The sequence below is a fragment of the Streptomyces sp. genome, assembly GCF_035645055.1.
Taxonomy (GTDB): domain Bacteria; phylum Actinomycetota; class Actinomycetes; order Streptomycetales; family Streptomycetaceae; genus Streptomyces.
Genome location: NZ_DASQNH010000045.1, coordinates 1 through 115,343, shown reverse-complemented (window position 1 = coordinate 115,343; position 115,343 = coordinate 1). Strand labels below are relative to the sequence as shown.

Here is a 115,343-nt window from a genome sequence, read left to right as displayed (position 1 = left end):
CGCGGACCACCTGGAAGAGGCGTACGAGGAGAAGAAGGGCCGCGTCCCGGAGAACGGCCTGGCCGACATCAACTGCCCCAACTGCGGCACCAAGGGCCAGTTCACCGAGCCCAAGCAGTTCTCGGGTCTGCTCTCCACCCACCTCGGCCCGACCCAGGACTCCGGCTCCGTCGCCTACCTGCGTCCCGAGACCGCCCAGGGCATCTTCACCAACTTCGCCCAGGTGCAGACCACTTCGCGCCGCAAGCCGCCGTTCGGCATCGCCCAGATGGGCAAGTCCTTCCGCAACGAGATCACGCCGGGCAACTTCATCTTCCGCACGCGCGAGTTCGAGCAGATGGAGATGGAGTTCTTCGTCAAGCCGGGCGAGGACGAGCAGTGGCAGGAGTACTGGATGGAGCAGCGCTGGAACTGGTACACCGGCCTGGGTCTGCGTGAAGAGAACATGCGCTGGTACGAGCACCCCAAGGAGAAGCTCTCCCACTACTCCAAGCGCACCGCCGACATCGAGTACCGCTTCCAGTTCGGCGGCAGCGAGTGGGGCGAGCTGGAGGGTGTCGCCAACCGCACCGACTACGACCTGACCGCGCACTCCAAGGCCTCCGGCCAGGACCTGGCCTACTACGACCAGGAGGCCCAGGAGCGCTGGACGCCGTACGTCATCGAGCCCGCGGCGGGCGTCGGCCGCACCATGCTGGCCTTCCTGCTCGACGCGTACGTCGAGGACGAGGCGCCCAACGCCAAGGGCAAGATGGAGAAGCGCACGGTGCTGCGCCTGGACCACCGCCTGGCCCCGGTGAAGGTCGCGGTGCTTCCGCTGTCCCGCAACCCGGAGCTGTCCCCGAAGGCCAAGGGCCTCGCCCAGGCGCTGCGCCAGCACTGGAACATCGAGTTCGACGACGCCGGCGCCATCGGCCGCCGCTACCGCCGCCAGGACGAGATCGGTACGCCGTACTGCGTCACCGTCGACTTCGACACCCTCGAGGACAACGCGGTCACCGTCCGCGAGCGTGACTCGATGAAGCAGGAGCGCGTCTCCCTCGACCAGATCGAGGGCTACCTGGCCGGCCGCCTGATCGGCTGCTGACCTCCCGCGCCATCCGATCGGCCCCCGATACGGGACCCTGACCGGTCCTGTATCGGGGGCCTTCGCGCGTCCAGGGTGGTGCCCATGAGCATCGCCTTCCTCCTCACCACCCTGATCGTCGTCGCCACCCCGGGCACCGGGGTCGTACACACCCTCGCCGCCGGATTCTCCCGGGGGCCGCCGGGCGAGCGTCGTCGCCGCCTTCGGCTCCACTCCCGGCATCGTGCCGCACATCCTGGCCACCCTCACCGGCGCGGCGGCCCTGCCGCACACCAGCGCCACCGCCTTCCAGATCCTCGAATACGCCGGTGTCGCCCACCTCCTCCACATGGCCTGGGCCACCCTGCGGGACAAGGACGTGATCGGCGTCGACAGCGGGGCGCCGCCCGTCTCGGCGGGCCGGATGATCGCCCGCGGGTGTGCTGATCAACCTCCTCAATCCGAAGCTGACGCTCTTCTTCCTCGCCTTCCTGCCGCAAGTCGTGGACCCGGGCGAGCCGCACGCGCTGACGCGGATGCTGCTGCTGAGCGGTGTCTTCATGCTGGCGACCTTCGTCGTCTTCGCCCTGTACGGCGTTCTCGCCGCCTCGGTCCGCAGCCAGGTCATCTCCCGCCCGCGCGTCATGGCCTGGCTGCGGCGCGGCTTGGCGGGGTCCTTCGTGGCGCTGGGGGTGACCCTGACGACCGCCGACAGGTGAGGGACCGCGGGGTGCGGCTGACAAATGACGACTGACAGATATTGAAATCTGTCAGTCGTCATGCGAGGGTGGAGTGCATGACGACGATCCAGACCCGCTCCCTCGGCACCACCGGCCCCCAGGTCTCCGCCCTCGCCCTCGGCTGCATGGGCATGTCCGCGCTGTACGGCGACGCCGACCGCGCCGAGTCCGTCGCGACCGTCCACGCGGCCCTCGAAGCCGGCGTCACCCTGCTCGACACCGGCGACTTCTACGGCATGGGCGACAACGAACTGCTCATCGGCGAGGCCCTGCGCACCGCCCCCGCCGCCCGCCGCGAACAGGCGCTGGTCAGCGTGAAGTTCGGCGCCCTGCGCGGCCCCGACGGCAGCTGGCTCGGCATCGACGGACGCCCGGAGGCCGTGAAGAACTTCGCCGCGTACTCCCTCCGGCGCCTCGGCACCGACCACATCGACGTCTACCGGCTCGCCCGCCTCGACCCGGCCGTCCCCGTCGAGGAGACCGTCGGCGCCATCGCCGAACTCGTCGAGCGGGGATACGTCCGGCACATCGGCCTCAGCGAGGTCGGCGCCGACACCGTCCGCAGGGCCGCCGCGACCGCGCCGATCGCGGACCTGCAGATCGAGTACGCCCTGATCACCCGCGGCATCGAGAGGGAGATCCTGCCGGCCGTCCGGGAACTGGGCATCGGCGTCACCGCCTACGGCGTCCTGTCCCGCGGCCTGATCTCCGGCCACTTCACCGCGGACCGCCGGCTCGCCGCCAACGACTTCCGCGCCCTCTCGCCCCGCTTCCAGGGCGAGAACCTCCGCCACAACCTGCGGCTCGTCGAGGCGCTGCGGAAGATCGCCGAGCAGCGGGGCGCGTCCGTCGCGCAGATCGCCATCGCCTGGGTGCTGGCGCAGGGCGAGGACATCGTGCCGCTGGTCGGCGCCCGCCGCCGGGACCGGCTGGCGGAGGCGCTGGGCGCGCTGGACGTGACCCTGGACGCGGCCGACCTCGCGGCGATCGAGGAAGCCGTGCCCGCGGACGCGGCGGCCGGCGAGCGCTACCCGGAAGCGCAGATGGCACACCTCGACAGCGAACGCTGACCGGCCCGCCGGGTACCGTCACCTCCATGGCACCGACCAGCGAGACCCTGACCGCCGAGCGCATCCTCGAAGCCACCGAGGAGGTGCTGCGCCGCCACGGCCCGGCCAAGGCCACCGTGGTCGACGTGGCCCGCGCGCTCGGTGTCAGCCACGGCAGCGTCTACCGGCACTTCCGCACCAAGGCGGCCCTGCGCGAGGCCGTGACGAAGCGCTGGCTGGACCGTACGTCGCAGGAGCTGGCCGGCATCGTCGCCGAGCAGGACCGCGACCCGGAGCAACGGCTGCGCGCCTGGCTGCGGGCCCTGTTCGACGCCAAGCGCCGCAAGGCGGGCCACGACCCGGAGCTGTTCGCGACGTACATGGTCCTGACCCGCGAGAGCGGCGAGGCGGTCCCGGAGCACATCGCCGACCTCACGTCCCAGCTGACCGCGATCATCCGCGCCGGGGTCGAGTCCGGCACCCTCACCGCCCCCGACCCGGCCACCACGGCCCGCGCCGTCTTCCACGCCACCGGTCGCTTCCACGACCCCTGCTACGCCGAGGAGTGGAAGGCCCCCGGCGTCGAGGCGGAGTTCGACGCGGTGGTCGACCTGTTGACGCAGGGACTGAGGGCGCAAGGCTGAGGAGGCAAGCCCTCCCACTTCAGGGGCGCGGGGAGCTGCGCGAGGAAACCCCCACAACCCGCACTCAGCGACGGACCCCCGCCCCCACGGCGCTCTCCTCGCCCGCCTCCAGCCGCGCGGCGGCCCGCTCGGCGGTCCCCCGAGCCCACCCTCCACTCGTGAGCACACCCAGCACCAGCACCACCGCCCCGCACCCCGCGAGGATCCACCACCCGGGCACGGCGGCCGACACGAACGCCTCCCGGTAGCCGGCGGCCCCGATCCCGGCCGCCAGCACCGCCCCGACCACCGCGACCCCGAGCGTCTGCCCCAGCTGCCGGCTGGTGGAGGCGACGGCGGCGGCCACGCCCGCCTGCGCGCGCGGCATCCCCGCCACCGCCGTGTTGGTGATCGGCGCGTTCACGAAGCCGAACCCCACGCCGAACAGCGCGTATCCGGCGAGGAGTCCCGCAGCCGACGTCTCCGCGTCGAACACCGCGAACAGCACCGCGCTCGCCGTCATCGCGACGCCCGCGATCAGCAGCGGCAGCCTCGGCCCGCGGCTGCCCACGAGCCGCCCGGACAGGGGTGCGCACAGGAACGTCGGTACGGCCATGGGCAGCATCCACAGCCCGGCGTGCAGGGCGTCCAGGCCGCGCACGTTCTGGAGGTACAGCGTCGACAGGAACAGGAAGCCGCCCAGCGCGGCGAACGCCGCGATCGCGATCACCGTGGCCCCGCTGAACGGCGCCGAACGGAAGAACCGCAGGTCGATCAGCGGGTCGGCCCGCCGTGGCTCGTACACCAGCAGCCCGGTCAGCGCGGCCCCGGCCACCAGCGCGAACGGCAGCACCGCCGCGAACCCGGCCGCGGGCGCCTCGATGATCGCGTAGGTCAGTCCGCCGAACAGCAGGATGACCAGCATCTGCCCGACCGGGTCCGCCCGGCGGGCCTTCGCCGCGCGGGACTCGGACACGTACCGCAGGGTCAGCAGCAGCGCGGCGAGACCCACCGGCAGGTTGACCCAGAAGATCGCCCGCCAGCCGACCGACTCGACGAGCAGTCCGCCCACCAGCGGGCCCGCGGCCATGGAGATGCCCACCACCGCGCCCCAGGCGCCGATGGCGCGGGCCCGTTCCCGCGGATCCGTGAACGTGTTGGTGATGATCGACATGGCGACCGGGTTCAGCATCGAGCCGCCCACCGCCTGGATCATCCGGAACGCGATCAGGGCGTCCAGGTCCGGCGCCATGGAGCACAGCGCCGAGCCGGCGGTGAAGACCACCAGCCCGGCCACGAAGACCCGTTTGCGGCCGATCCGGTCGGCCGTCGACCCGGCGAGCATCAGCAGCGAGGCCAGCACCAGGGTGTACGCGTCGATCGTCCACTGGAGGCCTGACGTGGTGGCGTCCAGGTCGTCCTGCATGGAGGGGAGTGCCACGTTCAGCACGGTGTTGTCGAGGCTGACGATCAGCAGGCTCATGCAGCAGATCGCGAGCACGAGAAGGCGTCGGCGATGGCTCAGCTCGGGCATGTGCCCCATCGTACGCCGACTTCGATAGTGCGCCTAACTAAAGAATTTTACCCGCTCATCGCGCGGCACAATGGAGGAATGTCCACGCCCACTCAGCCGCCCGCACAGCCGCTCCGGATCGGCCCGCACACCGTCCAGCCCCCCGTCGTCCTCGCCCCCATGGCCGGGATCACCAACGCTCCCTTCCGCACCCTGTGCCGGGAGTTCAGCGGCGGCAAAGGCCTGTTCGTCAGCGAGATGATCACCACCCGGGCGCTGGTCGAGCGCAACGAGAAGACCATGCAGCTGGTCACCTTCGACCCCACCGAGCAGCCCCGCTCGATCCAGCTGTACGGCGTGGACCCGGTCACCGTCGGCAAGGCCGTCCGCATGATCGCGGAGGAGGACCTGGCCGACCACATCGACCTGAACTTCGGCTGCCCGGTCCCGAAGGTCACCCGCAAGGGCGGCGGCTCGGCCCTGCCCTACAAGCGCAACCTGCTGCGCGCGATCCTCCGCGAGGCCGTCGCCGGCGCCGGGGACCTCCCCGTCACCATGAAGATGCGCAAGGGCATCGACGACGACCACATCACCTACCTCGACGCCGGCCGCATCGCCGTCGAGGAGGGCGTCACCGCCATCGCCCTGCACGGCCGCACCGCCGCCCAGCACTACGGCGGCACCGCCGACTGGGACGCCATCGCCCGGCTGAAGGAGCACGTCCCGGAGATCCCGGTGCTCGGCAACGGCGACATCTGGTCCGCCCAGGACGCGGTGCGCATGGTCCGCGAGACCGGCTGCGACGGTGTCGTCGTCGGGCGCGGCTGCCTCGGCCGGCCGTGGCTGTTCTCCGACCTCGTGGCCGCCTTCGAGGGGCGCCCCGAGGACATCGCGCGCCCCACCCTGCGCGAGGTCGCCGACGTCATGGTCCGGCACGCCCGGCTGCTCGGCGAGTGGATCGGCGACGAGTCCAAGGGCGTCGTCGACTTCCGCAAGCACGTCGCCTGGTACCTCAAGGGCTTCGCCGTCGGCTCCGAGATGCGCAAGCGCCTCGCCATCACCTCCTCCCTGGCGGAGCTGCGCGCCGGGCTCGACGAGCTGGACCTCGACCAGCCCTGGCCCTCCGGTGCCGACGGCCCCCGCGGCCGTACCTCCGGCAACAACCGGGTCGTCCTGCCCGACGGCTGGCTGAAGGACCCGTACGACTGCGCGGGCGTCGGCGAGGACGCCGAGCTGGACACCTCCGGCGGCTGATCAGCCCCTCTTCCCCGAGGGCGTGGAGCCGTACGCCGTCAGGAACCGGTCCCGGAACGCGTCCATCCTCCACACCGGCGCGTCCCGGGCGGGCTCCAGCCCCTCCGACCAGCCCCAGCCGTCGATCTTCTCCAGCACCTCCGGGTCCTTGGCGACGATCGACACCGGCACGTCACGGCTGGCGCCCTCGCCGCTGACCCGGGCGATCGGCTGGTGGTCGCCGAGGAAGACCAGGACGGTGTCCTCACCGCCGTAACGCCGCAGCCACTCGGTGAGGCTGGAGACCGAGTACCGCACGGACCTGCCGTAGGCCTCCTTGGAACGGGCGGAACTGGCCACCACGTCCGCGGGGTCGTCCCCCCTCGCCTCGATGCCCTCGAAGATCCGCCCGTCGCCCAGCTCGTCCCAGCCGACCGGCTCGGGGAGCGGCGCCCACGGCTGATGGCTGGATGTGAGGATCACCTCCGCCATCAGCGGCTTGTCCCGCTTCTTCCCGTGCTCCAGCCGCTGGAACGCCTCCAGCGCGTACTGGTCCGGCATCGTCGACCAGCTGAACTTCGGCCCCCGGTAGCCGAGCCGGAACGCGTCGTAGACGTGGTCGAGGCCGTAGAACTCCGCCTCCGGCCAGGCCTTCCGCACCCCCGGCATGATCCCGACCGTCCGCCACGCCCCCGTCTTCTGGAACGCCTTGGTGAGGGTGAGGTGGTCGCTGGAGGTGACCGTGCGGTACCGCTGCTGGTTGGCGATCCACAGGCCCGACAGGAACGTGGAGTGGCCCAGCCAGCTGCTGCCCCCGTACGTCGCCGAGGTCAGCCAGCCGCTCCTCGCCCCGAACCCCGCCTTCGCCAGCGCCCCGGTGCTCGTCTCCAGGGTGCGGTGGACGCCCGGCCGGATCGCCGGATCCTCGATCGCGCTGCGGCCGTAGCTCTCGATGAACGCGAAGATCACGTCCTTGCCGCGCAGCTCGGGCACCAGCCGTCCGGGCGGGGTCGCCCCGAACGCGTCGGCCTTCGCCTCCTTCGCGAACGCCGCCTCGTCGCGCAGCGTGGCCCGCACCCGCTCCGTCTGGATCCGCACCAGCGCCGACGCGTGGTCGGAGGCCACGGGCAGCCCCGCGAGCTGCACCCCCAGCGCGGCGGTCGTCGTCCACACGACGGCGGCGGCGAGCGTCGACCGCACGGCCACCGCGCGATGGCGGGCCAGCAACTCGCCCAGCCGGACCGTGGCCAGCGTGAGCAGCGCGCACAGCAGCAGAGCGAGCACGACCGCCCCGGCCGCCAGCCCGAACGCGCCCGCCGAGCCCATCGTGTCCCCGGCGTACGCCTGGGCGTCGTCCAGCAGCTCCCAGTCCAGCACCAGGTTGAAGCCCCGGCCCAGATACGCGTGGAACCCCATGTCCAGCAGGTTCAGCACCGTCAGCGCCCCCAGCGCCACCCCCGCCAGCACCGCCGCCACCCGCCGGGACCGCCGCGGCAGCGCCAGCAGCAACGCGGCCCCGACGACCGCCTCCACCGGAATCCGCAGGAACTTGTCCGGAGTGAGCGTGTGCAGGGTGTTCGGCAACAGCAGCGCGACCAGGACGAGCAGGGCGGACAGAGCGGTGAGCACACGGTTCAGCGCAGACACCCAGGGGCCTTCCGTACGAAACAGGACTGAAGGCGGACCCGGCGTGGGGGAACGGGTCCGCCGCCCCTTCGTACGGCTTGATCACACCCACTGTTCAACCCAGGGCGCGAACAACTCCCGCAGGGCGCGGGGAACCGCGCGATCAGCCCCCGCCGACCCGTACCCGCGCGAGAACCTCCCCACCCCCTGCCTAGGCGCCCCCCACCGCGGTCAGCAGAGCAAGCGGCGCGGCAGCCGACCGCGCCTCCCGCACGCACGCATGCGGATAAGGCACCGGCTCGGAATGGATGTCGCGCCCATACCCCGCCAGCACCTCCGGCAGCCGGTGCCCGGAGGCGTTCGCCGCGTCCACCAGCGCGTGCGCGACCGTCCGGGCCTCGTCGTGCAGCCCGTACCGGGCCAGGCCGAGTGCGATCAGCGCGTTGTCGTGCGGCCACACCGAACCGCGGTGGTACGACAGCGGGTGGTACGCCGGCTGCCCGGCCGCCAGCGTGCGCACGCCCCAGCCGGAGAAGAAGTCCCCCTCGACCAGCCGCCGTCCGACGACCTTCCCGTACTCCTTGTCCAGCAGCCCCGACCACAGCAGATGCCCGGCGTCCGAGGCCAGCGCGTCCACCTGGCGGCCCGCGTCGTCCAGCGCGAGCGCCGGGAAGGACTGCTCCGCCATCCAGAAATCCCGCTGGAAACGGTCCCGCAGGTCGCCGGCCGCCTGCTCCAGGAGCGCGGCGTAGGTACCGTCCGCCCAGACGGCGCGGGCCAGTTGGGCGGTGCGGCGCAGGGCGTCGTACGCGTACCCCTGCGCGCCCGCCGCCATCACCGGGCCGCTCGGCCGGGTGCCGTCCGCCCAGCAGATCGCGCCGGGGGAGTCCTTCCAGTTCTGGTTGGCGAGGCCGCCCCGGTCGGCGCGGTAGACGAGATAGCCGCGGGAGGTGAGCCCGCCGTGGTCCAGCATCCATCCGACGGCCGCGCGGGCGTGCGGTTCGAGCCGGCGGGCCAGAGCGGTGTCCCCGGTCTGCTCGACATAGGCGCCGAGCAGCACCAGGAAGAGCGGCGTGGCGTCCACCGAACCGTAGTACCGGCCGAACGGCACCTGCCCGAAGTGCGCCAGCTCGCCGGACCGCACCTCGTGCACGATCTTGCCGGGCTGCGCCACCGAACCGGAGTGCGCCTCGGCGGCCTGGGTCGCGGCGAGCGCGGGCAGCACGGCCGCCGCCAGCTGCGGGCGGTAGGGCAGCGCGAACAGGGCGGTGAGCAGGGCGTCGCGGCCCAGCAGTGCCAGGAACCAGGGCGCGCCGCCCGCCGGGACGCGCAGCTCCTCGCCGTCCGGGCCGGTCGTGGGAATCTGGAGGGAGGCCAGGTCGGCGAGGCCGCGCGCGCAGGCCGCCGCCAGCTCCGGCCAGCCGGTGGGGAAGGCCACGCCCTCCATGAACCGGCCCTCCCGCGCCAGCAGGTCCTGGGCCACGGCGCCGGGGGAGCGGGGCACCCGCAGCGCCCGCTTCTCCCCGTGCGGGCGCGCCATCACCCGCAGGGTCAGCCCGGCCGTGCCGTGCGGCTCCAGGTCGAGCGTCCACACCAGGCGCCGGGCGCCGGTGCCGGTCTCCTCCACGGAGTCCGGGGCGGGCTCGGTGGTGACCGTCGTGCACGACCGCCACTCGCCGCGCTGATAGGTGAACTCCAGCCCGTGGTCGAGGACCTGGCGGCGGCGGACGGCGCCCGGCTTGTCGTAGGTGCGGTGGTCGGAGCGGAGTTCGAACTGGTCGGTGAAGTCGGCGTCGGCGGTGATGGCGAGCCGGACCGTGGTGGGCACCGGGCGGTTGCTGGTGACCAGCAGCCGTTCCACGAACGAGCTGTCGCCGACGGCCTGTTCCCGGAACACCGTGCACGCGGGCGGCTCCTGCCGGCCACCGCGCGGGACGAGCACACAGCGCGCGGTGTCCCCGTCGGCCACCGGGGACAGTGTCTCCGGCACCGCGCCGTCGACGGTGAGCTGCCACCGGCTCAGGTGCCGCGCGTCGCGTACGAAGAGCCCGTCGGGCAGGCCCGGACGTCCCGTCCCGCCGGCCCGCACTCCGCTGATGTCGCCGCTGTCGCCCACGGCGGCGAACGTTCCGCCGTGCACGAGCGGATGATGCCGGTCCGTCATCCCCGGTCCCCTCCCCTGAGTTCACTGCTGGCGGTGGTCTGGTCGTGCGACAGCTGGTGCGGTGACCGGTCGTGCGACAGCCGTTCCCGTGACTGGTCGGGCTGGTCGTACGACAGGTCGAGGGCGAGCGCGGCGGTCCAGCCGAAGCCGGTCGCGCCACAGGCCTCGCCGGTGTACGGATCCACGTATTCGGCGAACCCGGAGGCGTCCGCGAGGTCGAGGACCGCCGTGCGCAGGGCGTCGGCCCGGGCCCGCTCGCCGTGCGTGCGCAGCCCCCGCTCCACCAGCCAGGCGGTGTTGAACCAGGCCGGGCCCCGCCAGTACCGGTGCCGGTCGAAGGACTCGCCGAGCAGGTCGTAGCTCGGCACCAGGCGGGTGCTGTCGCCGAGGCCGAAGTGCGGGCCGGTGAGGGTCCCGACCAGGGCGCGGACGACATCGCGGGGGAGGCCGGGCAGCAGCAGCGGGATCAGGCCGGACACCCCGCGCTCGGGGATCGGCTCGCCGGAGCGCACGTCCCGGCAGAGGAACATCCCCTCCCGCCCGTCGAACAGACGGTCGATCAGCACCCCCGTCAGCCGCTCCGCGCGCGCGTGCCGTGCCGTGCCGGTCGCACCCAGCTCCCGGGCGATCCTGGCGAGGGCGTGCTCGGAGGCGATGAGCAGGGCGTTGAAGGCGGGGTCCTCGACGGCGAAGCCGCTCTCCCGGCCGCCGTGTTCGCCGCCCGGCCCGTCCCGGTACCCGCGATCCCGGTACCCGCTGTCGTGGTGTCCGTTGTCGCGGTATCCGTTGTCCCGGTAGTCCGCCGCGAGCCGTACGTACCGGCCGTAGTCCAGGTCCGTCGGGCGGTCCTCGGGGGCGCCGTGGTCGAGGTCGGCGCGGCGGAAGGAGCGGGTCGGGGCGGGGGTGACGCGGGCCAGCGGGGCGTCCCAGCAAGGGCTGTTGTCCATGCCCTGCTCCCAGGGGTGGACGACCGAGGCGAGCCCGGCGCCGCCCAGGTCCCGGCGGTGCAGCAGATAGCGGTGCCAGGCGGCCAGCCGCGGATACACCCCGGCGAGGAAGCCACGCGCCCGGGACAGTCCGGGGTCCGCCTCGTGCACCAGCCAGGCCGCCAGCGCGTGCACCGGTGGCTGCACGATCCCCGACGTCTGTACGGTGCGCGGGGCACCCGCGGCCCGGCCCGCGGTCGAGGAGCGCCAGAAGTCCGGGCTGGGGAAGTAGGCGTCGAGCGGGACGGAGGGGTTGAAGACGATGTGCGGGACGCGTCCGTCGCCCCACTGCGCGGCGAGCAGCGTCTCCAGCTCCGTCTGGGCCCGTAACGGCGACAGGTGGCGCAGGCCGATGGCGATGAACGCGGAGTCCCAGGACCACTGGTGGGGATACAGGCCGCGGGACGGAACGGTGGAGGTGCCCGTCCAGTTGTCCTCCAGGACTCGTATGGCCCTGGCCCGCGGCCCGTCGGGACCGTGCGGCGGATCGTATGCGAGGGCGCGTTCGGCGCCGGGGACGGTCAGTTGGGCGGTGCGATCCACTCGGGGCTCCCCGAAAGGCGTCCGGCCGACCGGTTCGGTCTTGGCCACCATAGAGTTACGTCTATTTAACACGCAAAACTCAATATGTAATGCAGGCTTGGGAAACACAAGGGGGTGCGCATGACCGGACGGCCGGGAAGGTCCGGAAGGATCGCGAGGACCGGAAAGAGCGGCAGCCAGGCGAGCGCCGGCGAACTGCTCGAACTGGTGCGCAGCGGCCGCGCCACCACACGGGGCGCGCTCCAGCAGGTCACCGGGTTGTCCCGGGCCACCGTCGGCCAGCGCCTGGACCGGCTCTTCCGGGCCGGCTGGCTGCGTGAGGGCGCCGGCGGTCCGGTGGACTCACCGCTGGGCGGACGGCCCTCCATCACCCTGGAGTTCGACGACGAACACGCGGTCGTCCTCGCCGCCGACCTGGAGACCCGGCACGCGCGAGCCGCCGTCCTCTCCCTCACCGGCGAGATCCACGCCGAGCGCACCGGCACCCTCGTCATCGAGGACGGCCCCGACGCCGTCCTCGGCGAACTGGGCCGCTGGCTCGCGGAACTGCTGGAGAAGGCCGGACACCGCGCCGAGGAGGTCTGCGGCATCGGCCTCGCCGTACCGGGTCCGGTCGACAGCGACACCGGCCGGGTCGTCCAGCCGCCGATCATGCCCGGCTGGGACGGCTATGACATAAGGGGCCGCCTCGCCCGCGCCTTCACCGAGCACACGGGTGCCGCCGGGGTGCCGGTGCTGGTCGACAACGACGCCAACCTCATGGCCTACGGCGAACAGCGCACCTCCCACCCCGACTGCTCGGCCTTCGTCCTGGTCAAGGTATCCACCGGCATCGGCGCCGGAGTCGTGGTCGACGGCTCGGTCTACCGGGGCGTCGACGGCGGCGCCGGGGACATCGGCCACATCCGGGTGCCGGAGGGCGCGGGCGCGCTGTGCCGGTGCGGCTCCTACGGCTGTCTCGCCGCCGTCGCCAGTGGTGGCGCGGTGGCGCGGCGGCTCGCCGAGAGCGGGGTGCCGGCGGCGTCCGGCTCGGACGTACGCACCCTGCTGGCCGCCGGGCACCCGGAGGCGATGGGGCTGGCCCGGGAGGCCGGGCGCCGGGTCGGCGACGTCCTCGCCACGGTCGTGACCCTGCTGAACCCCGGGGTGCTGATGATCGCGGGCGATCTGGCCGGAACCCCCTTCCTCACGGGCGTACGGGAGCTGCTGTACCAGCGGGCGCTGCCGCGCTCCACCGCTCGTCTGGAGGTGGTGACCTCGCGGCTGGGGGAGCGGGCGGGCCTGGTGGGGGCGGGTGCGCTGGTCGTGGAGCATCTGTACGCGCCGGAGCGGGCGGACGAGCGACTGAGGGCGATGGGGGTGTGAGGTCCCGCCCGTGTGACGGCCGGATTTCCATCTCGGGGCGCGTCCGGATGGTGAAATCCGGCGGCTCGTGGCAGCGTGATTCTCGCCACCCTTGATAAGGGTTGCGCTCAGATGAGCGGATCATGGGCGACTGCACTTCTCCAAGGGGTGGCACTCAGTGCCACCCCTTGATCGTTCATCGATCGAACTCAGGCGTGCCGGAGGCTGCTCATGTGAGCGACAAACCTCGTCTACGGGCATCACCGTGTTCAAGAAATGAAAACATCGCCCGCCAGGGGCTTACCAAGCTTTGACTTTCGATCCGCTGGCGGACGGGTGGTTACAGGCGCATGACGCGCAAGTGGACGTACCCAGCAGCCTTCGATCTGGGTATGTTCCTCGCCGTCAGGGCAGCCACCGCGGCCTCTAGGAGTCGAGACCCGTGTCGGAAAACAAAGATCCCCAGGTAGCCGAGCAGGCCGGCAGCGTTGAGGGCGTGAAGTTCGTTTACGACTTCACCGAGGGCAACAAGGACCTCAAGGACCTCCTCGGCGGCAAGGGCGCGAACCTCGCCGAGATGACCAACCTGGGCCTTCCCGTCCCGCCCGGCTTCACCATCACCACGGAGGCCTGCAAGGTCTACCTGGACAGCGGCGAGGAGCCGGCGGCACTGCGTGACGAGGTGAGTGCGCACCTCGAAGCGCTGGAGCAGCGGATGGGCAAGAAGCTGGGCCAGGCCGACAACCCCCTCCTCGTGTCGGTCCGCTCCGGTGCCAAGTTCTCCATGCCCGGCATGATGGACACGGTCCTCAACATCGGCCTGTCCGACCAGTCGGTGCAGGGCCTGGCCAAGCAGGCCGGCGACGAGCGGTTCGCCTGGGACTCCTACCGCCGCCTCATCCAGATGTTCGGCAAGACCGTCCTCGGCGTCGACGGCGACCTCTTCGAAGAGGCGCTGGAGAAGGCCAAGGAGGCCAAGAAGGTCACGGTCGACACCGAGCTGGAGGCCGCCGACCTCAAGAAGCTCGTCACCGCCTTCAAGAAGATCGTCAAGAAGGAGGCGGGCCGCGACTTCCCGCAGGACCCGCGCGAGCAGATGGACCTCGCCATCAAGGCGGTCTTCGACTCCTGGAACGGCGACCGCGCCAAGCTCTACCGCCGCCAGGAGCGCATCCCGCACGACCTCGGCACGGCCGTCAACGTCTGCTCGATGGTCTTCGGCAACCTGGGCCCCGACTCCGGCACCGGTGTCGCCTTCACCCGCGACCCCGCCTCCGGCCACCAGGGCGTCTACGGCGACTACCTCCAGAACGCCCAGGGCGAGGACGTCGTCGCGGGCATCCGCAACACGGTCCCGCTCGCCGAGCTGGAGTCGATCGACAAGAAGTCGTACGACCAGCTCATGCAGATCATGGAGACCCTGGAGAACCACTACAAGGATCTCTGCGACATCGAGTTCACCATCGAGCGCGGCCAGCTCTGGATGCTTCAGACCCGCGTCGGCAAGCGCACCGCGGGCGCGGCCTTCCGGATCGCCACCCAGCTGGTGGACCAGGGCCTCATCGACGAGGCGGAAGCCCTCCAGCGCGTCACCGGCGCCCAGCTCGCCCAGCTGATGTTCCCCCGCTTCGACGAGAAGGCGAAGGTCGAGCAGGTCGGCCGGGGCATCGCGGCGTCACCGGGCGCGGCGGTCGGCAAGGCGGTCTTCGACTCGTACACCGCGGTCAAGTGGTCCCGCTCCGGCGAGAAGGTCATCCTGATCCGCCGCGAGACCAACCCCGACGACCTGGACGGCATGATCGCCGCCGAGGGCATCCTGACGTCGCGCGGCGGCAAGACGTCGCACGCCGCCGTGGTGGCCCGCGGCATGGGCAAGACGTGCGTGTGCGGGGCCGAGGAGCTGGAGGTCGACACCAAGCGCCGCCGGATGACCGTGCCGGGCGGCCACGTCGTCGAGGAAGGCGACCTGATCTCCATCGACGGCTCGACGGGCAAGGTCTACCTGGGCGAGGTCCCGGTCGTCCCGTCCCCGGTCGTCGAGTACTTCGAGGGCCGGATGCACGCCGGTGCCGACGACGCCGACGAACTCGTCGAGGCCGTGCACCGCATCATGGCCTTCGCGGACCGCAAGCGCCGCCTGCGGGTCCGCGCGAACGCGGACAACGCGGAAGACGCGCTGCGCGCCCGCCGCTTCGGCGCCCAGGGCATCGGCCTCTGCCGCACCGAGCACATGTTCCTCGGCGACCGGCGTGAACTGGTCGAGCGCCTGATCCTGGCGGACACGGAGGCGGAGCGCGAGGAGTCCCTGAAGGAACTCCTCCCCCTCCAGAAGCAGGACTTCGTCGAGCTGTTCGAGGCGATGGACGGCCTCCCGGTCACCGTCCGCCTTCTCGACCCGCCGCTGCACGAGTTCCTGCCGGACATCACGGAACTCTCGGTCCGTGTCGCCCTCGCCGAGTCCCGCCAGGAACCGCACGAGAACGAGCTGCGCCTGCTCCAGGCGGTCCACCGCCTGCACGAGCAGAACCCGATGCTGGGCCTGCGCGGCGTACGCCTCGGCCTTGTCATCCCGGGCCTGTTCACCATGCAGGTCCGCGCCATCGCCGAGGCCGCGGCCGAGCGCAAGGCCGCCAAGGGCGACCCGCGCGCGGAGATCATGATCCCGCTCGTCGGAACCGTCCAGGAGCTGGAGATCGTCCGCGAAGAGGCCGACCAGGTCATCGCCGAGGTCCAGCAGGCGACCGGCACCGAACTGAAGCTGGCCATCGGCACGATGATCGAACTGCCGCGCGCCGCCCTGACGGCGGGCCAGATCGCGGAGGCGGCGGAGTTCTTCTCCTTCGGCACGAACGACCTCACCCAGACGGTGTGGGGCTTCAGCCGGGACGACGTCGAGGCCTCCTTCTTCACCGCGTACCTGGAGAAGGGCATCTTCGGCGTCAGCCCCTTCGAGACCATCGACAAGGACGGCGTCGGCTCGCTCGTGGCCGCGGCGGCCAAGGCCGGCCGCGCGACCCGCCCCGACCTCAAGCTCGGTGTCTGCGGCGAGCACGGCGGTGACCCCGAGTCCGTCCACTTCTTCCACGAGGTGGGCCTGGACTACGTCTCCTGCTCCCCGTTCCGCATCCCGGTCGCCCGCCTGGAGGCCGGCCGCGCGGCCTCGACGTCGGAGGGCAGCGACCACCGCTGAGCCCTGCCGGGCACGGCACGACGCGATGCTCCGAAGCCGCCGCTTGTCACCCGACCCTCACCGATCGGCGACGGCTTCGGTCTCTTGAGAGGGCGGCACCCTGTGCGGGGGTGCCGCCCTTTCGCGCATCATCTGTGGCGTACGGCGGGTGGCGAGCGATCACCGCTTCAGAGGTCGTCTCATTCGGCAAGCCTGCGCCGGCGGACGAGGGGACAGGCGATGCCGGTGAACGCATGGAAGTGGTCAGCCGGCAAGGCTTGAGCTGTTGCGCTTGTTGGCGAGGAAGCGTGCCTTCTTCTCGCGATTTCCACACGTATTCATGTCGCACCATTTCCGTGTGCCGCCTCGGCTGGTGTCCAGGAAAGCGGCTCGGCACGTGGGTGAGGCGCACAAGGAGATCTTTCCCTCTCGCTCTCCCGCAAGGAGACTGATCGCATCGGCGGCGACCACGCTGAGCGCATCTTCTACGGAAGAAGAGCGCAGCCGCCATTTCCGGCCCCCCTCGGACGTCAAGATCGCCGAGGCCAGACCCTGAGTACTGCAGTCATTGATGACTTGGACGGCTGAAGAGGGAAGCGGGTTCTGGTTCGCAACGGCGGTGGCAGCTGCATGAATTGACTCCCTCAGCTCTCGAGCCCGGTCGAGCTGGGACTGGGTGCAGGAGTCGACCGCGAGTCCGTTGACTGCCAGCCAGTCTGCGAGCCGAGAGGGTACAGGAATTCGCTCCAGCGTTTCACCGTAACGCTCTGACAGGGTTCCCGTGAAGCTGGTCGCCAGTACTTTACCCAGGCGGAACTCAGGGAAGTAAACAGTAGCCACGGAACCACCTTAGCCGGTTGCCACCTGGAGCGCCAGCATGTTAGAACCGCCCTAGGTGGTTCGGTGTCGACTCGGGGATCTCATGGAATCCTCCGAGGCCAGCAGCAGGTGCCCGGCCACCGACTGGGGCGACTCGGTGCGGATCGATCGCTGCCGGCGTCGAGGGGCTCCCGGTACGCCACGCCAAAGCCGGAGGTAGTTGACGATGGTGGATTTAGCGGTACTGCCGAGCTACATTGCGGTGATCCTGCTCTTTCTCGCTCCGCCCGGGCCTGATATGGCCTACATGCTCGCAGTGGGCCTTGAAGGTGGTCGCCTGTCCGCGCTGAGAGCCATCCTCGGTATAGGAACAGGTATGAGTTTCTATGCCGCCGCCGTCGTTGCCGGGATGGGGGAGATCGCTGGATCGCACCCATCGGTGCTTGATGCGGTGCGCATACTGGGTGCAGCGTATCTGCTGTGGTTGGCGTACGTGACGCTGCGAAACGCGCGTCGTGCGGTCGACGGACACGGCGATATCGCGACAGGTAGGTGGTATCTGCGAGGAGTGTTAGTCAGCCTGACGAATCCGAAAATAATCCTCTTTTACCTCGCGGTGCTGCCACAGTTCCTAGGGAGTGCAGAGAACCCCGAATTGCAGATGGCCGTTCTCGGTGCAATCAACGTCCTGATGGAGGTAATTCTTTACGGATGCATCGGGGTGTTGTCGGGATTTTTTCATGCGCGACTCACCGGCTCGACAAGAGCGACGGCTGTGCTGAACTATGCTGCGTGCGCCGTTTATGTTGTGCTGGCGGCGGCGATCACTGTCGAGATTCTCCTGGCCTAAGAGGGTCATCTCATCTGGCGAGCCTGCGACAGCAGATGATGATGGCGTGGGGATGGGGTGTGGGGGTGGCGCCGTCGGGCGGGTGCCACCCCCACCCGTCACTCCTCGCTCACGTGGCTACGCCCGGAACGGGCCCGTCACCTCGTACGTGATGCCGCCGGAGGAGCTGCCCGTGGTGCCGCGCTGGCTGGAGAAGTACAGGCGACGGCCGTCGGGGGAGAACGCCGGGCCGGTGATCTCCGAGCCGGACTGGCCGTCGATGCGCACGAACGGGGCGATCACGTCGTTCGGCGTGATGACGCAGATCTCCATGTTGCCGCCGTCCTCGGCGACGAAGAGGTCGCCCGATGACGTGCCCGTGACGTTGTCGACGCCGGTCAGGGGAGCGGTCCCGGTCGTGACGAGAGAGTCGTCGTAGGCCAGTTCGATGGTCTGGGTCGCCGCGTTGTACTGCCAGACGCGGTTGTCGCCCTTGGTGGTGAACCAGCAGGTGTCGTCGGCGTAGTAGCAGCCCTCGCCGCCGTTGAAGCGCTTGGCGCCGGAGACCTGGTTGCGGGTGGCGGTCGCGCCGGTGGGGTCGGGGACGCGGGCCCAGGTGACGGGGCCGGAGGTGCCGGTGCCGGCGACCAGCACCTCCAGGGTGCCCGAGGAGAGGTCGCCCCAGGTGGTGGGCTTGAAGCGGTAGAAGCAGCCGTCCGTGACGTCCTCGGTCATGTAGACGACCTGGCGGACCGGGTCCGCGGCGGCGGCCTCGTGCTTGAAGCGGCCCATGGCGTCGCGGCGGATGGCCGCCTTGGCGCCCCAGGGGTCGGTTTCGTAGACGTAGCCGCGGTCGACCTCCTCGCAGGACAGCCAGGTGTTCCACGGGGTCTTGCCGCCCGCGCAGTTGGTGCGGGTGTCGGAGAGGATGCGGTACGCGGCGGTGATGGCGCCCGTCGAGGAGAACTTCACCGCGCTCGCGCCGCCGCCCGGGTTGATCTCCGAGTTGGAGACGTAGATCCAGCCCGTGCCGTCGGCGTAGCAGGCGCCGCCGTCGGGGGCGTTGTGCCAGGTGTACGAGGTGCCGGCCACCCGCTGCCCGGAGCGGGCGATGACGCGGCTGGTGAAGCCGCTGGGGAGTCTGATGCCGTTGGCGTCCGGGCTGCCCAGGGGGCCGTAGGGGCCGGTGCCGGGCTGGGCGGGGGCCGCGTACGCGGCGCCGCGCCACAGGGTTCCGCCGAGCGCGGCGGAGGAGCCGCCGATGAGGGCCGCACGCAGGAGGCTACGACGTTCCACTCTCACTCCAAGAGTGCCGTGTCCGCCCCGCCGCCGGTCGGTGGCGGGGTCGCGCGTTCCGGGACCCTAGGGCAGGCGGGTGGACGGGTCGTGGATTTGCCGTGACGCGTCGGCGTACGCGGGACGGGCGCCGTGCGGGGGAATGACCCGGGGGACCGGCGGGTTGAGGGCGGCAGTGACCTTGTGATCGATCGATCCCCGGGAGTCTCCGATGTCCGACCGCCCCGCCGTCCGCGAGCTGCGTCTCGTCGTGACAGCCGAGGACTACGACGCCGCCCTGCGCTTCTACCGCGATGCCCTCGGCCTGCCCGAGCGGGCGGCGTTCAGCTCACCCGGTGGGCGGGTCACCATCCTGGAGGCCGGGCGGGCGACGCTGGAGATCACCGATCCGCACCACGCGGAGTTCATCGACGAGGTCGAGGTCGGGCGGCGCGGGGTGGCCGGGCACATCAGGGTGGCCTTCCAGGTGGACGACTCGGCGGCGGTCACCGCGCGGCTGGCCGCCGCCGGTGCGGAGGTGGTCGCCGAGCCGACCCGTACGCCCTGGAACTCGCTCAACTCCCGGCTGGAGGCCCCGGGCGCCCTTCAGCTGACCCTGTTCACCGAGCTGGGGGAGGAGCAGGGCGGGGAGTGAGCCCGGTGCGGGGTTCCGGGATTCACCGGACACGCGCCCGCCACCGTCCGCCGGGCCGGGCGGGCAGGCCAGGGCGGGCCCGGGGGACGGTGGCGGGCGGGGGTGCGTGAGGGCTCAGGCCGTCCGCACCTCGTACGCCGTCACGCGTACGGTCTCGTCGTCCAGGCACTGCCCGGACAGCAGGTCGAAGCGCTGCTTCAGCAGCGGGGAGGCGACGAACGGGCGGCCCTGGTGGGTGCCGGTGAGGCCGCGGGAGAGGACGGCCGCGCCGGTGAAGGGGTCGCGGTTGTCGATGGCGTACAGCCGGTCCTTGCGGTCGCGGAAGAGGGCCACCTGGCGGCCGTCCGGGAGCAGGGCCGCCACGCCCCGGCCGGGCAGCAGGACGTGCAGGTCGCAGACGGTGAACCAGTCGTCGCCGGCCAGCCGGAGCTGGACCTTCAGGCCGGTCGTCTCGGGTGCCAGGGTCATCGCTGGGCGCTTCCTTCCAGAACGTCTTCGCCGGCGGGGCGGCGCAGGCCGATCGAGAGCAGGGGCAGGTCCGGCTTCATCTGGTCGCGCTCGGGGACGAAGGCGACCACCGGGTCCGGGGTGTCGGGCGCGTTGACGAAGGAGACGAACCGGGCGAGCTTCTCGGGGTCGTTGATGGTCTCCGCCCACTCGTCGCGGTAGTGGGAGACGTGGGCCGCCATCAGGTTCTCCAGCTCGTCGCAGATGCCGAGGGAGTCGTGGACGACCACATCGCGTACGTGGTCCAGGCCGCCGGGGATGCGTTCCAGCCAGGTGCTGGTGCGCTCCAGGCGGTCGGCGGTGCGGATGTAGAACATCAGGAAACGGTCGATGAGGCGGATCAGTTCGGCGTCCGACAGGTCCTGGGCGAGGAGGTCCGCGTGGCGCGGGGTGGCGCCGCCGTTGCCGCCGACGTACAGGTTCCAGCCGTTGGACGTGGCGATGACGCCGAAGTCCTTGGACTGGGCCTCCGCGCACTCGCGGGCGCAGCCCGAGACGGCCGACTTCAGTTTGTGCGGGGAGCGCAGGCCCCGGTAGCGCAGTTCCAGGTCGATCGCCATCCGGACGGAGTCCTGGACGCCGTAACGGCACCAGGTCTGGCCGACGCAGGACTTCACGGTGCGCAGCGACTTGCCGTAGGCGTGGCCGGACTCGAAGCCGGCGTCGACCAGCCGGGCCCAGATCGAGGGGAGCTGCTCCACGCGCGCGCCGAACATGTCGATGCGCTGACCGCCGGTGATCTTGGTGTAGAGGCCGAAGTCCCGGGCGATCTCCCCGATCACGATGAGTTTCTCCGGAGCGATCTCACCGCCGGGGATACGAGGGACGACGGAGTACGACCCGTTCTTCTGGAGGTTCGCCAGAAAGTGGTCGTTGGTGTCCTGGAGCGCCGCCTGCTCGCCGTCCAGGACGTATCCGTCGGCGCCGATGGCGGGCGCGAGGGAGGCGATGATCGAGCCGACCGTGGGCTTGCAGACCTCGCAGCCGTCACCGCCCCGCGCGTCCTCCCGGCCGTAGCGGTCGAGCAGGTCCTGGTAGGAGGTGATGCGCAGGGCGAGGACGATCTCGTACAGCTCCTCGCGGGTCTGGGAGAAGCAGCCGCACAGACCCTTGTCGACCTCGATGCCACTGGCCTCCAGCTCGGCGGTGACGAGCTGGCCGAGAACCTTGACGCAGGAGCCGCAGCCGGTGCCGGCCTTGGTGCACTTCTTCACCTCGGGCACGGTGGTGCACCGGTGGTCGGTGACCGCGCCGCGGATGGTGCCCTTGGTGACGTTGTGGCAGGAGCAGACGACCGCCTCGTCGGGCAGCGCGGACGGGCCGAGCTGGGCCGGGGCGCCGGCACCGGCCGGGAGGACCAGCTGCTCGGGGGAGACGGGCGGGACCGAGCCGGTGAACGCGCGCAGGGTGCCGTAGGCCTCCGCGTCGCCGACCAGGATGCCGCCGAGCAGGGTGCCGTCGCGGCCGATGACCAGCTTCTTGTACAGGCCGGAGCGGGAGTCGGAGTAGACGACGTCGAGGCAGTCCCCGGCGGTGCCGTGCGCGTCGCCGAAGGAGGCCACGTCGACGCCGAGCAGCTTCAGCTTGGTGGACAGGTCGGCGCCGGTGAAGGACGCCTCGTCGGCGGCGATCGTCGCGGCTGCCGTCTCGGCCTGCTCGTAACCCGGCGCCACCAGGCCGTACACCCGGCCGTCCGCGGCCAGCGCGCACTCGCCGATCGCGAAGACGTGCGGGTCGGTGACCGTGCGGCACTGCTCGTCGACCGCGATGCCGCCGCGCTCGCCGACCGCGAGACCGCAGTCGCGGGCCAGCTGGTCGCGGGGGCGGACCCCGGCGGAGAAGATCACCATGCCGGTGGCGAGTTCCGAGCCGTCGGACAGCTTCATGCCGGTGACGGCGCCCGCGGCGTCGGTCATGATCTCCTGCGTGCCCACCCCCGTGTGCACGGACAGGCCCATGTCCTCGATGGTGCGCAGCAGCGCCGCGCCGCCGCCCTCGTCGACCTGCACCGGCATCAGCCGCGGCGCGAACTCGACGATGTGCGTCTCGACGCCGAGGCCCTGCAGCGCGCCCGCGGCCTCCAGACCGAGCAGGCCGCCGCCGACCACGGCACCCGACGTCACCGACTTCGCGTACTCCTCGATGGCGAGCAGGTCCTCGATGGTGCGGTAGACGAAGCAGCCCTCGGCGTCCTTGTTCGGGACCGGCGGCACGAACGGGTACGAGCCGGTGGCGAGGACGAGGACGTCGTAGTCGACGACGAGACCCGAGCGGGCGGTCACCTTGCGGGAGTCGCGGTCGATCGTCTCCGCCGGGTCGCCGACGTACAGCTCGATGCCGTGTTCCTCGATGAACGCCAGGTCCGTCAGGGACAGGTCCTCGGGAGTCCTGCCCGCGAAGTACGAGGTGAGCTGCACCCGGTCGTAGGCGGGACGCGGCTCCTCACAGAGCACGACCACGCGGTGCGTGCCGGTCAGGCCGCGCTCGGCGAGTGTTTCGAGGAAGCGCTGGCCGACCATGCCATGGCCGACGAGCACGATCGTGGGGCGCTCCCCGGCGGGTGCGGTCGTGGACATCAGGAGCCTCCGTCATTGGTGAGCAGGTGGAGCAGGGGGCTGCCGTCAGAGGGGAGCGGCTCTGCTCCCTCCCAGGCGCGGGCGAGCGCGCCGACGGTGCCGAGTTCGCCGACGAGGACCCCGCCGACCAGGCGGTCGTCGCGGACGACGACCTTGCGGTAGGTGCCGCGGGTGGCGTCGGCGAGCTGCACGACGTCGTCGCCGGGGCGGGGTTCCGTCTCGCCGAACGCGGCGAGGTCGAAGGGGGCCTGACCGGAGAGGGTGAGGCGGGTGAGGGAACGGGTGCCGGTGTAGCGGGCGGTGCCGTCGCCGGCGAGCAGCCGGGCCAGGACGTCCGCCTGTTCCAGCGCGGGGGCGGCGAGGCCGTACACGTTCCCGTCGTGCTGGGCGCAGTCCCCGATCGCGCGGATGTGCGGGTCGGAGGTGCGCAGTTCGTCGTCGACCAGGACGCCCTTGCGCACGGCGAGCCCGGCCGCCTTGGCGAGGCCGGCGCGCGGGTGGACCCCGCAGGCCAGGACGACGAGGTCGGCGTCGAGGGCGTAGCCGTCGGCCATCTCCACCGAGCGGACCGCGCCGCCGACCACCCGCACGTCGCGTACCCGCAGGTCCGTGTGGACCTCCACGCCGAGGTCGACGAGGTGGCGCCGGACCAGCCGGGAGGCGGCCGGGTCGAGCTGGCGCTCCATCAGCCGCTCGGACTGCTGGGCGAGCACGACCTGCGCGCCACGCATCGCTAGGGCGCGGGCGGCGGAGACCCCGAGCAGACCGCCGCCGATGACGACCGCGCGGACGCCCGGCCGGACCGCCTTGGACAGGCCCAGGCAGTCGTCCATGGTGCGGAAGGCGTGGACGCCCTCCGGAAGTTCGTGGCCGGGGGTGAACAGTCCGCGCAGCGGCGGCAGCACCGGATTGGAGCCGGTGGCCAGGACCAGCGTGCCGTAGGCGATCCGCGAGCCGTCCGCGCAGTGCAGGGTGCGGCCCTCGCGGTCTATCCCGGTCACCCGGGCACGCGTCAGCTCCGCGGGCGCCGGGAGGGCGATCACCTCGGGGCTGTACCGTCCGGCCAGCACTTCGGCGAGCAGCACGCGGTTGTACGGCCGGTGCTCCTCCTCGCCGACGAGCAGCGCGGGCGTGCCTAGCTCACCGAGCCGCCGGGCGAGCCGTACGCCCGCGAGGCCGGCGCCGATCACCACCACACGCTTATTCGAGGTCATGCTCCCGAGCGTGCGGTGCGGGTGTTACCCGGCCGCATCGCGTCTGTTTCGCGCGGGGAACTCTGCCCTCAGCGGGGGCGGGGGAGGGGTGTGAGGGTTGCTGAGCGGGCCGGCGGGGGCGTTGTGAGGACAGCGCTGCCGTGATCCACTCCGGCGCGCCATGCTCCGGCGCCGCCTCGTCGCGGGACGGTGGCACCGGGGGCGCCGAGAACGGAACAGGGGTGGGGCGACGTGGTCGAGGACAGCGGGCCGCGCGTGGGCCGGGTGCTGACGGCGGCCGGACCGGTCGTCCTGGCGGGGGCGGTCCTGGGGCTGGCGGCGGAGCACCACTGCCTGGGGTGGTCGTCGATCCCCGGCAACTCCTGCGGCGGCCGGTACAGCCCCTGCCCGGACGGCACCACGCCGACCCTCGTCCTGGCCTTCCTGCTCTCCTTCGCCGGACTCCTCGGGGCCTCGCTCACCGTCGCCCGGTTCACCGGCCGCCGCCCCGGCAGGGCGCTGCCGCCCACGTCCTCCTCGCGGCGGGCGCGCTGCTCGTGCTGTGGCCCGGCCGGCAGGGCTGTCTGTGGATGCGCGGGCCCGTGCTCGACCTCGCCTGGAAGGCCGTGCCCGACCGGCCCGCGACGGTGCGCGGACTCGGTGCCTGGGCGGTGGACGAGGGCGGGGGGACCGTCGTCCGGGGGCGCGGGGACGCGCTGATCGCATACGACACGCGGGACGGGACGGCGACCGCCGCTGGGTGCTGCGCGCACCGGTGCGGGAGTCGCTGTGCGCGATGAGCGACACCGTCGTCGACGGCATCGGACTGGTCGCCTTCCGCCGGCACGAGAAGCCCTGCGACACCGTGTGGGGGCGTCGATGTGCGCGACGGCCGCAAAGTCTGGGAACGCGACATCAGGGGCGTCCCGCTCCACACCTCCGCCGGGGCCGGCCTGCTCGCCGCCGACCGGGGCGTCGCCGTCGCCTTCGCCGACCAGGCCGTGCACGGGTACGGGCTCGCCGACGGCGCCCCCGCGCCGGACCACGAAGCTGACCGGGCCGAAGGGCGGCGAGCCCGCCGAGTCCGAGGTCGAGTGCGATCCCGAGGCGGCCTCCGCGGCGGGCGGCAGCACACGGGTCGTCGTCGAGTGCGTGGACTTCCTCGACTTCCGCTCCGCGTGGCTGGTCACCCTCGACAACGCCACCGGCAAGGAGCGCGAACGCCGGAGGCTGCCCGTGCCGAACTGGCGGTGTACGGCGACGGCGACCGGCTGTGGACGTTCGACGCGGCCGACGGTACGCGCCGGGGCGAGTCCGACGGCACGCCGGTCCGCGGGGTCACCGGGCGGATCGAGACCGCCGGGCAGCTGATCAGGGCGGGCGACACCTGGGTCTGGGTCGACTCCGACGGGGACGCCTACCCGCCGGTGCTCGCCTTCAGGCCGTAGCGGGACGCGAGGCGAGGAGGTCGATCACGCCCGTGGTGTCCTCGTCGCCGTGCCCGTCGTCGAGCCGCCGCTGCATCAGCCGGATGAACGGCAGCAGCAGCTCCTGGCTGACGCCCTGTTCGTCCGCCGTGCGCAGCAGGGTCTGCTGACCGGCCTGTACCTGCATGGTGAGGTTGGAGACCACGCCCGTCGTGTAGTCGCCGGTGGTCAGCCGGTCGGCGGTCTCGGCCACCGAGGCCGCCATGGCGTGCAGCCAGCCCTCCAGCAGCGGGGCGAACTCCTTCAGCGGGATGTCCTCTCCGCGCACCAGCGCGAAGGCGTGCGAGATCCCGGCGAACATGCCGTACATCCCGCTCAGCAGCGCCACGTCGTGCAGCGCGGCGAAGCCCGGGTCGGTGCCGACGAAACGGGTGTCCGCCGGGACGGCGAGGGTGTCCCGGTGCTCGTCGAACAGCTCGGCCGAGCCGCTGTAGAACACATAGGCCCCGGAGCCGGGCTGCCCGATCATCGGCGGTACGGCCATGATGCCCGCGTCGACGAAACGCGCGCCGCGCGCCTCGGCCCAGGCGGCGCGGGCACGGCCCTCGGCGGGCGTGCCCGTGGTCAGGTTCACCAGGTCGCGGCCGGACAGGTCGGCGTCCTCCAGCGCCTTCTCCACCGAGGCGTCGTCCAGCAGACAGGCGACGACCAGCCGGTTGGCGGCGACCGCCTCGGCCGCGCTCGCGGCGACGGTCGCGCCCTCGGCGGCCAGGGCCTCGGCGCGGGCGGCCGTACGGTTCCAGACGGTCACGGGATGTCCGGCGGCCAGCCAGGCGCGGGCCAGGGCGGTGCCCATGGCGCCGGTGCCGAGCAGGGTGAGGGGCGTGCGGGAGACGGTGGAAGAGTCGTTGTCGGTCATGGCGTTTAGCCTCGTAGAGGCTGAACCGCCGCTCAAGTACGCACTTGGGAGTGGGTGGTTACCGCGAGGGAAGAGTCCAGGCAGCGGACGGGCAGACGGGAAGGCGGGGGTCGGACATGGCGATCGGACGGCGGGCGGGGGCCTACACCTGCGGCGTCGACGCGGCGATGGACGTGATCGGCGGGAAGTGGAAGGTGCTCATCCTCTGGGAGCTGAGTCTGCGCCCGTACCGCTTCGGCGAGCTGCGCCGAGCGCTGGCCGGGATCACCGAGAAGGTGCTCGCGGCGCATCTGCGGGAGCTGGAGGCGGACGGGATCGTGCACCGGCGCGAGTACGACGAGGTGCCGCCGCGGGTGGAGTACTCGCTGACGCCGCGGGGCGTCGCGCTCAACGAGGCGCTGGAGCCGCTCGGCGCGTGGGGGAAGGTGAACGTGCTGGGGCAGGCGCCGGAGCCGGTGTCGTGACCGGGGTCAGCGGCTGCCCGTCAGGTGGGCGAAGACGACCACGTTGCCCTGGTAGCCGGTGGCGCGCGAGTAGCCGCCGCCGCAGGTGATCACCCGCAGCTCGGGGCGGCGGGCCGGGCCGTAGACCTTCTCGTCGGGGAAGCCCTCCGCCTGGTACACCTCGACGGCGTCCACCGTGAACACCGCGACGGAGCCGTCCCGCCGGTCCACCTCGATCGTGCTGCCGCGCTTGACGGCGCCGAGGCCGTAGAAGACGGCGGGGCCCTCGGCGTTGTCGACATGCCCGGCGACGATCGCGGTGCCGCTCTCCCCGGGCGTGGTCCCCGCCTCGTACCAGCCGGCGAGGTTCGGCTGCCCGGCCGGCGGCACCTCCAGGCTGCCGGTCCGGGTCAGGCCCAGGCCGGTCAGCGGGGCGTCCACCCGGATCGCCGGGATGCGGATGCGGTCCGGCGGGGACGGCGCCAGCGCGGGGGCGGCCGAGCGCTCCCCGGCCGGGTCGGCGTGCGCCTCGGCGGCGGACGGCTGCGGCGGGGCGTGCGAGGTGGCGCCGTCGTGCAGCAGCCAGGCTCCCGAGCACAGGGCGACGGCGGTGACGGCCGCTATGGCGGTGTTGCCGTACCCGCGCATGGGAGCCTCCCTGTGGCCGATGGGACGGGGCGGGACCCTTGCCCCCTCCGGGCCTCGGGTCCCCGTACCCCCTCCGGGCCGCGAGGGGCATTGGACCCGGAGGGGAGGGGCGTGCGGTACCGGCGGACGGACAGCGGAGGGTGTCCGTCAGATCCCGTCGCCTCTCGCCCGGCGATGCAGGAGCCAGGTACCGCCCGCGGCGGCGACGGCGAGAGCCGCCACGCCGGCCGCGGTCTGCACGGGGTCGGGGCCCAGTGCGCCGCCGACCCCCGTCTTCACACTCCCCCGGGGATGCGCCGGCCGGACCGAGGTCAGCGTGACCACCAGGTCGCCCCTGACCTCCCGGCCTTCCCCGGAGCACCGGGCGACGATCTCGTACGTCCCCGGCTGCGCGCTCGGCGGCACCCGGAACCGGCCGATCGCGTTGCCCTCGTGGGAGCTGGGCGCCAGTGTGAAGTGCCCGGCGCCGACCGCGCTGGCGTCGCCCGCGGCGGCGCCGTCGGCTCCGCACGCCGCCGTGTTCACGCTGACCGAACCGCCGGGCACCACGGAGGACGGGTACACGTCCAGGGCGCCGGTGCCGCCGCCGTGCGCGGGCGCGGCGGTCAGTGCCGCGGCGGCGACGGCGAGCGCGGTACCGGTCAGCAGCCGGGCGATACGTCGCATCGGTGTTCCCCATCGATCGAGTCGAGCGGTTCGGGCCCTGTTCTTCTCCGTTCCTCTCCGAGGTAAGTGGCAGCGGCGCGAGCGCGCTTCCTGAGATGTCGTCAGAAATACGGAGAACGGGTGCCGGGCGGGTCCGCCGCGCCACGCCTCAGCGGCGCGTTTGTGCAGGTCATCGACGTGTGATGGGGCATCATGCAAGAGGACCCGAAGGATGCACGGGGAAGGTGTGAACGGGTGACCGGGGCGACCGGGGCGCCGGGCTTGACCTCGACCAGACTTGAGGTACGAGCCTGTGCGGCATGAAGAACTCGACCGCTGAGAACTCGACCGCCGAGACCTCGACCGCCGAGACCTCGACCACTGAGACCTCGACCACTGAGACCTCCACCGCCCAGTCCCCTCTGAACGTGACCGTCGTCATCGGCAGCAACCGCCACGGCCGCTTCGGGCCCGTCGTCGCCGACTGGCTGCTGGAACGCGTCCGCGAACGGGACGACCTGGTCGTGGACGTCGTCGACGTCGCCGACGTCACGCTGCCCACCACCATGGAGCCCGCCCCGCACACCGCCGGCCCGGTCAGCGCGAAGCTGGCGGCGGCGGACGCGTTCGTCGTCCTCACCCCCGAGTACAACCACTCCTTCCCCGCCGCACTGAAGAACCTCATCGACTGGCACTTCACCGAGTGGCAGGCCAAGCCCGTCGCCCTCGTCTCCTACGGCGGCGTCTCCGGCGGCCTGCGTGCCACGGAACACCTCCGCCAGGTCTTCGCCGAACTCCACGCCGTCACCGTCCGCGACACCGTCTCCTTCCACAACGCCGCCGCGTCCTTCGGCCCCGGGGGCCGCCTGAAGGACCCGGCCGGCCCGGACGCGGCGGCGAAGACGATGCTGGATCAACTCGTCTGGTGGGCGCGGGCCCTCCAGGAGGCCAAGCGGCGCAGCCCGTACGGCGGTTAGCCCACGCTCCCGCCGGCTCCCCCGCCGACCCCCACCGCGCTCCACGCCGCCCCCACCGCGCGGTGTTCGGGGCTGTCGGCGCCGTACAGGTCGCGGGCCGCGTTCAGGGTGGCCGTGCGGGCGGCGGTGTAGGTGGTGGTCGAGGTCATGTAGACGGTGAGGGCGCGGTACCAGATGGCGCCGAGCTTGGCACGGCCGATGCCGGTGAGCGAGCTGCCGTCGCAGGTGGGGGAGTTGTGGGCGGTGCCGCCCGTGGTCCTGGCTCCGCTGCCCTCGGCCAGCAGGTAGGCGAAGTGGTTGCCGATGCCGGAGGAGTAGTGGACGTCGAGGGTGGCGACGGTGGGGCTCCAGCAGTCGGGGGAGGCGCCGTCCTTCGACGGGCGGTCCATGAAGCGCAGGGCGCTCCGCCCGAAGCCCGGACGGACGATCTTCTCGCCGATCATCCAGTCGCCGGGGTCGGCGGCGTTGGCCGCGTGGAACTCCACCAGCGTGCCGAAGATGTCGGAGGTGGCCTCGTTCAGGCCGCCGGACTCGCCGGTGTAGGCGAGGTTCGCGGTCTTCGAGGTGACGCCGTGGCTCATCTCGTGGCCGGCGACGTCCAGGGAGACCAGCGGGCCGAAGGTCGTCCCGTCACCGTCGCCATAGGTCATGCAGAAACAGCTGTCGTCCCAGAAGGCGTTGTTGTAGCGGTTGCCGTAGTGCACCCGGTTGTAGGAGCCCTTGCCGTCGCCCGCGATGCCCTCGCGGCCGTGGACACCCTTGAAGTAGTCCCAGGTGACGTCGGTGCCGTACTGCGCGTCCACCGCCGCCGACACGCGGTCCGCGGCGGTGCCGTCGCCCCAGTGGTTGTCGGTGTCGGTGAACACGGTCGCGGGGGCGCGGGTGAGGCAGAGGGTGCCCAGCAGGCACAGGTCGGCCTGGTTCGCCGCGTCGCCGGTGTGGGTGCCGCCGCGGGTGGGGTCCTTGAGCGCGTACCCCGACCCGGTCGGCGTCGTCCGGAGCGGAACCGTGCCGCCGTACAGCGAATGGCCGTCCCCGGACGCCGACTCCAGGGTGTCCCAGGCGTCGATCCGGGCCCCGGTCCGCGCGTCCGTGAGCACCGTCCGCGCCACCGGGTTGCCCTGCCCGTCGAGGGCCGCCGCCGCGGTCCGCCACGCCAGCCTCGGTGTCCCGCGCCGCGCGTCGACCACCAGCTCCGGCCTGGCCGTCAGCCGTTTGAGGGGCTCGCCCGGGTGCAGCGCCCGCAGGGCGTTCGCGGCCAGGTCGGCTGCCCTGGGGGCGGACAGCGCCGGGGTCACGTCCGGCAGCGAGAGGGGGGCTGTCGTCGCGCGGTCCACGCCCCGGTAGTCGCCGGCGGGCGTCAGGTGGAGCACGAAGTCCCCGCCGAGGACGGGGAGGTGGCGGTAGGTGCGGTCGTAGCGGACGTGCTGGGTGCCGTCCTCGTCGATGACGACGTCCCGCACCTCGGTGCGCTGCCCGGCGCCGAGTCCCAGGCTTCCGGCTCGTTCGGCGAGGACGGCGGAGGCGTGCTCCAGCGCGGTGGCCCGGGTGGGCCGGCCGGCCGCTCCGGCGGTGGGGGTGAGCGCCGTGGCCAGCAGGGCGGCGGCGGTCGCGGCGGCCAGGGCGTACGGCCGTATCCGGCTCATGGGTCTCCTTGAACTGATCACATTGAGGGTGATCCAGATTCAAGGGGGCGTGGACATGCCAGGGCCAGGGTGAGGACGTGCAGGTGTGTGAGGGGACAGAATCGCTTCTGTGAGTTCTGTGCGGTCCCGTTCCCCCCTCCCCTTCTTCGTCTACGGCACCCTGCGCCCCGGCGAACGCAACCACGACGCCTTCCTGCGCGGACGGACCGCGAGCGAGGCCCCGGCCCGGCTGACCGGCGCGGTCCTCTACGACGGCCCCGGCTACCCGTACGCCGTCGAGCACCCCGGCGGATCGGTGCGTGGCGAACTGGTCACCGCGCTGCCCGAGGCGTACGGCGAACTGCTCGCCGCGCTCGACCGGCTGGAGGAGTGCGAGACGCCCGGCGACCCGCGCAACCTCTACGAACGAGTCGCCCGCGATGTCGTCCGCACCACCGACGGGACGGTCCTGCGGGCCTGGGTCTACCTCGCGGCGCCCCCGGTCGCCGCCCGCCTGCGCGCGCGGGGCACCCGCGTCGAGGGCGGCGACTGGCCGGCGCGGCGCGCCTCGCTGCCGTAACGGCCGGTCAGGCGGTGCCCGGCGTCTTCCGCGTGGTCACGTTCATCCGGTTCCACGTGTTCGCCGTGAAGATCAGGGCGATCAGCCGGGCCAGCGCCGCCTCGTCGAAGTGGCGCGCCGCCTCCTCGTACACCTCGTCCGACACCCCGTCGGGCAGCAGCGTGACGGCCTCCGTCAGGGCCAGGGCCGCCCGCTCCTCGACCGTGTAGAGGCTCGACTCCCGCCACGCGGACAGCTGGTGGACACGGTCCTCCGACTCGCCGGCCCCGCGGGCGTCGGTGGTGTGGTAGTCGAGGCAGTAGGCGCAGTGGTTGAGCTGTGCCGCACGGATCTGGACCAGCTCCACCACCACCGGGTCGAGACCCTCGACGGCGGCGGCCTGCAGGCCCAGGACCGCCTTGAACACCTTGGGGGCGACGGCGGCGAAGTTCATGCGCTGGGGTACCTGGTAGGTCGTCATGGCGCGAACCCACGGGCCGGACAGACCCCCCGCGGGGTGCATTTCCGCACCGGAAACGCGGGTCAATCCTTCCCCGTCACGGCTTCCAGCCGCACCGCGCACGTCTTGAACTCCGGCATCCGCGAGGTCGGGTCGAGCGCCGGGTTGGTGAGGGTGTTGGCGCGGCCCTCGCCCGGCCAGTGGAACGGCATGAAGACCGTGTCGGGGCGGATGGCGTGGGTGATCCGGGCCGGTGCCACGGCCCGGCCGCGCCGGGAGACCACGGCCACCGGGTCGCCCTCGGCGGCGCCAAGCCGGGCCGCCAGCCTCGGATGCAGCTCGACGAAGGGGCCCGGCGCGGCGGCGTTCAGCTCGTCGACCCGCCGGGTCTGCGCGCCCGACTGGTACTGGGCGACCACCCGGCCGGTGGTGAGCAGCACCGGGTACTCGTCGTCGGGCTCCTCGGCGGCGGCCCGGTGCGCCACGGGCACGAAGCGGGCCCGGCCGTCGGGGGTGGCGAACCGGTCGAGGAACAGCCGGGGGGTGCCGGGGTGCGCGTCCTGGACCCCGGCGTCCCGCGCGGGATCGTCCGGCCTGACGGCCGGCGAGGCGTCCTCGGAGTCAGCGGGGCCGCCGGAGTCCGCGGACCGAGGCGCCGGGCACGGCCAGAACACCCCGTTCTCCTCCGCGAGCCTGCGGTAGGTGATGCCCGAGTAGTCGGCGGGCCCGCCCGCGCTCGCCCGGCGCAGCTCCTCGAAGACCTCCTCGGGGTCGGTCGGGAAGCCCTTCTCCACCCCGAGCCGCGCGGCCAGCTCGTGCATGACCTCCAGGTCGCTGCGGACGCCCTGGGGCGGGGTGATGGCCTGCCGCCGCAGCAGCACCCGCCCCTCCAGGCTGGTCGTCGTGCCGGTCTCCTCGGCCCACTGCGTCACCGGCAGCACCACGTCCGCCAGTTCCGCCGTCTCCGACAGCACCACATCACAGACCGCCAGGAAGTCCAGTGACTTGATCCGCTCCTCGATGTGCGCGGCGCGCGGCGCGGACACCACCGGGTTGGAGCCCATCAGCAGCAGTGCCCGGATGTCCGTGCCGAGCGCGTCCAGCAGCTCGTACGCGCTGCGGCCCGGCCCCGGCAGCGAGTCCGGGTCGACCCCCCACACCTCGGCCACGTGGCGGCGCGCCGCCGGGTCGTCCAGCTTGCGGTAGCCGGGCAGCTGGTCGGCCTTCTGGCCGTGCTCGCGCCCGCCCTGCCCGTTGCCCTGCCCGGTGAGGCAGCCGTATCCGCTGTACGGCCGTCCCGCCCGGCCGGTCGCCAGGCACAGGTTGATCCAGGCGCCGACCGTGTCGGTGCCCTTGGACTGCTGCTCGGGGCCGCGGGCGGTGAGCACCATCGCGGTCTCCGGCGCGCAGAACATCCGCACGGCCTCCCGCAGCTGCGGCACCGACACCCCGGTGATCCGCTCCACGTACTCCGGCCAGTGCGCCATGGCCGCGGCCCGCGCGTCCTCCCAGCCGGTGGTCCGCTCGGCGATGTACGCCTCGTCGGTGCGGCCCTCGGCGACGACCAGGTGCAGCAGGCCCAGCGCCAGCGCGAGGTCGGTGCCCGGCCGGGGCGCCAGATGCAGATCGGCCTGCTCGGCGGTCTTCGTGCGGCGCGGGTCGACGACGATCAGGGTGCCGCCGTTCTCCTTCAGCTCGGTGAGGAAGCGCAGCGACGGCGGCATGGTCTCGGCGAGGTTGGAGCCGACGAGGATCACACAGCCGCTTTTCGGGATGTCCTCCAGCGGGAAGGGCAGCCCGCGGTCGAGCCCGAAGGCCTTCGTCCCGGCCGCCGCCGCGGACGACATGCAGAACCGGCCGTTGTAGTCGATCTGCGAGGTGCCGAGCGCCACCCGGGCGAATTTGCCCAGCGTGTACGCCTTCTCGTTGGTCAGCCCGCCCCCGCCGAACACGCCGAGCGCGTCCGCGCCGTGCTCCGCGCGGATACCACCGAGCGCGCCGGCGATCCGGTCCAGGGCCTCGTCCCAGGTCGCGGGCGTCAGCGCGCCGCCCTCCCGCACCAGCGGGGAGGTCAGCCGCACCCGGGACGAGAGCACCGCGGGCGCCGTACGGCCCTTGCCGCACAGCGCTCCCCGGTTCACCGGGAAGTCGGCGCGTTCCAGCACCTCGACGCCCCCGTCCGGCGTGGGCGACAGGTTCATCCCGCACTGCAGGGCGCAGTACGGGCAGTGGGTGGGCGTCGGGGTGCTGTTCATGCCCTTCAGGGTGAATCGGCCGTGTTACGCGCCGGGACGGCTCCCTGTTACACGGCCGGGACGGCGGCCTCCCCGCCGCTCCCGGGCCACCGTGAGGAGCACTCTGCGCAGGTCAGCGCCCGGCGGCCAGCGCCCGCTCCACCCCGGGCTCCTCCGGTCCGAGGAACCGGGGATCGGGTTCGAGGACCGCGTCCAGCGCCGCCTTGCCGCTCGCGAAGATTTCCCGGACCCCGCCGTAGTACCAGGTCGCGTCCCGCTTGGCGGGCACCCCGACGCCGTACGACGCCACCCCCGCCTCCCGGCACAGCGCGACCGCCCGCCGGATGTGGAAGTCCTGGCTGATCAGCACCGCCTCGTCCACCCCGAAGATCTTCTTGGCGCGGACACAGGAGTCCCAGGTGTCGAAGCCCGCGTAGTCGCTGACGATCCGCGCGTCCGGGACGCCGTGCCGGGTGAGATAGGCGCGCATCGCGTCCGGCTCGTCGTAGTCCTCGCGGCTGTTGTCGCCGGTCACCAGGACCACCTCGATCCGGCCCGCCCGGTACAGCCCGGCCGCCGCGTCCAGCCGGTGGGCGAGGTACGGCGACGGCTCGCCGTTCCACAGACCGGCGCCGAAGACGACGGCGACCTCGGTGCGCGGCACGTCCGCGGTGGTCCGCAGCCGGTCGCCGGTCGAGACATACAGCCAGGTGGTCGGCAGCAGCGCCAGCACGCACCCCGCCATCACGGCCTGCACCAGCCGTCGGCGGCCGGCCCGGGTACGCGGCAGACGAGGTCGTACGATCTTCATACGGAAAGGGACGGTCTGTGCGGCGCCCCGGTTGCGTCTCCCTCACACTCCGCCCGCCCCCCGCGGTGAACCCACGGAAAACGCCCGTGACCCCCACGCAACGGGCCGGCAACGTCCTCCCGGCACCCTCGATGCATGGACAGCCAGCTCAGCCACCGCCCCGGACCCCCCGCGCTCGTCGTCGTGGCCCACGGCAGCCGCGACCCGCGCGCCCTCGCCACGGTCCGCGCCCTCCTCGACCGCGTCCGCGCGCTGCGCCCCGGCCTGCCGGTCCACCTCGGGCACATCGAGCTGAACGAGCCCCTGCTCCCCGACACCCTCACCGCCCTGGGCGAACGCGAGGCCGTCCTCGTCCCCCTCCTCCTCAGCCGCGGCTACCACGTCAAGCGGGACATCCCCGAGATGGCCGCCGGCGCCCCGGCCCGCAGCCGCCTGGCCGCCCCCCTCGGCCCCCACCCGCTCCTCGCCGACACCCTCCACACCCGCCTGACCGAGGCGGGCTGGCGCCCCCCGGCGACCGAGGCCGAACGCCGCGCCTCCGCCGTCATCCTCGCCGCCGCGGGCTCCCGCGACCCCGACTCGGCGACCGACACCGGCCGGACGGCCGCCCTCCTCGCGGCCCGCCTCGGCGTCCCGGTCCTCCCCGCCTACGCCTCCGCCGCGACCCCGACGGTGGCAGCGGCCGTCCGCTCCCTCCGGGCGCGGGGCCGCCACCGCATCGCCGTGGCCTCCTACTTCACCGCCCCGGGCCGCTTCGCGACGGAGTGCGCGAAGGCGGCCCCGGACATCGCCGCGGACCCCCTCGGCGCCCACCCCTTGATGGCCGAACTCCTCCTCCACCGCTACGACGAGGCCACGACGAGGGCCACACCCGAACCGGCGCTGGCCGCGACTCACTGAGGGGCACGGGGAACCGCGCGAGCAGCCCAGGACAAGCCGCATCCGCGCCACCACATCAACCCGGCGGACGCGTCTGCGCTTACTGTCGACCCATGGAAGGCAACGAACCCCCCGCATACCCCACCTCCGCAACCGAACGCTGGGCCCCCGAGCCCGACAAACGCCCCGGCCGCACCGCCTTCCAACGCGACCGCGCCCGCATCCTCCACTCATCGGCACTCCGCAGACTCGCGGGCAAAACCCAGGTCGTGACCCCCGGAACCACCGCCCAGGCCTGGGACGCGAGTCCCCGCACCCGCCTCACCCACTCCCTGGAGTGCGCCCAGGTAGGCCGCGAGCTCGGCGCGGCCCTCGGCTGCGACCCCGACCTCGTGGAGGCCGCCTGCCTCGCCCACGACCTCGGCCATCCCCCCTTCGGCCACAACGGCGAGGAGGCGCTGAACGAGTTCGCCGAGGACTGCGGCGGCTTCGAGGGCAACGCCCAGTCGCTGCGCCTCCTCACCCGCATCGAACCGAAACGGTTCACCCCCGAGGGCTCCGTCGGCCTCAACCTCACCCGCGCCACCCTGGACGCCGCCACCAAGTACCCGTGGCCACGCGGCGCCCACCCGGCCGACCCGGCCTCGCGCAAGTTCGGCGTCTACGAGGACGACCGCCCGGTGTTCGACTGGGCCCGCAAGGACGCCCCCGGTACCCGCATCTGCTTCGAGGCGCAGGTCATGGACTGGTCGGACGACGTGGCGTACTCGGTGCACGATGTCGAGGACGGTCTGCACGCCGGGCACATCGACCCCGACTGCCTGCACGCCGAGCCGGAGCGGCGGGAGATCTTCCGCGTCGCCATCGGCCGTTACGTCCCCGCCGGCACCGACCCCGCCGAACTCGCCGCCGCCCTGGACCGCCTCCAGGACGAGGAGTGGTGGCCGCACGGCTACGACGGATCGGCCGTCGCGCAGGCCCGCCTGAAGGACGCCACCAGCCAGCTCATCGGCCGCTTCTGCCTCGCCGCGGAGGGTGCCACGCGCGCGGCGTACGGGGGCGGGCGGCTCACCCGGTACGGCGCGGAGCTGGTCGTACCGCGCGAGACCCGCATGGAGTGCGCGGTGCTGAAGGCGGTCGCCGACCGCTACGTCATGCAGCGCGCCGAGCAGACCCGGCTCCGCGCCGACCAGCGGATCGTCGTCGCCGAACTCGCCGAGGCGCTGACCGCCCGCGCCCCGGACGGCCTGGACCCGCAGTTCCGCGCGCTGTTCGACCAGGCCCCCGACGACCGGGCCCGCAAACGGGTGATCGTCGACCAGATCGCCTCCCTCACCGACGTCTCGGCCCGCTCGCTGCACGCGAGACTCACGGGACGAATGTGACACCGATGTGACCCTGCGTGGCCTGATCGGGTCACCCCCTCTTCCCCCCTCACGCTCCGTGCGGGAGGCTCGTCTGGCGGCACAGTGACGAGGAGGCAACAAGTGGTCGACGCGGATCAGACATTCGTCATCGTCGGAGGAGGACTCGCCGGCGCGAAGGCGGCCGAGACGCTCCGCGCGGAGGGCTTCAACGGGCGGGTGATACTGATCTGCGACGAGCGCGACCACCCGTACGAACGGCCATCGCTGTCCAAGGGCTTCCTGCTCGGCAAGGAGGAACGCGACAGCGTCTTCGTGCACGAGCCCGCCTGGTACGCGCGGCACGACATCGAGCTGCACCTCGGCCAGACCGTCGACGCCATCGACCGCGCGGCGAAGACGGTCCGCTTCGGCGAGGACGGCACGATCGTCCGTTACGACAAGCTGCTGCTGGCCACCGGCGCCGAACCCCGCCGCCTGGACGTCCCGGGCACCGACCTGGCCGGCGTGCACCATCTGCGGCGCCTCGCCCACGCCGAACGCCTCAAGGGCGTGCTCACCCACCTCGGCAGGGACAACGGCCACCTGGTGATCGCGGGCGCGGGCTGGATCGGACTGGAGGTCGCGGCGGCGGCCCGCGAGTACGGCGCCGAGGTCACCGTCGTCGAGCCGGAGCCGACCCCGCTGCACGGGGTGCTCGGCCCCGAGCTGGGCCAGCTCTTCGCCGAGCTGCACCGCGAGCGCGGGGTGCGCTTCCACTTCGGCGTCCGGCTGACGGAGATCGTCGGGCAGGACGGCGTCGTCCTGGCGGCCCGTACCGACGACGGCGAGGAGCACCCGGCGCACGACGTGCTCGCCGCGATCGGCGCCGCGCCGCGGACCGCGCTCGCGGAGGCGGCCGGGCTGGAGACCGCCGACCGGGCGCACGGCGGCGGGATCGTGGTCGACGAGCGGCTGCGCACGTCCGACCCCGACATCCACGCGGCCGGTGATGTCGCCGCCTTCCCGCACGCCCTCTTCGGCACCCGGATGCGGGTGGAGCACTGGGCGAACGCGCTGAACGGGGGCCCCGCGGCGGCACGGGCCATGCTGGGGCAGGACGTCGTCTACGACCGGGTGCCGTACTTCTTCTCCGACCAGTACGACCTGGGCATGGAGTACTCCGGGTGGGCGCCGCCCGGTTCGTACGACCAGGTGGTGATCCGGGGCGACGCGGGAAAGCGGGAGTTCATCGCCTTCTGGGTGAAGGAGGGGCGGGTGCTGGCCGGGATGAACGTGAACGTGTGGGACGTCACAGAGCACATTCAGCGGCTGATCCGGTCCGAGGTCCAGGTGGACGTGGAGGCGCTGTCGTCTCCGCGCGTGCCGTTGGAGGGGCTGGGCGCCTAGGCGTCTGCCGGGTTCCGCCGGGTTCTCCCGCCCCGCGGGTGCGGGTGCTCCATGGCTTGTCGCGCAGTTCCCCGCACCCCTCGGGGAGTCCCGGTGGCCCCTGGAACGCCGGTGGACCCCCGTAGAATTCACGCGTGGCTGGACGGATCAACGACGAGGACGTGAAGGCGGTACGGGACGCGGTCCCGATCGACGCCGTGGTGTCCGAGTACCTCCAGCTCCGCAACGCGGGCGGCGGCAACCTCAAGGGGCTGTGCCCGTTCCACGACGAGAAGTCGCCGTCCTTCCAGGTCAGCCCGAGCAAGGGGCTCTTCCACTGCTTCGGCTGCCAGGAGGGCGGCGACACCATCACCTTCGTGATGAAGGTGGACCACCTCTCCTTCTCCGAGGCGGTCGAACGGCTGGCCGCCCAGGCCGGCATCACCCTGCGCTACGAGGAGGGCGGCTACAACCCCGCCCACCAGCGCGGCGAACGCATCCGCCTGGTCGAGGCCCACAAGATCGCCGCCGAGTGGTACGCGGAACAGCTCGCGACCTCCCCCGAGGCCGAGACCGGCCGGATCTTCCTCGCCGAGCGCGGCTTCGACCAGGCCGCCGCCGTCCACTTCGGCGTCGGCTACAGCCCGCAGGGCTGGGACCACCTCACCCGCTATCTGCGCGGCAAGGGCTTCACCGACAAGGAACTGATCCTCTCCGGGCTCGTCCAGGAGGGCCGCCGGGGTCCCATCGACCGCTTCCGCGGGCGCCTGATGTGGCCGATCCGCGACATCGGCGGCGAGGTCGTCGGCTTCGGCGCGCGCAAGCTCTACGAGGCGGACAACGGCCCCAAGTACCTCAACACGCCCGACACGGCGATCTACCGGAAGTCCCAGGTCCTCTACGGCATCGACCTGGCGAAGAAGGACATCGCCAAGTCGTCCCGCGCGGTCGTCGTCGAGGGCTACACGGACGTCATGGCCTGCCACCTCGCGGGTGTCACCACCGCCATCGCCACCTGCGGCACGGCCTTCGGCGGCGATCACATCAAGATCCTCAGACGGCTGCTGATGGACAACGGCTCCGCCCGCGTGATCTTCACCTTCGACGGTGACGCGGCCGGCCAGAAGGCGGCCCTGCGCGCCTTCGAGGACGACCAGAAGTTCGCCGCCGAGACGTACATCGCCATCGCGCCGGACGGCATGGACCCGTGCGACCTGCGGCTCGCCAAGGGCGACGAGGCGGTGGCCGACCTGGTCGAGCCGCGCACCCCGCTGTTCGAGTTCGCGCTGCGCCAGATCGTGAGCCGCTACGACCTGGACACCCCGGCGGGCCGGGCCGCGGCGCTGGACGAGGCGGCGCCGGTCGTCGCCCGCATCAAGAACAGCGGCGCCCAGCACGAGGTCGCCGTACAGCTCGCCGGCATGCTCGGCATCCTCGACACCCAGTTCGTGGTCAAGCGGGTCGCCCAGCTGGCCCGCTGGGCCCGCGACCGCGGCGGCAAGGGGCCCGCCCCCGCCGGGCGCCCCCAGCAGTCGTACGACGCCGCACCGCGCCCGGCGATGTCCGGCCCCGCCCTGACCCTCCGCAACCCGGTGTACGCGACGGAACGCGAGCTGCTCAAGCTCGCCCTCCAGCGCCCCGATCTGGTGTGCCCGGCGTTCGACGCGTACGGCGTCGACGAGTTCACCGCCGCCCCCTACGCCGCCGTACGGCAGGCGATCCTCGACGCGGGCGGCGTCGAGTACGGCGTCCAGGACCCGCAGGAGTATCTGGTCCGGGTCCGCGAAGCCGCCCCCGACGACACGGTCCGCGCCATGGTCACCGAGCTGGCCGTGGAGGCGATCATGCGCCGTACGGTGGACGAGGCCTACGCGGGCGAGCAGCTGGTCTGGGTCCGCCGCCGCGCGGTGGACCGCCGGATCCAGGACGTCCAGTCCACCCTCACCCGCCTCGCCACCGGCGGCGATCCCGCCCAGCTGGCCGCCGTGCAGAACGAGCTGTGGGTCCTCCAGCAGTACGGCCAGGCACTGCGGGAGCGCGGCGCGGCGGCCCTCTGAGCCGCAGCGGTCCGGCACGGTAACCGCCCGGTCACGCACCGGACTCAAAAAGTGCGCGCACGCCCCTCGTGGCGAGGATGTGTCTTACCCCACACTGGGGTGCGGTGCCTGAGTCCTCGGAGCGCGGCCGATCCGTCCCCCCACGGATCACTCACCCCCGCGGTTCCGCCACCTCAGCAGCGATTCCCCTGGAGGTCGCCCCCGTGCAGACCCAGACCCTCGTCCCTACCGACAGCCCCACCCCGGCGGAGCCGGACGTGCTGGCGGCCGTGCCGCCGCTGAGCCGTGCGGTGCACCACCCGGAGACGCACCCGGAGACGCAGACGGAGACCGAACCGGAATCCGAGCCGCCCGAGGCCGAGGCCGGCACCGAGCCCGAGCCCGTCGAGTCCGAGCCCGTGGAGCCGCCGCCCGCCCGGGTCGTCGACAACAGCGGTCCCTCCTCCGACCTGTTCCGGCAGTACCTGCGCGAGATCGGCCGGATCCCGCTGCTCACCGCCGCCGAGGAGGTAGAGCTCGCCCGCCGTGTCGAGGCCGGCCTGTTCGCCGAGGAGAAGCTCCTCAACACCCCGGACCTGGACACCCGGCTGGCGCTCGACCTGGACCGGCTGGTGGTCATGGGCCGGATGGCCAAGCGACGGCTGATCGAGGCGAACCTGCGGCTGGTGGTGTCGGTCGCCAAGCGGTACGTCGGCCGCGGGCTGACCATGCTCGACCTCGTGCAGGAGGGCAACCTGGGCCTCATCCGGGCCGTCGAGAAGTTCGACTACGCCCGCGGCTACAAGTTCTCCACCTACGCCACCTGGTGGATCCGCCAGGCCATGTCCCGCGCCCTCGCCGACCAGGCCCGCACCATCCGCGTCCCGGTGCACGTCGTCGAGCTGATCAACCGGGTGGTGCGGGTCCAGCGCCGGATGCTCCAGGAGCGCGGCTACGAACCCACGCCCGAAGAGGTCGCCGCCCATCTCGACCTGCCGCCCGAGCGGGTCAGCGAGGTGCTGCGGCTCGCCCAGGAGCCCGTCTCCCTGCACGCCCCCGTCGGCGAGGAGGACGATGTCGCGCTGGGCGACCTGATTGAGGACGGCGACGCCGCCTCGCCCGTGGAATCCGCCGCCTTCCTGCTGCTCAAGCAGCACTTGGAGGCGGTCCTCTCCACCCTCGGCGAACGTGAGCGCAAGGTCGTCCAGCTCCGCTACGGGCTGGCCGACGGACGCCCGCGCACCCTGGAGGAGATCGGCCGCATCTTCGGCGTCACCCGCGAGCGGATCCGCCAGATCGAGTCCAAGACCCTCAGCAAACTCCGCGACCACGCCTTCGCGGACCAGCTGCGGGGTTACCTGGACTGAAGCAGGGTGCCGCTGCATCCGCGGCTGCGGGCAGTCGTGCCGCTGGAGCGGTACGGGTGGGCGCGGCGGCACCCCGACGTTCGGCGCGCTCAGTCCACCTCGGCCACCGCCTGCGCGAACTGCGCCTGGTACAGCCGCGCGTACGCCCCGTCCGCCGCCAGCAGTTCCGCGTGCGCGCCCTGCTCGACGATCGACCCGTTCTCCATCACCAGGATCGTGTCGGCGTCCCGGATGGTCGACAGCCGGTGCGCGATGACGAACGACGTACGCCCGTGCGCCAGCTTGGCCATCGCCTTCTGGATCAGCACCTCGGTGCGGGTGTCGACCGAGCTGGTCGCCTCGTCGAGCACCAGGATCACCGGGTCGGACAGGAAGGCCCGCGCGATGGTGATGAGCTGCTTCTCACCGGCGCTGACCCCGGAGCCCTCGTCGTCGATCACGGTGTCGTAGCCGTCGGGCAGGGTGCGGATGAACCGGTCGGCGTGGGCCGCCCGCGCCGCCTCCTCGATCTCGCCCCGGGTGACCTTCCGGGCCGCGCCGTAGGCGATGTTCTCCGCGATGGTGCCGCCGAACAGCCAGGTGTCCTGGAGCACCATGCCGATCCCGGCGCGCAGCTCGTCCCGGGACATCGTCGCGATGTCGACCCCGTCGAGGGTGATCCGCCCGCCGGACACCTCGTAGAACCGCATCAGCAGATTGACCAGCGTGGTCTTGCCCGCGCCGGTCGGGCCGACGATCGCCACCGTCTGCCCCGGCTCCACGGTCAGCGTCAGGTCCTCGATCAGCGGCTTCTCCGGGTCGTACCGGAAGGAGACGCCCTCCAGCGCGACCCGCCCGCGCAGCTCCTCCGGCCGCACCCCCGGCACCGGGTCCGCCGACTGCTCCTCCGCGTCGAGGAGTTCGAAGACCCGCTCGGCCGACGCCACACCGGACTGCACCAGGTTGGCCATGGACGCGATCTGCGTCAGCGGCATCGAGAACTGCCGCGAGTACTGGATGAACGCCTGCACATCACCGATCGACAGCGAGCCCGACGCCACCCGCAGCCCGCCGACGACCGCGACCAGCACATAGTTCAGGTTGGACACGAACATCATCAGCGGCTGCATGATGCCGCTGTTGAACTGCGCCCTGAACCCGGCCTCGTACAGCGCGTCGTTCTGTTCGGCGAACCGCTTCGCCGACTCGTCCTGCCGCCCGAACACCTTCACCAGGGTGTGCCCGGTGTACATCTCCTCGATGTGCGCGTTCAGCGTGCCCGTGGAGCGCCACTGCTGCACGAAGTGCGGCTGCGACCGCTTGCCGACGTACGTCGCCACGTACAGCGACAGCGGGACCGTGACCAGCGCGACCAGGGCGAGGATCCACGACACCCAGAACATCATCGCCAGCACCCCGATGATGGTCAGCAGCGAGTTGATCAGCTGGCCCATCGACTGCTGGAGGGTCTGCCCGATGTTGTCGATGTCGTTGGTGGCGCGGGACAGCACCTCGCCGCGCTGCCGCTTGTCGAAGTACGAGAGCGGCAGCCGCGACAGCTTCGTCTGCACGTCCTCGCGCATCCGGTACATCGTCCGGTTCACGACCCGGTTCACCAGCCGGGTCGCCACCGCCATCAGCAGCCCCGCGACCGCGAACGCGGCGAGCGCGAACAGCAGCACATGGCCGACGGCGGTGAAGTCGATGCCCTCGCCGGGGGTGAAGTCGGTGGAGCGGAGCATGTCGGCGATGTCCCCGTCGCCGCGCTCCCGCATCGCCTGGAGCACCTGCTCCTTGGTGGCGCCCGGCTCCATCTCCCGGCCGACGATCCCCGCGAAGACCAGGTCGGTGGCCTCGCCGAGGATCTTCGGGCCGGCCACCGACAGGCCGACGCTGATCAGCACGCACAGCAGCAGCGCGGAAAGGGCGAACCGCTCCGGCCGGAAGTGCGCGACGAGTCGCCGGCCCGACCCCTTGAAGTCCAGCGAGCGGTGATCCGGTCCGGTCCCGGCCATCATCCGCCCCATGGGCCCGGCCATCAGGCAGCCTCCGCTTCCGTCAGCTGGGAGAGCACGATCTCCCGGTAGGTCTCGTTGTCCGCCATCAGCTCGTGGTGCCGTCCGGTGCCGACCACCCGGCCCTCGTCGAGCACGACGATCCGGTCGGCGTCGCGGATGGTGGCCACCCGCTGAGCGACGATCACTACGGTCGCCTCGGCGGTCTCCTGGGCGAGCGCGGCGCGCAGGGCCGCGTCGGTGGCGTAGTCGAGGGCGGAGAAGGAGTCGTCGAAGAGGTAGATCTCCGGGCGCTGCACCAGGGTGCGCGCGATGGCGAGGCGCTGGCGCTGCCCGCCGGAGACGTTCGTCCCGCCCTGCGCGATGGGGGAGTCGAGCCCGTTCTCCAGCCGCTCCACGAACTCCCTGGCCTGCGCCACCCCCAGCGCGTGCCACAACTCCTCGTCGGTGGCGTCCGGGTTGCCGTAGCGCAGGTTGCTGGCGACCGTGCCCGCGAAGAGGTACGGCTTCTGCGGGACCAGGCCGACGGTCTTCGCCAGCACCTTCGGGTCGATGGTCCGCACGTCCTCGCCGTCGACCAGGACCGCGCCGTCGGTCGCGTCGAACAGCCGGGGCACCAGCCCCAGCAGGGTGGACTTGCCGCTGCCCGTCGAGCCGATCACCGCGGTGGTCTCGCCCGGCCGGGCGACCAGGTCGATGGCCTTGAGCACCGGTTCCTCGGCCCCCGGGTAGCGGAAGCCCGCCCCCCGGATCTCCAGATGCCCGTGCCGGCGCAGCCGTGTCACCGGCGCCGTCGGCGGGACCACGCTGGACGAGGTGTCCAGCACCTCCTGGACGCGCTCGGCGCAGACCTCCGCGCGCGGCACCATCATGAACATGAAGGTGGCCATCATCACGGACATCACGATCTGCATCAGATAGGCGAGGAACGCGGTCAGATCACCGATCTGCATCCCGCCGCTGTCGATCCGGTGCGCGCCGAACCAGACCACCGCGATCGACGACAGGTTCACCACCGTCATGACGATCGGGAACATCAGCGCGAGCAGATTGCCGGTGCGCAGCGACATCTCGGTCAGCTCGCCGTTCGACTTCCCGAACCGCTGCTGCTCGTACGCGTCGCGGACGAAGGCGCGGATCACCCGGTTGCCGGTGATCTGCTCGCGCAGCACCCGGTTCACCGTGTCCAGCCGCTCCTGCATGGTCCGGAACAGCGGTCGCAGCCGCCGCACGATCAGCGTCACCGCGATGCCGAGCACCGGTACGACGGCGATCAGCACCCCCGACAGCGGCACATCGAGCCCCAGCGCCAGCACGATGCCGCCCACGCACATGATCGGCGCCGACACCATCAGCGTGAACGTCATCAGGGCCAGCATCTGCACCTGCTGGACGTCATTGGTGGTCCGGGTGATCAGCGAGGGCGCGCCGAAGTGCCCGACCTCCCGGGCGGAGAAGGACTGCACCCGGTCGAAGACCGCCGCGCGCACATCCCGGCCCAGCGCCGCGGCCGTACGGGCCCCGTAGTACACGGCGCCGATGTTGCAGACGACCTGCGCCAGCGAGATGCCGATCATCAGGGCGCCGAAGGACAGGATGTAACCGGTGTCGCCGAGCACGACGCCGTTGTCGATGATGTCCGCGTTCAGGGTCGGCAGATAGAGGGTCGCGCAGGTCTGCAGGAACTGGAGCAGCACCAGGAGGACGATGGGTTTTCGATAGGGCCTGAGATAGGTCCGCAGGAGTCGTATGAGCACGCTGGTCTCTCGGAGTCGGCGGGAGGGCTGATGGTTGCCCGTGGCCCCTATCGTCGAACACTCCGCCCGCGTTACCTCAACCGATTAACCCAACAGGCGGCCGCTACGCCCGGAACGCCCCCGGATGGGTCTGCTCCCGCACCGACACGAACTGCTGCCGCACCGCCTGTCCCACCGCCAGCTCCTCACCGGGCTCCAGCACCTGCGCCGCCGCCCCCTGCCAGGCCGGCGGGGTACGCGGATCGAGCGTGCCCTGCGACACACCCAGCGCCCAGGCTGCCTGCCGCGCGGCCCCGAGAGCCGCGTAGTCGGCGGGCTGCGGTACGACGACCTGCGCCCCGAACAGCGCGGGCGCCGAGGCCTGCACGGCGGGCAGCTCGGCGGCCGGGCCCAGCAGGAAGATCCGCCGCACCTCCACGCCCCGTCCGCGCAGCACGTCCAGCGCGTCGGCCAGCCCGCACAGCATGCCCTCGAACGCGGCCCGCGCCAGATGCTCCGGCTTCATCGACTCGCGCCGCAGACCCGCCAGCGTGCCCGCCGTGTGCGGCAGCGCCGGGGTCCGCTCGCCCTCCAGATAGGGCAGCAGCACCAGCCCGTGGGCGCCCGGCGTCGACTTCAGCGCCAGATCGGACAGGCTCTCCAGATCCGGCAGACCGAGCAGCTCCGCGGTGCCGCGCAGGGTGCGCACGGCGTTCAGCGTGGTCACGACCGGCAGATGCATCCCGGTCGCGTCGGCCAGCGAGGTGATCGTCCCCGTCGGGTCGTGCAGCGCCTCGGGGTGTACGGCCATCACCGACCCGGAGGCGCCGAGCGAGACGACCGCGTCCCCGAGCCCCAGCCCCAGCCCGAACGCGGCGGCCATGGTGTCCACGGTCCCGGCGGAGATCAGCAGCCCCTCCGGGGTCGTACCGGCCGCGTCCGAGGGCCCGATCACCTCCGGCAGCATCACCTGGTGGCCGAGGGCCAGCTCGACCAGATCGGGCCGGTAGCCGCCGGTGGCCGCCGACCAGTAGCCGGTGCCGGAGGCGCCGCCGCGGTCCGTGGTCCTGCGCACCGGCCGCCCCAGCAACTGCCACACCAGCCAGTCGTGCGCCTGGAGCAGCACGGTGGTGCGCGCGGCGGCCTCCGGCTCGGTCTTCGCCAGCCAGCGCAGCTTGGTCACCGGGTGCGCGGCCTGCGGGACACAGCCCACGGCCTGGGCCCAGGCCTCGCGGCCGCCGAGCGCGTCGACCAGATCGGCCGCCGCGACCTGCGCCCGCTTGTCGCCGCCGACCAGGGCCGGGCGGACGGTGTTGCCCTGCGCGTCGAGCGGGACCACCGCGTTCGCCTGCGTCGAGACGCCGATCGCCTGGACGCCCTCCAGCAGGCCGCCGCCGGCCGCCTCGCCGAGCGAGAGCAGCCAGGCCTGCGGGTCCATGTCGCTGGGGCGGCCACCATCGGGGCTCTCCAGCGGGTGGGGGGCATATCCCTGCCTGAGCACGGCCCCCGTGTCCGTGTCACAGACGACGATCCGAGTGAAATCGGGTGAACTGTCCAGCCCGGCGACTATCCCCATGCAACAGATTGTGCCGTAGCGGCACCCGTGGTCCGTCTGGCGCGGGTGGTGCGTGGTCGCTCACGCAGTTCCCCGCGCCCCTCCACGGGCCCCTCAGGTGTTGCTGGTGCCCCAGTCGTCGTCCTGGCCGTTGTGGCGGAAGCGGTCGGGGACGCGGTCGCCGACCTTGTCGCTGACCACGTGGTACGCCTTGCCCGCGAACTGGCGGCCCTGCTGGGCCGCGGTCTCCGCGGTGTTGCGGACGGCTGGGTTCTGTGCGAGCTGCCGGGCCGACTTCATCAGCTGCTCGTAGCGTTCGCGCCCGGCGCGTGTGCCCAGCACGTAACCCACAGCTAGTCCGACGACGAACGTGAGCCGGTAACGCATGGTGGCCACCCTTTCCTTGCGTAGTCCCTGGCACGGTTCCGGTGCGGCATCGGGCCCGGGGGTACCGATTGGCGGAGCACCCCCCTGCTTGCGCTAATGTATGTGTCGCAGCGAGCGAGCGCCCCCTGGCGGATACCCAGGTAGGTACGTTCGATGCAACGAGGCATTCCTCCGTAGCTCAATTGGCAGAGCAGCCGGCTGTTAACCGGCAGGTTACTGGTTCGAGTCCAGTCGGGGGAGCTCGGTCCTCCGTAGCTCAATTGGCAGAGCAGCCGGCTGTTAACCGGCAGGTTACTGGTTCGAGTCCAGTCGGGGGAGCATGCTGAACGAGGACCCTCCGGGGTCCTTTTTCATGTCCGGGGGAACCGCTCGGGCCGTGGCGGAGTCCTCATGGTCGTGCGAAGCCGACCATGCCGGAGCAGGAGATCGTATGAGCGGCTATGCTGCGGCAGACGGCGCGCACAAATGTGCGCGACGCGCCGTAAGGGGCGGTAGCTCAGCCGGTTAGAGCAGCGGACTCATAATCCGTCGGCCGTGGGTTCGAGTCCCACCCGCCCCACCAGTAACATGCCCTGACCTGCGGAAACGTATCTTCGATGACCCTGAGTAACGCCTCGGGTCCACCGGAGGAGAATCCGCTGCTCACGAGTACTGGTCGAGGCGTCCGCGATGGATGCGGACACCCCTTCCAGGCTTCTGACCTTCAGTAATGCGGAACGAGCTCATCTGCTGGAGGTTACCCGGCGGAGTCGAAAAGTAAGATCGAGTGGACGCTCAGTGGACGCGAGGAAACGGAGGCGGGGCGTCGGCCGCGCGCGGCCTGGCCGCCGTCCGCTCCAACCCTTTCTGCCAGATGCCTTTCCAAACTGCTGCTCGACTCGCCCGCCGTGGGCGTTGGGGGCTTCGGCGCCCGCCCGTCGACTGGACGCCGGTCCAAGGTGCTGCCTCGGTTGTGGGGCGCTGTCGGCTGCCGCTTGACGGAGGCGAGCCGCGACGTCAGTTGAGCAGGCCGCAGCGGTCGGCGAGCGGACGCGAGGCCGGACGGTGGCGTTTCGGATCGCTGGAGCCCGGGTTCCTTACTCGGGTGACGAATTTTCACCCTTCTTACCTCTGTCCCTGATGTATGAATCTTGCATGACGAGTGCAGGGGGACTGACCGAGCAGGAGACGTGCCGGGCCTTCGTGCTGCCGGCGCTGTCCGCGGCGGGCTGGAGCAAAGATCAGATCCGAGAGCAGTACTCGATCAACGACGGCAAGCTTGTGGTGTCGCCGCGGCGGCATCGGCGTGAGCGGGCGCTGATAGCGGACTACGTCCTGGAGTACCGCGACGACGTGCCCCTCGCGGTGGTCGAGGCCAAGCGGACGAGTGTCGATGTTGCGGCCGGTATCGAGCAGGCCAAGCGGTATGCCCGCAGACTGGGTCTGCCTGTGGCTTACGCCACGAACGGCATCGAGATCTGGGAGATCGAGATCGGTGCCAACCGGCACCGGGTGTCGTCGTTCCCGTCCCCGGAGGAACTTTGGCAGCGGTACTGCGGCGAGAAGGAGATCACAACAGGTCTGGAGCGCGAGCTCATCCTCGCCCCGTTCGACCATCGTCTGCGCAACAACGATCTCACCCCTAAGCGCCCCAGGTACTACCAGCGTCGGGCGGTCAATGAGGCGCTCTTGGCGATAGCCCGTGGCCAGAAGCGAATCCTGCTAACGCTGGCCACTGGCACCGGCAAGACCATGGTTGCGTTCCAGCTGGTCTCAAAGTTGCGCGAGAGCGGGTGGAACGGGGGCGAGAAGCCCCGCGTGCTGTACCTGGCTGATCGCAACATCCTGGTTGACCAGCCAAAAGACGACTACTTCGAGCCAGTCTTCGGAGACGTCGTCCACAAGATCAGCGGAGGGGCGCAGCGCGCGCGGCAGATATTCTTCGCGCTGTACCAGTCGCTGGACAGCAGCCGAGAGGACGAAGCTGCGCTCTTCAGTCAGTACCGTCCAGACTACTTCCACCTGATCATCGTGGACGAATGCCACCGCGGCAGCTCGGCCGAAGAAAGTAAATGGCGGGGCATCCTTGACCACTTCTCGGAGGCCGTACAACTCGGACTGACCGCGACGCCGATCGCGGACTCGGGGCGGCATACCTACGGGTACTTCGGTGAGCCGGTCTACGAGTATTCCCTGAAGGACGGCATCGAGGACGGCTTCCTGGCCCCGTACCGTCTACGGCGGGTCCACCTGAATGTCGACATGACGGGCTTCAAGCCCGAACCTGGGCAGCTCGATACTTCCGGCAACCCCATCCCGGACCGGGTCTATACCCAGCGCCACTACGAGAAGGCCCTGGCCATTGAGGAACGCACCGAGGAAGTAGCCCGGTACCTCACGAACTACCTGACCGATACGGACCGGATGGCGAAGACGATCGTCTTCTGTGAGAACAACGATCACGCACACCGCATGGTCGCCGCACTCAACCAGGCAAACCTCGACCTCGTCGCGCGCTACCCGGACTATGTCTGCCGGATCACCGATGACGACGGTAAGCCGGGAAGGGAGCTCCTGGACCGTTTCCGGCGCGACGACACTGACGAGCCCGTGATCGCCGTGACCAGCCAGATGCTGACGACCGGCGTCGACATCCCCTCGGCCCGCAACATCGTGATCGTGCGCCGGATCAACTCCATGCCGCAGTTCAAGCAGATCATCGGGCGAGGCACCCGGCTGTGTCTGGACATCGACAAGGGGTCCTTCGACATTATCGACTTCGTTGATGCGACTCTTCTGTTCAACGATCCCGAGTTCGACGGCCCGCCGCTGAGAGTCATCAATGACCGGACAGACCAGCAGGGTGAGCTGATCGAGCGCGAAGAGCTGGAGAGCCCGGACGGCAACGCCGAAGAGGTCGCAGAACCCGAAGCGGACTTCCAGTCAGGGGATGGGGGCATACTGCCTGCGGATGACGACGGGACAGTGATCACGGACGAGGACCGCGTCGATGAGATCCAGAGTCGCGGCGCCCGGCGTATCTACGTCAACGGCGTGGAGGTCTTCGTCTGGAATGACATGCACTACCAGCTGCACCCTGACGGCCAGTCCATGCGCATGGTCCAGTACCGGGAATACGTGCATGACCGAGTGCTTGAGCTGAAGCTGTCGCCTACGGACCTGAGGACGCAGTGGGCCACCGCCAAGAGTCGCAACATCCTGCGCGAGCGCCTGAACAGCGAAGAGATCGGCATTACGGAGGAGGACCTGCTGCGCAAGCTCGACCACCCCGAGGCCGACCCCATTGATCTGCTGATCAACGCGGCCTGGGAGCTGCCTCTGATCAGCCGGGCCGAGCGGGCCCACCGGGTACGCCGTGAGCATGATCAGTTCCTCAAGAGCTTCGCACCTGAGGCGCGTGAGGTGCTGGACGTGCTGTTGGACCGCTTCACCGAGAAGGGTGCCATCGAGCTGGAGGCCGGCGCGCTGCGCGTACCGCCCTTCCGGCAGCTGGGTACGGTCCGGCAGCTGGCCGCGCGGTTCGGCGGGGCGCCGCAGATGCATGAGGCGATCGACGACCTGGCTAAGAGGATCTTCGACGTCGCGTAACTACATTCCACTTTTAGTTTCGTGCGTCGATTTGCGTGAAGATAAAGGAAACCAGGAGGAGTATTTCTGCTACGCTCTCACGGTGCTCGGTGATGACACGAATCGCGACCGCCTGTGGCGCACCGCCGCCAGCCAACGCGGCTACTTCACGGCTGCGCAGGCGCTCAAGGCCGGCTACTCCTACCAGGCCCAGCACTTCCACGTCGGTCGTCGCAACTGGATCCGTGTCGACCGCGGCATCTACCGCTTCCGCGAGTATCTCGACCTGCCGAGCACCGACACTGACCACCTGGCCCGCTGGTCTCTCTGGAGCCGGGACCGGGCTGTGGTGTCGCACGCGACGGCCCTTGCTGTACACGACCTGGGCATCGCTAACCCTGCGGAGATCCACCTGACCGTACCTCCGAGCTTTCGCGCCAAGGACTCGGCTGTCGTCCTCCACCGCGCCACTCTCGGCGCTGCGGATATCGAACAGCACGAGGGTTTCAAGGTCACCACACCCCTGCGGGCCATCACGGAGAGCGCGGCTGACGCGGTCGATCAGGACGTAGTCGACTCCGCAGTGAACGACGCCCTCTCGCGGGGTCTGACCACCCGCCGCCGTCTCCTGCACGCCGCCCAGGAACTCGGAGCGCGAGCCGAACTCGGCGTAGAGCGCGCGCTGAGGGGAGCGACGGGGTGAAGGAAAAGCGGTACCAGGATGCTGTCGCACTCCGTAGGGCACTGGAAGCAAGGCTGAAGCGCCAGTCGGAGACCGAAGCCACAGATCTGGGACGCCTGCGCCGCCGAGTGGTCTTCGACCGTATCGCTGCACGGCTCTCAGCCGACTCGGAGGCCGAGTGGATCCTCAAGGGCGGGGCCGCGCTTGAGTTCCGGCTCCGGAATCGGGCCCGAGCCACCAAGGACATGGACCTCGCCATCCGGGAAACGGGACTGGCCGGCGGCACGCTTCGCGAGGCACTGCTCGATGCGCTCGCAGAAGACCCGGACGGGGACTGGTTCACCTTCCGGGTTCCCGCGCCGGTGGAGCTGGCCGCTGATACCGGGGGGCGCCCGGCGTGGAGGTTCTCCATCGAAGCCGGCCTCGGTGGCAAGCCCTTCGCCGGTGTCCGGATCGATGTCGCCGCCCGCGGCGAGGAGGTGGCGGCCACGGAGCCCCTGCCGCTCCTCGGCGCACTGGACTTCGCAGGAATCCCCGCCCGGACCATCGAGGCCGTGGACCGGCGGCAGCACTTCGCCGAAAAGCTCCACGCCCTCACACGTGAATACGGTGACCGTCCCAATACGAGGGTCAAGGACCTGGCTGATCTCGTGCTGTTGATCGAGACGGGCATGGCCGCCGACGCGGAGCTGTACGGCGTAGTGCGGCATGTCTTCACGGTCCGGGACACACATGCCGTCCCTCATTTGATTCCCGACCCCCCACCGCTGTGGCGGGACACGTACCCACCCCTCGCCGAGGGACTGACCGAGACCACAGCGACCTTGGACAGCGCGCTGACCGCAGTGCGCGAATTCTGGGCGCGAGTTGTAAACGCCTCCACCGGAACGGAAGACTGATGCCGCCGCAGGACACCACCAGCCAACTGGCCATTGACGTACCCGCCCAGCCCAAAAAGCGAACTCGCGCGGAACTTCAGTCGGCCATCAAGTCGGCGCGCGACATCATGCGCAAGGACGCCGGCCTCAACGGCGACCTGGACCGCCTGCCTCAGCTGACGTGGATTCTGTTCCTCCGGGCCTTCGATGTGTGCGTGGAGGAGGAGCGGGAGGCGGAGATCCTTGGCTACGAGCGCGTGATCCAGCCGCCATACGACTGGAAGAGCTGGGGAGCAAGAACCGAATTTACGGGGAAGGAGTTCCTCGAATTCGTCAACATGAAACTTCTCCCGTATCTGCGTGACCTAAAAAGCGATGAGGAGGGCGATCCCAGGAATGTGATCTCCACCATCTTCCAGGACGTTAACAACCGGATGCTCTCGGGCACCTTGCTGCGCGACCTCGTCAACGTAGTCAATGACATCAACTTTGACTCCGCTGATGACATCCACACGATGGCCTTCGTCTACGAATCAATTCTGAAGGAGATGCGGGACGCCGCAGGTGACTCGGGCGAGTTCTACACCCCGCGACCGGTGATCCGGTTCATGGTGGAGCAGAGCTTCCTCAGGCTGGGCGAGTCCATCCTCGACCCGGCTTGCGGTACGGGCGGATTCCTCGTGGAGGCTTACGAGGAGCTGAAGGAGCTCCCGCGTTCCCAGGCGGAACTGGCCGAACTCCATCACAACATCCGCGGCATGGAGAAGAAGCCGCTCCCGTATCTGCTCGGGATGATGAACCTCCTCCTCCACGGGATCGACGCGCCGAACGTGATCCGCACGAACGCGCTGCGCAAGATGAGGGAGGAGAGCAGCCCAAGGCACCGCGTGAACGTGGTGCTCACCAACCCGCCGTTCGGCGGTGAGGAGGAGAAGTCGGTAGCGGCTGCCTTCGACTCGGCTGGCGTCGGAACGCACGAGACAGCCTGGCTCTTCCTCTACTCCGTCATCGAGCGACTCACGCCCGGCGGCCGCTGCGCGATCGTCCTGCCGAACGGCGTGCTCTTCGGCGGCGGCGTGGGTGCAAAGATCAAGCAGAAGCTGATGCGGGAGTGCAACCTGCATACGATTGTGCGCCTCCCCCAGGGCGTCTTCGCCCCATACACGCAGATCCCCGCGAATCTGCTCTTCTTCGAGAAGGCTGGCTCGACGAAGGAAACTTGGTTCTACGAGATCCCCCTACCGGAGGGGCGACGCGGCTACTCGAAGACTAAGCCGATGGAATACGAAGAATTCGCTGATTGTGCAAGATGGTGGGGAGGGGAAAGCCGGGAAGGGCGTACCGAAAATGAGTACGCTTGGAAGATCGATGCAAACGAAATCGAGGCGTCTGGGTTCAATCTCGACCTAATCAATCCACACGCTGACGAAGAGCTAGAGCACCGCTCGCCTGTGGCTCTTGTGGATGACCTCATCAAAGGTGAGGAAGAGGTCTTGAGATTTTTGAAGGCCCTTCGTGGAGAATTGGCTTTCCCGTCATCTGAGCCAACCGTTAGACGCCAGGTGGAAAATGTTCGCATCGGAGATGTCCTGCGACTCGAGCGCACGCCAATTGATGTCGAGGAGGATGAATCGTATCGCGTTATCGGCATGCGTTCGTTTGGGAAAGGGATCATCCGTTACCCGAGCGCGCTGGGATCGAAAGTTAGTAAACTAAATTACTTCACCTTCCCGGCGGATGCGCTCATCCTGAGTAACATCAAGGCGTGGGAAGGGGCCATCGGTGTGACTTCGGCGACCGATTCTAAAAATTACATTGCATCCAATAGATTCCTGACTTACCTCCCAGTGGATGGTCGGGTGAACATTAGCTATCTGCGTCACTACTTGCTGTCTCGTGAAGGGCTAGCGAAAATTGCAGCTGCTTCGCCCGGAGGTGCGGATCGTAATCGCACGCTAGGACGCAAGCGTTTCGAAGAAATTGAGATCCCGCTACCCTCCCGTGCTGCGCAGGATCGAGTGGCGGAAGTGCTCGATTCCATTGCCAGTGGATTGAGCGGCGAATATGCGCAGCGTGCGCTCGACCTGCTGCGGCCGTCGGTCCTCAACGCCGCCTTCACCGGCCAGCTGTGACCCGGCGCCAGGCGCTGTCCGTCACGACCACGTGATCAAGGAACCGTAGTCCGACCGTCTGCGCCGCATCCCGCAGGCGATCGGTCACCTGTCGGTCGGCCATGCTCGGTTCGGGGTTGCCCGAGGGGTGATTGTGGGCCACGCCGAAGGACGAGGCGCCAGCCGACAGGACCACGGCGAGGGTGTCACGGACCGGAATCAGGCTGCGGTCCGTGGCGCCGTCTGTCAGGCGGGCGATTCGGAGGACCTTGCCGGACGTGTCGCAGGCCACGACGATTACGCGTTCGTGGCGCAGTCCGCGTAGCAGTGGTGCGGTGAACGCGGCGAGGTCGGCAGTGGTCGTGACACGGTCAGGGCTGTGCAGGTCCGAGTTCTGTAGGCGGCGGGCCAGTTGAAAGGCCGCCGCGACCCGTACCGCTTTCGCTTGGCCCATCCCCGGGAGCTGCACGAGGGCTTGAGGGTCTGCCTGAGCCAGGCCGCGGAGTCCGCCGTGCGCCGCGAGGAGCTCGCCGGCCAGCTGGACCGCGTCCTGCCCCGGAATGCCTGAGCCCAGAAGGAGGGCGAGTAGTTCTCGGTCAGCGAGTGCCTCCCCGCCGTGGAGCCACAGCCGCTCCCGCGGGCGGTCGGCCGCCGGCATGTCTTTGACCCGCATGCGCATGCCTCGCTCAGTCTGCGGAATCCCGGTCGATCGGCTCGTCCGTATCGCTGACCCCACTTCCGCCGTCGTCGGGGACGGCCACATGCTCCTGCGCTCCGGCAGCGGACGAGCCGATGAGTTCCATCAGGCGCTTGTGGAGGGTTTCGGAGCGCGCACGGAGGAATCCCTCATAGTCATCCCGCAGGGCGGCTTCGAAGGCATCCTCCTCGATGAGACAGGTCGCCAGGCGCTTACGAATCGTGTCCTTGCCCTGTGTCTCGCACAGATCCTTCAAGTAGACCGATGGCGGCTGGTCGCTGATGGCGATGTTCGATACAGAGCTCAGCATGATCAAGTTGGCGCAGACATTGGCCTGGCTCACGTTGAGTCCCTGCTTCTTCAGGAACGACTTCGGGAAGAAGTGGTGGAACTCCTTGTCGTTCTGCCAGGACAGCGCCTTGTCGGTGTCGATCCGGCGACCGTTGCGAAGGTCCAGCGGGTGAGCCTCGGCGAGCAACAGGCCCAGCAGCTTCGACGGGGCGTTCGTGGCCCTGAACTGATTGCGGCGCCACAGGACGCTGCGCGGCACGCCCGCACTGACCTCGATCTCATCGGTCCGGCCCGAGGCGAAGCTGTGGACCGCCTCGCGGTCGTCCGCCATCTGCCGCGCGTTCCACCCCTTGAAGTACTCGCCACTGGCGGTGAGCCAGAACCATCGTTCGATGGCGTCGTACTGGGCCGCCGTGGCCTTCGGTACCTGGCGGAAGATCTCGACCAGGACCGCGAACTGGTTGTAGTAGGGCAGGGCAGTAGCACGGGGCGTACGGACATGCGTGGTCAGGAAGTCGACCGCGAGCTTGGATGCTTCGACGGCGGCCTTGACCGCCTCCTCCAGCTCGTCCTTACTCAGGTTCCGCAGCTGGTTCATGTCCTCACGAGAAAACCCGAACCCGGCAGCGGCGGAGATCGTGCGCAGCATGGTCTTCGTGTCGACTTTGCCGTACTGCTTCCGGCTCAGGACCTCGAGCAGCTCGTCGATCTCGTCCTTGAGATCGAACTCCGGGCTCCAGGTCGCCGCCCGCATCAAGTCGACGACGGTGAGCGGGGTCGCGGTGCTGTTGATCCGCTCGAAGACCTTCGCAACCTCGGTCGACGGCATGCCCCGGAGCGTGACTACAGCGATCTGATAGTTCGCGAACCGGTTGTACAGCTCCGCGGCCCGCTCCTGCAGGTCCGCAGAGCCGAGCTTCGAAGCACGGTTGGCGAAGAGGAAGCCGTTGGAGAGCAGCCGGACCGGGATGATGTGCGCGGGTGGGTCCTCCAGGGTGTCCGTATGCCTGAACGCCTGCTCTTCGAGGTCGTAGACGATGTTCCAGTTACTCTCGGCGTCATCATCCGGGGCCCAGTGCAGCGCCCCGCAGATCGTCGCCAGTCGCTGCTGTCCATCGAGGATGTAGTTCACCGGATAGCCGTGGCGGTGCTCGCCGACGGTCAGCCCGGCGACCGTGCGCTCACTCGCGAGCTGCTCGGTGCTCTGCCACAGCAGGATGCTGCCGATGGGGTAGTTACGCGCTACGGAGTCGAGCAGATCGAGGATCTGCTGCCGAGTCCAAACGAAGTTCCGCTGGAACTTGGGCAGTACTACATCGCCCTCCAGCACCCGGTCGACCACGGTTACCAGTCGTGGCACGCTCGAGTCCGGATCCTGTGCCTGGCGCTTCTGAACAGGAATCGTTGCCAACGCATGCCCCCCATCTGAGCAGTTGACGGCAGTCTATGAGGCGCCACTGACAACAGCGGTCGTAGCCCGGCACGACGGAAAGGCACTCTGCTGCGCGCGAGTTCGAGACCTCGACTTCGCCCACCGCGCGGCCTGCGTCGATCCAGGCAGATACCGCAGGCGCCCCCTCGGAAGGGCTCACGGGGGATCCGCCAGTGGACACGCAGTGGACGGAAGGACCCGGCAGGATCAGGAAGGCCGGCGCAGTGCCCGAACAGCAAAGAGCCTCTGACCTGCGGTTATAGGAAGATGGGGGCAAGAGCGGGGACGGATCGGAAGATCAGAAAAGGACTCATAATCCGTCGGCCGTGGGTTCGAGTCCCACCCGCCCCACCACTCCACGACTGTGGAGAAACGTCTTGACCAGCAGTTTCGCTGACCGGACGGTTGCTGATGGAGCTTGGCAGCCTGTGCACGATGCAATCACGCATGGGGGGACGGAGCTGGGACGCGGGTCACGCGGCGGCAGGAAATCCCTCGTGCGGACCAACGCCCTCGGCTCCCCCGGCTGTCTCGAGCGCCTCATCGGACGCTTCCGGTCGCATCTGCCGCTCTGGCTTGGGGCCCGTCCTGTTCGAGCGGGGAACGAGGCAGATCGTGGCGAGCAGTGCCGGCGCCGGCCGACTGGTGCCAGCCGGTTGAAGCGTCGGCTGACCCGGTGCGGTGGAAGGGCTCACCGCTCTCGTGAGCCCAACCGATCGCTCTCGACGCAGGCCTCCTCCCGGCTCCTCGCGTTCCCTCTCCCGCGCGGCCTCGAAGGCTGCCCAGAGCCCGCGCGTCAGGACGTCGAGTGACTGTTCTCACACTGTCCTGCTTGAGGTCCTCGCCCTACCGCCGGTGGACGACTTCGACGACCTGGGCCCGCTCGATCGCGTCGTACTTGGTTCGACGTGCCGCAGCTGAGGTCGCGCCGCTTGATGCGCTCCGGGTGGTTTGAGGCAGAGACGGACGTGCTCCTCTTATCCGTGGGCTGTTGGCCCTTCTGGTCGAGCTTGCGGCGGTTGACGCCGATCGAGCCGCCGCTTCGGGCGGCCTTCGGCGTCGAGTCGAGCTGACGGATGCGGCATGGGAACGGATTGCGCCTCTGCTGCCGGGCGTTGACGGTCGCGGTCGGCCGTGGCGGGATCACCGGCAGGTGATCAACGGGGTGCTGTGGCGGTTGGGGACCGGTGCTCCCTGGCGGGACCTGCCGGAACGCTGTGGTCCTTGGCAGACGGGCTCAGCAGCACGCCGCCGGCGCCCGTAAAAGGGGGGAGGCGGGGGACGAACTGGAAGATCGGGGAGGCATGGCGGCTCGCCAGGCGCTCGGGCGGTCGCGGCGGGCTGACCACCGAGGTCCATCTGGCGCGGGGCATCCGGACCGTCATCCCCGAGCGGGCCGACCAGAGGGCCAACCGCCTGCGGCGCGGCCAGGTCGGCGGTTTTCGACCGCGAGTTCTACAGGCCTCTGCCCAATGCGCTGATTCGGCCGTGCCATTCGAAGGTCCGGCTTCGTGACGCCATGCCGCCGCAGCGGGTCACCACCAGGGGCATACCGATGCTGCCGTGGCGAGAACCCCGGTCCTCCCGAACTCGCCGACAAGTGCCTTCACTGCTCGACAAGCCACCAATCCGTGGCCTGGCGCATCTCGTCGGTGATTTCGATGGGGTGCTTGTCGCGGCGCGGTCAGGGAGAGCGCGTTTGCAGGTCGTCGGCTGGAGGCCTCACGTCGTCTGCGGTTGTCAGGCGGGGAAAGAGGTAGTTTTCGGCGCCTGGTCCGGTGGCCGGCCTGCGGTTGGGGCACTGGTAGCGCGAGACCTCGGGCCTGTGCCGTACGCCCTGTGTCTCTCTTTGTCACCCGTAGGGGCTGCCGTCGCTCGCGAGAGGTCGTTCGAGCGGTGGCCGTCCGGTCGGGAACGAGCCGGCGATGGCCTGGTGGGTGGCGGGCAGCCGGTCTCGTCGGTGGATCCAGCGGGTCAGCCCGCCGTCCAGGCTGGTCCACAGCGCAGGCACACGGCCATTCAGCCTTTTACAGTATTGCCTGATGTCGAAGTCGCGGCGACGTCGGCTGAAGGCCGACCCGCCACCCCCCATATGGCGCATCATGTATTGCCGTGTTGAGCTATCTGTGTGTTATCTTCTGTAACTGTCCGAGCACTTCCGTAAATGGGCGCGCGTAGTGATCAAAATTCGCTCCGCCTTTTCTCGGTCGCGGTGATCGGATTACGCCGAACGGGCTTCTGGACTTCTCCGAGTTCTTCGCGCGGCGTTTTAGAGAGTCGAGCCTCGCACTATCGTGCGAGGCTCGACTCTTCACTTTTTCCGTGTTGGGTGCCGTGATCAGGGCGCCCAACACTTGGTTCTCCCGCCTTCCAGGCTCAGATTCCTCTGCCGTCCCGGCACTGCGCCAACTATTTCCCTCATATGGCGTATCCGGGAATGCGGCCGTGATTGTTCTCCGTGTTATCTTCTGTAACTGTCCGAGCACGATCCGTAACGGACGTACGTGCGCAAAGAGACCGGAGAAGTGATGAGCAAGTTCAAGAAGGTCGCGGCTGTAGCGGTCATGGTCGGCGGCATGGCTCTCGGTGGCGGGGTCGCCCACGCCGGTGACGGCGACTACAAGCACGACTACAAGCACTACGAGTACGACTTCAAGGACTACTTCCTCGTCGGCAACCTGCAGGCCGTGGACTGCGATCAGGAGTTCGACGGTGGCGCGGCCTTTGCGCCCATTCAGGCTACGGTTACCGGCGACAACACCCAGGTGATCGGGAACTTCTGCACGGTGGTCGGGCCCATCGGCGACTGATCCCGCGGCATGTGATGAGGAGCCAGGCTTGCGCAGAATGCGCGAGGCCTGGCTCCTCTCGTGGTCGCAGAAAGATGCCCGGTCGTCAGCCTGGGGCTGGCCGGCCGCCCGGCTCTGCTGCTGACTGAGCTGGATGTGGCCCAGGAGGATCTCCGGGTCCATGCCGGGGGTGCCGGCGGTACACGGCGGTCAGCATGGCCACGCAGTCCATGGCGTCCGCCGCGCCCAATGGTCCCGTACAGCCTCATCGGCCCAGCCCGACCGACGCCGCCCGTGTCCAGCGCCGCCGTCGCGAAGCCGCATGACCACGCCGCCGCCTTGAGGCGCGTGGGGGCCGCAACGCAAGAACCGTTCCGACGTCGACGCTCAGCCTCCGCGGTGATGTGCGAACCGTGTGACCAGGACCGCGTCCACGACGATGCAGAGGCACCGGTGCCGCCGCTGTGAGTTCGCGGGGTCAGACTGACTGCCCCACATCGACAGCGGGAGAAGACGGTGACCGATCAGCCGCCACGGCAGTCCGTCCCGGAAGGGACCGACCTGGCACGCAACGCGTTGTGTCACGCCCGCGAAACCGTCCGACGGGCGAGCCGGAACGCAGAAGCGGGCGACACCCGGTTGGGGCCGCCCGCTTCGTGTGGTCGTGGTCAGGGCCGGTAGTCGCCCTCAAGGCTTTGTCAGCGTTGTGCCGCGGCGGGACCGAGCAGCGGCTCCACCGCGATGTCCTTCGCGCCGGGTCTTTCGTGCTGTTGACCGTGGCTGTACCGCGCGGGTTGGGTCGGCCCCGGCAGAGGGCCGGTGAAAAGCCGTGCTGCCTTTCGCTGTGCTGTCGTAAGCCGGCTAGTGCCTGCTGACGACCCTCTTGCTGTCCTCCTCCAAGGCGTACACCCTGCTGGTCCTCCTCACGGTCTGGTCGCCGGACCCGACCGGCAGGGTGACCGTGATGTTGCACGTCTGGGTCTGGGCGTTCCCCGAAGCGGTGGCTGCCCCGCCCGTAGCGGTTGCCCCCTCAGCAGCGTCCGCGTCACCGGCAGTGGCGGTGTTGGACTGGGTGCACAGTGGGCCCGCCGGTACGGCGGCGAGGGGGGCGGGGCTGCTTTCATCGTCGAACCTGGCGTACTCCGACCGGTGAGACTTTGCGAAGAGGAACAAATCTTCGCCGCCGGAGGAGTGGCCCTTTCCGGAGTGGTCCTTTCCGGAGTGGCCCTTTCCGGAGTGGTCCTTTCCGGAGTGGGACTCTCGCGGGCCGGAGTGGGACTCTCGCGGGTGGGCGGGCTGGTCATCGTCGGCGTAGGCGCTGCCGGCGCCCGAGACCGTCAGCGCGCTGATCGCGGCGCCGAGTAGGGCGGCCTTTGTGCCAAAGCGCATGTGAGCCTCCATGTAGTCATTGCCCCAGGTATATCCACGGACGCTCTAGCAACGCGGCAGCGGCCATTTGGTTCCGATCTGCTCACCCGTCTGGCTCGCATGCTTTCGGGTGACGTTCAAAATGACAATCTCCCCCGCGCGCGGCGGGCTTGTCCGAGTGACTGCCGGACGGCAACTGCAGGCGCTGAAGCTCGTGAACCAGTCACCGTGGGATTGGCTGCCGGTGCGGCGGAGGGTCGCCGAGCGGTTGTGCGAGGGAATCAGCCCTGAGGCACGCGGCCACCGGCACTGCCTCCCGGGGAGGTCGGGCAGGTGTCCAAGGCCCGTCCGGTCTGGGTCTACTGGACCGACTGGCCGGGCAGGCCCTGGCCGTGCGGGTGATCGTGGCCGATGCCGGTCATGGCCGCAGTGTCTCGGTGATTCTGATCCGGTTCGGCCTTCCGGCGGACCGGATGCCGCGGCGACCTGGAAGCCGCCGAACGGGGGCGGGGCCCGGGGATGTGCCGGATAGGTGGGCGGGGAGCCCGTGCCGGACCCCGGTGCCGCGCCGGTCCCACGAGGTTCTGACCCTGTCAGCTCGGCCGGCCGTTGAGACTCGTGCTTCAGCAGCCGGTGGGACAAGCTGCTCGTAGACGGTCGGTCCGCGTAAGGTCACTGGGGCTCCGCCCCGGCGACAGGGGTGGGTCCTCTGCGCGTTGGTGAGGGGAACCCGCTGCGGGCGGCTTGGATGCCTGCCCCCCACGCGGGGTCGATCGTCCAGCGGCCCTGGTATGTTCGCCGATCGAAGGTCTGTTGGGACGTGGGCGGGACGCAGGGGTCGGAAGTGACCGGCAAGGTTGGTGGCACTGCGGCCCCGAGCGTCCGTGCTGCCCTCGTGAAACGCCACCCTCGGGCGCTGATCGGCAGGGGCCGCCAAGACCCTCAAAGGACGCCGGCCTGTATCAACCCCGCCCCCTGGGGGCGGGGGACCAGGGCGTCGACACGTCCAGGATCACCTGCTGGCCCGGCGCTCGCCCGCGGTGCGGGAGGTGCGAATTCGCACACCCGTTCATCCCCGCACGCGCGCGACCGCCGTCCGCAGGGCCCTGTCGACCTCCTCCGGAGGCGCCGCGGACGCGTCCTCCGCGCTCGCGGTGACCGACGCGGCGACCGTACGAAGCTTGGTGTTGGACAGCTGGGAGGCCTCCCGCAGGATCTCCCAGGCCTCGTGGGAGGTGCAGGCGTGGGTGGCCATCAGGATGCCGCGGGCCTGGTCGATGACCGGGCGCGTCGCCATCGCGCGGCGCAGCTGCTCCACCTCCCGGCACAGCTCCCAGAAGTCCCGTGGCTGGCCGCGCCAGTTCACCGCCGCCACGGGGATCATGTGGCGCTCGCCGTAGTCCCGCAGCAGGTCCAGGAAGCGGCGGCCGGCCGTGTCCATGAAGTCCACGCCGGACATGTCCACTTCGACGCGGCGGACCCCGGCGGGCAGCCGGGCCAGTGCCCGGGCCAGCGCCTCGTCGCAGCCGTGCACGAGTTCGCCGCGCACGGCGAGCAGGGCCCGGCCGGTGTCGTCCGTACGGCTCTCGATGATCAGCGGGTTCGACTCGGCAGTCCTCACAAGCGTCCTCGACTCAACCGTTCTCGTCCGTCCGGCTCAACCGTTCTCAGCCGTTGGGCGTCTCTGTTGCCGGTACGGTGCGCCTTCCCGGCGCACGGCGCGGTACACCCGTCCTCGGCGGCAGGCCGGGAATGGCCCCTGCCGGGCGCGGGTACGAGCGTTGACGTCCGAGAGAGTGGGGGAGGCGCTGTGCGGTTGACGGTCTCCCCGCTGGCCGAACGGCAGGGGGTGCGTGCGGCCGGCGAAGTGGGGCTCTCCACCCGCCAGGCCTGGGAGCGGGCGCTGGACGGGATCGTGCGGCAGGGCGAGGAGGTGTGCCATCTGGAGCTGTCCGCCGTGACCTTCGTCGACGTCGCGGGCGCCGGAGCGCTCGTGGCCGCCGCCCGGCGGCTGCCCCGCGACCGGCGACTCGTGCTGCACCGGCCGCCGCCCGCCCTGTGCCGCACCTTGGAACTGTTCTGGCCCGACCTCCCGGCGATCGAGGTGTCGATGTCATGAGTGCCGATGCCATGGGTGGCGACGTCATGGGCGGCGACGTCATGGGAGCCGCGGCCGTGCCCAGCACCGAGGACTCGTTCGTCCACCCCGCCCTCTTCTACGGCGACGACCGGGAGTATCTGGCCGGGACCGTCCCCTTCGTCCTCGACGGTCTGGCCGCCGGGGAGCCCGTCGCCGTCGCCGTGCCCGGGGAGCGGCTGCGGCTGATCCGGGAAGGGCTGGGCGACGCCGCCGCCGACGTGCGGCTGCTCGACATGCGCGAGGCGGGCCGCAACCCCGGCCGGATCATCCCCGGCGTGCTGCGCGCCTTCGCCGACGCCCAGCCGGGCGACCGCCGGGTGCGGATCATCGGCGAGCCGATCTGGGCGGGCCGCTCCGCCACCGAGTACCCGGCCTGCGTCCAGCACGAGGCGCTGATCAACGCCGCCTTCACCGGCCGCGCGGTGACCATCCTGTGCCCGTACGACCTGAACCGCCTCGACGCCGGCGTGCTCGCCGACGCCTACGCCACCCATCCCACGGTCGTGCACGCGAACACCGGAGCGACGGCCGCGCGGATCAGCGACGCCTACGACCCCGACGGCATCGTGGCCCGCTACAACCAGCCGCTGCCCGTCGTCCCCGACACCCTGACCTTCGTGTTCGACGCCGAGTCGCTGCCCGCCGCCCGGCACACCGTCACCGCCGAGGCGGAGCGTCTGGGCCTCACCGGCATCCGGCTCGGCGACCTTGCCCTCGTCACCGCCGAGCTGACCACCAACAGCGTGGTGCACGGCGGCGGCACCGGCACCGTCCGGGTGTGGGAGCAGGACCGGTACGTGGTGTGCGAGGTACGCGACAAGGGGCGGCTCGCGGACCCGCTGGCCGGACGCCGGCCCGCCCCGCAGCACCAGCGCGGCGGGCGCGGGCTGCTGCTGGTGAACCTGGTCGCCGACCTGGTGCGGCTGCACAGCGACGACGAGGGCACGACGGTGCGCTGCTGGTTCGCGCTCTGACCGGCTCCGGCCCGGGGCGCGCCGGGTGCCTCAGGTGGCCAGCGGGTCCAGCACCAGCGGCTCGATCTTGCCCTCCAGCATCGCGCCCAGTCCCTGCACCGCGCACACGTCGGGCCGCTCGGCGATGTGCACCGGCATCCCCGTCGCCTGCCGCAGCATCTGGTCGAGCCCCGGCAGCAGCGCGCTCCCGCCGACCATCATGATCCCGCGGTCGGCGAGGTCCGCGACCAGGTCCGGCGGGCAGTCCCGCAGCACCTTGCCGATCCCGTCGAGCACCGCGGTCAGCGGGGTCTGGATGGCGTCGCGTACGGCGGCGGTGTCCACCTGCACCGACCGGGCGAGGCCCGTCGCCACGTCCCGCCCGTGGATCTCCGTGGAGGCCGGGCCGTGCGGGGTGAGGCCGTTCTCGGACAGGGCGACGTGCAACGGCCGTACCGACTGACTCGGCAGCATCAGCTCGTGCTCGTGCCGCAGATGCTGCACGATCGCGTGATCGACGGCCTCGCCGCCCACCGGGATCCGCTCCGCGGTGACGATCGACCCGAGGGACAGCACCGCGACCTGCGTGGCCGCCGCGCCGCACACCAGGACCATCGTCGCCTCCGGCTGCTCCACGGGCAGCCCGCAGCCGACGGCCGCGGCGATCAGCGTGTCGACCAGCTCGACCCGGCGGGCGCCGAGGCCGACGAGGGTCTCGACGGTCGCCCGCTGTGCCAGCGGATCCGCGTCGTGCGGGGTGCAGGCGGCGGCGCGCAGCCGGGGCTTGCGGCGCAGACTGCGGCGGATCTTGTCGCCGAGCAGATGACGGAGCATCCGCTGGGCCATCTCGATGTCGACGACCGTGCCGCCGGAGACCGGCCGGACGACCCGGATGTAGCCGGGGGTGCGGCCCGTCATCTTCTCCGCGAACTCGCCGACCGCGATCAGCGCGCCGGTCCTGGTGTTCACGGCGGCGACGGACGGCTGGTCGACGACGAGCCCGGCGCCCTTGACGTACACCCGCGTCCTCGCCGCGCCCAGGTCGACGGCGAAGTGGCAGCGGCGCAGCTGCTCCAGCCTGGCGGTCATGGCAGGTCCTCCCGAGAGCACAGACCGTGGACCGCCGGGCGGCGGGCCTCTGTTCGCATCGTGCGGGGAGCGGGGGAGGGGGCGCCTTTTGTGGGGGGCCGGGTGGGGAGCGGCTGAATGGGGGATTCGTGCGGCGGTCACCGTTCCCGGGCGGCGTCCAAGAGAGCGCGGAAGCCGGTCTCGTCGGCGACCCGCAGGAAGGCGACGCCCGCGGCGTCGGCAGCCCGCTCCTCGACGGAGGTGGGAAGCCGTACGCCACCAGCTCCGGGCGACGGTGATCTCCGCCGTGTCGCTGAACCGCACGACGTGGGCGCAGGATCAGGACCCGGCGCGCCGAGACCGGGAAGCCCGCCGACCTCCCTGCCGTACACGATCCGGGCGTGCCAGGCGGACTCGCTCACGCGCGCCCGGGGGTCTGCTCCGGCTGCCAGCTCAGCCGGACGAGGAGGTGGCCCTCCACGGCCCCCTTGGCGATCACCGCACCGGTCTCCGCGGTCATCTTGACCCCGAACTCCAGCTCCACGGTGTCCGGTTGGAGCGTGCCGTCGCGGAACACCCGCAGCGCGGACTCCGCCGCCGCGCGCACCCCGCTCAGCGCCCCCTCGAAGGTGCGGGACGCCTGCGCGGGACCGTCACCGCGCGCGACCAACCGGGCGCCGGTCACGTCCTGGACGCCCTCCACGACGACCAGCGCGCCCTCCTCGGTCCTGAACTGCACCAGACCGTCCATGCGTCGTCCGCTCCCCCCGTGTGTGGTACGTGTGACCTCGCCGAAGTCCATGGTGACGGAGGCCGGTTGCGGATGTCCCGCCGACGCCGCCCGCTGTGCGCCCCACTGGCGGAAACCCGCCACAGCGCCAACCCGCCACGCCTGGGCGGCTCCGCCGCGGCACAAGCCCCCCGACACTCGTCCCAGCATCGACCGAGAGAGGGTGGGGATGATCAGAGGACCAGTCGGACGCGGGGCGATCCTCCTGTCGGCGGGGCTCGTGCTCCCCCTGCTGCCGGCCGCGCGGGCGAGTGCGGCGGACCCGGCGCAGGAGACGGCGAAGGCCCCGGCGGTCACCCGGACGGCGAGCGCCGCCGCCAGGACCGTCACCCTCGTCACCGGCGACCAGGTGACCGTCACCGACCTGGGCGGCGGGAAGAAGACCGTCGAGGTCGAACGGCCCGAGGGCGCCACCGGCGCGGTGCGCGCCCAGAACGCGAACGGCGCGCTGACCGTCGTACCGGACGAGGCACTGCCGTATCTGCGCGCGGGCAGGCTCGACGAACGGCTCTTCGACGTCGGCGCGTTGCTGCGGCAGGGGCTCGCCGACGACCAGGCGGGCGAACTGCCGCTGATCGTGACGTACGAGAAGGGCGCGCGGGCCGCCGACCCGCGCGGCGCCGAGCCGACCCGGGCGCTGCCCTCCGTGCGCGGGGTCGCCGTCGAGGCGGAGAAGGGCCCGGTGTTCTGGCGGGAGTTCACCCGGCGGGGCGCCGGGATCGGCGGCGTCTGGCTGGACGGGCGGGTCACCGCCGACATGGCCGAAAGCAACGCCCAGATCGGTACCCCGGCCGCCTGGGCAGCCGGGCTCACCGGCAAGGGCGTCACCGTCGCCGTCCTCGACACCGGGGTGGACGCGAGCCACCCGGACCTCGCCGGGCGGATATCGGTGAGCCGTAGCTTCATCGAGGGGGAGAACCCCGGAGAAGGCGTCGCCGACCGCAACGGCCACGGCACGCACGTCGCGTCCACCGTCGGCGGCAGCGGCGCCGCCTCCGGCGGAGCGGAGCGTGGCGTGGCGCCCGGTGCCGCCCTCGCCGTCGGCAAGGTGCTCGGCGACCAGGGCTCGGGCAGCGAGTCGCGGATCATCGCCGGGATGGAGTGGGCGGCCCGCGAGGTGGGTGCCGACATCGTCTCCATGAGCCTCGGCTCCACCGGGCCCAGCGACGGCACGGACCCCATGGCGCAGGCCGTGAACACCCTGGCGGAGGAGACCGGCGCCCTGTTCGTCGTCGCCGCCGGGAACACCGGCGCGCCCTCCTCGATCGGCTCGCCCGGCGCCGCCGACGCGGCCCTCACGGTCGGTGCGGTCGACTCCGCCGACCGGGCCGCCCCCTTCACCAGCGCGGGGCCGCGCCACGGCGACCACGCCCTCAAGCCGGACCTGTCCGCCCCTGGCGTCGGCATCCTCGCCGCCCGCTCCTCGCTCAGCGCGGGCAGCGGCGCCTACACCGCCATGAGCGGTACGTCCATGGCGACCCCGCATGTGGCGGGCGTGGCCGCGCTCCTCGCCGAACAGCACCCGGACTGGACGGGCGCCCGGCTGAAGGACGCGCTGATGTCGACGTCCGCGCCGCTGGACGCGTCCGCGTACACGCTGGGCGCGGGCCGGGTCGGCGTGCCGGGCGCGGTGACGGCGCGGGTGACCGCGACGGGCAGCGTGGACCTCGGCTTCTTCGGCTGGCCGTACGAGGCGAACGAGCCCGTGACGAAGACCGTCACCTACGCCAACTCCGGCGACGAGCCGGTCACGCTGGACCTGTCCGTGGAGGGCGCCGCCGGTGTCGCCGCCCTCGCCGACTCGGCCCTCACCGTCCCCGCGCACGGCACCGCGTCCACCACCGTGACCGGGGACGGGGCGCGGGCGCCGGTCGGGAACACCAGCGGGCGGATCGTGGCCGCCGTCGCCGGGACGCCCGTCGCGCACACCGCGTTCGGGCTGGTCAAGGAGGAGGAGCGGTACACGCTCACGGTCCACGTCACGGACCGCGACGGCGCCCCCGCCCCCGCCGGCCTCGTCGTGCAGCGGCTCGCCGAAGGCGCCGAACCCGCCCCGGCGCACGTCGGCGACTCCGGCACCCTGAAGCTGCGGCTCGCGCCCGGCACCTACAGCCTGACCTCGTTCCTCGACGTGCGCGGCGGTCACGGCGCCGACTCGCTCGGCCTCGGCTTCCTCGCGGACCCGGAGATCGTCCTCGACCGGGACCGCGAAGTCACCCTCGACGGACGGCGGTTGCGGCAGATCAGGGCCGACGTCGACCGGCGCGCGGAGACCCGGCAGCTGCTCATGGAGTACGACCGCCGCGCGCACGGCGCCGAGCTGTTCGGCGCGGTGATGGTGCCGGTGACGTACGACAGCGTCTTCGCCGCGCCGACCCGGAAGGTCACCCAGGGCACCTTCGAGTACCGGACCGTGTGGCGGCTCGGCAAGCCGCTGCTGGAGGTGAAGGGCGTCGGCGAGGCGCTGGCCCAGCCCGGCGGCACGCTCGTCGAGGGCCGGGTGCGGCTGCCGCTGGTGGACGCCGGAACCGGCCCCCTGACCGGGGCGCGGGGCAAGGCGGTGCTGGCCGAGCTGAGCGAGGGCACCGAACCGGCCGCGCTCGCCCGGGCGGCCGAGGACGCGGGGGCCGCCGCGCTGTTCGTGACGGACGACGCGCCCGGCCGGCTGAACGCCTGGTGGGGCACCGACGAGGGCGGCGACCGCCCCTTCCCGATCGCCACGGTCGGCGCGGCGGACGCGCAGCGGCTGCGGGACGCCGGACGGGTCGATCTGACCGGCACGAAGAACACGCCGTACGTCTACGACCTGTCGAAGGGCTACCCGGGCGCCGTGCCCGACCGCGACCTGACCTACCGGCCCGACGACGAGCTGGCCGCCGTACGGACCAGGTTCCACGCGGCGCGACCGGTCCACGGCGGCGAGTTCCGCTACTCGATCACCGGCACCTTCCCCATCGGCGTCGGCTTCAAGGAGCGCATCGAGTACCCGGCCGAGCGCACCGACTACGTCTCCACCGGCACCGGACAGCTGTGGCACGAGTCGGTGGACCTCGGGGACGGCGAGCTGGAGCAGCGCGGCGGACTCGTCCGTTACGAGGGCGGCACCCGGCCCGCGCTGAACTGGTTCAAGCCCGTCTGGCGCCCCTGGCTCGGCACCGGCCTCGGCTGGGGCCAGGAGCGCACCGGCGACCAGCTCCGGTTCAACACCCCCGGCTGGGGCGACTCCGGGCCCGACCACACCGGCTTCGGCGACGTGTGGAGCGAGGAGAGCGGCATGTCGCAGACCACGGCCGTGTATCTCGACGGGGAACTCGTCGACCGGCGCACGAGCAGTGCCGTGCACGTGGGGGACGCGCCCGCCGAGGAGCGCACGTACAAGGTGGTCACCGACACCGCGCTCGCCCGGGCCCGCTGGCAGCCGGCGACCGAGGGCCACACCGAGTGGACGTTCCGTTCGGCCCGGACCCCCGCGGACCGGCGCACCGTCCTGCCGCTGATCAACCTCGGCTTCGGCCTCGCCACCGACCTCGCGGGCACGGTGGGCGGCGGGCGGGTGCCGGTGACGATCTTCGCCGAGTACGTGAAGGACGCGGCGGACACCGGGACGCTCGGTGGCGGCACCCTCGACGTGTCGTACGACGAGGGCGCGTCGTGGCGGAAGGTGCCGCTCGGTGCTGATGGTCCGGCCGCCTGGCGCGGCACGCTCGACGTGCCGGAGGGTGCCGCTTCCGTCTCGCTGCGCGCCTCGGCACGGGACGACCGGGGCGGCTCGGTGGTCCAGGAGCTCGTCCGGGCCGTGACCGTCCGCTGACCCCGCCGGTGACGGCGGACGGCGCCGCCTCCCTGGGACGGGGAGGCGGCGCCGCCCTGCGATCCTGATGGTGCCTTCTCCTTGCGGCGGAAGTGCAGAGGGGACCTGCCGTTCGTGTCGCTACGGCAACACCTGCTCGCCTGTGCGGACCCGGGCCACCCCGAGGCGCTCCACGTCCTGTGGCCGGATGAGGAGCTGGTCCGCCGTCGCCTCCACCTCCGTGCCGGGCCGCTTGAGAATGGCCGCCGCCAGTTCGGGTGCGATCACCGAGAAGTAGCTGTCCGGTGTGGCCCAGGTGTTGCCGGGCGCCGCCAGGGCCAGCGCGCCGCCCGAGCCGCCCTCGCCGATCACCAGAGTGGTGAGGGGCGTACGGGCGCCGGCCACCGCGCCGAACAGCTCCGCGATCGCCGCCCCCGCCCCCTGCCGCTCCGCCTCCGCGTCGTTGGCCGCACCCGGCGTGTCCACCAGCGTGAGCACCGGGATGCCCAGCCGGTCCGCGAGCCGGATCAGCCGGGCGGCGGTGCGGAAACCGGCGGGGCGGGTCGCCGTGCCGGTCTGGGCGGCGTAGGCGACCGTACGGCCCTCGTGGGCGCCGAACCCGCACAGCATCCCGTCGTCCGTGCCGCCGCAGCGGTCGCCGCTGAGCGTGACCCGTTCGGTGAAGTAGGCGTCCAGGTAGCGCTCGGCGCGCGGACGGTGCGGCGCGCGGGCGCGCAGCACCGCTTCCCAGCCCGATGCGGGCAGACCGGTCTCGCCGAGAGGGAGGGGCGGGGGCGCGGGCTCGGCGGACGAGGTGCCGGGCGGGGCGGCGGTCGGGGTAGCGGTCGGGGTGGCCGTCGGGGCGGTGAGCAGGCGCAGCCAGCGGCCCAGGGTCGACCGCAGTTCCCCGGGCGGGACGACCGCGTCGGCGGCGCCGGCCGCGACCTGCGCCTCAGCCGTGTACGCCGCCGGGTCGGCGTCCGCCGGGCGCACCCGGGACCCCGCGAACCCCACCTGGGCGCCCGGCAGGGCGAGCACCACGTCCGCGCCCGCGCCGAGCGTCGCCCAGCCGCCGCCGGTGGTCGGATCGCGCAGCACGGCGATCTGCGGCAGCCCGGCCTCCCGGGTCAGCACCGACTGCCGCGCCACCCGCTGGAGCTGGGTGAGCGCGCGCATGCCCTCCTGCATCCGGCTGCCGCCGGTGGCGATCAGCGGCACCACCGGCAGCCGGTGCTCCCGCGCGTACGTGTACGCCGCCTCCAGCCGGTCCCCGGTGCGCTCGCCGAGCGAACCGCCGAGGAAGCCGAACTCGAAGGCGATCAGCACCGCCCGGGTGCCCTCGACCTCGGCGGTGCCGCACACCACCGACTCCTCCTCGCCGGTGCGCTCGGCGGCGCGGGCCCGGGAGGCGTCGTAGCCGTGCCAGCCGAGCGGACCGTCAGGGACGTACTCCCTTCTGGCGCGGGGCAGTTCCTCGAAGCCGTCGGTGACCAGGGCGATCGCCGCGCGGGCGCTCGGACGGCGCTCAGTCATGGCCCAGCGCCCGCTTCATGATCTTCCCCATGTCGTTGCGGGGCAGGACATCGAGGTGATGGACGACCCGGGGCCGCTTGTGCGGGGCGAGCCGCCGGGCGACATGGCCGGCCAACTCGTCGAGCGCGGGCGGCCGTTCGCGGTCGGCCGGCACGATCCAGGCGACGATCCGCTCGCCCAGATCCGGGTCGGGCTCCCCGGTGACGGCGGCCTCCCGTACCCCGGGATGCTCCAGCAGGGCGTTCTCGATCTCCCCGGCCCCGATCTTGTACCCGCCGCTCTTGATCAGATCGGTCGCCTTGCGCCCCACGATCCGGACATGGCCGTCCGGGTCCCGCACCGCCATGTCCCCGGTGCGGAACCAGCCGTCGGCGGTGAACGCGGCGGCCGTGGCGTCGGGCCGGTTCAGGTACTCGGTGAACAGGTTGGCGCCCCGCACCTGGATCTCACCGACGGTCTCCCCGTCGTACGCGGTGACCTCCGACCCGTCCTCCTCCACCAGCCGCAGCTCCACCCCCGGCAGCGGCACCCCCACCGTCCCGGCCCGGGCCTCGCCGTCGGCGCGGACACTGGTGTTCATCAGCGTCTCCGTCATGCCGTACCGCTCGATCACCCGCCGCCCCGTCGCCGCCGTGATCCGCTCATGGTCGTGCACGGGCAGCGCGGCCGACCCCGAGACCAGCAGCCGGGCGCCGGCCAGCGCCTTGGCCAGCTCCGGATCGCCGGGCAGCGCCTCCGCGATCCGGTGGTACATCGTCGGCACCCCGAACAGCATCGTCGCGCCGGAGTTCAGCTCGGCCGCCACCCCCTCGGTCGTGAACCGCCCGAGATGCCGTACGCCGCCGCCCCGCCGCAGCGGGCCGAGGATGCCCAGCACCAGCCCGTGCACATGGAACAGCGGCAGCCCCTGCACCAGGACATCGTCCGCGGTCCACCGCCAGGCGTCCGCGAGCGCGTCCAGGGTGGCGGCGATCGCCCGGCGCGGGATGACGGCGCCCTTCGGCGGGCCGGTGGTGCCGGAGGTGTAGACGACGAGCGCCGGATCGCCGTCGCCGGCGGTCTCCTCCGGGGCGGTGCCCACGGCGGTGACGTCGACGTCGATCCGCTCCAGCCCGGCGAGCGGGGCGGGGAGAGCATCGCCGGGCGCGGCCAGTACGGCGGCGGGCGCGCTGTCGCCCAGGATGTGCCCCAGCTCCTTCTCGCCGGACCTCGGGTTCAGCGGCACCACGGGCACCCCGGCGAGCAGGGCGCCCACCGTCCCGACGGCCGTCTCCAGCACCGGTGTCGCCCACACGGCGACGCGCCCGGCGCCGCGCACCCGCCCGGCCACGGCACCGGCGGCCGGGGCGAGCTGGGCGTAGGTCAGGGAACGCGGACCGAACCGCAGAGCGGGGCGCGCAGCGGCGGCGCCGTCGGCGAGCGCGGGGAAGAGAGAGGACACGCGGCGTACTCCTTGACCGTCGGGACGGGCTGTCGGGGTCGGCATACCCGTTCGTTCCTATCAGGCCCCGGTCCCACGCCACCGCCCGCTGGTCCGGGCCACCCGGCGGCGGGGCTTGTTAGCCTGCGCGCGGTCAGCCGTCAGCCGTCAGCCGTCAGCCGTCAGCCGTCAGTTGTCGGTCGTCCGTCGTCCGTCGTACCGGAGGGAAGCCGCCATGTCGTCCCGTATAGCCCTCGTCACCTGCCGCCCCGGGCCCGAGGTGGCCGTCGACCGTGACCTGCCGGTGCTGGCGCGGGCGCTGCGGGAGGCGGGCGCGGACGTAGAGGTGGTGGCGTGGGACGACCCGGACGCCGACTGGGCCCGGTTCGACCTCGCGCTGATCCGGTCCACCTGGGACTACAGCTGGCGGGCGCAGGAGTTCCTGGAGTGGGCCGAGAGGTGCCAGGCGGTCACACGGCTGGCGAATCCGGCGGACGTGGTGCGGTGGAACGCCGACAAGCGCTACCTCGGGGAACTGGCGGCGGCCGGGGTGCCGACCGTGCCCACCCGGTACATCGCCCCCGGCGAACCGGCCGACCTGCCCGACGACCACGAGTACGTCGTCAAGCCCACCTCCGGCGCCGGAGCCCGGTTCGCCGCCCGTTACCCACCGGAGCAGCGGGAGACCGCCGTACGGCAGCTGGCGCGGATGCACGCGGAAGGGTTCACCGCGATGGTGCAGCCCTATGCGCGGGCCGTCGACGTCACCGGGGAGCGGGCGCTGCAGTTCTTCGGCGGCTCGCTGCTGCACGCCAGCCGGAAGGGGGCCGTCCTCGCGCCGGGGACGCCGTACGACGCGCGGAAGGTGGCACATCCGGACGTGGCGACGTGGGAGCCGAGTGACGCCGAACTGGCGGTCGCCGAGCGCGCCCTGGCCGCCGTACCGGACCCCGCCCGGCTGCTGTACGCACGCGTCGACCTCGTCGACGGGGAGGACGGCCGGCCGGTGGTCATGGAACTGGAACTCGTCGAGCCGAACCTGTTCCTCGACCTGCATCCGGCGTCGACGGCGGGGGTGGTGGAGGCGGTGCTGCGCGCGGCGGGGTGAGGGGCCGACTACTCGGGTACAGGCCGCCCTTGCCGGCCACGTGGTGGTCGGCGTCGGTCGCCTGGGGGCAGACGTGCCAGGTGCCGGCAGGAGGGTTCGCTCACCGGCCGGGACTGGCCGCTGCGCGTGTCCGCCTGTTACGCGGCCAGGGCACCACGCGGACAGGGCAGCGAAACCGCTGACCGGGCAGAGGCCGGTCAGCCCGCCCACTCCCGCAACAGCCGCTCCCGCTCCGCGGCCCGAGGTGTTCCGTCGTCCTCCCGCGTACGGCCCCACTCCGTCATCGCCGCCAGTGTCGTGGCCATCGTCGCGGCGCCCTCCGTGAGTCGGGACAGGAGAGCGCGGGAGAGGTCGACCTCCGTCGCGGAATAGCCGACGGCCGCGGCGGCGTAAGCGGTCAGCTCGTGGTCGCCGCCGGACGACTCCACGCGCACCGTCATGGCCGCCGGGCCCTGGTCCGTCTGGCTCGGGCCGATCGGCAGAGCCAGGTTCACCACCATGTCGACGGCCAGGTCCCTGACCACGCCGACCTGCCGCTTGAGGGTCTTCACGGGGGCGCCCGTCAGCGTCAGGGCGCGCACGTCCTCCCACAGGTGAAGCCCGGACTGCCGCTCCCCGAGGGCCACCACGCCCTCCGGGGACAGCCGCACCCCGGGAGCCAGACCGGACGGCTTCGCGCCTATGTACACGTCGCCCTCGGCGATCCAGAACAGGCCCACCATGGCCATGAGTTGCTCACTTCCCCCGAGCACGGCATCGCCGCCGCGCCGCACATCGAACGATCAGTCGTCCGCCGCAACGCGCGGAGGAACCGGGAAGTTCCCGAGGCCGGGCTCCGCGCGCCCCCGCAGCGGATCCAGACGCGGTTCGTGCGGGCCCACGCAGTCGGCGGCGAGGGCATGAGCAGAGCGCGGCCGCCCTGCTCGTGCGTCGCGCCGGGCGGCGCGGCCACGAAGGGCGTGCCCCACGGCTCGGGATCGATGGCGTCGCGGCACCGTCGAGGGAGCGAGCCCCGTCTCAAGGTCCCGGCCCTTGTCGTGCACGGAGACGTCCGGGACGCCCGGCAGCTCCCGGACGTCCGGGGTCAGCTCGGTGCCGCGCTGCGCGCAGTGGAGAACCGTCACGCGGCGGTACCGGGCGCGGAGGACCGCCTGGTCGTGTCTCGGTGGGTGATGGCCTCGGCCACCTGGTCGATCGCGGTGCCCAGGAGGGTGCCGTAGGCGTCCCGGGGGAGGTGGGGGACGTGCTCGCCCGCCGCGGTGATGTGCTCGGTGGCGGCCTCGAACGAGCCGAGTCGGCGGTGGTCGTCGGCGAGGTTGAGGTGCAGGGACGGATAGAAGCCGGCGAGCCGGAGACCGGCGTGCTGCTGCTGGACGCGCTGCTCGGTCATCGCGTCGGCGGCGTCCAGGGCCCGGACGTCCCAGGTCAGGGCCTCGGCGGGGTGGTCGCAGAGGTCTGCCAGGTGGTGCGCGAGGGTGCAGCGGTGCAGCGGGTCGCCGGTGACACCGATCGCGGCCCAGAGGTCCAGGAGCTTCCGGCGGGCGGAGGCGGCGTCGCCGGCCCGGCCCTCGGCGACGGCTCGGCCGATGACTTCCATGGTCGGGTCGGGGGTGGGCGGGGGGGTGGTCATGGGAGGTCCTCGTCGTTCGGTCAGGTGGACTGGTCGGGCTTGACGGGCATGGCCACGGTGGTGAGGTCGCCGCGGTCCGCGGAGCGGATCGTGACGGGCCGGTCGGGGCCCCGCAGATCGAGCAGTACGTCGGGACCGATGGCCGTGCTGACGGCCGGATAGAGCGTGATCAGCTCAAACGAGAGGTGGAGGGCCGGCCCCGTCACGGCGGCCGGAAGCGGCGAGGTGGGGTGCGCCCCGACGCTCATCGCCTGCCCGGTCACGGACAGCGCGATCCGCTCGCCCGGGTGGTCTTCCAGGGCCCGCAGAAGGGCGTCCTTCGCGACCGTCACCCGGGTGGTGACCTCGGGCAGGGAGGCCAGCATCAGCCGGTGGTCGGGGAACTCCTCCGACAGGAGCCGGCAGTGCTGGTCCGCGCGGCCCGCCAGGCGCAGCCGGATGCCGTGCGGCGTGGCGTCCACGCGCACCCGCGCGCTGCGGCGGATCTCGGCCACCGCGGCCCGCAGGTCGTCTCCGTCGACCGTGGCCGCCCATGTCACGGCCGCCGGCTCCGCCGGTACCAGGGTCCGGCTGGAGAGCCGGTAACGGTCCGTCGCGGTCAGCGTGACCGCTTCCGGGTCCGCCTCGAAACGCAGCCCCCCGAGCACCGGCATCCCCGGTTCACGCGCGGTCGCGGTCAGCACCTGCTCGATCGCGTCGGCCAGCACGGGCCCCATCAGGACGGCGATCGGCAGACCCGGTACGCCGGCGAGGGACGACTTGATCAGCGCGGCCTGCCGCCGCACCGCCTCCGCGTCGCCGAGCACCGTCCCGACGTACTCGTCGATCAGCCGGGAGGCTTCGCCGGGCCCGGCGCCGAGGACCGCCTCCGCGGTGGCGAGCGGCATGGCGATCTCGCGGAGCCGGCGAAGCCCGGTCGCCCGCGCCAGTTGCCCGGCGCTGTAGTAGCGGTAGCCGGAGTCCGGGTCGACCTCGGCAGGGGGCAGCAGCCCGCAGTCGGCGTAGAACCGCAACGCGCTGGAGGTCAGCCCACTGCGCCGGGCGAAGACCCCGATCGGCATCAGTTCGGAATGTGGCACCGGGCCATCGTCGGCCTTCGACCGACTCGAAGGTCAACACGGACCCAGCAGCCGCTGGAACAACCCCCACGTGAACTCCGCCGTCACCTCCCGGCCGTCCGGCCCCGTGAGGACGAGTCCCCAGCGGGTCGGGGCCGTGCCCTGGAGGGGGCGGGCGGGGGCGAAGGCGTGGGCCGCCTCGTCGATGGTGCAGGACCAGGGGGTGAGGTCGTCGAGGGTGCGCAGGTCGGGGGCGGGGGCGCCCGGGGCGCGTACGAGCCACTCGTTCCAGACCGCGCCGCCCGTCCCGGCCAGCACCTCGAACCGCAGGTCCGGCCAGAGCGGGACCGGCCACCGCAAGGCCTCGCATTCCAGGTCGCCGATGCGGCGGGGGGTCCGGGACTCGGGGGTGCCGAGGACGGAGCGGTAGCGGCCGGCCGCCGTACGGCTCCGTGGCGAGCGGACCATCGCCTGCCAGCGCTTGTTGGCCTCCCGCATGTCGGCCAGGGAGACACCGAGCGCGCGGCGCGCGTCGGCCACCAGGTCGGCGTTGTGGTCGGCCATCCGGCGCAGCAGGACCAGCTGGAAGTCGAGGGGGGTGAAGGGGGGCCCGGTACCGCTCATGGGGCGAGTCTCGCAGAGGCTCCGGGCGTGGGTGCTCCGATGTCTGCCGCCGCTCTCCTCCGTCTCACCTGCCCGGGGCGCGTCCCCTCGGCAGGAACAGGACCGAGTTGACGTAGCGGGGGCGGTCGGTGAGGGGGAGGACGCGGCGGAGGAGGCCGTGGGCGGCGACATGGGAGGTGGCTGTCTGGTGGGACTCCAGGGGGAAGGCGGAGAGAGGGACCCAGGTGTTCTCGGGCAGGACCCAGCCGTCGTAGCCGAGCAGGGTCAGGTGCGTGATCACCGGGGTGATGGGCTGGATGCGGGTTTCCAGTTCGACCAGGAGGGCCGGGCGGTCCCGGGTCAGGAGGGCCGCCGCGCCGCGCAGGACGGACAGTTCGCTGCCGTCGACGTCGATCTTGATGAAGCCGACGTCGTGCAGGCCGAGGTCGTCGAGGGCCACGCAGTCCACCGGCACGGCGTGGGCGTGGATGTCCCGGCGGACGAGGGAGGAGACGCCCCGGCTGCCGGTGTCGTGCGCGGGGAGCCACAGGTGTGCCGTTCCGGCGCGGTCGGCGGCGGCCGCCCGCACGATCCGCACGTTGGCGGGGGCCGTCGCCGTCAGCAGGTCCGCGAGGTGCGGGACGGGTTCCACGGTGACCACCCGGCGGGCACGGCGGCTGAGCCGGCGGGTCCAGGGGCCGTACCAGCCGCCGACGTCGACCGCGGTGCCGCAGCCGGGCGGGCACAGGTCGTCGATCCTGGCCAGCTCGGGTTCGAAGCGGGGGTACACGGCGCGGGCCGTCGCCGCGACGAGCCGGGCGGGCAGGTGGGGGGCCAGGCGGGCGGCGAGTGTGGTCATGGGGCCGCCGCCTCGGCGCTGCCGGGGCCGTCGGGCAGCTGCCGCAGCAACTCCTCGTGTTCCTCCTCCGAGACCTGCTGTCCGGAGGAGGGGAGGAGCTGGGGTATTCCGTCGAGGATCGGGTAGCGGCGGCGCAGCCGGGGGTTGTAGAGCGACGGCCGCTCGTCCGCCGTCGCCAGGAGGTGCAGGGGGCCCTTGTCCAGCGGGCACGCCAGGATCTTCATCAGGGGGTCGTCGGGGGTCATGGGGTCAGCTCCTTGGGGGCGGGGGCCGGACGCGGTGCCGTGTCGTGTTTCGGCATCGTCAGCAGGACGGCCACCGCCAGCGCCGTGCCGGACAGGCGCAGCGCCAGCCGCAGCGGGTCGTCCGGGAGTGCCTCGCCGAACGAGAGGGTGCCGAGTACGGCCGTGTAGAGGCAGGTCACCGTCGTGCACACCGGCACGATCAGCGTGGCCCGGCAGCGTTGCAGCGCGGCCTGCGACAAGACCAGGCCGAACGCGCCGGTGAACAGGAGGAGGTAGGGGTACGGGGAGCGCAGGACGGCGGTCAGGGTGCCGAGGGGGTCGGTGGGCGTCCAGTAACCGGAGACGCCCTTGATGGAGAGGGAGCTGACGCCGTAGAGGAGACCCACGGCCACGCCGTACTCCACGCCGGTCGAGGGCAGGCGGTGGCGGCGCAGGGCGCGGCGTTCGGCACAGCGGTAGAGCCAGAGCCCCGCCGCGAGGGAGGGGACGGCCAGCAGCAACAGCAGCGGGTAGGGCGCCGCCCGGCTGACCGTGTCCGTGCCCTCGTCCAGGGAGAGCACCACCATCAGCAGCGCGGCGAGGATCGCGGCGAGCGCGTACCGCTCCCGGCCGCTGGTCTCCTCGCCGAGCAGCCGCGCCGACAGCAGCACCAGCAGCACCAGCCCGGAGACGAACAGGCCCTGCGCGGCGGCGATCGGCAGGGTGCGGTAGACGACGAGCTGGGCGGCGAAGCCGGAGGCCAGCGCCAGGGAGCCGGCGATCCACAGCGGGCTGCCGAGCACCAGCCGCAGCAGCCGCGCCGGTTCGCGCACCGTCACCCGCGGCAGCCCGGCCAGGGCCCGCTTCTCCAGCACGAATCCGCCGCTGTACAGGATGTTCGCCAGCAGCGCGGCGGCCACTCCCCACCACACGGCGCTACGTCCTGCGCGCGTGCAGGAGGAGGATCGAGGCGAGGGACGCTCTCGCGCAGGCCAGCCGGTCCAGGGGGCGCAGGGGACGCGGTACGCCGTGGAAGGGGGCCCCCGCGAGGCGTACGACGTCGAAGCCCGCCGCCGTCACGAACTCCCGCAGCGCGCGGGCCGTGTAGAGGCGCAGATGGCCCACCACCTCCCGGCCCGGACGGCCGTGGATCGCGCGCAGGCTGACCTCCGAGAACACCGGCTGCACCCCGACGGCCAGCAGACCGCGGTTGTACCAGGCGGCCAGGTTCGGCGTGGACAGCATGAGGTGGCCGCCGGGGCGCAGCACCCGGCGGATCTCGTCGAGCGCGGCGTCCGGGTCAACCAGGTGTTCCACCACCTCGCTGAACAGCACGGCGTCCACCGACGCGGTACGGAACGGCAGCCCGCCGTCGGTGAGTTCGCCGCGGATCGCGTACGGCAGCCGGGTCCGGGCGCGGGCGAGGGCGTCCTGGGACCAGTCGACGCCGACCAGGCGGTGGCCGGGCAGCAGGGGCGCGGCGGTGGCGGCGGCCGTGCCGTCGCCGCAGCCGATGTCCAGGATCGTGCGGCCGCCCCCGGGACCGGCCGGGCCGAGGGCGGCGGCCAGCAGGCGGGCCTGGCGCAGCGAGCGCGGGGTGCCCGAGGCGACGGGGACGGCGGGGTTCTCGTAGAAGTCACGCAGGCCGGCGGGCCGCTCGGGCGCGGTCGTCGGTGTCGGCGTCGGTGCCGGTGCCGGTGTCGGCGAGGGCGTCATGGAGCGGGGACCTCCGTCGAGTGCAGATGGTGCGCGAACAGGTCCCGCAGGCGCGCGCCGTCGCCGTCACCGAGCAGGGCGCGGGACCAGCGCAGGGCGAGGTGCAGCCGGCCGGCCGTGGAGGCGGTGGTGAACGTCAGACCGCGCGGCATCCGGGCGGGCGCCGAGAACCACACCGCGTGCGCCCGGCCCGCCTCCGCGCCGAAGTCCAGCGGGTAGGGGATCCGGCCGATGTTGCTGAGCAGCGTGGTGGATGTCCACGGGGACGCCGCGCGGCGCACCGCGCGGGTCGCGGCGGCCCGCCACGTCACGGGCATGACGGGCGCCGTCAGCAGGGCGGCGCCGTGCCCGAGTTGCGGGCGGGGGAGGGACTTCAGGGTGCGGGTGCGGGTAGCGGTGCGGTGCAGCAGGGCCGCCATGTCGATCCGGGACAGGTCGGCCAGCTCCTCGTCGGCGAAGGTCACTTCGACCAGCCGGGTGCCGTTGCCGATGGGCATGGTCAGGTCGCGGGGGCGGTCGTCGACGGGCATGGTGATGCGCAGCGGGGCGGCGCGGGCGCCGTGATCGCGGTTCCAGTGCGCGAGGGTCAGCGCGGTGGCGACCATGAGCTGGTCGTTCACCGTGTACGGGGCGCCCTTGGGCCGGTGCGGCAGACCGAGTTCGGCGACGAGCAGGCCGTTGCCCGGGGAGGCGTCCGGGGAGCCGGGGGCGACCCTGGCCGGGCGGACCCAGGGGGAGGGCGCGCCGGCGGGCGCCTGCGCGGGCTCGGCGGCCCGTACGGGCGGTGCGGCGGGGGAGTTGTCCCGGCCGCCGTACAGCTCCGCGGCGGTGGCGACGACCCGGAGGCAGGCCGGGCCGTCCAGCGCCGTGTGGTGGACGGTGAGCACCAGGACCGTGCCGCCCGCCTCCGGCACCGCCTCCAGCCGCACCGGCGGCGCCAGGGTCAGGGACGGCGCCTGTGTCAGCGCCCGCGTCCGCGCCTCGCGCACCGCGTCCGGCCCCGGCGCCGGGAACGTCACCACCTCCCGGTCCGGGCCCGCCGTCAGCTCCCACTCGTAGCGGCGCCGGTACCAGGGTCCCGGTGCCTCCCGCATGAGGATCCGCGGATGCCGGGCCAGCGCCTCCCCGAACGCCGTCCGCAGCCGGGCCGGATCGACGGGGCCCGGCAGGTGCACCTCGATGTGCACCGTCTCCGGCTCCCCGTCCCGCAGGCAGTGCCGCGCGATCTCGTCCACCACCGGGAACGGCACCCGCTCCGCGGGGCCGGGGTGTGCCGGACGCTCGACTGCGGTCATACGCGGTCGCCTCCCGCCGGGTCGTCGGGTGCCGGGGCTTCACGGAACCGGGTACGCGCGTCCGACGGGCCGGGCTCGGCGGCGCCGGGGCCGCGGGCGGTGAGCGTGGGGCCGGTGCCGGGGGGCCGGCGGGGCGGGGGGATGGCGGGCGGCTCGGAAGGGGCGGGTGGCTTGGCAGCGGCGGGGGGCGGGCCGCCGGCCGTGGTGGGTGGGAGTCCTGTCGTGGTGCGCGGGTCGTCGGCTGTGGTGGGCGGCAGTCCTGCCGTGGTGCGCGGGCCACCGGCCGTGGTGGGTGGGGGCCCTGTCGTCGTGCCCGGGCCGCCGGCCGTGGTGGGTGGGAGTCCTGCCGTGGTGCGCGGGTCGTCGGCCGGGACGGGCGGCAGTACCGCTGCCGGGTCGGGGCCACCGGCCGCAGCCGGCGGCAGTACCGCCGTCGGGCCCGGCTCCTCGGAGCCGTCCTCGGCACCGGCCCGCTCCCGCACGCTCACCAGCGCCGCGAACAGCGCGAGCAGCGCCAGCAGTTGGGCCGTACGCCCGAACGCCCCGGCCCCGTCGGCCACCGGCTCCCCGGCGCCCAGCGCGGCGACGATCCCCGCGCCCGCCAGGCCCAGGAACGCCAGCGGCACCAGCACCGCGTGCCGCCGGTGTGCCAGTACGGCCAGGGCCGGGACCAGCAGGGCGAGCCAGCCCGCGATCACCACGCCGGCCACGGTGGGCGCGACCGTGCCCAGCCACAGCCCGGGTGCCGGGGGCGGCGGCTGCTGCGGCTCGGGATTGGCGGCGCGGCGGCGCCACAGCACCAGGCCCGCCAGCACGGCCAGTCCGGCTCCGCTGCCGATGAGCGCGGCCTCGTACGTGGTCGCCGGCTGGTAGGAGAGGCGGAGCGTGCCGCCCGCCCCGGCGGGGACGCGCCAGCCCTGCTGCCAGCCGTCGAGCCGGACGGGGGTCAGCTCCTCGCCGTTCAGGGTGGCGCGCCAGCCGTCGTTGTGGTTCTCGTACGTCGTCAGGTAGGTGGCCGCGCCCGGGCCGACCGACAGTTCGCGGCGGTCGCCGAGCCAGTCCCGGACGCGCAGGCCGCGGTCGGTGGTGACGGGCTGAGGGGCGGTGCCGCGGGTGAGGGTGACGTCGGTGAGGATCAGCGGTCCGGCGTCGTCCGCCTCGACCCGGTGCGCGCCCGCGCCGAGGTCCGCGCCGTCCGCGCCGGCGCCGCAGAGCGTGACGTCCACCGGCCGCCGCTCCACCAGGTCCCGCAGGGTGCCCCGCACGCTCGTCCGGTACGGCTCGCCGTCCACCGTCAGCACCGGGCCCTTGCCGCACGGCAGGGTGAAGGCGCGGGTGGGGGAGGGCCGCGGGGTCCGGTAGCGGTCGAGGGACGGGATGTACGCCTCGGTGAGACCGACGGGGAGTTGCAGGTCCTCGTCGACGACCGGGTGGTGGAGCGTCAGGGGCGCGGTCTCGGTGATCGTGATGTCCAGCCGGTCCGTGGTGATCGGCGGGAAGCGGACCCAGCCGTTCTCGTCGACGGAGGCGATCGCCGCGCCGTCCGGGGAGCTGAGGTGCACTTCGGCCGGCCGGGACGACAGCCCGCCCGCCGCGGCCAGCACCAGCTCGCCCACCGGCTGCTTGCCGGGCCAGCGCAGATGGAGGGTGGGCCGGTCGCCCGCGATCCACGCGGTGGTCAGGTCGCCGTCGGTGAGGTTGCGGGCGGCGAGGCCGGGGCCCAGGCGGGCGGTGGAGTCGGCGGTCGCGGTGATGCGTTCCACCTGCTCGGGCGCGACCTCGTAGAGCAGCCGGTCCAGCTCCGGGCCGGGTACCGCGACCGCGCTCGCCGCCACCGCGTAGCTGCCCGCCGTGCCCGTGGTGAAGCGGCGGTGCAGTCCTGGCTCGGTGCCGGTCGGGGACATCCCGGCGGGGTCGGGGACGCGGTGCAGGGAGACGATCTCGGTCCCGGCGGCGGTGCGGGCCGCGTCCGTGGGCAGCCGCAGCGTCCGCGTGACCTGCACGCGGGGCAGGCCGACATCGGCGAAGCCCGCGCCGAGCAGCCCGGCCCGCCGGGCCACCGAGTCGACGATGGTCAGCTTCATCCAGCGGGTCTCGCCCTTCGGCGCCCGGACGGTCTGCGTCGAGCCGTCGGCCCGCAGCGGGCTCGTCACCCGTCCCCGCTCGGTCTCCACCCGCACCCGCGTCGGCGCCGACCGCACACCCTCCTGCGGCAGCGGGGTCACCCGGAACGCGGACGGCATGGCGTAGCCGTCGCCCGCGAACGCGATCCGCAGCCACTGCCCGTCCGGGGAGTCGTCGGAGCCCTCCGTCCACACGGTGTCCGGGTCGCCGTCGAAGGCGTTGACGGGGTCGAACTGCGGCAGGTGGAAGAACCAGCTGCCGTACGAGGAGGCGGTCACCGACCGCGCGCCGCGCAGCTCGGCCACCGTCTGGTGGTCGAGTCCGGTCACCGGCAGGATCTGGTGCGGCGGCTCGCCGGCGTCCTGGTGGGCGTCCGGCGCGTTGCGCTCGTCGCGGGTGTACGGGTACGAGGTGTTGGCGTTGACCAGCCCGAACCGGGTGTCCGCGCGGCGCAGCCCGTCGCCCGTCAGCTGGAGCGGCGGCGTGCCGAGCCCGGGGTGGCGGTCGCCGGTGAGGACGGTGGCCCGGCCGCGCAGTGCGGTGGCGAGCGGCAGCAGCGCCTCGGGGCCGCCGGAGACCTGCGCGGTGTCGGCGACCGGCCGCAGCGCCGCCTGCCCGGGACGCGGTACGTCCGGGTCGGCGGGCCGGTAGATCTCCACCGCCCGCTGCCTCGGGTAGAGGCCCTCCACCTGGAGCGGGGTGCCGTCGGCGATCCGGCCGCCGGTCATGACGGGCCCGTGCCCGGTGACCCGCTCGTACCCCGACTGCTCCAGGGCGCGTTTGACGGTCGTGGTCGGGGTGTAGCCGATCTGGTCGGGGTCGAGATCGTTGCGGACGACGACGTAGTAGATCCCCGCCCGGCTCAGGTAGTCGGCGAGTCCCGGGATCGCGCCGCCGGTCTGGAGCGCCTGCTCGACCGCGTCCATGGCGCGCCGGTTGCCGGGTGTGCCGAAGGGGACGTAGTCACGCTGGGCCCAGCGGCTGTCGGCGAGCACGTCGAGGGGCTGGTCGATGGTCGAGCCCCAGGTGTACACGCCGTGCGCGGTGGCCGGGACGACGAGGGCGCGCGAGTCGGGGGAGTACTTCTCCAGCCAGTCGGCGGTGGTCCGCCAGTACGTCGGCAGTTCCTTGAAGGAACCCGGGTTCAGGATCGACCCGTTGAGATACGGCCACACCAGCCCCGGCAGCACCAGCACCGCCGCGGCCAGCGGGGCGTGCCGGCGTGCGCGCACCGGGCGTGCGCGCACCGGGCGGATGCGCACCGGGCGTCCGCGCACCGGGCGGGTGCCGCGCGGCTCGGCGGCGACCGCGACGAGATGCGCGAGCCCCAGCACCAGCGCCAGCGCGAGGCCCGTCTGGAACTTGTAGATGTTGCGGAAGGGGGCCAGCCAGCCGTTCAGCCAGTCCTGGACGGCCGCGTGGAACGGCGCCCCGAACCCGCCCCCGTACCCGGCGAGCAGCACCAGCGCGCACACCAGCACCGTCAGCACCAGCCAGCGCCGCTCCGGCAGATCCCGCCGCGCCAGCCCGGCCAGCCCGAGACCGGCCGCCAGCGCCGAGCAGGCGACCACCACCGCCGAGGCGGCCACCGTCCACCCGGCCGGCAGCCAGGCCTCCCCGAAGTGCAGATACGCCACCCAGTTCCCGGCGCCGCGCAGCGCCTCCGTCGCCGACATGGTGGCCGTGGTCGTCTGCGAACTCTCCACGTACGGCAGGAAGTTCTCCCCGTAGGCGCCGAGCAGCAGCAGCGGGATCCACCACCAGGCCGTGGCGACGAGCACCCCCGGCACCCACCAGGCGATCAGCCCGCGCCGCCGGGGGCCGGGCGGCCGGGACAGCAGATAGAGCCCCACCGGCAGCAGCGACGCCAGCGTGGACGCCGCGTTCACCCCGCCCATGAACGGCACGAGGAGCGCCGAGCGCAGCGCCGCCACCCGGGCGGTGTACCGCTCGTCGGCCAGCGGCAGCAGCACCCACGGCAGGAACGCGCCGGGCAGCGCGGCGGCCGAGGTGGAGCCGACGACCGTGGTGAACACCGGCCACAGCGCGTATGCCACGGCCGCGAGCAGGCGGGACGCCGGACCGCCGATCCGCAGCCGTTCCGCGAGCCGCAGCGCGCCCCAGAAGGCGACCGTCACCACCAGCGACAGCCACAGCCGCTCGGCGATCCACACCGGGATCTGCACGGTCCGGCACAGCCAGTGGAACGGCAGCATCGGCCACAGATAGCCGACGTACTGGTCCTGGATGCCGCCGAACCCGGCCCGGTCGTGCCACAACTGCCCCAGATCGCCGAGGAACCGCCCGGGATCCACGGTCACACCGAGCTTGGTGTCGAAGGTCTGCCGTCCCGGCCGGACCGCCAGGAACAGGGTGAACACCACGGCCCAGAACCCCAGCAGCCAGCGCCGCGACCGGGGCCCGTGGGGCGGGCCCGCGGCGGTCGCGGAGGTGGGGACGGCTGCCGGGGGAGGGGCCTGGACCGTGGTCGTCATGCGGAACACCGCCGGAGGATGAGGAGGAGGTTCCAGGTGGCCACCTCACGCAGGCCGGGGACCTTCACGATCGCCTCGGTGAGGAACGGCCAGTAGCGGGAGCGGGCCGAGACGAGCGTGACGTCGTCGCGGGCGCGCACCTGCCGCAGCGTGGGGCCGATGTGCACGGCGAACAGGTTCTCGCCGAGGGTGTGCTTGGGCTGCCGTCCGGTACGGCGCCGGTAGCGGGCGCGGGCCCGCTCGGCGCCCAGGTAGTGCCAGGGCGCCCACTCGTGACCGCCCCACGGGGACAGCCAGTTGGTGAACGACACATAGATCAGCCCGCCGGGCCGGGTGACCCGCGCCAGCTCGCTGAGAAAGGTCTGCGGGTCGGCCACGTGCTCCAGCACGTTGGAGGAGAACGTGACATCCGCGACCCCGTCGGCCAGCGGCAGCAGATACCCGTCCGCCACCACCACCCCCGCGGGCGGTTTCTCCCCCAGCTCCCGCACATCGGGCTCGAACAGGTACGCCTGCGCGCCACGCCGCCGGAACTCCGCGGTGAAGTACCCGCCGCCACCGCCGACGTCCACGACCGTGCACCCGGCGACGGCCCCGGCGTACGCCTCGACCTGATCGGCGGAGTGCCGGGCGAGCAGCGCGTAACAGCCGTCCGGGTCCTCCTGTTCGCGCAGGAAGGCCCGGAACAACGCAAACGACCTGTGGAGGGACTCGGCCAAGGGGCGCGGTGAGCTGCGCGACGAACCACGACCGGCCCGCAGCCGCGAAACGACCGCACCCGCACGGCGACTAGGCATCACAGCCCCAGCCCCGCACGGCCTCCACGGCCACCGCACGGAACTGCCGCACGGTCCGATCCCAGCGATAGCGCGCCGCGTGCTCCCGCGCGGCCTTCCCCATCAGCTCCCGCCGCCGCCCGGACAGGGCCAGCGCGCACCACGCCGCGGCGAACGAGGACTCGCCGTGCGCCAGCACCCCCGTCTTCCCGTCCACGACGGAGTCCCGCAGCCCCGGTACGTCGAAGGCGACCGCCGGGGTCTCCCGCGCCGCCGCCTCGGTGACGACGAGCCCCCACCCCTCCACCGCGGAGGGGTGCAGCAGCAGCCACGCCGCGCACAGCAGCCGGTGCTTCTCCGCGTCGCAGACGTGGCCGGTGAACTCGACGCCGGGTCCGGCGAGGCGTTCCAGCCGCTCGCGTTCGGGCCCGTCGCCGACGATCACGAGTCGGCCGCCGGTGACGGGCCGTACCCGTTCCCACAGCCGCAGCAGCAGATCGATCCGCTTGTACTCGACGAGCCGCCCCACCGCCACGAACAGCGGCTCCGGCGAGCGGTCGGCGCGCGGCCCGGGGTCCTCGACCCCGTTGTGCACCACCCGGATGCGGTCCCGCTCGACTCCGATCGCGCGCAGCGCGTGCGCCGTCGACGGGGACACGGCGACCAGCAGGCCATGGGACCGCGCCCCGGCCAGCGCCCAGCGCTCCAGTTTGCGGCCGAGCCGGGCGGCGGGCGCGAGGGGGCCGCCGAACCGCATCCCCCACAGGTCCGTGTGGACGTGGTTGACCAGGCACAAGGTCGGCCCGCGGTGCCACAACGGCGCCAGGTACGGCATGCCGTTGCACACCTCCACCAGCAGATCCGTCTCCCCCACCTGCCGGGCGAAGGCGGAGCGGGCACGCAGGTAGTGGCCGTAGGGGCCGCCCGCGGAGACGACCCGGTAGTCGCGGTAGGAGGCGGGGCCGCCGCACAGGAGGGTGACCTGGTGGCCGAGGCGGGTCAGGCCGTCGGCGAGCCGGTCGACGAGGAGTTCGGAACCCCCGGCGGCGGGGTTGCCGAGGTCGCGGTGGGCGAGGAAGACGATCCGGCGCGGAGGTGGGGGGAGCGCCGGGGAGTGGTGCTGCGGCGGCTTGGGGAGTGCCGCGCGCAGCGGGGGCACGTGCTGGGGCATGGGTGCTCCAACTCGTCTCGGGGTGCGGAACGAGGTGTGGGGGAAGGGGTGTTCCGGGTGTTCCGGTGGGTTTCCTGGTGAGGGGTGGGGGTCCTGCTGAGGGGGTGGGGTTTCCTGCTTTCGAGCTGCGTGGGGGCTGTGGACAGGCTGTGCCCGGGGTGGGTGGACAGTTTTGGCCCAGCGCATCGCCACGGCTACTCACCGGAGTGACAATTTCGGCGGTTGTTATAGCTGACGTCACATCAGTTCATGAGGGACGGCCGGCCGCCTTCCCTTGACGGCGAGTGAGCGCCTTGCCGACACTGAGCACCGACAGGCAGGGGCGGGACACCCGGGGTGGGACGACCTCCCGACCAGAGAGGCAGACCCTGCATGTCCAGACTGACCGCCGCCGCCGTCACCGTGGTGGCCGCCGCCGCGCTCGCCGTCGCCGCCGCCTTCGGCGTCGTGGCGCTGCTCGGAGCCACCCCCGACCAGCCCAACACCCCGCTGATCACATACGAGGAAGCGGGCCGGGGGAGCCGGCCGTGACCGCGCACCCGGCGGCGACCGTCCCGCCCCGCTCGGCCTGGCACCACGTCCCCCGGATCCAGGTGCGCCGGTTCGCCTCGATCGCCCTGGCCGAGGCGCCCGCGCTCGCCGAGGAGATCATGCGGGAGATCCGCCGCGAGTACCCGCACCTGCCCGTCGTGCTGGACGAGAACGGCGAGCCGATGGCGCTGGTCGGCATCCGTCGCGCCATCGAGTCCTTCGTGCAGCACCTGGAGCACGTCCACGACGCCGCGGGCAGCCCCACCGTCCCGCCCGGCCTCTTCGAGAACTTCGGCCGCGGCGAGGGCCTGAACGGGCGCAGCCTGGACTCCCTCCAGGCCATCTACCGGATGGGCGTACGCCTGGCCTGGCGCCGGTTCGCCGACATCGGGCAGCGCGTGGAGATCCCGCCGCCCGCGATGTACGAACTCGTCGACGCCGGGTACGAGTACCTCGACGGCCTCGTCGACCAGTCCGTGCGCGGCTACGCCGAGGCCGCCGCCCGCCAGGCCGGGGAACGGCTGCGCCACCAGCGCCGGCTGCTGGAGGTGCTGCTCGCCGAGAGCCACCGCGACCGGTCCGCCGGCGACCGCGACGACCCCGCCGACGCGCTCGTCGAACGGGCCGCGCGGATCGGCTGGCCGCTGCCCGAGAAGGTCGCCGTCGGTGTGCTGCTGCGCCCGGCCCGCGAAGCGGTCGCGCCCGCCGTCGGCCCCGAGGTGCTGCTCGACATGGACTACGAGCGGCCCCGCATGGTCGTGCCCGAACCGGACGCCGCCGGCCGCCCCGAGCTGCTCCAGCGGGCGCTGACCGGCTGGGCGGGCGCCATCGGGCCGCCCGTGCCGCTCGCCGAGGCCGCCAAGTCGCTCGCCTGGGCCGAGGCCGCCGTACGCCTCATGGAGCGGGGTCTGCTGCCCGCCGGGGAAGTGCTCTTCTGCACCGAGCACACCGAGGCGCTGGTGCTGCTCCAGCCCGAGGAACTGATCGACGACCTCGCCGCGCGCTGCCTCGCCCCGCTCGCCGCGTGCGGCCCCGCCCACGGCCGGCGGCTCGCGGAGACGCTGCTGGCGTGGCTGGAGACGCGGGGCGGCGCGCCCGAAGTGGCCGCCCGGCTCGGTGTGCATCCTCAGACCGTCCGCTACCGGTTGCGGCAGATACGGGAGTTATGGGGCGACGGCATCGACGACCCCGACCGGCGCTTCGAACTGGAGCTGGTGCTGCGCGCCCAGCGTCTGCGCGGCGAGATCGGCCGCAGCGGCCCTCAGCCGCGCCGCACCCGCCGGATGGGCGGCCGCACGGGATCGCGCCCCACGACGACGCGCCCGGAGTAACCCTGCTGCGCCTTGGCGTGCCGGGTTCTGCCGGAGACGGGATCGACGGCGCCCGGCACGAGGTGGCTGAGCACCAGCGTGCCCACCCCGGCGCGCTCGGCGAGCGGCCCCGGCCCGCCCGCGCCGGTGCGACCGATCTCCATGTGCCGCAACTGCGCGGGCCGCAGCCCCCCCAGCTTCAGCGTGGCCGGATGCATCACCTCGTGCCGTCATAACCCACTGGACCGGAACGTCACCCGGTGGAGACAGTGAGGCCCATGACGTCTTCCGTCCATCACGTGACCATCGACTGCGCCGACGCCTACCGGCTCGCCGGCTTCTGGGCCCAGGCCCTCGGCGCCTCCATATCCGACGCGGACCGGCCCGGTGACCCCGAGGCGCTCGTCGAGACCGCCGCCGTGAAACTGCTCTTCGTCTCGGTGCCCGAGACCAAGAGCGGCAAGAACCGCCTCCACCTCGACCTGATGCCGGACCACCGCACCCGCGACGAGGAGGTCGAGCGCCTGCTGGCCCTCGGTGCCACGCCGGTCGCCGACCACCGCAGGCCCGACGGGCGGGGCTGGGTCACGCTGGCCGACCCCGAGGGCAACGAGTTCTGCGTGGAGTGCGGCGCCGCCGAGCGCGCGGCGCTGACCGGCGCCCGGCCGCCCGTCACCGCGGACGACGTGACCACTGCCGTGCACCTGGCCGTCGGCACACTCGACGGCGTCCCGGCCGGCGACTGGACGGCACCGGCCGGTTCCCTGGAGTGGAGCCGCTGGGAGACCGTCGAGCATCTGAGCGACGACCTCTTCGCGTACGCGGTCCAGCTGGGGCCGCGCAAGCCGCCGCTCGACGGTGAAGTGCCCTACCGGTGGGCCCCCGCCCGTGCGGGCGGACCGGCGAACGCGATCTGGGCGGACCCCGGGGCCGGCCCCGCCGGGCTGCTGCAGACGCTGGAAGCGAGCGGCGCCCTGCTGGCGGCGATGGTGCGCACGGCCTCCCCGGACCTGCGCTCGTACCACTCGTACGGGATCTCCGACCCGGAGGGCTTCGCCGCGATGGGCATCGTGGAGACCCTGGTGCACACCCATGACGTCGCCGAAGGACTCTCCCTGCCCTGGACGCCGCCCGAGGACCTGTGCGACCGGGTCCTTGCCCGGCTCTTCCCCGAGGCCCCGGCCGACGAGCACCGCTGGACCGTCCTGCTGTGGTGCACCGGCCGCGCCGACCTGCCGGGCCGCGACCGCGTCACCTCGTGGAAGTGGCACGGGGCACCGCTGTAGCCACCGCGTCACCTGAGGAGGGCTTGGCACATCGACGACAACGGGGCGTCGGGACGCGACGGGTGGTGCCCGGCTCCACAGGACCGCACAGGTCGCGTTCTCCGCGCAGGTCGGTGTCCCGTCCATGTTCCTGCCGGGACGGCCGGCCGCGCGGGACCCGGAGGACACCGCACCGCTGCGCGGTGTGCGCGTACACCGCCCTGCCGGAGGAGGAGCGCACCCTCGCCGCGGCCCGGGAACTGCTGGGCGAGGCCTTCGGGTAGCTGAGGAAGATCTGAGCGCGCCGGGGTTTCGGCTGCGGCGGAACCATTGCCCCGCCGGAGGCTCCATGAGTAGCCTGTTCGCTATTCCGACCGTCAGTTGAAATTTCGAACACAGGGAGGGGGTCGGCCGTGGGACGCCTCGTACCTGCCGTGACCCGGGCTCTCGACATCCTGGAGCTCTTCCTCGACGGTGACGGGACGCTCTCCGCCCCCGACATCGTGCGCAAGCTCCAGCTGCCCCGCACCACCGTCCACGAGCTGGTCACCACGCTCGCCGCCCGGTCGTACATCGTCCAGGTGCCCGGCCAGCCCGGACGCTACCGGCTCGGCGTGCGCCCGTACCAGCTCGGCAGCCGCTACGCCGAACAGCTCGACCTCGCCGCCGAGGGCCAGCACGTCGCCCGGACCGTCGCCGAGACCTGCGACGAGACCGTGCACGTCGCCATCCTCGAAGGCACCGACGTCATCTACATCGCCAAGGTCGACTCCACCCACGCGGTGCGCATGGTCTCCGCCGCCGGCCGCCGCCTGCCGGCCCACTGCACCTCCGTCGGCAAGATGCTCCTGGCCTCCCTCCCCGAACCGGAACTCGCCGCCCGCGTCCCCGACGACGCCGAGCTGATCGCGATGACGCCGAACAGCATCACCGAACCGGCCGCGCTGCGGGAGGTCCTGGCCGAAATCCGCCGCCGCGGGATCGCCGTGGAGAGCCGCGAGTCCAACCCGGACGTCAGCTGTGTGGCCGCCCCCGTCCGCGACCGCACCGGGCAGGTGGTCGCCGCGCTCTCCATCTCCGTGCCGATGATCCGCTGGAGCGAGGAGCGCCGCGCCGAACTCGAACAGCTCGCTGCCAAGGGCGCCGCGGAACTCTCCGAGCGGCTCGGCCACCGGAGCGTGGCCGCGTGAGGGCGTACGAGGTAGCGGTGCGCGCCGAGGCCACCCTCGGCGAAGGCCCCACCTGGGACGCGGCCGGGGACCGCCTGCTGTGGATCGACATCCTCGGCTCCCGCGTCCACACCTACGAACCGGCCACCGGCCGCCGCACGGTCCGTACGACCGAGCAGCACGTCGGCGCGGTCAAGCCGCGGGCGGGCGGCGGGCTCGTCCTCAACCTCCGTGACGGCGTCGCACTCCTCGACCCCGACGGCGCCTTCCGCTGGCTGCACCACGAGCCGGTCCCCGGCCGCCGCGCCAACGACGCGGCCGTCGCCCCCGACGGCGCGCTCTGGGCGGGCACCATGCGCTACGACGAGGCACCCGGTGGCGGCACGCTGTCCCGGCTCACCGGCGACGGCACGGTGGACGTCGTCCTGGACGACGTGGCCGTGAGCAACGGGACGGGCTGGAGCCCGGACGGCCGCCTCATGTACTACATCGACACCCCGACCCGGCGCGTCGATGTCTTCGACGTCCTCGACGTCCTCGACGTCGCGGGCGGCCGGGTGGGCAATCGCCGGACCCTCGCCGAGATCGAGGAGGGCGCGGGCTTCCCCGACGGCCTCACGGTGGACGCGGAGGGCTGCGTGTGGGTCGCGCTGTGGGACGGCGGGGCGATCCGCCGCTACACGCCCGGCGGCGAGCTGGACCGCGTCATCGAGTTGCCGACCCCCCGGGTCACGGCGTGCGCGTTCGGGGGCACGGACCTCAGGGACCTGTACGTCACGACCGCCCGGGTGGGACTGCCGGCGCCGCATCCGCTGTCGGGGTCGCTCCTGGTGATCCCGGGGGCGGGCCAGGGGCTTGCGCAGCCGGCGTTCGGGGGCTGACCGTCCCCGGGGCTGCGGTAACCGTGCCGGGTGCGGTGAGTGTGCCGGGTGTCGTGGCCGTGCCGGGTGCGGGTGGTGGGTGGCTGGTCGCGCGGGTCCCCGCGCCCCTCGGGGGGAGCGGTCGCCCGGGTCCGTGGGGCGGCACCCGGGGAGCGCCGGCCCGCGCACCCCATCCCCGGCCGGTCCCACCGCACCGGGTGCCTAGGACAGGCCGGCCAGCCGGAGTTCCTCCGCGCTCAGCGGAGGCGCGGACAGGGGCCGCTTCACCGGGCCCACCACCGCCGCCAGCACCGCCCCCGGCCGTAGCAACCGCTCCGGTCCCGCCGTCATGCTGCTGACCTCCCACACGGCGGACGCCGCGCTGTACGAGCCGGTCATCGCGCGTGTCATCCGGCGGGTGTACCCGGTCGCCAGGCGGTCCGCGAGGCCCGGCGTGCCGCCGCGCGTGCCCGGGTACCAGATGTCCTGGCCGACCGCCATGGTCCAGGCCGCGTGCACCGCCCGGGCGGCCCCGCGCTGCGCCCGCCGGGCGACACCGGGACCGGTGAGCCCGGCGCGGCCCAGTTCGCGGGCGAGGGCGCACGCGCCGAGCGCGGCCACCGACATGCCCTGCCCGTACGCCGGGTTGAAGGTGGCCAGCGCGTCCCCGAGGACGACGAACCGCTCGGGCCAGCGGCGGGTCTTCTCCAGGTGGCGCCGGTGGTTGCCGGTGCTGCGGCTGACGTGGACGTCGGTGAGCGGTTCGGCCCGGGAGATCAGCCGGCCCACGATGGGGTGCGGCAGGCCGAGGGCGTACCGCAGGAAGGCGTCCGGGTCCGACGGGGGCTCGCCGCCGCCGCGGGTGCCGGCGAGGCTCGCCATCCAGCGGCCGCCCTCGATGGGCAGGACCATCCCGCTGCGGCCCGGCCGGGACCCGTACGGGTCGGCGTGCAGGACGGTGACGGGGAAGTCCTCGGCGCCCTCGGGTATGCGGTACACGCGTGTGGCGTTGACCAGCCCGGCGTCGACGGTCTGCGCGCGGACGTCGGTGACGCCCATCGCCCGCAGCCAGGCGTCCACCCGGGACCCGCGCCCGCTCGCGTCGACCACGAAGTCGGCGTCCAGGTCCTCGGTGCCGCTCGGCGTCGACACCCGTACGCCCGTGACCCGCCGCGCGTCCCCGGCCAGTTCGACCACCTGCCCCTTGCGGAGCTTCGCCCCGGTGTGCGCCGGCACCGCCTCCCGCACCACCCAGTCCAGCAGCGCCCGGCTGCACGCCAGCATGTGCGGTCCCGGACCGTGCCAGCGCCGCAGCCAGCCCTCCGGGGTCAGCGACACCATGCCGGAGGCGAGCGAGACCTCCCTGGCACCCGAGGCGAGCAGTCGCTCCCGTACGCTCACGCCGGGCACCAGGTCCTCCATCGCGGCGAGGCCGCCGGCCAGGAGCATGTGCGCGTGGCGGCCCTGCGGGAGTCCCTTGCGGTGCTCGGGCCCGTCGGGCAGGTCGTCGCGGTCCCAGACGATCACCTCGTCGGCGACGGCGGACAGGGCCGCCGCGGCCAGCATTCCGGCCAGTCCGGCTCCGATGACGACAGCTCTACGCGGCATGGGGCTCCTCGCACTGGGCCGGGACGGCGGGCGACCAGGCGTCCGGTGTGGCAGGCGGTCAGTCCTGGCAGGCCTTCACCGTACCTTCACCCGCCGTTCTCGCGGCGGGAGTTCGGGCCAGCGCCTGCGCCAGCTCCACCAGCGCGCCCGCGCCGGACACCTCGGTGGCGTGCAGCCGGTAGGTGGTGGGCGCGGGCAGCGGCGCCTGCCGGGCGGCGGCCCGCCGGGCGGCCGCGTCGAGCATGGCCGCCTCCGCCGCGATCCGCGCCTGGTGCGGCGTACGGCCGCTGTCCAGCGCGGCCGACAGGGCGGTCCGCCGCACCCGGTCGTCGAAGTACGGCGCCAGGGCGAGCAGCGCGTCATGGATGGCCACCTCCCGCCAGTGCAGCCGCTCCAGCGGGAGGTGCCACCAGGACGCGGGCGGCTTCGGGGCCGTCGAGACGAACTCCACCCGGGACCACAGCGGTCCCAGCCGCCAGTAGTCCCGCAGCCCGCACCAGTGCGCCACGGCGGCGGGCAACAGCCTCGGCAGCACGAAGCCGGCGGAGCAGACCAGGGCGCCGAGCGAGGCCATCGGCGGGGCGACGCTCGTGGAGAGGACGTCGAGGTCGTGTCCCGTCCAGCGGGCCACGACGGCCGCGTACTTGGTGGCCTGGAAGCCCAGCAGATCCAGCAGCGCCCCGATGAGGATCAGCCGCAGCCCGGTGCGCAGCAGCCCGGTGACCTCGCGGCCCCACTTCAGGCACACGACGCACATGGCCACCATGGCGGCGGTGTGCCCGAGCAGATACAGCACGATCATCTCGCGCATGTACGGCGTGTTCGCGTAGTAGGTGTCGAGGTCCGTCAGCCGCTCGGTACGCGCGTCGGCGAGGACGAACAGCACCACGATGGCCACGATCAGCGGGCCGTAGGCCGCGATGCTGAACCGGACCATCCGCCGCACCCGTTCCCGCGCCCCGCCCCGCCAGTAGACCAGCAGGATCAGCAGCGAGCAGCTGTACGCGGAGAGCATGCCGTAGGTGAGCGGGGCGCCGAAGTTGGGGACGCCGGTGAGGTCGTTGACGGCGGCCAGCGTCACCGGCGCCGAGCAGCAGAACACCAGCGCGCCGAGACTGATCGCCACGCAGGTGGACACGGTCAGCGGGTTGCGTACGTGGGTGCCCGGCCGCCGGAACAGCACGAGGGCGGCGAGCGCCAGCGCGCCGGCCCCCACGAAGACGACGAGGCTCATGCGTGCGAGCTCCGGGCGACGGTCACCGGCTGCGGCCCCGGCGCGCCGTGCGGGAGCACGGAGGTGGCCAGGACGTCGGCGATGTCCACCAGCGCGGCCGGCTCCGGCGCCCGGTCGGGGAAGAGCCCGGGCGGGCAGGGAGGCCGGGCGTTCGCCGGGTCGGCGGCCTCGCGCACCGCCGCCGCGATGACCGTCGCCCACGCCACGGCCGACGCCCGCTCCGGGTCGCCCGTCGCGCGCAGCACGGTTCGCAGGGTCTCGTCGTACAGCGCGCAGTCCACGTACGCGTCGAGATAGCCGAGGGCGTTGTGGATGCTGGTCTGCCGCCACACCAGCCGGGTGGCGGGGGAGGCCCAGCGCGGGCGGGGCAGGCGCAGGGCGCGGCGGGCGAGGATGTCGTCCAGCTCGCGCTCCAGGGGCTCCAGACGGACGTAGGCCCGCCGGGCCCGCCGCCACTCCGTCAGCCGGGGACCGGCCAGCGGGACCAGGATCCCGGAGGCGGTCACCACCGCGCCGAGACCGGCCGCCGCCGGGGAGACATCGCGGTCCAGTGCCGACCAGTCGTGGCCCGCCCAGTGGGCGGACACGGCGATCAGCTTGCCGGCGCTGTACCCGGCGCCGCACAGGGTGCCGAGGCCCAGGGTCGCCAGGCCCGCCCGCAGCCAGCCGCGCACGTGGCGGGCCCAGCGCAGCGCGGAGAGTGTGGTGACGGCGGACGCGGTGAGATGCCCCAGCAGATAGAGCAGGATCATCTCGCGGATGTAGGGCGTGCTCGCGTAGTAGGTGTCCAGGTCGGTGCGGCGCTCCACCGGGGCCTCGCCGAGGACGAACATGACCACGATGCCGGTGACGACGCCCGTGTACGCGAGGACCCAGCGCCGCGCCGTGCGCCGCATCCCCGGCCCGCCGCGCCAGCGGACGATCAGCACCTGCGAGGCGGCGCTGTACGCGGTGATCGCCACGTACGTCACCGGCGCCGCCAGGTTGGGGATGCCGCTGAGCCGGTTGACGGCGCCGATGGTGGGCGGCGCGCCGAGCAGGAAGCACAGGCCGGCCAGGGCCAGCACCGCGCACATGGACCGCAGATAGGGGTCGTGCCGGTGGCGCAGCAGATCCGGGGACTTCAGCAGCAGGCCGAGCCAGAGGAGGCCGGCGCTGAGGTAGTTGGTCAGTGCGTTCATCGCCGGGTCCCGCGGTAGTTGAGCGCGGCCCCGATGCGGCCGGCGAGGTCCTGGGTGTCGTCGCCCCGGTCCGCGTACACGGAGTCCGCCGGGGCCTCCAGCCAGGTGCGCAGCCGGCGGCCCATCAGCATGCCGAAGCGGTCCGCCTCCTGCTCGTCGGCGAGGGTGAAGTCGGTGCGCGCCGCGGCGGCCCGGAGGCCGTCCGGCCCGCCCGCCGTCTGCCGCTGGTGCATGTGCCACACCTCGTGGCAGAAGATCACGATCTGATGCCATACGGCGGCCCGCTTGTCCACGACGACGTTGTCGTGGGTCTCCCCTTCCAGCCAGAGGCCGCTGGCGGTGTGCGGAGGGAAGACCTCCCGGTGGACCACGATCTTCCGTCCGCGCCACCGCGTGGCCGCCTCGACGACGGCCTGGAACATGACCTCGGGATCCGCGGGAACCGGCACCCGTATGGAGTCGATGAGGGCGTCGGCGAGACGACGCATCTCCCTGTTCGTTCGCACGGTTCTCCCCGTGGCTGCGCGGGTGTTCGATGCAGCAATATGCCAAGACCGGCATCGCTTCAGCCACCTCCCGTCATCCGGGTGGGGAAAGCAGGCCGGGAGGAATGAGGGTGTTACGGACGAAGACGGTCAGGCGCCCGAACAACAATGGCCGAAAACCGGACGCGCCGACCCCCAGGTGAGCGCGGCTCCGCCATCCCCGGGTGGGCAGCACCCGACCGGTCCTCGTCCCGCGTCGGCGCCCCGCGCCCAACTGTCCACCTGCGCACAGGGCCCCGCGTCCCGTGCGGGTGGCGGCCCGCTGCCCGGCACCGGTGGTGCGGTCGGGGGCGACGTGGGCGCCCGGGATCCGGATGCGGCCGCGCCGCCGCCACCGCCGGTGGGGCGGGGCCCGGCCGGGCCCCGGCCCGCCTCGGTGCCTCGCGCCCGGCTGGCCACGTGCGCCCACGGGCCGGTGTCCCGCGCGGGCCGCGGGCCTGCGGCCCGCTCCGGCGGCCGGCCCGGGGGTGGGCCCGGCAGCCGCTTCGCCGGCCGGCCCGGTGGCGGTCCGGGCAGCCGAACCGGTGGTCGTTCGGGCGGCCGGTCCGGTGGTCGCCCCGGGGACCGGGCCGGTGCCGGTGCGGGGGCCGTCGGCGCGGACGGGGCCGCGGAGGTGTGCCCTGGCGTACGAACGGGGGGGTCCCGTGGTCACGGGGCGGGCGGGAACGCCCGGTCGCGCGTCCGGTCGTCCGCGGTGCGGCGCCGGTCGTCGTGGGCCGGTCAGCCGGGGACGCGGGGGGTGGCGGCTCGGGCGCGTACGCGGCGGAGGGCGTCCTCCTGCCCGAGGGCGCGGGACACGGCCGTGATCTCGCGCAGGAGTTCCGTGGTGTCCAGGTGGCTCTCGCGGGGGTGGGGGGTCCTGTTCTCCACCGCGTCCAGGATCGTCACCGCGGCGGCGAGGGCCTTCGCCCGGTCCGCGGGGAAGCCGAGGGCGAGCGCGGCGGCGTAGGACCGTTGGCGCAGGTCGTCGTCGAGGAAGCGGGTCAGCGGCAGCAGTACGTCGCGGATGAATGTCTCGCGGCGGATCAGCCGGAGTTCGGGGGTGGAGCGCAGGGCGAAGGGCACGCCGCCGCCGTCGACGGATTTCATCAGCCGGTACAGCGGGCGCAGCGCGCGGTGGGCGAGCCGGGTCCGGCGGCGGTCGCGCAGGTGCTGTCCGGCGTGCGGCAGGATGAAGCCGACCGCCACGAGCACGGCGGACAGGCTGGCCAGGGGCGGTGCCACGGTGGTGCTGAGCCAGTCGAGGTCCCGGCCGGCCAGGCGGGCGCCGACGGCGGTGAGTTTGGCGGCGTCGAAGGCGAGCTGGAGCGCGAAGCCGGCGCCGAGGAAGGCGAGACCCGCGCGCAGCCAGGTGTCGAGGCGGCCGGTGCGCACCCAGTTCCAGATCAGCGCGTTGACGACGAGCCCGGCCACGGTGTGCGCGAGCAGGTAGAGCAGGATCATCTCGCGTGCGTAGGGCGTGGTGGCGTAGTACGTGTCCAGGTCCCGCAGTCGTTCCTCCGGTACCTCCGCCAGGGCGAACAGCGCCCAGAGGGCGAGGATCACTCCCGCGTAACTCGCGCTCACCCGGCGGCGGGTGCGGGCCGAGCGGCCGGACGGGCCGCCGCGCCAGGTGGTGATCAGCAGCAGGGAGGCGCCGCAGAACGCGGTGAGCAGGGAGTACACCCACGGCGCGGAGATGTTCGGCACGCCGGTGACCCGGTTGACCCAGCCGATCGTCGACGGCGCGACGAAGACGAACACCGCGGAGGCGAGCAGCAGCAGTCCGCCGACCGCCCGCTTGAGCGGATCCCGCCACAGCCGGATGATGCCGGGCAGCCTGACCGCCAGCGCGGCGGTCAGGAACCCGGCGGGGAGCCACCAGAGGGTGGGGTAGTGCGCGTCGACCAACTCCGCTGGGTTCAGGGCGAGCCGGGCGGCGGCACTCGTCACCGTGGCGTGCCCCGGCGCCCGTGGTAACCGAGGGACCTTTGCAGGGGACCGGGCGGCGTCCCGGTGCCGTCTTCGCCGGTCACCAGCGGCCGGAACGTCGCGGCCAGCCGGTGCCCGAAGTCGTCGGCCTCGGCCTCCTCGCGCTGCCGGGAGCCGTCGCGGGCGGCGACGGTGAGGGCGACGTCGCGCCAGCCGGGGCCGGCGGCGAGTGCCCGCGCGGCCGCCGTGCCGGTCAGGCGGTGATGGCCGTGCCCGGCGTGCATGTGCCACAGCTCGTGGCCGAGGATGACCAGCTGCTGGAGGGCTTCGGCCCGTTCCTCGACGATGACCAGGTCGAAGTCCTGGAACTCCACCCACAGGCCGGTGACTTCGATCTCGTCGGGGAACCGCTCGAAGCGGAGTTCCACCGGCCGTCCGCCGCGCCGCGCGCTCATCTCCTCGCACACCGCCCGGCACACCTGTCGTACGTCGGTGGGGGGTTGGGGCCGGGCCCGCAGGGCGGTGTCGAGCCGGGCCGCCAGGTCGCGCATGGCGGAGCCGGTCCGTGCGCGTCGCAGCGCCGCGGCGAGCCGGCCGGCCCTGTGCCGCGCGCCCGGGTTGTCCATCGCTCCTCTTTCCCGCCGCCGTCTGTGCGCCGCACGGCGACGCGTCGAGGGTACGCGGCCGGGTCCGGGCGCGACCACGCTGTTTTCGCAAGTTCCTGTTCAACCCATTGACGCGCACGCGCTTCGACCTTACGGTCCGTTCGAAGTTACGAGCGGCATTCGATATCTCGAACATCTATCTCGCCTCCTCTCGAAACCTTTGTGACGTGTCTCGATAGAACTCGAACAGTAAGGGCAGGGAATGGGACAACCTGGCCTGAACCGCAGGCAATTGCTGGCCACCCTCGGCGGACTGACGATCGCGGGAAGCTTCGGCTTCGCCGCCCTCGGCACCGGCGCCGACGCGCTCGCCTCCGGCGCCCGTACGCGGGTGAGGTACTGGAACCTCTTCAGCGGCGGCGACGGCTACAACATGGTCTCGATGCTGGACGCCTTCCGCGCGGAGCATCCGGACATCGCGGTGAAGGACTCCACCCTCCAGTGGGGCAACCCCTTCTACACCAAGCTCGCCATGGCGGCGGCCGGCAACCGCGCCCCCGACCTCGGTGTCATGCACCTGGGCCGGGTCACCGGCTTCTCGCCCGGCCGCCTCCTGGACCCCTGGGACGTCGGCCTGCTCGCCAAGTACGGCGTCCGGGAGGCCGACTTCAACCCCGAGCTGTGGCGGCGCGCCGTCATCGACGGCAAGCTCTACGCCCTCCCGCTCGACATCCACGTCCAGCTCTGCTTCTACCGCAAGGACGTGCTGCGCAAGGCCGGCCTGCTCGGCTCCGACGGACGGATGGCGACCCCGACGTCCACCGACGAGTGGTTCGCCATGCTGAAGGAGGCCAGGGCGGCCACCAAGAAGGGGCTCCAGACCATCGGCCTGTGGCTCAACGACCAGAACTTCCAGTGGTGGTTCTTCGTCGCCTTCTACACCCAGCTCGGCGGCACCTGGTTCGACGAGACCAGCACCGAGGTCACCTTCGACACCGACAAGGCCACCCAGGTCCTGGAATTCCTGCGCCGGCACATCACCGACGGGTACGCCAACCCCAACTTCGGCGGCGGCGCGGGCGCCGAGCAGTTCATCAACGGCTCCCCCTTCGTCTGGGAGGGCAACTGGTCGGTGCCCGTCTTCGACTCCGCGAAGGTCGATTACGGCGCCACCCCGCTGCCGCCCGTCTTCGGCAAGCAGGCCACCCACGCCGAGTCGCACGCCTTCGTGCTGCCGCACCAGTCCGGCCGGGGCGGCGCCGCCGACGAGGCGGCCCACCGGCTCGCCGCCTACATCGTCAAGAACGCCCAGACCTGGGCGGGGGGCGGTCACATCCCCGCCTACACCCCCATCCTGACCAGCCCCGGCTACCGGAAGCTGAACCCGCAGAGCGAGTACGTCTCGGCCATGGACCACCAGGCCACCGAGCCGAAGGTGTGGTTCGCCGGCTCCACCGGCATCCTCGCCCAGCGCATCGGACCGGTCATCGTCTCCTCGACGATGGGCTCCGCCAAGCCGGACGCCGCCGCCCGCCGGATGAAGAGCGCGCTCACCGGCCTCCTCGCCATGAAGAACCCCATGGACGGGAAGACCGCCGCGCAGGGAGGTGCGGTCGCATGACGACGACCAGTGCGGAGACCGTCATCGCCCCCGTCCGCGCGAAGACCGCCGCGGCGAGCGCCACCGTCCGCCGCAGACAGGGCTTCCAGCACGGCGGCTGGTTCGTCGCCCCGTTCCTGGCGCTGTTCGCGCTGTTCGTGGTCTGGCCGCTGCTGCGCGGACTCTGGCTCAGCTTCACGGACGCCAACATCTCCGGCGAGGGCGCGAGCTTCGTCGGCCTCGACAACTACCGCGAGGCCCTTCAGGACCAGCTGATGTGGGACGCGCTCGGCCACAGCGCGTACTTCACCCTCCTGGTGGTGCCCTGCATCACCGTCCTCGCCTTCCTCCTCGCGATGCTCGCCCACCACATCGAGCGCGGGAAATGGCTGTGGCGGCTGTGCTTCTTCGCCCCGTTCCTGCTGCCGTCCACCGTCGCGGGCAACCTGTGGCAGTGGCTGTTCAACCCCGGCACCGGGATGATCAACCACGTCTTCGGCATCGACACCCCGTGGCTCACCGACAAGTCGTACGCCATGCTCGCCGTCGTCATCACCACCCTGTGGTGGACGGTCGGCTTCAGCTTCCTGCTCTACCTCGCCGCCCTCCAGGGCATCCCCGGCCACCTCTACGAGGCGGCCGAACTGGACGGCGCGAACGCCTGGCACCGCATGGTGCACATCACGCTGCCGATGCTGCGCAACATCACCGGCCTCGTCATCGCGCTCCAGATCCTCGCCTCGCTCCAGGTCTTCGACCAGGCCGTGGTGATGATGGACTTCGGCCCCGGCCCCGAGAACTCGACCCGCACCTTCGTGCAGTACACCCTCGAAGAGGGCTTCACCAGCTACCGCGTGGGCTACGCCTCCGCCATCTCCATCATCTTCTTCCTGATCATCGCGGCCGTCGCCCTCGCGCGGATGTGGCTGCTGCGCGACCGTGAGGAGGGCGGCCGATGACCACCGCCACACAGATCCGGGTCAAGCCGCGCAAGGTGTGGACCCCCAGCCAGATCGTCCTCACCCTCCTCGGCGCCGCCGTCTCCGCGGTGTTCCTCTCCCCGCTCGCCTGGGCGCTGTTCACCTCGCTGAAGTCGGAGACCGAGGCCGTCGAGGTGCCGCCGCACTGGCTGCCGAAGGAGTGGACGGCCCAGGCCTGGTCGGCGATCTTCGAGTCCGGCAACATCACCAACTGGTTCGTGAACTCGCTGGTCGTCTCCGTCTGCGTGACCACCGTCGTGCTGGCCGTCAGCGCCCTCGCCGGATACGGCTTCGCCCGCACCGAGTTCCGCGGCAAGGGCGTCCTGATGGGCGTGGTCATGGCGGGCCTGATGGTCTCCCCGGCGGTCCTCGGCGTCCCCCTCTTCACCACGGTCCAGCAGCTGGGGATGGTCGACACCTACTGGGGCATGATCCTGCCGCAGTGCGCGCCCGCCGCGATGGTCTACATCCTCTACAAGTTCTTCCAGGGCATCCCGCGCGAACTCGAAGAGGCCGCCTTCATCGACGGCGCGGGCCGCTGGCGGGTCTTCTTCACCATCGTCGTCCCGCTCGCCCGCCCCTCCCTCGCCGCGGTCGGCATCTTCACCTTCATCGCGTCGTGGAACAACTTCCTGTGGCCGTACATGGTCACCAACAACCCCGACCTGATGACCATGCCGAACGGCATCGCGACCGTCATGAACTCCTACGGCATCCAGTGGGCCCAGCTCATGGCCGGCGGCCTGATGGCGGGCCTGCCCCTGATCATCGTCTTCGTCTTCTTCCAGCGGCAGATCGTGGCGGGCGTCGCCCACACGGGATTGGCGGGACAGTGACCGTGACCGTGCGCAGAACCCTCACCGCCGTCGCGACGGCCACCCTCATGGTCCTGCTCCCCACCACCGCCCAGGCGGCGGAGACCTACCCCGACCCCCGCCCCCTCACCGGACAGCAGATCATCCACGACCCCACGGTCGCCCGCCTGCAGTCCGGCGGCTACGTGGCGTACTCGACGGGCGGGATCATCGGCGCCCGCCTCTCCGAGGACGGCAGCCACTGGGCCGACGCGGGCAACGCCTTCGCCCGGCCCCCGGCCTGGTGGTACGAGTACAACGACAAGGCCGACCCGTGGGCCCCCGACCTCTCCCACCGAGACGGCCGCCACTGGCTCTACTACGCGGTCTCCTCCTGGGGCAGCAACCACTCCGCGATCGGCGTCGCCACCTCGAAGTCCGGCCGCCCCGGCACCTGGACCGACCACGGCAAGGTCTTCTCCTCCGAGCGCACCGACCCCTGGAACGCCATCGACCCGGCGATCACCGAGGCCGACGGCAAGCTGTGGATGTCCTTCGGCTCGTACTGGACCGGCATCCGCATGGTCGAACTCGACCCGAAGACCGGGAAGGCGGTCCCCGGAGCGACGGTCCACCACCTGGCGACCCGCCCCGACGCCCCCTACGCCGTCGAAGGCCCCTACATCGTCAAGCACGGCCGCCACTACTACCTCTTCGCCTCCTACGACGCCTGCTGCTCCGGCGTGAACTCCACCTACAAGATCAAGGTCGGCCGCTCGACGAAGATCACCGGCCCGTACGTCGACAGCGCGGGCACGCCCCTGCTGAACGGCGGCGGCGACCTCGTCCTGGAGGGCCACGGCCGCTTCATCGGCACCGGCGGCCAGTCGGTCTTCCGCGACAAGGGCAAGGACTGGCTGGCGTACCACTACTACGACGCCGAGGACGAGGGCACGCCGAAGCTGGGCCTGAACGCCCTGAACTGGTCAAGAGAAGGCTGGCCCGAGGCCTCTTAGGGGCGCGGGGAACTGCGCGCCCCCCACAGACCCGCACCCGCCAACGCACCACAAGCCACTCACACGGAAAGGCGCCCATGCGACCCGCCCGCTTCACCCTCGACCCCGCTTTCACCGTCGGCGAGGTCAACCCCCGCCTCTTCGGCTCCTTCGTCGAACACCTCGGCCGCTGCGTCTACACCGGCGTCTTCGAACCGGACCACCCCACCGCCGACGAGGCCGGAATCCGCCAGGACGTCCTGGACCTGGTCCGCGAACTCGGCGTGACGGCCATCCGCTACCCCGGCGGCAACTTCGTCTCCGGCTACAAGTGGGAGGACTCGGTCGGCCCGGCCGAGGACCGCCCCCGCCGCCTCGACCTGTCCTGGCACTCGACGGAGACGAACCGCTTCGGCCTCTCCGAGTACATCGCCTTCCTGAAGAAGATCGGCCCGCAGGCGGAGCCGATGATGGCCGTCAACCTCGGCACGCGGGGCGTCGCGGAGGCCCTGGAGCTCCAGGAGTACGCCAACCACCCCGCCGGCACGGCCCTGTCCGACCTCCGCGTCTCGCACGGCGACGAGGAGCCCTTCGACATCCGCCTGTGGTGCCTGGGCAACGAGATGGACGGCCCCTGGCAGACGGGCCACAAGACGGCCCGGGAGTACGGCCGGATCGCCGCGGAGACGGCCCGCGCGATGCGCCAGGCGGACCCGGGCGTCGAACTGGTCGCCTGCGGCTCCTCGGGCCAGTCCATGCCGACGTTCGCCGAGTGGGAGGCGACGGTCCTGGCGGAGACGTACGACCTGGTCGACTACATCTCCCTGCACGCCTACTACGAGCCGGTCGACGGCGACGTGGACTCCTTCCTGGCGTCCGCCGTGGACATGGAGTCCTTCATCGAGAACGTCGTCGCCACCTGTGACCACGTCGGCGCCCGCCTCAAGTCGAAGAAGAAGATCAACCTCTCCTTCGACGAGTGGAACGTCTGGTACCTCTCCCGCTGGGAGGAGCGGGCCAAGACGTTCGAGCGGCACGACTGGCCCGAGGCCCCGCGCCTGCTGGAGGACAACTACAGCGTCACCGACGCCGTCGTCTTCGGCTCCCTCCTGATCGCCCTCCTCCGCCACGCCGACCGCGTGGCCGTGGCCTGCCTTGCCCAGCTGGTGAACGTCATCGCCCCGATCATGACCGAGCCCGGCGGCCCGGCCTGGCGCCAGACGACGTTCTTCCCCTTCGCCCAGGCGTCGAAGTACGGCCGCGGCGAGGTGCTGGACGTCCGCGTCGACTCCCCGACGTACGAGACGGCGAAGTACGGCGAGACCGACCTCCTGCACGCCACCGCCGTACGCGCCGAGGACGGCACGGTCACCGTGTTCGCCGTCAACCGGGGCCGCACGGACGCGCTCCCGCTGGAGGTGGCCCTGAACGGCCTCGGCCTCACCCGGGTCGTCGAGCACAGCGCCCTCGCGGACGCCGACCCCGACGCCCGCAACACCCTCGACGCCCCCGACCGGGTCACCCCGCACCCCGTCGAGGGCACGACCCTCACGGACGGCCGCCTGAACGCCGTACTGGAGCCACTGTCCTGGAACGTGATCCGTCTCGCCTGACCGGGGCGCGGGGCGGCCGGGACGCCTGTCCCGTCCCCGGTCGCCCCGCCGGGTGGCCCGGACCGTCTTCCGCGTCGAGTCCGGCCGGGGGAGACACTGGGATCTGAGAGTCGGAAGGTGGTTGTGGACATGGCGGAGACTGCCCCTCGACCGTCCGCTTCGGCGGGCCTGGAAGCGGCGCTCCGGTCGCTGGGCGTGGCGGACCCCGCGCCGCGCGAGCGGTGGGAGGGGGACGCCTGGGTGGCGGACTGGGACGGTGACGTCCACGGTCACGACGTGTACGTCCTCGTCATGGGCGCCCGCAATCACCCCGGGAGCGCACGGCTCATGCTGGACGACTTCACGTTCGAGGACGTGCGCGCGGAACACGTGGCGGAGCTGGTGCGCAAGGCGTTCACCGGTGACGCCCGGGTGACGCGGCGCCGCGCGCTGCTGTCCAAGCAGCTCGTCCTCGACGTCCGGGCCGGCTCGCAGACGTACACGGCGAGCGTGGGCGGCGACTCCGTGGACGACCTGTCCACCTGGGCGAGGCCCCTGGCCACGCCGTAAGGCGGTAAAGGGGCGGCCCGGTACCCGGCCGGACACCGGGTACCGGGCCGCCCGTCCAGTCGGGGTCCCCGCGCCGCCTTCCCTCACCGGCCGGCGGCGTCGGACACCCACGCGCTCGCGGCCCGGACCGCCGGTCCATCGACGTGTGCGGCGCCGGCCGTGTACAGCAGCCACAGCAGCTCGAGGCAGCCGAAGAAGGACTCGCCCCAGCTGTCGACCCAGACCCGGACCTGTGCCGGGCCGACCGGGACGACGTCCCAGAACTCCCAGCCGCGGGAATCATCGTCCGGGTCGAATCGGTGGATCCAGTCCTGCGGGGACCAGGGGCCGCCTCCGCCGCGGCGCCGGTACGCCGCGTTGTCGGGGGCCTCGGTGAACCAGTCCGGAAAGCCGTCCGTCGGCAGGTCCTCGTCGCCGAACTCAGCGGTGCGGGCCAGTTCCAGCGCCGCCATGAGAACCTGCCGCACCCGCTCCGGGTAGCCCTCCTCGGAGCCCTCGGCGATGTCGACGGTGAACTCCGCCAGCACCGGCGGCGCCGACTCGGCCGCCGGGCGCCGCCGTACACGGTCCAGTTCGGCGGTGACGCTGCCGAGGTCGTGGATCACGTGCCGTCCACCCGCCTTCCCTCCCACGCGAACTCGTACCGGTTCCGCTCCCGGTCGAAGGTGGGACCGGCCTCGACGCCGGGGATGCCGTAGTGCTCCCGCAGGCACTCGATGAGGGCGGCGGCGGCGACCTCGTCCTGGTAGTCCGTGAGCATCGGAACGTCCCAGTCGGTCACCCGCACCAGGATGGGGCCGGTCCCGGCCCAGACAGCTTCGAGCTGCCCGGACACCAGGCCCAGGCCGAACGCCATCCACCGCGCTTCCGCCGGGGTGATTCCCCGCGGCGGCAGCAGCAGCCGGACGCGCGAATCGCCGATTCCGCGCGCCTCGCGCGGCGGCTCGTCCACGGGCCCGGCGTCCAGGGTGACGCGGGCGACGAGCCCCCACGGGCCGATGCGCTTCTTGTACACGTGCGTGACTGACATGGGTGGGCCTTCTTCTCCGTCCCTAAAGGAATCTCAGCCGGTCGAAGACACGGGAGTGGAAGTAGTTCTCCGTTCCCATGTTGGTGGGACGGGAGATGTAGTCGTAGTCGTGGGGCTCGCCACGCCCGTACATGATGCTGTGCCGGTCGATGAACTCGTCCATCTCGGTCTGGCTCATGGTGCCCACGTGGGCTTGGCGCATGGCGTCCAGATCCGCTTCGCTGACCCGGAACGGCATGATCTCCACGTCCGCGCCGCGCCGGTTGCGCAACAGCTCCGCGTAGCGCTCGGCCTCTTCCCGCGTGCCCCACGAATAGACACCGGGGCCCAGGTGGGCCCGGTGCTCGTCGGTGGGCCACGGCGTTCCGTCCGCCCGCAGCCGCGCCGCGTTCTCGCGGTCCTGGACCGTGTAGAACTCCCGCTCACCGCACTCGGGCGCGAGGCCGAGGGGATCCGTCCACCGGTGGGGGTTCGGGACGTACGCCGCCGGGTTGGGCGCCGGTGTCAGGCCCAGGGGGTCGGGCGTGAGGTAGCGGGCGGTCTCCGGGTCGTAGTGGCGGAAGCAGTTGTAGTGGAGGCCCGTCTCGGGGTCGCTGTACTGGCCGGGGAAGCGGAGCGGGGTGTAGGCGGTGGCGTCCTTGTTCCACGTCGTGGTGCCCCAGAGGGTGGTGCGGGTGCGCCAGGCGACGTCGCCGTGCTCGTCGACCAGCTCGCGGGGGGAGCCGACGAGGTCGGTGACGATCGCGAAGAAGCGGGAGTCGATCTCCTCCTGCGGGGCGTGCGCCGCGGTGATCCGCTCGGTCTGCGCGATGGGATGCAGGCCCTGGTGGTCCCAGGTGAGCGTGACCGGGTTCGGCAGGTCCGCGGACCATGTGGTCTGCTCGCACAGCATGGTGCCGTCCCAGGTGAAGTCGACGCGCTCGACGACCGTCTCGCCGTCGGCGCCGAGGCGGAGCTTGGCGGCGCGGCGGCCGAGGGGGTCGTAGGTGTAGCGCCAGACGGTGCCGTCCGGGGTGGTCACCCGGGTGAGCCGGTCCTCGGTGTCCCACTCGTAGCGCCAGGTGTCCGGCTTGCGGGACAGCCGTGTCTTCTGGCGCAGCGTGACGCGGCCCAGCGCGTCGTGTTCGTAGCGGACGTTCCCGGCGCGGGTGATGCGGGTGCCGGTGTAGGAGCGCTCGCCGGTGGCCTCCTGGCCGGGGTGGGAGGCGGGCCAGTCGGCGCGCGTCTGGTTGCCGGCCTCGTCGTAGGCGTAGCTCTCGCTCCAGCCCTCGGCGCGGACGGCGGTGACGCGGCCGGCCGGGTCGAGTTCGAAGGCGCGCGGGCCGTTGATCCGGTCGTCGAGGGAGGCGAGGTGGCCGTCGGCGCGGTAGGTGTAGGCGCGGCGCTGGAGGGTGCGGCCGTCCGCGCTCGTGGCCGTCTGGGCGGCGAGCCGGCCCAGGGGGTCGTAGGCGTTCTCCAGGGTGAGGAAGTCGCCGACGCGGCGGGTGAGTTCACGGCCCGAGGCGTCGAAGGCGATGTCGACGGGGCGGCCGGAGGCCAGCAGGCTCGTGCGGCGGCCCGCGGCGTCGTACGACCAGGTGGTCGTCGCGCCGGTGGGCGTGGTGCGCCCGTTGCGGCGCCCCAGCTCGTCGTAGGTGTACGTGAGGGTGCGGCCGTCGACGGTCTCGGACCGGACGAGGCCGTACCGGTCGCGGTCGATGGCCACCCGGACGCCGTCGGGGCCGGTGGCCTCGGCGAGCCGGCCGAGCGCGTCGTACGTGAAGGTGGTGACCCGCCCGGCGGCGTCCTTGCGGAGGATCTGTCCCAGGGCGTTGCGCTCGAAGACGGTGGTCTCGCCGAGGGCGTTGGTGCGGGCGGTCAGACGGCCCGCGGCGTCGTGCCGGTAGCTGAGCGTGCGGTCGTCGAAGTCGGTCTCGGCGGTCAGCCGGCCCGCCGCGTCGTGGGTGTAGGTCCAGGTCAGTCCCTGCGGGTTGGTGACCTTGGTGAGGCGCAGCTCGGTGTCGTGGGCGAACTCGTAGCGCACGCCGTCGGGGGTGGTGCGGGCGGTGAGCAGGTCGAAGTGGGTGTACTCGAAGCGGGTCTCGCCGCCGAGCGGATCGGTGTGGGTGGTGCAGTTGCCCTCGCCGTCGTAGGTCCAGGACTCCCGGGTGCCGTCGGGCAGGGTGCGCCGGGCCAGCTGGTTCTCGGGCGTCCACTCCATCAGGGTGGTGGCCCCCGTGGGGTCGGTACGGGTGACCGGGCGACCGAGGGCGTCGTGGGTCTGGCGGGTGACCGCGCCGAGCGGGTCGGTGATCTCCTGGGGGAGGCCGGCCGGGTTGCAGCCGATCGTGGTGACGTTGCCGAGCGGGTCGGTGACCGAGGTGAGGCGGCCCGCCTCGTCGTAGCCGAAGCGGGTGGTGTGGCCGGCCGGCGTGGTGACGGACGTGCGGTTGCCGCGGGTGTCGTACGTGTACCGGGTGACGTTGCCGTCGGGGGTGCGGATGCTGACCGGCTGGGGGAAGGCGCCGTACTCGGCGGTGGTCTCGGTGCCGTCGGGGCGCACCACGGCCACGAGGTGCCCGGCGTCGTCGTAGCGGTGGACCACGGTGTGGCCCGTCGGGTCGGTGCGGCTGAGCAGCCGGTCGCGGAGGTCCCAGGTCTGGGTGGTCGTGTTGCCGAGCGGATCGGTGAGGGCGACGATCTGGCCGAGCGGATTGGCACGGTAGACGGTGGCGTGGCCCAGGGAGTCGGTGTAGGTGACGGTGGTGGTGCCGTCGGGGTCCGGTCCCGCGTAGGAGATGCGGGAGTCGAGGATGCCGTCGCTGCCGTGGGTGGCGGTGACCCGGCCCTGGTCGTCGTAGGTGTACGTGAAGGTGGTGCCGTTGCTGTCGTGCCAGCCGGTGACGCGGTGCGCGGTGTCGTAGGTGTAGCGGGTGGCCGCGTCGACGGCGTTGACGACCTCCACCAGGTCGCCGCCCTCGTCGTAGCGGTAGGCGCGCAGGCGCAGCGGGCCGTCCTCGGTGAGGGCGTGCACGGAGGTCACCCGGCCGGTGTCCGCGTCGCAGACCGGCGTCAGCCGGTAGCCGCCGGAGTGGGTGATCCCGGTCAGGAGGTCGTTCGTGTCCCGTTCGAACGAGACGTGGTTGCGGTTGCGGTCCTCGACGTGGGCCAGCCACCAGACGCCCTCGGTGGCTTCGGCCGGTTCGAAGGAGCGGGTCAGGCCGGTGGTCGGGTCCTGCACCACAAGGACGTAGGAGGTGCCCTGGGAGACGTACGTCAGCGGCAGGCGCTCGCCCGCCACCGGGTCGACGCGGTCGCCGACGATGTCCGGGGTGCGCGGGTAGTACAGGCTGGAGCCGTCCTCGCGGCGCCACCACACGCCGCCCGCCCGCGGGTCCTTCTCCAGGCGCTCGTCGAACGTGGACGCCCATGACGGGCCGAAGGCGTTGCCGTGCGTGTAGCCGGTGAGGTGGGTGCGGCGCAGGGTCACCGGCAGGACGCCGGGCAGGTCGACGTCGGTCTGCGCCATGACCATCTGGCCGGTGGCCATGTCGACGGGGTCGCCGCAGGTCTCCTTGTCGGTCAGCGCGCGGGCCTGCCTGGAGCGTTCGGGCAGGTTCGGGTCGCGCTTGTCGTCCGCGTCGGTCTTGGGGCGGGTGCCCGCACCGGACCCCTCGCCCCCGTCCTTGCCGTCGCCGTGCTTGCCGACGTCGATCCCCTTGGCCCGGTCGCCGACGCCGAGGTCGTTGCCCTTGTGCAGCTTGGAGGCGGCCTTCACCCGGGCCGGAACGGTCTCCGTGATGTGCTTGGCGACCTTGTCCATGGCCTTGTCGGTGCCCTTGAGCGCGCCGTGCAGCACGCTGTCGAAGGCCTCCGTGAACGGGTCGCGGCCCTTGCTCCGGCCGAACGCGGTGCGCGCCCGGTTCAGCGGCGAGGAGGCGGCCAGGCGCAGTGCGCCGCCGTGTCCCGACACCTTCCCGGCGCCGCTCTCGAACTCGAAGTGGTCGATGCGGGTGCGCTTCTGCGGGCCACCGCCCCCGCCGTCACCGCCGCCCGCCGAGGCCAGCTGCATCCCGCCCTTGCCGCCGTGCCCGCCCTGGCCCTCGGCGCCGCCGTCCGCGGGCGGCATCGAGAACGCGCCCTCGGCCAGGTCGAGCACCATGTCCTCGACCATCGCCTCCAGCTTGGCGTTGACCGGTTCGGTGAGCTTGGCGAGCACCTCGTCGACGATCCGCTCCACGGCCTCGTCGATGATCCGCTTGACCACCTGCCGCATCGCCGCGACCTCGGCCGCGCCGATCAGCGCGGACAGCCCGCCGGTGACCACGGCGAGACCGGCCGAGATACCGACCGAGGCGGCCATCACGCCCAGCTCGATCTCGGCCTTGCGCTTCATCCCGAAGACGATGTCGGCGAGCGTGTCGCAGGCGTCCGCGAACAGCCGGGCGATCTGGGGGAGTTGTTCCAGATGGCTGCCCTTGACCTTGTTCCAGTGCTTCTCCATGGCGTCGACGGCCCAGCCCTCGGAGGAGGACAGGATGCGGGAGAACGCCTTGTGCGCGTCCCCGCCGTGGCCCTCGAACTTGTCCGCGAACTCCCGCAGGGCCTCGGCCATCTCGCGGTAGTCGTCCTCGTCCACGTTCGGGAAGTTGATGCCGATGAAGTCAAGGACCTCGTCGAGCCAGCCCGGAATCGTGTAACCCATGCCTGTCGTTCCCCGTGAATGCGCGCACCGTCCGGCTGCCCGGCTGTCCTGTGTGCCTTTCGATCTCGTCGGACCCTATCCAGGGACGCTCGGGACCGAGCCGCCGGTTGCGATCCGTCGCCCCGGCCGGGGTCAGGCGCCGCGCAGGACGACCAGTTGCCGGGTCGCCCGGGTCATCGCCACATAGCGGTCGACCGCCCCTTCGACGCCCTCGCCGAACCGCTCCGGGTCGACGAGGACGACCAGGTCGAATTCGAGGCCCTTGGAGAGTTCCGGGGTCAGCGAGCGGACGCGGGGTGACGGCGGGCGGAACGCGGGAGCGCCGATCACGCAGGCGATGCCGTCGGCCTGCTCGGCCAGCCAGGCGCCGAGGAACCGGTCCAGGTCCGCGACGGGGCCGTGGACGACGGGGAGGCCGCCGGAGCGGATGGACGTCGGCACGTTGGCGTCGGGGAGGACGGACCGGATGACCGGCTCGGCCTCCGCCATGACCTCCTCCGGGGTGCGGTAGTTGACGGTCAGCGAGGCCACCTCGATCCGGTCGAACCCGACCCGCTCCAGCCGTTCCCGCCACGACTCGGTGAACCCGTGCCGGGCCTGGGCGCGGTCGCCGACGATGGTGAAGCTGCGGGACGGGCAGCGCAGCAGCAGCATCTGCCATTCCGCGTCGGTCAGTTCCTGCGCCTCGTCGACGATGATGTGCGCGAACGGGCCGGCCAGCGGGTCCCGGTCGGCGCCGGGCAGCGCGCCGTCGTCGACCAGGCTGTCCCGCAGGTCGCGGCCGTGGAGCATGGTCACCGCGCTCTCGCCGTCGGGGTCGGCGGCGAGGACGTTGTCGATGACGGCCTCCATGCGGGTGCGCTCGGCGGCGACGGCGGCTCGGTGCCGGCGCCTGCGCCGGGACGCCTGCGGGTCGCCGAGCCGCTGCCGCGCCGCGTCCAGCAGCGGCAGGTCGGACACCGTCCACGCCTGGGGGGCCTCCTTGCGCTGGAGCCTGCGCACCTCGTCCTTGGTCAGCCAGGGGGCGCACATCCGCAGATAGGCGGGGACCGACCACAGGTCGCCGACGAGGTCGGCCGCTTCGAGCAGCGGCCAGGCTCGGCGCAGGGTGCCGGTCAGTTCCTCGTTGCGCGCCAGCGCCCTGCGGAACAGCTCCGGCGACACGTCGCCGTCGTACTGGTCCCACAGGATGGTGACCAGTTCCTCCCAGATCAGATCGCGTCCCTCGTTGTGCGGGGTGCCGGGCGGCGGGGCCGCGAACGCCTCGGCCCAGTCGGCGGCGCTCAGCCGGAGGTCGGCCCCTTCGACGGTGACCGTCATCCCCTCGGCGGGCGGCTCCTCGTAGAACCGGACGGCCTTCTCGATCGCCTTCACCAGCTCCGCGGAGGACTTGAGCCGGGCCGCCTCCGGGTCGGCCTCGGTCCCCGCCCGCTCGCCCTCGGCGACGAGGTCGCGCAGGACGCAGGTCCGCACGCCCTCCTCGCCCAGGCTGGGCAGGACGTCGGAGACGTAGTCCAGGTAGGGCCGGTGCGGGCCGACGAACAGGACGCCGCCCCGGCGCTGCACGAGGCGGGGATCGGAGTAGAGGAGATACGCCGAGCGGTGCAGGGCGACGACGGTCTTGCCGGTGCCCGGGCCGCCGTCGACGACGAGGGCGCCGCGCGATCCGGCCCGGATGATGGCGTCCTGGTCGGCCTGGATGGTGGCGAGCACGTCCCGCATCCGGGCCGACCGGTTGCCGCCCAGGCTGGCGATGAAGGCGGACTGGTCGTCGAGCGCGGCGTGCCCGTCGAGCCCGTCGGCGGTGAACACCTCGTCCCAGTAGTCGGTGATCCGGCCGCCGGTCCAGCGGTATCTGCGGCGGCTGGCCAGGCCCATCGGGTTGGCGTGCGTCGCCGCGAAGAACGGTTCGGCGGCGGGGGAGCGCCAGTCGACGAGGAGCCGCCGTCCGCCGCTGTCGGTGAGGCCGAGCCGTCCGATGTAGAGGGGCTCCGGGTGGTCCGCGCCGACGATGCGGCCGAGGCACAGGTCGAGTCCGAAGCGGCGCAGGGCCCGCAGCCGGCCGGTCAGCCGGTGGATTTCGGCGTCCCGGTCCATCGCCGCCCGGCCGACGCCGCCGGGCGCCTTCAGTTCGGCGTCGAGGCGGTCTGACAGTTCGGTGATCGTCTGCTCCAGGCTTTCGGCGATGGCCTGGAAGTGCTTTTCGTCGTCGGCGATCAGGGTCGGGTCGGCCTTGGCGGCCAGGTGGGCGGGGAGGTCGAACGCGGGCACGTCGTAGATCCACCATTTCCGCAGGTAGACGGCTTGGATCAGTGATTGTCCGGCATGGTGGGGGCCTTGCCGCAAGCCCCCCGGTGCGCTATACGTTGTATATGGCGGGGAGGGCGTCGTCGCCTTGTGCTCTCATGGCCGCATGAACAGACGGCGCCAGAAGAAGTTGACGGCGCGGCTCGTGATGGCCGCGATCCTCGGCGAGCACACCGAAGTCAGGGCGCTGCTGCGCACGGGCGTCGACCCGCGGATCCCCAACGCCGACGGCACGACGCCCCTGTACGCCGCGTCCGTCCACGGGGACACCGCCAGTGTCCGCGCCCTGCTGGCGGCCGGCGCCGACCCCGACACCGAGAGCGGCCACGGCAGCGAGGGCACACCGCTGTGCGGAGCCGCCTGCTGGGGCCACACGGACACGGTCCGGGTCCTTCTCGCCCATGGCGCCGATCCCCACCTCCGGGAAGACGGGGGGATCGGGCTCACGCCGCTGGCCTGGGCGGAGGCCGGGGGTCACGCCGAGACGGCGGAGGCCTTGCGGACGGCGGGGGCCGCTACGGGGTCTCCCCGCGCAGACGGGTGTGGCTGAGGAAGTCGCCCCATGCGGCGGGGGAGAGGGCGAGGCGGGGGCCCGCCTTGTCCTTGGAGTCACGGACGTGCACGCTGGCGGGGGTGAGGGCGACTTCTACGCAGTCGCCG

Annotated in this window: 91 protein-coding genes, 3 tRNA genes and 2 pseudogenes (1 of these 96 running past the window's edge); 43 read left to right on the top strand and 53 right to left on the bottom strand. The window is 72.1% G+C overall.

All coding sequences use genetic code 11. The annotated features are described in order from the left end of the window. The 4 genes and pseudogenes from VE614_RS15345 to VE614_RS15330 form a co-directional block, all read left to right on the top strand. Positions 1-1,087, top strand: the 3' portion of a protein-coding gene (locus VE614_RS15345) for a glycine--tRNA ligase (RefSeq protein WP_324936772.1). It extends 296 nt beyond the left edge of the window; the window shows 1,087 of its 1,383 coding nt (coding positions 297-1,383); the start codon falls outside the window, past its left edge; its stop codon occupies positions 1,085-1,087. Positions 1,088-1,171: 84 nt separating this feature from the next. After that, positions 1,172-1,785, top strand: a pseudogene (locus tag VE614_RS15340) (LysE family translocator). A 77-nt stretch (positions 1,786-1,862) separates the two neighbouring features. Further along, complete coding sequence (locus VE614_RS15335) at positions 1,863-2,876, top strand: aldo/keto reductase (RefSeq protein ID WP_324936771.1); 1,014 nt, start codon at positions 1,863-1,865, stop codon at positions 2,874-2,876. Between the two features lie 26 nt (positions 2,877-2,902). Next, entirely contained in the window at positions 2,903-3,499 is a 597-nt protein-coding gene (locus VE614_RS15330) for a TetR family transcriptional regulator (RefSeq protein ID WP_324936770.1), read from the top strand. 64 nt (positions 3,500-3,563) lie between these two features. On the opposite strand, the gene VE614_RS15325 is transcribed toward VE614_RS15330, so the two are convergent. Continuing rightward, positions 3,564-5,012 (bottom strand): MFS transporter, encoded by a 1,449-nt coding sequence (locus VE614_RS15325; protein ID WP_324936769.1) that lies wholly within the window; start codon positions 5,010-5,012, stop codon positions 3,564-3,566. Positions 5,013-5,090: 78 nt separating this feature from the next. Between VE614_RS15325 and dusB the strand changes: the two genes are divergently transcribed. Next, a complete protein-coding gene (gene dusB, locus VE614_RS15320) occupies positions 5,091-6,245 on the top strand; it encodes a tRNA dihydrouridine synthase DusB (protein WP_324936768.1) in 1,155 nt (384 codons plus the stop codon). Here dusB and VE614_RS15315 read toward each other — a convergent pair whose 3' ends face one another. The 3 genes from VE614_RS15315 to VE614_RS15305 form a co-directional block, all read right to left on the bottom strand. Then, entirely contained in the window at positions 6,246-7,871 is a 1,626-nt protein-coding gene (locus VE614_RS15315; protein WP_324936767.1) for a CDP-alcohol phosphatidyltransferase, read from the bottom strand. Positions 7,872-8,061: 190 nt separating this feature from the next. Beyond that, positions 8,062-10,014: a glycogen debranching N-terminal domain-containing protein gene (locus VE614_RS15310; RefSeq protein WP_324936766.1), complete on the bottom strand. Its 1,953-nt coding sequence runs from the start codon at positions 10,012-10,014 to the stop codon at positions 8,062-8,064. Beyond that, positions 10,011-11,543, bottom strand: coding sequence for an MGH1-like glycoside hydrolase domain-containing protein (locus VE614_RS15305; RefSeq protein WP_324936765.1), 1,533 nt, complete (start codon positions 11,541-11,543; stop codon positions 10,011-10,013). The genes VE614_RS15310 and VE614_RS15305 overlap by 4 nt, the downstream gene beginning before the upstream one ends. 120 nt (positions 11,544-11,663) lie before the next feature. On the opposite strand from VE614_RS15305, the gene VE614_RS15300 reads away from it, so the two are divergent. Both VE614_RS15300 and ppdK read left to right on the top strand, forming a co-directional pair. Then, complete coding sequence (locus VE614_RS15300) at positions 11,664-12,908, top strand: ROK family protein (RefSeq protein WP_324936764.1); 1,245 nt, start codon at positions 11,664-11,666, stop codon at positions 12,906-12,908. 421 nt (positions 12,909-13,329) lie between these two features. Continuing rightward, the gene (ppdK, locus tag VE614_RS15295) at positions 13,330-16,077 is read left to right on the top strand and encodes a pyruvate, phosphate dikinase (RefSeq protein ID WP_324936763.1); all 2,748 of its coding nucleotides are present in this window, start codon (positions 13,330-13,332) and stop codon (positions 16,075-16,077) included. A 243-nt stretch (positions 16,078-16,320) separates the two neighbouring features. On the opposite strand, the gene VE614_RS15290 is transcribed toward ppdK, so the two are convergent. Continuing rightward, entirely contained in the window at positions 16,321-16,896 is a 576-nt protein-coding gene (locus tag VE614_RS15290; protein ID WP_324936762.1) for a CGNR zinc finger domain-containing protein, read from the bottom strand. 205 nt (positions 16,897-17,101) lie between these two features. Between VE614_RS15290 and VE614_RS15285 the strand changes: the two genes are divergently transcribed. After that, the gene (locus tag VE614_RS15285) at positions 17,102-17,725 is read left to right on the top strand and encodes a LysE family translocator (protein ID WP_324936761.1); all 624 of its coding nucleotides are present in this window, start codon (positions 17,102-17,104) and stop codon (positions 17,723-17,725) included. Between the two features lie 117 nt (positions 17,726-17,842). Here the strand turns inward: VE614_RS15285 and VE614_RS15280 are convergent, their stop codons facing one another. Next, positions 17,843-19,000: an alkaline phosphatase PhoX gene (locus tag VE614_RS15280; protein ID WP_324936760.1), complete on the bottom strand. Its 1,158-nt coding sequence runs from the start codon at positions 18,998-19,000 to the stop codon at positions 17,843-17,845. 211 nt (positions 19,001-19,211) lie between these two features. Between VE614_RS15280 and VE614_RS15275 the strand changes: the two genes are divergently transcribed. Beyond that, positions 19,212-19,634, top strand: a complete 423-nt coding sequence (locus VE614_RS15275; RefSeq protein ID WP_324936759.1) for a VOC family protein — start codon at positions 19,212-19,214, stop codon at positions 19,632-19,634. Between the two features lie 114 nt (positions 19,635-19,748). Here VE614_RS15275 and nirD read toward each other — a convergent pair whose 3' ends face one another. The 3 genes from nirD to VE614_RS15260 are packed head-to-tail and all read right to left on the bottom strand — an operon-like array spanning position 19,749 to position 23,931. Continuing rightward, positions 19,749-20,102 (bottom strand): nitrite reductase small subunit NirD, encoded by a 354-nt coding sequence (gene nirD, locus VE614_RS15270; RefSeq protein ID WP_324936758.1) that lies wholly within the window; start codon positions 20,100-20,102, stop codon positions 19,749-19,751. Then, positions 20,099-22,717 (bottom strand): nitrite reductase large subunit NirB, encoded by a 2,619-nt coding sequence (nirB, locus tag VE614_RS15265; RefSeq protein ID WP_324936757.1) that lies wholly within the window; start codon positions 22,715-22,717, stop codon positions 20,099-20,101. Before nirB ends, nirD begins: the two co-directional genes overlap by 4 nt. Further along, the gene (locus tag VE614_RS15260; protein ID WP_324936756.1) at positions 22,717-23,931 is read right to left on the bottom strand and encodes an NAD(P)/FAD-dependent oxidoreductase; all 1,215 of its coding nucleotides are present in this window, start codon (positions 23,929-23,931) and stop codon (positions 22,717-22,719) included. The genes nirB and VE614_RS15260 overlap by 1 nt, the downstream gene beginning before the upstream one ends. 1,229 nt (positions 23,932-25,160) lie before the next feature. Here VE614_RS15260 and VE614_RS15255 point away from each other — a divergent pair. After that, positions 25,161-25,358: a hypothetical protein gene (locus tag VE614_RS15255; protein WP_324936755.1), complete on the top strand. Its 198-nt coding sequence runs from the start codon at positions 25,161-25,163 to the stop codon at positions 25,356-25,358. Here VE614_RS15255 and VE614_RS15250 read toward each other — a convergent pair. Further along, positions 25,348-26,256, bottom strand: coding sequence for an NAD(P)-binding domain-containing protein (locus tag VE614_RS15250; protein WP_324936754.1), 909 nt, complete (start codon positions 26,254-26,256; stop codon positions 25,348-25,350). The two genes, VE614_RS15255 and VE614_RS15250, sit on opposite strands and share 11 nt — an antisense overlap. 116 nt (positions 26,257-26,372) lie before the next feature. Here VE614_RS15250 and VE614_RS15245 point away from each other — a divergent pair, with 116 nt between their 5' ends. Next, positions 26,373-26,720, top strand: a complete 348-nt coding sequence (locus tag VE614_RS15245) for a helix-turn-helix domain-containing protein (RefSeq protein WP_324936753.1) — start codon at positions 26,373-26,375, stop codon at positions 26,718-26,720. Between the two features lie 6 nt (positions 26,721-26,726). Here VE614_RS15245 and VE614_RS15240 read toward each other — a convergent pair whose 3' ends face one another. Together VE614_RS15240 and VE614_RS15235 are read right to left on the bottom strand one after the other, a co-directional pair. After that, positions 26,727-27,347 (bottom strand): class F sortase, encoded by a 621-nt coding sequence (locus VE614_RS15240; RefSeq protein ID WP_324936752.1) that lies wholly within the window; start codon positions 27,345-27,347, stop codon positions 26,727-26,729. A gap of 147 nt (positions 27,348-27,494) precedes the next feature. Beyond that, the gene (locus tag VE614_RS15235) at positions 27,495-28,013 is read right to left on the bottom strand and encodes a hypothetical protein (protein WP_324936751.1); all 519 of its coding nucleotides are present in this window, start codon (positions 28,011-28,013) and stop codon (positions 27,495-27,497) included. A gap of 299 nt (positions 28,014-28,312) precedes the next feature. Between VE614_RS15235 and VE614_RS15230 the strand changes: the two genes are divergently transcribed. Next, complete coding sequence (locus tag VE614_RS15230; protein ID WP_324936750.1) at positions 28,313-28,969, top strand: NAD(P)H-dependent oxidoreductase; 657 nt, start codon at positions 28,313-28,315, stop codon at positions 28,967-28,969. Here VE614_RS15230 and VE614_RS15225 read toward each other — a convergent pair. After that, the gene (locus VE614_RS15225) at positions 28,966-30,615 is read right to left on the bottom strand and encodes a M4 family metallopeptidase (RefSeq protein WP_324936749.1); all 1,650 of its coding nucleotides are present in this window, start codon (positions 30,613-30,615) and stop codon (positions 28,966-28,968) included. The two genes, VE614_RS15230 and VE614_RS15225, sit on opposite strands and share 4 nt — an antisense overlap. Before the next feature lie 109 nt (positions 30,616-30,724). Here VE614_RS15225 and VE614_RS15220 point away from each other — a divergent pair, with 109 nt between their 5' ends. After that, complete coding sequence (locus VE614_RS15220; RefSeq protein WP_324936748.1) at positions 30,725-31,174, top strand: gamma-glutamylcyclotransferase family protein; 450 nt, start codon at positions 30,725-30,727, stop codon at positions 31,172-31,174. Positions 31,175-31,181: 7 nt separating this feature from the next. On the opposite strand, the gene VE614_RS15215 is transcribed toward VE614_RS15220, so the two are convergent. The 3 genes from VE614_RS15215 to VE614_RS15205 form a co-directional block, all read right to left on the bottom strand. Then, complete coding sequence (locus tag VE614_RS15215; protein ID WP_324936747.1) at positions 31,182-31,634, bottom strand: carboxymuconolactone decarboxylase family protein; 453 nt, start codon at positions 31,632-31,634, stop codon at positions 31,182-31,184. A gap of 62 nt (positions 31,635-31,696) precedes the next feature. Next, positions 31,697-33,868, bottom strand: a complete 2,172-nt coding sequence (locus tag VE614_RS15210; protein ID WP_324936746.1) for a molybdopterin oxidoreductase family protein — start codon at positions 33,866-33,868, stop codon at positions 31,697-31,699. A 112-nt stretch (positions 33,869-33,980) separates the two neighbouring features. Then, positions 33,981-34,658, bottom strand: a complete 678-nt coding sequence (locus VE614_RS15205) for a SanA/YdcF family protein (protein WP_324936745.1) — start codon at positions 34,656-34,658, stop codon at positions 33,981-33,983. A 135-nt stretch (positions 34,659-34,793) separates the two neighbouring features. On the opposite strand from VE614_RS15205, the gene VE614_RS15200 reads away from it, so the two are divergent. From VE614_RS15200 to VE614_RS15180, 5 genes are all read left to right on the top strand, one after another. Further along, positions 34,794-35,558, top strand: a complete 765-nt coding sequence (locus VE614_RS15200; protein WP_324936744.1) for a sirohydrochlorin chelatase — start codon at positions 34,794-34,796, stop codon at positions 35,556-35,558. A gap of 92 nt (positions 35,559-35,650) precedes the next feature. Then, positions 35,651-36,922, top strand: a complete 1,272-nt coding sequence (locus VE614_RS15195) for a deoxyguanosinetriphosphate triphosphohydrolase (RefSeq protein ID WP_324936743.1) — start codon at positions 35,651-35,653, stop codon at positions 36,920-36,922. 102 nt (positions 36,923-37,024) lie between these two features. Further along, entirely contained in the window at positions 37,025-38,290 is a 1,266-nt protein-coding gene (locus tag VE614_RS15190) for an NAD(P)/FAD-dependent oxidoreductase (RefSeq protein ID WP_324936742.1), read from the top strand. Positions 38,291-38,424: 134 nt separating this feature from the next. Next, positions 38,425-40,326 (top strand): DNA primase, encoded by a 1,902-nt coding sequence (gene dnaG / locus VE614_RS15185; RefSeq protein ID WP_324936741.1) that lies wholly within the window; start codon positions 38,425-38,427, stop codon positions 40,324-40,326. A 104-nt stretch (positions 40,327-40,430) separates the two neighbouring features. Beyond that, positions 40,431-41,672: an RNA polymerase sigma factor gene (locus VE614_RS15180; RefSeq protein WP_414719574.1), complete on the top strand. Its 1,242-nt coding sequence runs from the start codon at positions 40,431-40,433 to the stop codon at positions 41,670-41,672. An 89-nt stretch (positions 41,673-41,761) separates the two neighbouring features. On the opposite strand, the gene VE614_RS15175 is transcribed toward VE614_RS15180, so the two are convergent. The 4 genes from VE614_RS15175 to VE614_RS15160 all read right to left on the bottom strand — a co-directional run bounded on the left by VE614_RS15175 (position 41,762) and on the right by VE614_RS15160 (position 47,344). Then, positions 41,762-43,690, bottom strand: coding sequence for an ABC transporter ATP-binding protein (locus tag VE614_RS15175; protein ID WP_324936739.1), 1,929 nt, complete (start codon positions 43,688-43,690; stop codon positions 41,762-41,764). Then, positions 43,690-45,423 carry an ABC transporter ATP-binding protein gene (locus VE614_RS15170; RefSeq protein ID WP_324936738.1) on the bottom strand — a complete coding sequence of 578 codons (1,734 nt, stop codon included), beginning with the start codon at positions 45,421-45,423 and terminating at the stop codon, positions 43,690-43,692. Before VE614_RS15170 ends, VE614_RS15175 begins: the two co-directional genes overlap by 1 nt. A 103-nt stretch (positions 45,424-45,526) precedes the next feature. Then, complete coding sequence (locus VE614_RS15165) at positions 45,527-46,978, bottom strand: xylulokinase (RefSeq protein ID WP_324936737.1); 1,452 nt, start codon at positions 46,976-46,978, stop codon at positions 45,527-45,529. Positions 46,979-47,071: 93 nt separating this feature from the next. After that, on the bottom strand, positions 47,072-47,344 hold the full coding sequence (locus VE614_RS15160; protein WP_324936793.1) for a YtxH domain-containing protein: 273 nt from the start codon (positions 47,342-47,344) through the stop codon (positions 47,072-47,074). A 167-nt stretch (positions 47,345-47,511) separates the two neighbouring features. Here VE614_RS15160 and VE614_RS15155 point away from each other — a divergent pair. The 7 genes from VE614_RS15155 (at position 47,512) to VE614_RS15125 (ending at position 54,603) form a co-directional block, all read left to right on the top strand. After that, a tRNA-Asn gene (locus tag VE614_RS15155) sits at positions 47,512-47,584 on the top strand. A 5-nt stretch (positions 47,585-47,589) separates the two neighbouring features. Further along, a tRNA-Asn gene (locus VE614_RS15150) sits at positions 47,590-47,662 on the top strand. 167 nt (positions 47,663-47,829) lie between these two features. Next, positions 47,830-47,906, top strand: a tRNA-Ile gene (locus VE614_RS15145). 572 nt (positions 47,907-48,478) lie between these two features. Next, positions 48,479-50,932, top strand: coding sequence for an EcoAI/FtnUII family type I restriction enzme subunit R (gene hsdR, locus VE614_RS15140; RefSeq protein WP_324936736.1), 2,454 nt, complete (start codon positions 48,479-48,481; stop codon positions 50,930-50,932). 82 nt (positions 50,933-51,014) lie between these two features. Beyond that, a complete protein-coding gene (locus VE614_RS15135; protein ID WP_324936735.1) occupies positions 51,015-51,614 on the top strand; it encodes a hypothetical protein in 600 nt (199 codons plus the stop codon). After that, positions 51,611-52,492 carry a nucleotidyl transferase AbiEii/AbiGii toxin family protein gene (locus VE614_RS15130; protein ID WP_324936734.1) on the top strand — a complete coding sequence of 294 codons (882 nt, stop codon included), beginning with the start codon at positions 51,611-51,613 and terminating at the stop codon, positions 52,490-52,492. The genes VE614_RS15135 and VE614_RS15130 overlap by 4 nt, the downstream gene beginning before the upstream one ends. After that, a complete protein-coding gene (locus tag VE614_RS15125) occupies positions 52,492-54,603 on the top strand; it encodes an N-6 DNA methylase (RefSeq protein WP_324936733.1) in 2,112 nt (703 codons plus the stop codon). Before VE614_RS15130 ends, VE614_RS15125 begins: the two co-directional genes overlap by 1 nt. Here the strand turns inward: VE614_RS15125 and radC are convergent. Together radC and VE614_RS15115 are read right to left on the bottom strand one after the other, a co-directional pair. Next, positions 54,587-55,261 carry a RadC family protein gene (radC, locus tag VE614_RS15120; protein ID WP_324936732.1) on the bottom strand — a complete coding sequence of 225 codons (675 nt, stop codon included), beginning with the start codon at positions 55,259-55,261 and terminating at the stop codon, positions 54,587-54,589. The two genes, VE614_RS15125 and radC, sit on opposite strands and share 17 nt — an antisense overlap. A gap of 7 nt (positions 55,262-55,268) precedes the next feature. Next, positions 55,269-56,930 carry a GmrSD restriction endonuclease domain-containing protein gene (locus VE614_RS15115; RefSeq protein WP_324936731.1) on the bottom strand — a complete coding sequence of 554 codons (1,662 nt, stop codon included), beginning with the start codon at positions 56,928-56,930 and terminating at the stop codon, positions 55,269-55,271. A 1,072-nt stretch (positions 56,931-58,002) separates the two neighbouring features. Between VE614_RS15115 and VE614_RS33765 the strand changes: the two are divergent. Then, positions 58,003-58,451 (top strand): annotated as a pseudogene (locus tag VE614_RS33765) (transposase); the annotation flags it as partial. Positions 58,452-58,854: 403 nt separating this feature from the next. Here the strand turns inward: VE614_RS33765 and VE614_RS15105 are convergent. Beyond that, positions 58,855-59,013, bottom strand: coding sequence for a hypothetical protein (locus VE614_RS15105; protein ID WP_324936730.1), 159 nt, complete (start codon positions 59,011-59,013; stop codon positions 58,855-58,857). A gap of 517 nt (positions 59,014-59,530) precedes the next feature. On the opposite strand from VE614_RS15105, the gene VE614_RS15100 reads away from it, so the two are divergent. Next, positions 59,531-59,812, top strand: a complete 282-nt coding sequence (locus tag VE614_RS15100) for a hypothetical protein (protein WP_324936729.1) — start codon at positions 59,531-59,533, stop codon at positions 59,810-59,812. Between the two features lie 840 nt (positions 59,813-60,652). Here VE614_RS15100 and VE614_RS15095 read toward each other — a convergent pair. Continuing rightward, positions 60,653-61,180, bottom strand: a complete 528-nt coding sequence (locus tag VE614_RS15095; protein ID WP_324936728.1) for a hypothetical protein — start codon at positions 61,178-61,180, stop codon at positions 60,653-60,655. 1,048 nt (positions 61,181-62,228) lie between these two features. Further along, positions 62,229-62,780 carry an ANTAR domain-containing protein gene (locus VE614_RS15090; RefSeq protein ID WP_324936727.1) on the bottom strand — a complete coding sequence of 184 codons (552 nt, stop codon included), beginning with the start codon at positions 62,778-62,780 and terminating at the stop codon, positions 62,229-62,231. A gap of 189 nt (positions 62,781-62,969) precedes the next feature. On the opposite strand from VE614_RS15090, the gene VE614_RS15085 reads away from it, so the two are divergent. Together VE614_RS15085 and VE614_RS15080 are read left to right on the top strand one after the other, a co-directional pair. Then, on the top strand, positions 62,970-63,278 hold the full coding sequence (locus VE614_RS15085) for an STAS domain-containing protein (protein ID WP_324936726.1): 309 nt from the start codon (positions 62,970-62,972) through the stop codon (positions 63,276-63,278). Between the two features lie 41 nt (positions 63,279-63,319). After that, positions 63,320-64,273 (top strand): sensor histidine kinase, encoded by a 954-nt coding sequence (locus VE614_RS15080; RefSeq protein ID WP_324936792.1) that lies wholly within the window; start codon positions 63,320-63,322, stop codon positions 64,271-64,273. Between the two features lie 30 nt (positions 64,274-64,303). Here VE614_RS15080 and VE614_RS15075 read toward each other — a convergent pair whose 3' ends face one another. Both VE614_RS15075 and VE614_RS15070 read right to left on the bottom strand, forming a co-directional pair. Continuing rightward, positions 64,304-65,341, bottom strand: coding sequence for a rod shape-determining protein (locus VE614_RS15075; protein WP_324936725.1), 1,038 nt, complete (start codon positions 65,339-65,341; stop codon positions 64,304-64,306). 397 nt (positions 65,342-65,738) lie between these two features. Next, positions 65,739-66,071 (bottom strand): CU044_2847 family protein, encoded by a 333-nt coding sequence (locus VE614_RS15070; protein WP_324936724.1) that lies wholly within the window; start codon positions 66,069-66,071, stop codon positions 65,739-65,741. Between the two features lie 208 nt (positions 66,072-66,279). On the opposite strand from VE614_RS15070, the gene VE614_RS15065 reads away from it, so the two are divergent. Further along, complete coding sequence (locus tag VE614_RS15065) at positions 66,280-69,921, top strand: S8 family serine peptidase (RefSeq protein ID WP_324936723.1); 3,642 nt, start codon at positions 66,280-66,282, stop codon at positions 69,919-69,921. A 120-nt stretch (positions 69,922-70,041) separates the two neighbouring features. Here the strand turns inward: VE614_RS15065 and VE614_RS15060 are convergent, their stop codons facing one another. Next, positions 70,042-71,433, bottom strand: a complete 1,392-nt coding sequence (locus VE614_RS15060; RefSeq protein WP_324936722.1) for a carboxyl transferase domain-containing protein — start codon at positions 71,431-71,433, stop codon at positions 70,042-70,044. Beyond that, complete coding sequence (locus tag VE614_RS15055; RefSeq protein WP_324936721.1) at positions 71,426-72,874, bottom strand: acyl-CoA synthetase; 1,449 nt, start codon at positions 72,872-72,874, stop codon at positions 71,426-71,428. Before VE614_RS15055 ends, VE614_RS15060 begins: the two co-directional genes overlap by 8 nt. A 214-nt stretch (positions 72,875-73,088) precedes the next feature. Here VE614_RS15055 and VE614_RS15050 point away from each other — a divergent pair, with 214 nt between their 5' ends. Next, complete coding sequence (locus VE614_RS15050) at positions 73,089-73,961, top strand: hypothetical protein (RefSeq protein ID WP_324936720.1); 873 nt, start codon at positions 73,089-73,091, stop codon at positions 73,959-73,961. Positions 73,962-74,158: 197 nt separating this feature from the next. Here VE614_RS15050 and VE614_RS15045 read toward each other — a convergent pair whose 3' ends face one another. The 12 genes from VE614_RS15045 to VE614_RS14990 all read right to left on the bottom strand — a co-directional run bounded on the left by VE614_RS15045 (position 74,159) and on the right by VE614_RS14990 (position 87,912). Further along, positions 74,159-74,689, bottom strand: a complete 531-nt coding sequence (locus VE614_RS15045; RefSeq protein WP_324936719.1) for a hypothetical protein — start codon at positions 74,687-74,689, stop codon at positions 74,159-74,161. Between the two features lie 392 nt (positions 74,690-75,081). After that, positions 75,082-75,591, bottom strand: coding sequence for a hypothetical protein (locus VE614_RS15040; protein ID WP_324936718.1), 510 nt, complete (start codon positions 75,589-75,591; stop codon positions 75,082-75,084). A gap of 20 nt (positions 75,592-75,611) precedes the next feature. Beyond that, positions 75,612-76,670, bottom strand: a complete 1,059-nt coding sequence (locus VE614_RS15035; RefSeq protein ID WP_324936717.1) for a MerR family transcriptional regulator — start codon at positions 76,668-76,670, stop codon at positions 75,612-75,614. 33 nt (positions 76,671-76,703) lie between these two features. Further along, positions 76,704-77,273 (bottom strand): hypothetical protein, encoded by a 570-nt coding sequence (locus VE614_RS15030; RefSeq protein WP_324936716.1) that lies wholly within the window; start codon positions 77,271-77,273, stop codon positions 76,704-76,706. A 64-nt stretch (positions 77,274-77,337) separates the two neighbouring features. Then, positions 77,338-78,111 (bottom strand): FkbM family methyltransferase, encoded by a 774-nt coding sequence (locus VE614_RS15025; RefSeq protein ID WP_324936715.1) that lies wholly within the window; start codon positions 78,109-78,111, stop codon positions 77,338-77,340. Then, positions 78,108-78,356, bottom strand: coding sequence for a Trm112 family protein (locus tag VE614_RS15020; protein WP_324936714.1), 249 nt, complete (start codon positions 78,354-78,356; stop codon positions 78,108-78,110). Before VE614_RS15020 ends, VE614_RS15025 begins: the two co-directional genes overlap by 4 nt. Beyond that, the gene (locus tag VE614_RS15015; protein WP_324936791.1) at positions 78,353-79,255 is read right to left on the bottom strand and encodes a hypothetical protein; all 903 of its coding nucleotides are present in this window, start codon (positions 79,253-79,255) and stop codon (positions 78,353-78,355) included. Before VE614_RS15015 ends, VE614_RS15020 begins: the two co-directional genes overlap by 4 nt. A gap of 16 nt (positions 79,256-79,271) precedes the next feature. Beyond that, on the bottom strand, positions 79,272-80,051 hold the full coding sequence (locus VE614_RS15010) for a class I SAM-dependent methyltransferase (protein WP_324936713.1): 780 nt from the start codon (positions 80,049-80,051) through the stop codon (positions 79,272-79,274). Next, entirely contained in the window at positions 80,048-81,346 is a 1,299-nt protein-coding gene (locus VE614_RS15005; RefSeq protein WP_324936711.1) for a condensation protein, read from the bottom strand. Before VE614_RS15005 ends, VE614_RS15010 begins: the two co-directional genes overlap by 4 nt. Then, positions 81,343-85,965, bottom strand: coding sequence for an alpha-(1->3)-arabinofuranosyltransferase domain-containing protein (locus VE614_RS15000; protein ID WP_324936709.1), 4,623 nt, complete (start codon positions 85,963-85,965; stop codon positions 81,343-81,345). Before VE614_RS15000 ends, VE614_RS15005 begins: the two co-directional genes overlap by 4 nt. Beyond that, positions 85,962-86,762: a class I SAM-dependent methyltransferase gene (locus tag VE614_RS14995; protein WP_414719573.1), complete on the bottom strand. Its 801-nt coding sequence runs from the start codon at positions 86,760-86,762 to the stop codon at positions 85,962-85,964. Before VE614_RS14995 ends, VE614_RS15000 begins: the two co-directional genes overlap by 4 nt. Further along, on the bottom strand, positions 86,755-87,912 hold the full coding sequence (locus VE614_RS14990; protein ID WP_324936705.1) for a glycosyltransferase family 4 protein: 1,158 nt from the start codon (positions 87,910-87,912) through the stop codon (positions 86,755-86,757). The genes VE614_RS14995 and VE614_RS14990 overlap by 8 nt, the downstream gene beginning before the upstream one ends. 372 nt (positions 87,913-88,284) lie before the next feature. On the opposite strand from VE614_RS14990, the gene VE614_RS14985 reads away from it, so the two are divergent. Then, positions 88,285-88,443: a hypothetical protein gene (locus tag VE614_RS14985; RefSeq protein ID WP_324936703.1), complete on the top strand. Its 159-nt coding sequence runs from the start codon at positions 88,285-88,287 to the stop codon at positions 88,441-88,443. Further along, the gene (locus VE614_RS14980; RefSeq protein ID WP_324936701.1) at positions 88,440-89,774 is read left to right on the top strand and encodes a helix-turn-helix domain-containing protein; all 1,335 of its coding nucleotides are present in this window, start codon (positions 88,440-88,442) and stop codon (positions 89,772-89,774) included. The genes VE614_RS14985 and VE614_RS14980 overlap by 4 nt, the downstream gene beginning before the upstream one ends. On the opposite strand, the gene VE614_RS14975 is transcribed toward VE614_RS14980, so the two are convergent. Further along, positions 89,705-89,971 (bottom strand): hypothetical protein, encoded by a 267-nt coding sequence (locus tag VE614_RS14975; protein WP_324936699.1) that lies wholly within the window; start codon positions 89,969-89,971, stop codon positions 89,705-89,707. The two genes, VE614_RS14980 and VE614_RS14975, sit on opposite strands and share 70 nt — an antisense overlap. Before the next feature lie 60 nt (positions 89,972-90,031). Between VE614_RS14975 and VE614_RS14970 the strand changes: the two genes are divergently transcribed. The 3 genes from VE614_RS14970 (at position 90,032) to VE614_RS14960 (ending at position 93,068) form a co-directional block, all read left to right on the top strand. Further along, entirely contained in the window at positions 90,032-91,039 is a 1,008-nt protein-coding gene (locus VE614_RS14970; protein ID WP_324936697.1) for a VOC family protein, read from the top strand. Positions 91,040-91,431: 392 nt separating this feature from the next. Continuing rightward, a complete protein-coding gene (locus VE614_RS14965; RefSeq protein ID WP_324936696.1) occupies positions 91,432-92,208 on the top strand; it encodes an IclR family transcriptional regulator in 777 nt (258 codons plus the stop codon). Further along, complete coding sequence (locus VE614_RS14960) at positions 92,205-93,068, top strand: SMP-30/gluconolactonase/LRE family protein (RefSeq protein WP_324936694.1); 864 nt, start codon at positions 92,205-92,207, stop codon at positions 93,066-93,068. Before VE614_RS14965 ends, VE614_RS14960 begins: the two co-directional genes overlap by 4 nt. 201 nt (positions 93,069-93,269) lie before the next feature. Here VE614_RS14960 and VE614_RS14955 read toward each other — a convergent pair whose 3' ends face one another. The 6 genes from VE614_RS14955 to VE614_RS14930 all read right to left on the bottom strand — a co-directional run bounded on the left by VE614_RS14955 (position 93,270) and on the right by VE614_RS14930 (position 100,152). Then, entirely contained in the window at positions 93,270-94,655 is a 1,386-nt protein-coding gene (locus VE614_RS14955; RefSeq protein WP_324936691.1) for an NAD(P)/FAD-dependent oxidoreductase, read from the bottom strand. 58 nt (positions 94,656-94,713) lie between these two features. Further along, positions 94,714-95,889 carry an MAB_1171c family putative transporter gene (locus VE614_RS14950; RefSeq protein WP_324936689.1) on the bottom strand — a complete coding sequence of 392 codons (1,176 nt, stop codon included), beginning with the start codon at positions 95,887-95,889 and terminating at the stop codon, positions 94,714-94,716. Then, the gene (locus tag VE614_RS14945) at positions 95,886-97,070 is read right to left on the bottom strand and encodes an MAB_1171c family putative transporter (protein ID WP_324936687.1); all 1,185 of its coding nucleotides are present in this window, start codon (positions 97,068-97,070) and stop codon (positions 95,886-95,888) included. Before VE614_RS14945 ends, VE614_RS14950 begins: the two co-directional genes overlap by 4 nt. Beyond that, positions 97,067-97,576, bottom strand: coding sequence for a toxin (locus VE614_RS14940; RefSeq protein WP_324936685.1), 510 nt, complete (start codon positions 97,574-97,576; stop codon positions 97,067-97,069). Before VE614_RS14940 ends, VE614_RS14945 begins: the two co-directional genes overlap by 4 nt. Positions 97,577-98,335: 759 nt before the next feature. Then, positions 98,336-99,547, bottom strand: coding sequence for an MAB_1171c family putative transporter (locus VE614_RS14935; protein ID WP_324936683.1), 1,212 nt, complete (start codon positions 99,545-99,547; stop codon positions 98,336-98,338). Continuing rightward, complete coding sequence (locus VE614_RS14930) at positions 99,544-100,152, bottom strand: toxin-antitoxin system, toxin component family protein (protein ID WP_324936682.1); 609 nt, start codon at positions 100,150-100,152, stop codon at positions 99,544-99,546. The genes VE614_RS14935 and VE614_RS14930 overlap by 4 nt, the downstream gene beginning before the upstream one ends. A 241-nt stretch (positions 100,153-100,393) precedes the next feature. Here VE614_RS14930 and VE614_RS14925 point away from each other — a divergent pair, with 241 nt between their 5' ends. From VE614_RS14925 to VE614_RS14900, 6 genes are all read left to right on the top strand, one after another. Next, positions 100,394-101,752, top strand: coding sequence for an extracellular solute-binding protein (locus tag VE614_RS14925; RefSeq protein WP_324936680.1), 1,359 nt, complete (start codon positions 100,394-100,396; stop codon positions 101,750-101,752). Then, positions 101,749-102,690: a sugar ABC transporter permease gene (locus VE614_RS14920; protein WP_324936678.1), complete on the top strand. Its 942-nt coding sequence runs from the start codon at positions 101,749-101,751 to the stop codon at positions 102,688-102,690. The genes VE614_RS14925 and VE614_RS14920 overlap by 4 nt, the downstream gene beginning before the upstream one ends. Further along, on the top strand, positions 102,687-103,547 hold the full coding sequence (locus tag VE614_RS14915) for a carbohydrate ABC transporter permease (RefSeq protein ID WP_324936676.1): 861 nt from the start codon (positions 102,687-102,689) through the stop codon (positions 103,545-103,547). The genes VE614_RS14920 and VE614_RS14915 overlap by 4 nt, the downstream gene beginning before the upstream one ends. A gap of 2 nt (positions 103,548-103,549) precedes the next feature. Continuing rightward, positions 103,550-104,521: an arabinan endo-1,5-alpha-L-arabinosidase gene (locus tag VE614_RS14910; protein WP_324936674.1), complete on the top strand. Its 972-nt coding sequence runs from the start codon at positions 103,550-103,552 to the stop codon at positions 104,519-104,521. Positions 104,522-104,598: 77 nt separating this feature from the next. After that, on the top strand, positions 104,599-106,113 hold the full coding sequence (locus tag VE614_RS14905; protein WP_324936672.1) for an alpha-N-arabinofuranosidase: 1,515 nt from the start codon (positions 104,599-104,601) through the stop codon (positions 106,111-106,113). 129 nt (positions 106,114-106,242) lie between these two features. Further along, positions 106,243-106,662, top strand: coding sequence for a hypothetical protein (locus VE614_RS14900; protein ID WP_324936671.1), 420 nt, complete (start codon positions 106,243-106,245; stop codon positions 106,660-106,662). Between the two features lie 83 nt (positions 106,663-106,745). On the opposite strand, the gene VE614_RS14895 is transcribed toward VE614_RS14900, so the two are convergent. From VE614_RS14895 to helR, 4 genes are all read right to left on the bottom strand, one after another. Then, a complete protein-coding gene (locus VE614_RS14895; protein ID WP_324936670.1) occupies positions 106,746-107,267 on the bottom strand; it encodes a hypothetical protein in 522 nt (173 codons plus the stop codon). Beyond that, positions 107,264-107,692, bottom strand: coding sequence for a hypothetical protein (locus VE614_RS14890; protein ID WP_324936668.1), 429 nt, complete (start codon positions 107,690-107,692; stop codon positions 107,264-107,266). The genes VE614_RS14895 and VE614_RS14890 overlap by 4 nt, the downstream gene beginning before the upstream one ends. 22 nt (positions 107,693-107,714) lie before the next feature. Further along, a complete protein-coding gene (locus VE614_RS14885; RefSeq protein WP_324936666.1) occupies positions 107,715-112,376 on the bottom strand; it encodes a DUF6531 domain-containing protein in 4,662 nt (1,553 codons plus the stop codon). A 132-nt stretch (positions 112,377-112,508) separates the two neighbouring features. Continuing rightward, a complete protein-coding gene (helR, locus tag VE614_RS14880) occupies positions 112,509-114,647 on the bottom strand; it encodes an RNA polymerase recycling motor ATPase HelR (RefSeq protein ID WP_324936664.1) in 2,139 nt (712 codons plus the stop codon). 124 nt (positions 114,648-114,771) lie between these two features. Here helR and VE614_RS14875 point away from each other — a divergent pair, with 124 nt between their 5' ends. After that, positions 114,772-115,233, top strand: a complete 462-nt coding sequence (locus VE614_RS14875; protein WP_324936662.1) for an ankyrin repeat domain-containing protein — start codon at positions 114,772-114,774, stop codon at positions 115,231-115,233. Here the strand turns inward: VE614_RS14875 and VE614_RS14870 are convergent. Further along, positions 115,199-115,343: DUF397 domain-containing protein (locus tag VE614_RS14870; RefSeq protein ID WP_324936790.1), on the bottom strand; the 145-nt coding region annotated here is incomplete at its 5' end. The genes VE614_RS14875 and VE614_RS14870 overlap by 35 nt on opposite strands.

Bases quoted from the DNA above. Each gene is read 5' to 3' on its own strand.
- VE614_RS15205 (WP_324936745.1), bottom strand. From the start codon at position 34,658: ATGAAGATCGTACGACCTCGTCTGCCGCGTACCCGGGCCGGCCGCCGA.
- VE614_RS15300 (WP_324936764.1), top strand. From the start codon at position 11,664: ATGACCGGACGGCCGGGAAGGTCCGGAAGGATCGCGAGGACCGGAAAG.
- dusB (WP_324936768.1), top strand. From the start codon at position 5,091: ATGTCCACGCCCACTCAGCCGCCCGCACAGCCGCTCCGGATCGGCCCG.
- VE614_RS15060 (WP_324936722.1), bottom strand. From the start codon at position 71,433: ATGACTGAGCGCCGTCCGAGCGCCCGCGCGGCGATCGCCCTGGTCACC.
- VE614_RS15030 (WP_324936716.1), bottom strand. From the start codon at position 77,273: ATGAGCGGTACCGGGCCCCCCTTCACCCCCCTCGACTTCCAGCTGGTC.
- VE614_RS15275 (WP_324936759.1), top strand. From the start codon at position 19,212: ATGTCCGACCGCCCCGCCGTCCGCGAGCTGCGTCTCGTCGTGACAGCC.
- VE614_RS15010 (WP_324936713.1), bottom strand. From the start codon at position 80,051: ATGACGCCCTCGCCGACACCGGCACCGGCACCGACGCCGACACCGACG.
- VE614_RS15100 (WP_324936729.1), top strand. From the start codon at position 59,531: ATGAGCAAGTTCAAGAAGGTCGCGGCTGTAGCGGTCATGGTCGGCGGC.
- VE614_RS15195 (WP_324936743.1), top strand. From the start codon at position 35,651: ATGGAAGGCAACGAACCCCCCGCATACCCCACCTCCGCAACCGAACGC.
- nirB (WP_324936757.1), bottom strand. From the start codon at position 22,717: ATGTCCACGACCGCACCCGCCGGGGAGCGCCCCACGATCGTGCTCGTC.
- VE614_RS15215 (WP_324936747.1), bottom strand. From the start codon at position 31,634: ATGACGACCTACCAGGTACCCCAGCGCATGAACTTCGCCGCCGTCGCC.
- VE614_RS15325 (WP_324936769.1), bottom strand. From the start codon at position 5,012: ATGCCCGAGCTGAGCCATCGCCGACGCCTTCTCGTGCTCGCGATCTGC.
- VE614_RS15160 (WP_324936793.1), bottom strand. From the start codon at position 47,344: ATGCGTTACCGGCTCACGTTCGTCGTCGGACTAGCTGTGGGTTACGTG.
- VE614_RS15050 (WP_324936720.1), top strand. From the start codon at position 73,089: ATGTCGTCCCGTATAGCCCTCGTCACCTGCCGCCCCGGGCCCGAGGTG.
- hsdR (WP_324936736.1), top strand. From the start codon at position 48,479: ATGACGAGTGCAGGGGGACTGACCGAGCAGGAGACGTGCCGGGCCTTC.
- VE614_RS15250 (WP_324936754.1), bottom strand. From the start codon at position 26,256: ATGACCGACAACGACTCTTCCACCGTCTCCCGCACGCCCCTCACCCTG.
- VE614_RS15260 (WP_324936756.1), bottom strand. From the start codon at position 23,931: ATGACCTCGAATAAGCGTGTGGTGGTGATCGGCGCCGGCCTCGCGGGC.
- VE614_RS15310 (WP_324936766.1), bottom strand. From the start codon at position 10,014: ATGACGGACCGGCATCATCCGCTCGTGCACGGCGGAACGTTCGCCGCC.
- VE614_RS14945 (WP_324936687.1), bottom strand. From the start codon at position 97,070: ATGAACGCACTGACCAACTACCTCAGCGCCGGCCTCCTCTGGCTCGGC.
- VE614_RS15005 (WP_324936711.1), bottom strand. From the start codon at position 81,346: ATGACCGCAGTCGAGCGTCCGGCACACCCCGGCCCCGCGGAGCGGGTG.
- VE614_RS15245 (WP_324936753.1), top strand. From the start codon at position 26,373: ATGGCGATCGGACGGCGGGCGGGGGCCTACACCTGCGGCGTCGACGCG.
- VE614_RS14920 (WP_324936678.1), top strand. From the start codon at position 101,749: ATGACGACGACCAGTGCGGAGACCGTCATCGCCCCCGTCCGCGCGAAG.
- VE614_RS15200 (WP_324936744.1), top strand. From the start codon at position 34,794: ATGGACAGCCAGCTCAGCCACCGCCCCGGACCCCCCGCGCTCGTCGTC.
- VE614_RS14985 (WP_324936703.1), top strand. From the start codon at position 88,285: ATGTCCAGACTGACCGCCGCCGCCGTCACCGTGGTGGCCGCCGCCGCG.
- VE614_RS14975 (WP_324936699.1), bottom strand. From the start codon at position 89,971: ATGCATCCGGCCACGCTGAAGCTGGGGGGGCTGCGGCCCGCGCAGTTG.
- VE614_RS15040 (WP_324936718.1), bottom strand. From the start codon at position 75,591: ATGACCACCCCCCCGCCCACCCCCGACCCGACCATGGAAGTCATCGGC.
- VE614_RS15165 (WP_324936737.1), bottom strand. From the start codon at position 46,978: ATGGGGATAGTCGCCGGGCTGGACAGTTCACCCGATTTCACTCGGATC.
- VE614_RS15175 (WP_324936739.1), bottom strand. From the start codon at position 43,690: ATGGCCGGGCCCATGGGGCGGATGATGGCCGGGACCGGACCGGATCAC.
- VE614_RS15125 (WP_324936733.1), top strand. From the start codon at position 52,492: ATGCCGCCGCAGGACACCACCAGCCAACTGGCCATTGACGTACCCGCC.
- VE614_RS14930 (WP_324936682.1), bottom strand. From the start codon at position 100,152: ATGGACAACCCGGGCGCGCGGCACAGGGCCGGCCGGCTCGCCGCGGCG.
- VE614_RS15225 (WP_324936749.1), bottom strand. From the start codon at position 30,615: ATGAGCCGGATACGGCCGTACGCCCTGGCCGCCGCGACCGCCGCCGCC.
- VE614_RS15210 (WP_324936746.1), bottom strand. From the start codon at position 33,868: ATGAACAGCACCCCGACGCCCACCCACTGCCCGTACTGCGCCCTGCAG.
- VE614_RS15285 (WP_324936761.1), top strand. From the start codon at position 17,102: ATGGTGGATTTAGCGGTACTGCCGAGCTACATTGCGGTGATCCTGCTC.
- VE614_RS15080 (WP_324936792.1), top strand. From the start codon at position 63,320: ATGGGAGCCGCGGCCGTGCCCAGCACCGAGGACTCGTTCGTCCACCCC.
- VE614_RS15240 (WP_324936752.1), bottom strand. From the start codon at position 27,347: ATGCGCGGGTACGGCAACACCGCCATAGCGGCCGTCACCGCCGTCGCC.
- VE614_RS15075 (WP_324936725.1), bottom strand. From the start codon at position 65,341: ATGACCGCCAGGCTGGAGCAGCTGCGCCGCTGCCACTTCGCCGTCGAC.
- VE614_RS14995 (WP_414719573.1), bottom strand. From the start codon at position 86,762: ATGCCTAGTCGCCGTGCGGGTGCGGTCGTTTCGCGGCTGCGGGCCGGT.
- VE614_RS15335 (WP_324936771.1), top strand. From the start codon at position 1,863: ATGACGACGATCCAGACCCGCTCCCTCGGCACCACCGGCCCCCAGGTC.
- radC (WP_324936732.1), bottom strand. From the start codon at position 55,261: ATGCGCATGCGGGTCAAAGACATGCCGGCGGCCGACCGCCCGCGGGAG.
- VE614_RS14950 (WP_324936689.1), bottom strand. From the start codon at position 95,889: ATGAGCCTCGTCGTCTTCGTGGGGGCCGGCGCGCTGGCGCTCGCCGCC.
- nirD (WP_324936758.1), bottom strand. From the start codon at position 20,102: ATGACCCTGGCACCCGAGACGACCGGCCTGAAGGTCCAGCTCCGGCTG.
- VE614_RS15000 (WP_324936709.1), bottom strand. From the start codon at position 85,965: ATGACGACCACGGTCCAGGCCCCTCCCCCGGCAGCCGTCCCCACCTCC.
- VE614_RS15330 (WP_324936770.1), top strand. From the start codon at position 2,903: ATGGCACCGACCAGCGAGACCCTGACCGCCGAGCGCATCCTCGAAGCC.
- VE614_RS14900 (WP_324936671.1), top strand. From the start codon at position 106,243: ATGGCGGAGACTGCCCCTCGACCGTCCGCTTCGGCGGGCCTGGAAGCG.
- VE614_RS15070 (WP_324936724.1), bottom strand. From the start codon at position 66,071: ATGGACGGTCTGGTGCAGTTCAGGACCGAGGAGGGCGCGCTGGTCGTC.
- VE614_RS14890 (WP_324936668.1), bottom strand. From the start codon at position 107,692: ATGTCAGTCACGCACGTGTACAAGAAGCGCATCGGCCCGTGGGGGCTC.
- VE614_RS15045 (WP_324936719.1), bottom strand. From the start codon at position 74,689: ATGGCCATGGTGGGCCTGTTCTGGATCGCCGAGGGCGACGTGTACATA.
- VE614_RS14905 (WP_324936672.1), top strand. From the start codon at position 104,599: ATGCGACCCGCCCGCTTCACCCTCGACCCCGCTTTCACCGTCGGCGAG.
- VE614_RS14915 (WP_324936676.1), top strand. From the start codon at position 102,687: ATGACCACCGCCACACAGATCCGGGTCAAGCCGCGCAAGGTGTGGACC.
- VE614_RS15025 (WP_324936715.1), bottom strand. From the start codon at position 78,111: ATGACCACACTCGCCGCCCGCCTGGCCCCCCACCTGCCCGCCCGGCTC.
- VE614_RS15230 (WP_324936750.1), top strand. From the start codon at position 28,313: ATGAAGAACTCGACCGCTGAGAACTCGACCGCCGAGACCTCGACCGCC.
- VE614_RS14970 (WP_324936697.1), top strand. From the start codon at position 90,032: ATGACGTCTTCCGTCCATCACGTGACCATCGACTGCGCCGACGCCTAC.
- VE614_RS14990 (WP_324936705.1), bottom strand. From the start codon at position 87,912: ATGCCCCAGCACGTGCCCCCGCTGCGCGCGGCACTCCCCAAGCCGCCG.
- VE614_RS15020 (WP_324936714.1), bottom strand. From the start codon at position 78,356: ATGACCCCCGACGACCCCCTGATGAAGATCCTGGCGTGCCCGCTGGAC.
- VE614_RS14955 (WP_324936691.1), bottom strand. From the start codon at position 94,655: ATGCCGCGTAGAGCTGTCGTCATCGGAGCCGGACTGGCCGGAATGCTG.
- VE614_RS14885 (WP_324936666.1), bottom strand. From the start codon at position 112,376: ATGGGTTACACGATTCCGGGCTGGCTCGACGAGGTCCTTGACTTCATC.
- VE614_RS15065 (WP_324936723.1), top strand. From the start codon at position 66,280: ATGATCAGAGGACCAGTCGGACGCGGGGCGATCCTCCTGTCGGCGGGG.
- VE614_RS15235 (WP_324936751.1), bottom strand. From the start codon at position 28,013: ATGCGACGTATCGCCCGGCTGCTGACCGGTACCGCGCTCGCCGTCGCC.
- VE614_RS14925 (WP_324936680.1), top strand. From the start codon at position 100,394: ATGGGACAACCTGGCCTGAACCGCAGGCAATTGCTGGCCACCCTCGGC.
- VE614_RS15095 (WP_324936728.1), bottom strand. From the start codon at position 61,180: ATGCGCTTTGGCACAAAGGCCGCCCTACTCGGCGCCGCGATCAGCGCG.